Consider the following 115,343-nt stretch of genomic DNA (forward strand, 5'->3'; position numbering starts at 1 on the left):
GACATTGCATATTATTAACTCCGCAACAACGATTTTCATCAGAGGGACCATTCTACTCACATTGCTATTTACTAGATTTTAAGTTCAGACAAGTTTCAGCTATTCAGATTCCAAAAAAAGAATATCTACAGATTGAAGATATTTTCGTGTATAACAATGGTCAGGACATTATTATGAAAACTGGTAGGATTGAATCTTATGAAAAAGAAAGTTTCTGGGAACAGATTAAAGCAAATCAAATGAAATCAACTTATTTTGATAGTTCAGAGACGTTACTGCATATTAAAACGAATTCTCTGATAAATAATGTTGAAAATAACGAAGAACTAAGCTGTTTTATCATTGACGAAGCCGATTATCAAAGCTCTTTAACAATTCTAAGTCTAACAGAAGAAAAATTAATTTACACAAAAAAAGAGTTCTTGAATTCAGAGACGTATTTAGCTTATTTTGACTTAAGATTTGAAGAAGTTTTTAAAAATGAAATTAAAGATCCATTTGATTATATTTTTTATGAAGATGACCAAGTTTTCATTATACAGTATGTCAATGAACAGTTAATTTTATTAAACGGAAATAAAGTTAACTGTATAAAAGAAAACTCAAACATAGTTTCAATTAACAGTAAAAACATAATTGAATTTGAAATTGATAGTGACTATAACAAGTTCATTCTTATTTATGATCGACTTACCAGTGCACTAATCAACAAAATTCGTGTTAACAGATTTCATTATGAATCTCAAAGAAGAATTCTTATATCATATTGAGGTGTGTTTGTTTTTATAAAAATAGAAGTTTACTAATTTTGTAAACTTCTATTTTTAAATTTTTAATAGGAGACAAAAATGTTAAAAGTACTTGCTTTTACAACCATGCTTCTCGATCATATTGGTCACACCTTTTTTCCAAATGAAACTTTTCTAAGTATTATTGGACGTTTAGCATTCCCTTTATTTGCATGGAGTATAGCTTTTGGTTACAAACGAACTAAAAGTGTGAATTCATATATATTAAGAGTGCTTTTATTAGCGTTTGTTTCTGAAATTCCTCATCTTCTTTTGTTTAACACGAATTATTTAAATGTTTGTTTTACTTTATTGAGCGGAATAATCGTAATCAAATTAATAGAGAGTAAACTAAAAGTAGCTAAGTGGCCTTTAATTACTTTAGTTCTTACATTATCAAGATTGCTTGGTTTTGAATATGGTATATACGGTATAATCACAATATTGATTTTTTATTATATAAAGAATAAATATTTAATCGTAATACTGCAAGCGATAGCCACTATAGTTTTCACTGATATTTATCACTATAGCTGGATACAGATCTTCTCATTATTTTCTCTTCCATTAATTTTTTATTTTCAAAATTCTACTTTCAGATTAAAGCGTTTTATAAATTACTCATTCTATCCGCTTCATATGGTTATGTTGCTCTTATTAAAGTACATATTGAGCCTTAGATGAGATTTTAAATCCGCTGGTTCTATTCCAACCTCCACATCCATAAGCTAGGTGTAAGAAGGAGGGGTACATGCCATGGTTGAGCACGGTAAGACCAAACAGCATCATCTGAGCATGCAGAATCGGAAACTGCTGGATCTGACGGGTGTCACCAACGTGGAGAGCTTCGACAGTGAGGAATTTTTGCTGCAGACTGAACTTGGGCATCTGACCATCCGGGGGCACAATTTACATATCAAAAACTTGAGCCTGGAGGAAGGCCTCTTATCCATTGAAGGCACTGTCAGTTCTCTGCAATATCTGGACCCCGGTTCCCAGAACAAGAATAGTAAAGGCCTGTTCGGCAAGATGTTCCGATGAGTCCGGATACTCAATGGATCACATTGATGTGGATGCTTACTTCGGGGGTCGTGATGGGAATGGCCTACGACAGTTACCGGGTACTGTCCGGACAGCTGCGGTTTCCGAGGTGGAGTATTCACACGCTCGATCTGTTGTACTGGGTTGCTTCCGCGCTGTTCGTTTTTCGGATGCTATACGCCGGAAACCACGGACAGTTGCGGTTTTATGTCTTTTTGGGGCTGATTATAGGGGTTTGCTTCTATTTTTGGCTTTTAAGTGTTACAACCCAGCGTTTTGTGGTAATGTTAATTAAACTCGCAAGAACGCTGATTCATTGGTGTGGACATATCCTTAACATCCTGATCGTTATGCCGGTTAAAGGAATTTATAAGTTCATTCGCGTATTATTCGGTTTTGTAATTGCGATACTATTATTCCTGGGCAGGCTGGTACTGCAATGTTTGGTACCTTTCGGCAAGTTGTTCCGCTGGATGTTTAGGCCGCTCCTGAAATATTGGGTAACGCCACGCTTCATGATCCGTGTGGGTACAAGAATTGCAGCGATATGGAAACGCTGGTTTTAAGGAGGTCCGTAATGGGTAAAACACCTGTGGGCAGATCAAAGGCTCCAACTAACCAAGGAAAATCTGCCGGTGCAAAAAGGCGCCTCATGCTTTGGATGACGTTTATGATTGTATTTGTAATATGGGCAGGATATACATTCCTTGTGCAGAATGCACAAATTTCGGACAAGAGTTCTCATCTGGCTACTCAGCAAGCTTCAAAGGAAGATACGTTGAAGAAGCTGGAACAGTTGAAGTACGAAGTCAGCCGGTTGAATGACCCTGAATACATAGGACAGCTGGCGCGGAAAAAAGGATATTATCTTCCTGAGGAAACGCCGATCCAGGTTGAAGAGTCAGGGAACTGATGGAATTCGGTCCATTACCGAGCTAGGTTTGTTATCCGTGTGTCTGAAGCCGTTAAACCGGAAAAAATAGGCTCTCTGATGGGGTAGTGTTCAGTTGACCTTGGTTTACGGCATAAGGTATAATTACATTAGCGCAGCATTGATTTTGGCATTCAAAAAATCGGGTTGTATATTTTTAAGGGAGGATCATTTTATTCTATGGCAATTGAAGTGGGCACCAAGTTAGAGGGCAAGGTGACAGGAATCACGCATTTTGGAGCATTTGTGGATCTGTCAGGAGGTGTCACGGGTCTCGTTCACATCTCGGAAATCGCCGACAATTACGTCAAAGATGTCAACGACCACCTGAAGCTGAATGACCTCGTTACAGTGAAGGTTATCAACGTTGACAAGGATGGCAAGATCGGACTTTCCATTAAGCAAGCTGTTGACAAACCGGTTGAGCAACAAACACAATCCAGACCCCCGAGAGCTCCTAGACCGGAACGCAGTGGAGGAGATCGCGAACGATTCAGCGGCGGAGGCCCAAGTGGTGGCCAAGGTCGTGGTGGCGGCGGCGGTGGATTTAACCGTGGTGACCGCGGAGGCCGTTCTTTCAAGCCCGCAGCAGGCAAACCTTCATTTGAGGATAAAATGTCACGCTTCCTGAAAGATAGTGAAGAGCGGATCTCTTCGCTTAAGAAGAACACAGAAGGCAAACGTGGAGGCCGCGGAGCCAAGCGTGTGTAATCTGTCACAACCTGATCTAAACATATAAGAGAAACCGTTAGCCCCTGGGCTAACGGTTTTTTTGCATTTCTTTTACAGATGACTTTTCACAGATAAGTAGGTGAATAGCTTTTTTTGTAAGGTGAAGCTCCATATCCCCAGTTTTTCTGCACGGCAAAATGGAATCATAAGAACATTTGTCGTCTACCATTTTTTACCGACAGGTTTCCGTGGCATTCCACAGCTATCCTGCTCAAATGATGGCGAGACCACACCAGCTCCGATTCAAAATCAGACATTCCGATTGTCGGAATCAAGGAAGGGAAGGACAGAAACCACAATAAGGCCGGGGGTTTTGCTCCACCGCGCCAGACTCATTTCTTTTGTCGTAAACTTTTTGGACCCTGCCCACCTATTCTGACAAACTACGTCTTCTATTCTATCTATAATCAGAACCATCGAGAACGAAACACGAAAATTCAAATTAATCGAATGGGGTGCCTTGAGGATGATGGAAAAGTGGAATGTCATTCAATTTCCGGGAATGAAAGCAGGTAAAGGTGGTACGGAAGCTCGGGAGGAGTTGTCTGTACGTCTGAAACATTGGCTTGGCTCCCGCAAGGCTGTCCAAATGGTGGCTTCCCGCAAATGGGTACTGCTGCTTACGTTTATGGGATTTCTACTCGGAAAGGCGATGATCCTGAATGAGTTATCTCCTTTTGCCATTGCGTACTTCGCCGTAATTGCTTTCATGCGCAGGGATTACATCATTCCGGTAGGCGCCGCTCTACTCGCAGGTAGTCTCTTTGCACCGTTTCCCGTACCACTCATTGTTGCATCAGAGATCGCCATCTTTTATCTGCTCTTCCGCGGTCTGGAGTCATATGATCGTGCTGAATTATCTTATGCGCCGACGATGGTGTTTACCACTACATTTATGGTCAAATTATTCGCGGTTGTGATCGGGCCATCCTTCAGCTGGTACGCTATGCTGATGCTCACGATGGATTCGGTACTAAGCTTCGTGCTTACCCTTGTTTTCATACAAGCCATACCGATCTTCACCTACCGCAAAAAAAAGTTCAGCCTAAAGAACGAGGAGATCCTCTGCCTGATTATATTGCTCGCATCCGTTATGACGGGAGCTGTGGGGTGGACCATTCAATCCTTATCCGTCGAGCATATGCTCTCCCGTTATCTCATATTAATCTTTGCGCTGGTGGGCGGAGCCCCCCTCGGAGCCTCAGTTGGGGTCATTACCGGCTTGATTCTGAGTCTGGCTGACATGTCAGCGGTGTATCAGATGAGCCTGCTTGCTTTTGCCGGGATGCTGGCAGGGATGCTTCGAGAGGGTAAACGTGCGGGGGTTGCACTGGGCATGCTGCTAGGTTCGTCCATTCTATCCATATATTTGGGTGGGCCAGGTGATGTGATGAATTCATTATGGGAGACATGTGCGGCTATCGTTCTGTTTATGTTGACACCTAAGAGCTTGATGACGGCGATATCGAAATATGTACCAGGTACGCAGGACCATACCAAATCCCAGCATGAGTATGCCAAGCGGATTAGGGATATCACAGCAGAACGGGTCACTCGCTTCTCGCAGGTATTCCGTCAATTGTCACGCAGCTTTGATCAGATGTCCGGTGCGGGCGAGCCAGTACAGAAAGAAGGTGGAATGGATCATTTCATGAATGCGGTTGCCGAGGGCACATGTGCAAGCTGCTTCAAGCGTACGCAATGTTGGGATGCCAAGTTTATTCAGACCTACAAATACATGACCGATGTGATGAGTACCATTGAAGGGAACCCGGAGATTTCAGGTAAGCAGATTCCAGTGGAATGGAACAGGGTGTGTTCGAAGCCGGAAGAGGTACTTGAAGTCATGCGTGCCCAATACGGGCTGCATCAACATAACATGCAGTGGAAACGCCAGATTATTGATAGCCGGCAGTTGGTTGCAGAGCAATTGTCCGGTGTATCTCAGGTCATGGAAGACCTGGCCAAAGAAATTCAGCGGGAAAGTGAGGAGATGGTGCAACAGGAGGAACAGATTCGGGATGCACTGGAGTCACTGGGCCTGTCCATTCACTCTATTGAGATCATCAATCTGGAAGCGGGCAATGTGGAAATTGAGATAGTACATGCATATACACGGGGATTCGATGAGTGCCGGAAAATGATCGCTCCGCTGATCTCGGATGTACTGGACGAACATATCGCCGTCTTGCATGAGACGATGACCGACCCTCGCCAGGGACTGGCGACTGTTACGTTTGGTTCAGCCAAAACGTTCGAGGTAACCACCGGTGTTGCTGCTGCTGCCAAAGGGGGAGATGTGATGTCAGGCGACAGCTTTAGCACAGTTGAGTTAGGAAACGGTACATTCGCGGTTGCGCTCAGTGATGGAATGGGCAATGGGGAACGGGCTCGCATGGAGAGCAGCGCGGCACTGAACATACTGGAGCAGTTGCTACAGTCAGGCATGGACGAGAAACTGGCGATCAAATCCGTGAACTCCGTTCTGATGCTGCGCTCCCCTGAAGAGATGTATGCCACAGTCGATATGGCGCTGATTGATGAATATACGGCAGAGACAACGTTTATGAAAATCGGTTCAACGCCAAGCTTTATCAAACGTGGACAGGAGGTTATTCAAGTTTCAGCCAGCAATTTGCCAATCGGTATTATTAAAGATATTGAAGTGGATTTGGTGACGGTACAGCTACAACCAGGTGATATCCTCATTATGATGACGGATGGCATCTATGATGCACCGGGGTATGCTGTGAACAAAGAGCTATGGATGAAACGACTCATTCAAGAGATTGATACAGACGATCCACAAGATTTGGCCGATTGCCTGCTTGAAAGTGTCATAAGATATCAGCAGCATGAAATTCTGGATGATATGACCGTCGTTGTTGGAAAAGTAGAGCATTTCCGTCCTGAATGGGCCACACTGCGTGTGCCCGGCATTAATCGGATGGAGCGACCACGGACCGTCAGCTAATTGCATATTCTTCTGTTTGAAGTCTCTTCAATCTGGCAATGCTAGTCATAGAGTTGGAGAGTAACGAATAACGGAGGGATATCGGATGAAGCAAATCTTATTGATCACCGACGGTTGTTCCAATGTAGGACCAAGTCCGGTGCTGGCAGCGGCCGAAGCACAGGAAGAGGGCATTACGGTTAATGTAGTTGGTGTGATTGATTATGGAACCATTGGTGAGTTGGGCAGTCGGGAGATTGAGGATATTGCCAGAGCCGGAGGTGGAATCAGCCAAATCGTAGGTACACGGCAGCTTGCCCATACCATGCAGATGATGACAAGGAAAACGGTGGTTCAGACTATTCAGCAGGCGGTTAATAGAGAGTTAACACAAATTTTGGGGGAGAAGGAGCCCAAAACGGTAACCGATCTGGAGCCTGCACAACGCGCCCGGGTCGTGGAAGTGATGGATGACATGGCTGAAACTACAGCCTTACAGGTGATATTGCTAATAGACGTCAGTGCCAGCATGAAGCCCAAACTGGCAGCGGTTGAAGAGGGCATTCGCGATTTAATGTTGAGTTTGCAGGCGCGTGTAGGTCAGAGCAAGCTTTCCGTATTTCATTTCCCGGGACGACACAGTGGAGAAGATGCGGTAATGGATATTGACTGGACAACGGATCCAGGCCGTGTTCGGTCCCTGTTTGGAAGGTTGCAGATGAAGGGCGCAACACCGACAGGTCCTGCAATTCAGAAGGTGATTGATTTTTACCGTTATGGTACACTGGAGGAACAGCAGGAAATAGAAGGGAACTATCGCATTGAAAGAGAAGGGATGCTCGGTGACAACGTTGTCTGACGCCTCTTTCCCGCCAGGAACAGTGGTTACAGGGAAATGGAATCGCAGTCGTTACACGATTCGGAAGCTACTGGGCAAAGGAGCCAATGGCATCGTTTTTCTTGTCCAACGGGGTGAAAATGGCAAACACTACGCGCTAAAAATGGGATTTGATCCGGTAGATCTACAATCGGAAGTCAATGTGCTCAAATCTTTTCAACTACAGCGTAATCATGAAGCCCTTCGGCAGAGCGGCATTCCTTCCTATCTTAAAGATGTGGATGATTATGCCGTTCGTGGCCGGGATATTCCCTTTTATGTGATGCGTTACGTTAGAGGTGAGGCTCTTCATCACTTCATTCGGCGTCAGGGGACAGACTGGACACTTCTGGTGGGACTTAGGCTCTTGCAGAAGCTGGCACAATTGCATCAGGCAGGATGGGTGTTTGGTGATCTCAAACCTCAGAATGTGCTGGTATCCGATTATGGGCAGGTAGAACTGATCGACTACGGCGGAGTTACGTCTATTGGTCGAAGCGTCAAGCAGTTCACCGAATGGTATGATCGGGGCTTCTGGAATGCAGGCAGCCGTACAGCCGATGGTACCTATGATGTGTTTGCATTTGCATTATTGTTGATTCATGTACTTGAAGCAGACGCGCTCAAGGCACTGGCAGCAGAAGGATTACCACAACTGCGAAGTGTGAATCAGCTCGTAGCGCTGGTGGAGCGCAGTGAACGACTGGGTCCTTTTCGCAATTGGACGATTCAGGCACTACGAGGTCAGTTTCGTGATGCAGGTCATGCGGCACAAGCGTGGAAGGAAATGATGGCTCGTCCCACGCCTCTACGCCGTCGTTCCAAAAGTACAACACCGCGCTGGCTTAAGAACGCATTCGCTGTATCTGTGATATTACTTATTGGAGTGCTCATCTATGCACTGCGTTTCTGATCTGTGAGAGTGCATATACATAACGCAAGGAATGAGGAACAGGTATGGAGGCTTTACGCTGGAACATGCTGGTGAAGAACGTGCTGGATGCAGCGGAAGAGCATCAGTTATGGGTTCCCGGGGATCGGATTGTCGTCGCAGTATCGGGCGGGCCGGACTCGGTGGCTTTTTTGCATATCATGCACGAGATCAGCAAGCGGCATGTCCCGCTTGAATTGATCTGTGCGCATGTGCATCATGGTTTCCGTCCCGAATCGGATGATGAAGCCGACAAAATGATGGAACTGGCACAGCAGCTTGGCATTGCATTTGAATGGACCAAGGCCGATGTTCCTTCATATATGGAGCTGACGGGTCAAGGACCACAGGAGGCTGCTCGCAACAAGCGGTATGCTTTTCTACATGAAGTAGCTACCAAGTATAATGCCGCAAGCATCGCTTTGGCACATCATGCGGATGATCAGGCGGAGACAGTCATGCTTCATTTGCTTCGTGGAACCGGCTTGTCGGGACTCTCAGGAATTAAGTTTAAAAGGCGAGAAAAAAATGTGGAACTTATTCGTCCATGCCTTCGTATAAACAAGACAGACCTTGTAGAAGCTTGTAATACCCAGGGTTTTATGTATTTTAATGATGAAAGCAACACCCTGCGTAAATATCGGCGTAATGCCATTCGCTTGGATGTGCTTCCTTTTTTGGGGCAGTATAATGGACAACTCACGCCGTCATTGAATCGGCTTGCCGAAATTGTGGGTGATGAAGACGATTTCATGGAGCAGAGTGCATATGACACATACAGGTGTCTAGTGCAGGTGAACGGCGGAAGGCAAACCTTTGAGGTGCCTTCCTTCTTGAAGTTACATGTCGCTTTACAACGAAGGTTGATTAAACTAATATTGAATTATCTGCCTTTGGACAGTGATTTTGTCGACTTTACCCGTATAGAAACCATTCGACACAAGGTCATGGAGACCGATGTGACGACCTGGAGCCTGGATATAGGACAGACACTCGCCTGCACTCGGGAGTATAATCTGATTTCTTTCGGCATACGGACGGACGTACAGGATCAATCTTACGAGTATCGTCTTGCGCAATGGAGTGGAACTTATGAGCTTTCACTCACCCCAATTAATCGATATATTCGGTTGATGACGGTGAGTCCCGAGGACTATCATGTACCGGAATCGGCGGATCAAGCCGCGTTTGATGCGGATCAACTGCTTATGCCGCTGGTTGTGCGTTCACGGTTACCTGGAGATACCATGAAAGTAATGGGATTAAACGGAAGCAAAAAGGTGAAAAATATTTTCATCGATGAGAAAATCCCCCCATCTGTCCGTCCACGTATTCCTGTGGTATGTGATGGAGCAGGTCATATCATCTGGTTACCGGGTGTTCGACGGTCCAGTGTGGCTCCTGTCAGGGAGGGTACTTCCGCAATCCTGTACATGACTGTAGGCGATTCAGCGATTCAGGGGTAGTGGTTATGGTTCAGGTAAGGCTTTCATAGTATAACTTAGGAGGTTCGCACAGTTGCAGAACGACATTCAAGAAGTATTGATCAGTGAAGAAGAAATTCAGAGTAAAGTCAAGGAATTAGGTGCAACACTAAGTGCCGAATATGCAAACCGCAATCCTTTGGTCATTTGTGTGCTCAAGGGTGCGTTTATATTTATGGCTGATTTGGTTAAAAACATAACGGTACCTGTTGAAATGGATTTTATGGCGGTATCCAGTTACGGCGCTTCCACCAAGTCATCAGGTGTTGTCAAAATCATTAAGGATCTGGATGTGTCCGTTGAAGGACGGGAAGTTTTGATTGTCGAAGATATTATCGACAGCGGACTTACACTCAGCTATCTGATTGAACTGTTAGAAAACCGCGGTGCCGAATCGGTGCGTGTGGTTACGCTGTTCGACAAGCCTTCAGGCCGTAAAGTTGAGTTGGAAGCTCATTACACAGGCTTTGACATTCCTGACGCGTTCATCGTTGGTTACGGTTTGGATTTTGCGGAGAAGTACCGGAACCTGCCCTATATTGGGATTTTGAAGCCGGAAGTCTATAGTAGCTAATATCCTGCCCGACCCAAGCCTTGAGCTGTTCTTGGCTTCTGTTGAGAAGCCATGTCGGGCTATGTTAAAATAATTAAAGTGTCTCGAGAGGAGGTAGGGGATGAATCGGTTCATCCGGAATTCTGGTTTTTATTTGATTCTTTTTTTAGTTGTGGTGGGGATAGTCCAGTTCGTCAGCAATGGCGGCGAAGCCACCGATAATCCTAGATATGATCAGTTGCGTGCAGCGATCAAAGCCAACAATGTCTCTGAATTGACGGTTCAATTCAACGGTCAAACGTATCTCGTGACCGGTCAATACAAGAAGGCACCAGATGGCGCCAAATCAGAAAATTTCTCAACGTATATTCCTCCTACGGATGAGGCAATTAGTGAGCTTGTAGCTGCAAGTGAAACTAACAATTTCCAATATCATCAGGAGCCAATGAAAGGTGACAGCATCTGGTTGACGTTGCTGACTTCCTTTATCCCTTTGATCATTATGTTCCTGCTGTTCTTCTTCCTGTTTAATCAGGCTCAAGGCGGCGGCGGTAAAGTAATGAACTTTGGTAAAAGCCGTGCTCGTCTCTATAACGAAGAGAAGAAGCGGGTTACATTTGAAGATGTTGCGGGTGCTGACGAAGAGAAACAGGAGCTTGTTGAGGTTGTAGACTTCCTCAAGGACCCTCGTAAATTCGCAGCAGTAGGTGCACGGATTCCTAAGGGCGTATTGCTCGTAGGTCCTCCAGGTACAGGTAAAACGTTGCTCGCTCGTGCGGTAGCCGGTGAAGCGGGTGTACCATTCTTCAGTATTTCAGGTTCCGACTTCGTGGAAATGTTTGTCGGTGTCGGTGCATCACGTGTACGTGATTTGTTTGAAAATGCAAAGAAAAATGCGCCATGTATCATCTTTATCGATGAGATTGATGCTGTAGGACGTCAGCGTGGTGCTGGTCTTGGTGGTGGTCACGATGAGCGTGAGCAAACACTTAACCAGTTGCTCGTTGAAATGGACGGTTTCGGAGCTAACGAAGGTATTATCATCGTAGCTGCAACGAACCGTGCAGATATTTTGGACCCTGCCTTGCTGCGTCCAGGACGTTTTGACCGTCAAATTACGGTTGACCGCCCTGATGTAAAAGGTCGTGAAGCTGTCCTGAAAGTACATTCCCGTAATAAACCACTGACTAAAGACGTGAAGATGGATATTATCGCGAAACGTACAACAGGTTTCTCTGGTGCAGATTTGGAGAACCTCTTGAACGAAGCGGCATTGCTAGCAGCACGTCGTAATCGTAAAGATATTTCCATGAAAGAAGTTGACGAAGCGATTGACCGTGTCATCGTTGGTACGGAGAAGAAAAGCCGTGTCATCAGTGATCGTGAGAAACGAATCGTTGCTTATCACGAAGCAGGCCATACCATTGTAGGATACTTCCTGGAACATGCTGATATGGTACATAAAGTGACCATTATCCCGCGCGGACGTGCGGGTGGATATGTAATCATGTTGCCAAAAGAAGACCGTATGCTGGTTACCAAGCAGGAACTGTTGGATAAAGTAACCGGACTTCTCGGAGGTCGTGTAGCTGAAGAATTGTTCATCGGAGAGATTGGTACTGGTGCATACAGTGACTTCCAGCAAGCGACAGGTATTGTTCGCAGCATGGTTATGGAATACGGAATGAGTGAGAAATTGGGACCTATGCAATTCGGAAGTTCACAAGGACAGGTATTCCTTGGTCGGGATATCGGTCATGAACAGAATTACTCGGATTCCATTGCATATGAGATTGATCAGGAAATGCAACGCTTTATCAATGAATGTTATGAGAAATGTAAGGACTTGCTTGTTAAACATTCAAAAGAGATGCATCTGATCGCTCAAACTTTGCTTGAGGTAGAGACTTTGGAAATGGATCAGATCAAGCAATTGATCGAAACAGGTTCCTTAACTCCAAAAGCAGAGAACGACAATGATGGTGAAGGCACACCAACTGAAGGCGGAGAGCCAATCATCGACAACATCGGTGATGTGCGTGTCCGTATTCAAGGTAAAGATGAAACGCCTGAGCCACCAGCAGGAGATATTCCAAACGAGTCTCCGAATTTGGAAAAAGGTAATAACAATAACCCGGATGATGGCGGAACGAAGCCAACGTCTTAATGAATAATACATCTGGCTATGCCAGCAGGTGAAATCAGGAGAGCCCTTGGGCTCTCTTTTTTTGTCCATTATTTTAAAAGAGGATAGATACAGATAAACGGGAGTTAGATGGCGAACCAGTTAGCAAACAGGTGGTTAAGGTGCTGTACCGGGCCTTTTTCATTTATTGACAGAGTCGTGAACGTTGTGTAGATTAGTTGTTAAACCGCTTGTGATTCGTTTCTCAAGCGACATTAACGACTTAGGATGGCCCTACGAAACAGCGTATGACGCTGTCCCGATAAAGGAGAGGATCACAGGTGGAAGCTCTGGCTTTAGAGCGCAAGGCTGAGATGAACCGCGAGCTGCGTGAGCGGCTGATGGAATTGAAGAAGGAACGGAATGCCATTATTCTTGCCCATTATTATCAACGTGACGAGGTACAGGAGGTTGCTGACTTCCGTGGAGATTCGTTTTTGTTAGCCCAGAAGGCAGCACAAACCGATGCCGATGTAATTGTTTTCTGTGGTGTTCATTTTATGGGTGAAAGCGCTAAAATTCTGGCGCCGAACAAAACAGTTATTATTCCGGATGAACGTGCGGGCTGCCCGATGGCAGATATGGTGAACGTGGATGGACTACGCAAATTGAAAGCACAACACCCTAACGCCAAGGTGGTTACTTATATCAATTCCTCGGCTGAGATTAAGGCTGAGACTGACATCTGTTGTACTTCAGCGAATGCAGTTCGGGTTATTCAATCGGTGGATTCCGACGAGATTATCTGGGTACCTGATAAAAACCTGGGACATTACGTGCAGCAGCATACAGACAAAAAAATGATTATCTGGGAAGGTTACTGCAACACGCATGATATGCTCACAGTCAAGGATGTGGTGGAGATGAGAGCTAAGCATCCAAATGCAGAGTTTGTTGTTCATCCAGAGTGTCGCCCTGAAGTTGTGGAAATGGGTGATTTTGTGGGCAGCACAACAGCTATTCTGGAGTATTGCAAAAATTCATCAGCGAAGGAATTTATCGTAGGTACCGAAGATGGCACAGGATATCAGCTTCGTCTGGACAGTCCGGATAAACAGTTCCACTTTGCTACCAAGTTCCTCGTATGTCCCAATATGAAGGTGAACAACTTGAAGAAACTGGTGAAATGCCTGGAAACGATGAAGCCGCAGATCTACGTGCCACCGGCTGTTGCCGACAAAGCCAGAGAATCACTAGAGCGCATGTTGTTGGTAAAATAGGATGCGCTACTCTTGCTCCAAGACAGGTGAATAACATGATACCGCAATATTTAGTTGATTTTGATCTGTCTGCGCTACCCATGGTAGAGACGGATGTACTCGTTATAGGCTCAGGGATTGCTGGCTTGTTTACTGCTATTAAGGCCAGTGAACAACAACGTGTATTAATGATCACGAAGAAGTCATTACTTGAAAGTAACACCAGATATGCGCAGGGAGGAATCGCTGCGGTTATTGCTGAGGATGATTCACCTGCTTATCACTTGCAGGACACACTTGTTGCAGGAGCGGGTTTATGCCGCTCCGAGGCGGTAGAGGTATTGGTGAATGAGGGTCCGGACGGAGTGAAGGAACTGATTCGTCTGGGTACTTTGTTTGATCTGGAGAACGGCGAGTTGGCATTGACGCAGGAAGGTGCGCATAGCCACCGCCGTATTTTGCATGCCAACGGGGATGCCACGGGATATGAGATTGTACGTGCACTTGCTGTCGAAGTGAATGACCATCCCGGGATTGAAGTATGGGATGAGCATTTTGTTGTTGACCTGATTACAGAGCGAGGGGAATGCATTGGCGCACTGGTTCAAAAGGATGACGGATCGCAAGTGTTCGTGAAAGCACAGGCAACCGTTCTTTGCTCTGGCGGGGCAGGGCAACTATACCGATACACAACGAACCCGGATGTAGCTACTGCCGATGGTGTAGCAATGGCCTACCGGGCTGGGGCTATCGTGCGTGACATGGAATTTATCCAATTCCACCCCACCTCTCTTTGTTACCCGGGGGCCCCGCGTTTCCTTGTGTCAGAAGCCGTACGTGGTGAAGGAGCATATTTGCGCAATGTGAAGGGCGAACGTTTCATGGATCGTTATCATGTCCAGCTTGAACTGGCCCCACGCGATATCGTGGCAAGAGCGATTGTTAGTGAGATGGAGTCCACCAACAGTACGTTCGTGTATTTGGACATTACGCATGAACAGCCAGAGATGATCAAGCACCGGTTTCCTACCATATATGAGACTTGTATGCGTTATGGATTGGACATGACAACCGACTGGATTCCCGTTGCACCTGCTGCCCATTACATGATGGGTGGCGTGAAAACGGATTTAAGTGGAGAAAGCAGTATCTCCCGATTATTTGCTTGTGGCGAGGTATCTTCTACAGGAGTGCATGGAGCTAACCGACTGGCAAGCAACTCCTTATCAGAAGCGATTGTATTTGGTCGGAGAATTGTTGAGCGTATTCAATCTCTTCCTCCGCTTGGTTCATTACAAGGAAGAGCGGGTGCGCCTTCATCTGCGGGCATGAATAGCAAGATCAACAAGATCATGGAAGAGCAAAAGCCGGTATCCGAAAGACGCTTACGATTACAGAAAATGATGGTTCGTCAGGTAGGCTTGCGCCGGAAAGGTGAGGACCTGCGGAAGGCCATGGAGAAGCTGCAACAGGAATTGCAGTTTTTTGATCAGACACTTACTCATAAGGAAGAGTTGGAGTATGCCAATCTTCTGACCTGTGCCTGGTTAGTTACCGGTGGCGCATTACACCGCGAGGAGAGTCGGGGGGCTCACTATCGTGAGGATTTCCCGGTACGTGATGATATGGTGTGGCAGAAGCATAGTCTGCAGCAGCGAGAACAAGCGATTGTGGAGGAATTGATGTCATGATACTGAACGGATATAATGAAGGGCTTATCGAATCAATCAAAAACTGGCTTCGTGAAGATGTCGGTGCAGGTGACGTTACAACGAGTGTGACGATCCCAGCAGGCAACCAATCCAAGGCTATTATACACGCCAAAGACAATGGTATTATTGCAGGCATGACTGTGGCTGAACTTGTATTTCAGATCGTTGATCCTGATCTTGTTTTTACACCGAAGGTAACAGACGGAGACAAGGTTACCCACGGCACAATTTTGGCCGAGGTAGAGGGAAGTACACACTCGCTACTTACGGGGGAACGACTGGCACTCAACTTGCTGCAACGTATGTCCGGGATTGCTACGCGTACGCGTGCTTACGTTGATCTGCTGGATGGACTTGAGACCAGACTTGTGGATACACGTAAGACAACGCCGGGTCACCGATTACTTGAGAAATACGCAGTGCGCGTGGGTGGCGGAGCGAATCATCGATTTGGACTGTACGATGCCGTTATGATTAAGGATAACCACATCAAGGGTGCAGGCGGAATCACCGAGGCGGTACAGCGTGCGCGAACCGTTATTCCACATACGATGACGATTGAAGTGGAGACTGAAAATCTGGAGCAGGTGAGAGAAGCCTTGCAAGCCGGGGCAGATATCATTATGCTGGATAACATGCATCCAGAGCGGATGCGTGAAGCGGTTGAGCTTATTCGTGAACAGGCTCCTCATGTGAAGGTTGAAGCATCCGGTAACGTATCCCTCCAGACCATTCGTGGTATTGCTGAGAGTGGTGTGGATGTAATCTCGGTTGGCAGGTTAACCTATTCTTTTGAGAGCCTGGATATCAGCTTGGATTTAAATGAAAAGAAAGAGGGGTGAACCTCTTTGATTCTAGTTGTAGACGTGGGGAACAGCAATATGGTGCTCGGCGTATATCAAGGCCGGGAATTGCTGCACCACTTTCGTCTGAGTACATCCCGTCAGTCAACAGTGGATGAATACGGCGTATTGATTTATAATTTATTTCATATGTCGGGTATCAGGGCAAGTGACATCGAAGGTGTCATCATCTCATCTGTGGTTCCACCACTGGTGAATGTTATCGAAGCGATGTGTGAGAAATATGTAGGCAAAAAAGCTTTACTCGTCGGGCCCGGCATTAAAACCGGCTTGAACTTGCGATATGAGAACCCTCGTGAAGTGGGTGCAGATCGTATTGTTAATGCAGTAGCGGCCGTTGAGAAATATGGCGGCCCTCTCGTCGTGGTCGATTTCGGTACCGCAACGACCTTTGACTGTATTGACGAGAAAGGTCACTACCTGGGTGGAGCTATTGTACCTGGCATTCAGATCGCCACGGAAGCCCTCTATGAGCGGGCATCCAAGCTGCCTCGTATAGAGCTGGAGAAACCTAAAAAGGTCATTGGCCGTAATACTATTCATGCCATGCAAGCAGGTATTATATTTGGCTATGCAGGGCAGGTAGACGGTATTGTAGAACGCATTCGCGAAGAGATGGGTGCGAAACCCAGAGTTATCGCGACAGGTGGTCTCGCTACACTTATCGCAGAAGAAACCCGTAGTATAGAGGAAGTTGATCCGCTGCTTACGCTTGAAGGGCTGCGTATTATATATGAGCGGAACCGGGAAAGGTGAGCATAGAGACGGCATACAGCGGGCTGAGATTACAGCTTAAGTGTTGTGCCGTTTTTTCTGTGTTACGACTATTATGGCGATACGCCAAAGGAGGCTGAATGACTTGGAAAACAACAACAAGCATGACCGGTTAATTCGTGGTACAGCAATGAATGGAAAGGTAAGAGCCTTTGCTATCCAGACTACGGAACTGGTTGAGGAACTACGCAGAAGACATGATACGTTTCCCACGGCTACAGCTGCCATGGGGCGTACGGTTACAACTGCAGCCATTATGGGTGCAATGCTCAAAGGTGAAGAGAAGTTAACGGTACAAGTCAACGGCGATGGTCCAATTGGACAGATTGTAGCCGATGCCAATGCCAAAGGCGAAGTACGAGGATATGTTTCTAATCCACATGTACATCTGCCAAGCAACAGTGTGGGGAAACTGGACGTTGCCGGTGCGGTTGGAACGGAAGGTTTCATTAACATAACGAAAGACCTGGGATTGAAAGAGCCATATCGTGGCAGTGTACCTATTATTTCAGGAGAACTGGGTGAAGACTTCACGTACTATTTTGCTCAATCGGAGCAAACACCTTCTGCTGTAGGCGTTGGCGTGCTCGTTGATACGGATAATTCTGTTATTGTCGCAGGCGGATTCATTATGCAGCTGTTGCCGGGATTGACAGATCAAGAGATCACGGCGATCGAAAATGCTATTAGTGCATTGCCGCCAGTGACGACTTTACTGGAGCAGGGGCTTGAATTGGAAGAGTTGCTTCGCCGATTGTTGCCAGATGTACAAGTAATGGAAGGATTGGATATTCATTTTAGCTGTGAGTGTTCACGTGAGCGGGTAGAGAAGACGCTAATCAGCCTGGGCCAAACGGAGATGGAACAATTAATTGAAGAAGAGGGCCAAGCTGAAGTAGTTTGCCAATTCTGTAATGAAGCTTATGACTTTAATAAAGAACAACTTGAGACCATCCTAGAGCAAGCCAAGAACTGATCTATGCGGGGACGGGATGCGGAATGACAAGACAGGAAAAAGGGTTGTGGACGGCTGTCATTGTCTTGACGCTGGGCATGTTGGTCATGGGTACGGTGATGGCTATGCATGGTCTCAGACAGGACAAAGACGAGGCAGATGCATCCCATGATGCCAATACGGAAGAAGGAAGCACCGTAGCGACGATCAACGGAGAAGTTATCACGGATAAAGAGTGGACCGATGCGCTGAAAAGACGTTACGGCAGTGAGTTATTACTCCAGATGTTAAACCGTAAAGCGGTATATGCCGAAGCAATTGAACGCAAGCTGATCGTCACTCCCCAAGAGATTGCAAGGGAGCTCGCGGCCGCGATGGATGGGTACGATTCGGAGAAAGCGTATTATGACGAAATGAAGTCTCAATTGGGCCTGTCGAAACAGGAGCTTGAATTGGAAGCCGGCTACAGGCTGCTGTTGGAGAAAATCGCAACGATCGGCATACAGATCAAGGATGCAGATATTGAGCATTACTGGACTGAACACCGTGAGGACTACGTTTCCCCCGAGAAATATGACTTGTCCATTATCGTAGTGAAGGAAGAAGAGGAAGCCGATTCCTTACTGGATGCGTTGGAGAAGGGGGAAGACTTTGAAGAAGCTGCCCGCAGGCAATCGACAGACAGCTTCTCTCGTGATGCTGGTGGCAGGCTGGGCTGGATTGAGCGGAATGATCCATTCCAGTCCGAAGAAATTCTTCAACTCGCTGCCGGACTGGATATAGGTAATATTGGTGGTCCAGTTCAAGTGGAAGAGGGCTATGCGATTATCAGACTCAATGATAAAGAAGAACAACAGGTGCAATCGGCCGAAGAGGTCCGTGAGGAGATTCGAATGCAGCTGGCTCTGAGTCAGGCGGATCCCTTGCCACAGGTCGAACAAATGCTGCGTAACAAGTATGAAGCCGTAATCCTGTCCGAGATTCCTGCCTCCTGAAATTTTATGGGAATATGGTCTCGCTCTGCAGCATCTTGATAAAAATACTCTGTCTGCGGTCTTAGGGCCGAAGGCAGAGTATTTTTTTGAGTACTCATATTGACAATGAGGGTTAACGTTGATAAGATGAAAATAATAAATACCTACTCGTTTACTCGGATATAAAAGCTTTACTTTTGAACAAAGAAACTTACGGAAACCTTCACCCTGTCTTGAAATATTAGCAGTAAGGGATGGGAGCAGCAGGATTTCCGCAGTTCTTCTATAACATCCCAGAGGCTATCGGCCGCACAAGTATAGTTAACAGGACTCAAGTTTTATTCATCCACTAAGGAGGGCATTCATATGGCTAAAGTAGTTAATAACGTAACAGAACTCATCGGAGGTACTCCGCTTGTTCGTCTGAACCGTATCGTACCTGAAGGCAGTGCTGAAGTATTCGTGAAGCTGGAGTATCAGAATCCAGGTTCAAGCGTGAAAGACCGTATCGCAATTAGCATTGTGGAAGAAGCGGAAAAAGAAGGCAAGTTGAAACCAGGTGATACCATTATCGAAGCAACAAGTGGTAACACGGGAATTGGACTCGCGATGGTGGCTGCAGCCAAAGGCTACAAGTCCGTTATTGTAATGCCTGAGACCATGAGCTTGGAGCGTCGCAACTTGCTTCGTGCGTACGGTGCTGAGCTTGTGCTTACACCTGGAGCTGAAGGTATGAACGGTGCTGTTAAAAAAGCCGAAGAACTGCTGAAAGAAAACCCATCCTATTTCATGGCTGAGCAATTTAAAAATAAAGCCAACGTGAAGATTCACCGTGAAACGACTGGCCCTGAAATTGTTGATGCAATCCAGTCTGTTGGCGGTACGTTGGATGCGTTCATTGCCGGAATTGGTACAGGCGGAACAATTACAGGTACAGGCGAAGTGCTGAAAGAAGCTTTCCCTGGTATTAAAATTGTTGCAGTTGAGCCAGCAGCTTCGCCAATTCTCGCAGGCGGCAAACCAGGACCTCATAAGATCCAAGGAATTGGTGCCAACTTTATTCCTGAGATCCTCGACCAAGAAATTTATGATGAGATCATCCACATTGAGAATGATGATGCATTCGAGACGGCTCGTCAGGTAGCGAAGGAAGAGGGCATCCTGTCCGGTATTTCTTCCGGTGCAGCGATCCGTGCAGGTCTCCAGGTTGCCAAACAGCTGGGTGCAGGCAAACGCGTTGTTGTAATCGTGCCAAGTAACGGTGAACGTTACCTCAGCACACCGCTTTACAACTTCGAAGGCTAAACCTACAAATGACAAAACCAATCCTCCTTGCCCGCTGACGGGTATGGAGGATTTTTGGTGTAATGCTTTTAAAAGGAGCGGCGCTTTAGTATACTATCAGACAATAGAACTAGCGACAGATGGAGGGCGGCAAACCGCAATGACACACCTGATGACAACATACGCCGACTGGATGGAGTGGGCTGAGCAAGGCTGGACCATGATGCCCTATATCACCAAGTCGGATGAGGGGCCGTATCATGGCGGTTTACCGTTATCTTGGGAGGCAGCCTGGGAACAGGCGTCACCCTACGCAATGGTGTTGGAGAATGGCAAAGGCGGAAGATATACATTTCTGGGACTAGACCCCGTATCCGTTATTTCCGGGAAGGGTCAGGAAGCGGTTATTCGTGATGTACCGGAAGGAACCACCTCGACGGACAGCGGCAAGCCGCTTGATGTATTGAAGAGATGGACAGCCCCTTATCGTGCGCCTAAGGTTACTGGGGCTCCAGACTTTGGGGGTGGATACGCAGGTTATCTCAGCTATGATGTAGCGAGATCGTTGGAGAAGCTTCCAGCCTTGGCTGAAGATAACCCGGCTCTGCCGGATTATTGGTGGATGCGTTTTGAAGAAATATGGGCGTATGACCATCAGCAACAGGCACTTTTCTGCATGGTTCATCTGGCTGTAGAGCCTAATCCGAACGAAACCGATGTGCGTGGTCTATATGCAGTAGCCGAAGCGCGGGCGATAGCGATGAAGCAACGATGGCTTCATATAATGGGGGTTGCACAGGCCGAGGAACAAATGCAGGCACTGGAACACCGCAACAAGCAGGTCAATCGTACACCGCAGCCTGAAGATGCGAACAGGGAATCCGAAGGGTGGGCAACCTCCTTCCCACAGGAGGAATTTGAACAGGCTGTACGCACAGTACAGGAATATATCAGACAGGGCGATGTGTTCCAGGTGAATCTGTCCTTGAGACAGGAAAAACGGCTTCATTCGAGCGCTGAGCATATTTATGAATGGTTGCGTCTCGTGAATCCATCGCCGTATATGGGTATGCTTCGTAGTCCAGACTTTCAACTGGTAAGCGGATCTCCCGAGTTGCTGGTCAAAGTGGAGAACGGGAAAGTCAGTGCACGTCCCATCGCAGGAACCCGAAGAAGGGGCCGTGATGAGGCAGAGGATAAGGCTATGGCGGATGAACTGCTGGGCAGTGAGAAGGAACGGGCGGAGCATATTATGCTCGTCGATCTGGAACGTAATGATATCGGACGGATTGCAGCCTACGGTTCGGTTCATGTGCCTGAATTGATGACCATCGAGAAGTATTCCCATGTCATGCATCTCGTTTCCCAGGTGGAGGGCAGACTGGCAGAAGGGTTATCCGTATTTGATGTGGTTGCTGCGACATTCCCGGGTGGAACGATTACCGGAGCGCCCAAAGTCCGCACCATGGAGATTATCGAGGAGCTTGAGCCTGTGCGTCGTGGACCTTATACGGGTTCCATCGGGTGGATGGATTACAGTGGAAATATGGAATTGAACATCGTCATTCGTACACTTGCCATTAAGGATGGTATTGGTTATGTACAGGCCGGTGCTGGGATTGTCATTGATTCTGATCCATATCGGGAATACAAGGAATGTCGCAACAAGGCAAGAGCGATGATGAGAGCTGTGAATTACAGCGAAGAGGCAGAAGCAAGCAGAGCTATGGAACAGGAACAAGTAGAGCTATGGAACAGGAACAAGTAGAGCGAGCCGAAGCCATTAAAAAATAAAACGAAGCAACCGTCACTTGATTGACGGAAGATGAGGAGGAGCAGGCATATGATACTGGTTATCGATAATTACGATTCCTTCACGTACAACCTGGTTCAATATCTGGGTGAACTGGGTGAGACGGTGGAAGTTCGCCGCAACGACGAGATTGATTTGGCAGGCATAGAGACACTGGCACCTGATCATATTCTGATCTCTCCGGGTCCTTGTACACCGAATGAAGCAGGTATTAGCCTGGCAGTCATCGAGCATTTCAAGGGAAGCATTCCGATCTTTGGTGTATGTCTGGGGCATCAGTCCATTGGACAAGCGTTTGGGGGCAATGTCATTCGTGCAGAGCGCATGATGCACGGCAAAACATCCGAGATGCACCATAATGGAACATCCGTATTTGCCGGATTGCCATCCCCGTTTACAGCTACCCGTTATCACTCCCTCATTGTAGAGCGCAGCAGTCTGCCGGACTGCCTGGAGATTACAGCGGAGACAGCTAAAGGTGAAATTATGGGTTTGCGTCACAAAGAATATGCGATTGAAGGGGTTCAATTCCACCCGGAATCCATTATTACAGACCATGGGCATCAGATGCTTCGCAACTTCCTGTCCCAACAGGTGAAGGTATAATATGCAATATGCCGCGATAAACGGAGAGTTGGTCAATATGGCGGCAGCCGTGGTTCCTGTAACGGATCACGGCTTTTTGTACGGACTTGGATTGTTCGAGACGTTTCGGACCTATCGAGGCAGCCCTTTTCTGCTGGAACGGCATCTGGAGCGGATGGCTTCGGGGTGTGAAGAACTGGGCATTCCTTTTACAACGACCGCGGCAGAGGTGACAGATTGGATTCAACGTTTGATGCAGGCGAACGGACTTCAGGATGCATACGTCCGATACACGGTATCCGCAGGTGAAGCGCCGCTAGGTTTACCTTCTGGTGATTATTCGAATCCAAATCATATTTTACTGGCAAAAGCATTACCTGAGCCCACTCCCTCTTTATATGAAAGTGGCAAAATGCTTCAAAGGTTGTCTACACCACGCAACACGCCCGAAGGTGAAGTCCGATTCAAGTCACTGCATTATATGAACAGCATTCTGGCGAAACGGGAGTTGAATGCGTATGGGCAGGATGCACAGAGTGCAGAAGGTCTACAATTAACCCGTGACGGGCATGTCGCTGAGGGTATTGTCAGCAATGTATTTTGGATACGGGAAAATGTGCTCTACACGCCAGCACTCTCAACCGGCATCCTGCCTGGCATCACGAGAGCCGTGGTGCTTGAGATCGCCACGGAGCAAGGCATTCCTTGCATAGAAACGTTAGCTGCCTGGCAGGATCTCCTGCAAGCAGATGAAATATTTCTAACAGGCTCGGTTGCCGAACTGGTTCCGGTTACGACTCTGCGGGATCAGGACGGAGTCGTAACGATAATCAGCAACGGACATATAGGCCCGGTTACAACAGTCCTTCTGGGTATGTACCGGCAGAAAGCGGGGTATACTTCATGACACTTACACCTGTCATCTATGAACGGAACTATGCATGGGGGCCAGCTGAGTTGAAGCTGGGTGCAAGAACACAGATTATGGGCATTCTTAACGTCACACCTGACTCATTCTCGGATGGTGGTCGGTATACCAACGTGGAGCGGGCGGTTGCTCATGCCATGCAGATGATGGAGGACGGGGCGGACCTGATTGATATCGGCGGGGAGTCCACACGGCCAGGTTCAAATGTAGTGGGCGCCGATGAAGAGCTGAGCCGGATCATTCCGGTTATCGAAGCATTGCATCAGCAAGCCCCGCACATTCCAATATCGGTAGACACGTATAAGGCCGATGTTGCGCGTCAAGCTATTCTAGCCGGTGCCCATATCATTAATGATGTGTGGGGTGCCAAGGCAGATCCAGATATGGCACGCACGGCAGCAGCACTGGGGTGTCCCGTTATTCTGATGCATAATCGACAGGAACGAAACTATACCGATTATTTGAGTGATGTCGTCAGCGATTTGCAGGAGAGCATACAGATTGCGCTGGGATCCGGTGTAAAAGCAGATCAGATTATCCTGGACCCGGGCATTGGTTTTGTGAAGGATCTCGCAGAAAATCTGAAGCTCATGTCATCGCTCGGTTTACTCAATGAAATGGGTTATCCGGTTCTGCTAGCCACCTCACGCAAAAGATTCATCCAAAACACCCTGGATGTTGGTGCCGATGATGCGCTGGAAGGAACGGCTGCGACCGTTGCCTTCGGCATCGCCCAAGGCTGCCAGATGGTTCGGGTTCATGATGTGAAGTCGATTCGGCGGACGGCAGACATGTGTGATGCCATGTTATACGCTTCTCCAGGTATACGGAGGAAATAATTCTGGCGGGTCAGAGTGACCCGTCCAGTGGAAGCGCAGCGTTTTTATAAGGCGAAGCTAAGGAATAACTTCAAATAGATTAGAATTTCAATATATATAGAGGGCAGGCGGATCGTATGGATAGAATGGTTATGCATCGCATGGAGTATTACGGATATCACGGTGTATTTGCCGAGGAGCGGAAGCTAGGGGCACGTTACTATATTGATCTGGAGATTGACATGGACCTGAGTGAGGCTGGACGTAATGATGATCTGACCAAAACGATCAATTATGCGGAGATCCATGAGCTGGTCAAACAGATTGTAGAGAATAAATCATTCCAGTTAATTGAAGCTTTGGGCGAACATATTGCATCTTCTTTACTAGACACTTATACTATTATCAATGCATTGACAGTCAAGGTGACGAAGCCACATCCGCCATTCGATATTCATTTTGAGGGCGTAACGGTAGAGCTTCGCCGCACAAGAAAGTGAGAACCGATCATGATTGTACATTCGACCTCTGAATCTTCAGAGGCTTATATTGCTTTAGGGGCCAATTTGGGTGACCGGGAAGAGACGTTGCTTGAGGCGTTGTCTTTGCTCGATGAACACCCTCATATATCCGTTCTGCGTTGTTCTTCGCTATATGAGACGGAACCTGTAGGGTATGTAGATCAGTCTGTGTTTCTGAATATGGCAGTCGCCGTACAGGTGATGCTGACACCGGAGCAGTTGCTTACGGAATTACTGGATATCGAGAACCGGCTTGGACGTGTTCGTGATATTCGCTGGGGACCGCGCACCGTTGATCTGGATCTGCTCTGGATGCAGGGTGAGACGCGAGATACCGAATTGCTCCAATTGCCTCATCCCCGTATGGGCGAACGGGCTTTTGTACTGGTGCCACTGTCGGATATCGTACCCGAGGACGAGGTTTCAGGTTTGTATACCTTTGTACAATCATCGTTGTCTGTACTGGATGGAAAGGATGGAATACAGCTTTGGAAAACATGCAATTGGCCAATCGAATCCGGGCATTCCGGAAGCTGAAAGGTTTAACACAACATGAACTTGCTGCCGAGACCGGCATCTCGCTGGCCATTCTGGGAACCATTGAGCGGGGGAACCGTAAGGTATCACAGCAAGAACTGGATCGAATTGCTGGTGTGCTGGCAATCAGTATCGAGGAGTTGCAGGGTAACTAGGACCGTTTCGGTTTCGTCATGCTATAACAATAGAGATATCGATCGAACCATAATCGTTGATTTATTTAGAATTGTAAAAGGAGTGAAACGACTACCGTGCTTAACATTGGTGGCATTGAAATGAAAAATCAGGTCGTACTTGCGCCGATGGCTGGCGTATGTAATCCGGCTTTTCGATTAATCGCAAAAGAATTCGGAACAGGCCTCGTATGTGCGGAGATGGTGAGTGGCAAAGCCATTGTCCATGGCAACCAGCGTACACGGGAGATGTTGTTTGTAGATGAGCGTGAGAAACCGCTGAGCCTTCAGATTTTTGGAGGAGATCGTGATTCCCTCATAGAAGCAGCCAAGATTGTGGACAAGGAAACGAATGCAGACATCATCGACATTAATATGGGATGCCCTGTGCCTAAGGTAACAAAATGTGATGCAGGTGCACGTTGGTTGCTTGATCCGAACAAGATCTATGAGATGGTATCCGCTGTAGTAGATGCGGTTGAGAAGCCGGTAACGGTCAAGATGCGTATTGGCTGGGATAACGAGCATATCTTCGCGGTTGAGAATGCGCTCGCGGTTGAACGTGCAGGCGGACAGGCGGTAAGTGTACACGGCCGAACACGAGAGCAACTCTATACAGGCACTGCTGACTGGTCACACATCAAAGATGTTAAAGAGGCTGTCTCTATTCCGGTGATCGGCAACGGTGATGTCCATACACCAGAGGACGCACGCCGTATGCTGGATGAAACGGGCTGTGACGGGGTTATGATTGGTCGTGCCGCGCTGGGAAACCCATGGATGCTGTATCGTACCATTCAATACTTAAGCACGGGGGAATTGCTTCCTGACCCGAATGGCGAAGAGAAGATCCGTGTTGCCATCCTGCATATGGATCGTCTGATTGCATTGAAGAATGAGACAGTTGCCGTACGCGAGATGCGTAAACATCTGGCTTGGTATCTGAAAGGCTTGAAAGGATCTGCCCGTATCAAGGATGTTATTATGGAAGGCACCAAGCGGGATGAGATGGTACAGATTCTGGAGAACTTTGTGAGTCAGTTGAAAAGTGAAGGTAATTTGGAGTCAGAACCGGTGATTGCCGGAAGTGCATCATAATTAAGTCTGTAAAACGTTTACAGCTACAGATGACGTAACATTGACTTTTCGAGATCGTTCCCCTATACTTTCACAGTATAAATTCGCCATGTGCGTTAATTAAAGGCTAGTCATCAGGAGGAATATTCTATTTCTCTGGAGAACTTCATATAGTTTTGAAGATGTATGCGGGCGGAGCTATGTAATTACCACTGATTCCGTTGCCGTACAATCAAATTATTCCCATGACAGGAGAATCGGTTGAGATGAGCGACAAGGAAGTTATCCTTACACCAGAGGGACTTAAGAAGCTGGAAGAAGAACTGGAAACATTGAAATCAGTGAAGCGCCGCGAAGTGGCTGAACGGATTAAGGTAGCCATCGGGTATGGAGATATCAGTGAGAACTCTGAATACGAAGATGCCAAGAACGAACAGGCTTTCATTGAAGGTCGTATTATTACTTTGGAGAAAATGCTTCGGAACGCACGCATTATTAACAGTGATGAGATTGACACCGATGTCGTGAGTGTAGGTGCAACAGTTACTGTGGAAGATTTGGAATTCGGCGACATCACAGAATATACAATTGTAGGTTCTGCTGAATCAAACCCGCTTCAGAACAAGATTTCCAACGAAAGCCCTGTCGGTAAAGCGATCTTGGGCAAGAAAAATGGTACAGTTGTTGATGTAAGTGTGCCTGCTGGCGTAATTCAATATAAAATTGTAGATATTAAAAAGCTATAGTAACGAAGCAGTTGGGCACGGTAAACAAAAGCTTCCTTAGGGAAGCTTTTTCAACATTTGAGGAAGAGTGTCCTCACGCGATGCCTGCAATGTAAATAAGGAGATGAATATAGATCATGACGGATGAAGTCTTGAATCAGGAAACCGAACTTAGCGAGCTTTTACAAATTCGCCGTGACAAATTGGACGAGCTCCGCAAATTGGGAATCGATCCTTTTGGCCAAAAATACGTACGTAACGAAGAAGCCGGCTCCATTCTGAAAAAGTATGAAGAACTGACCAAGGAAGAGCTGGAAGAGAAGCACATCGAAGTCAGTATTGCCGGACGGATTATGGCGAAGCGGGGAATGGGTAAAGCAAGCTTTGCACATATTCAGGACCTGAGCGGCAGAATCCAGATCTATGTTCGTCAGGATACCGTGCCTGAGGACAAGTATGCGGCATTCAGCCTGTTGGACCTTGGCGATATCGTTGGGGTAACTGGCGTAATCTTTAAGACCAAAACAGGTGAAACTTCTGTCAAAGTTAAAGACCTTGAAGTGCTGTCCAAATCGCTCTATCCGCTTCCGGACAAATTCCATGGTCTCACTGACGTGGAGCTTCGTTATCGCCAGCGTTATGTTGACTTGATTATGAGCCCGGACGTACAACAGACCTTTATCGCACGTTCCAAAATCATTCAATCAATGCGTCGTTACCTGGATTCCCTTGGATATCTGGAAGTGGAAACACCTACGTTGCATACCATCGCAGGAGGAGCTGCAGCACGTCCGTTCATCACACATCACAATGCGCTGGATATGGAATTGTACATGCGGATTGCGATTGAGCTTCACCTGAAACGTCTGATTGTTGGCGGACTGGAGAAGGTGTATGAGATCGGCCGTGTATATCGGAATGAAGGTATGTCCACACGTCACAATCCGGAATTTACAATGATTGAATTGTATGAGGCATATGCCGACTACAAGGATATTATGCAATTGACGGAGAACCTGGTAGCTCATATTGCACAGGAAGTGCTGGGTACGCAAGTGATCCAGTATGGAGACCATGAAGTAGATCTTACGCCGCAGTGGCGTCGTGTTACGATGGTGGATGCAGTTAAGGAAGTTGTGGGCGTAGACTTCTCCGTACATATGACGGATGAGGAAGCACATAACTTGGCGAAGGAACATAAGGTTCCGGTTGAAAAACATATGACATTCGGTCATATTCTGAACGCGTTCTTTGAAGAATTTGTGGAAGAGACGTTGATTCAACCGACATTCATCACGGGACATCCTCTTGAAATCTCACCACTGGCGAAGAAAAACGATGTAGACCCGCGCTTCACGGATCGCTTCGAATTGTTCATCGTTGGACGCGAGCATGCCAATGCCTTCACAGAGCTGAATGATCCAATTGATCAACGTCAACGCTTTGAAGCACAGATGCTGGAGAAAGAGCATGGGAACGACGAAGCTCATGAGATGGATGATGACTTCATCCGTGCGCTTGAATATGGTATGCCACCGACAGGCGGATTGGGAATCGGGGTTGATCGTCTGATCATGCTGCTGACCAACTCCCCTTCGATTCGTGACGTACTGCTCTTCCCGCACATGCGTCCTCGTACGCAAGATTAAATAAGGAACGTATCATACGTTCATAATAGAAGAGGAACCTGCCGTTCAGTATGATGCTGAGGCAAGTTCCTCTTTAGGTTTACATAGGCGCCTAAAATAAAGTTCATCAGAACGCTCTGTTCAAATTACAACATTATGGTGGAACTGCGTCTTGGATTTAAGTTAGACTAACTTATTCGTATTTTGTTAAAAGAGGTGCCCTTCATGAAGTTCAGGCTTCACTTTGCCAAATTTTTATCTCCCCCGTTAATCCTGGTCGGTGGTTTTCTGCTTATCATTGCGATTGGAACAGTGCTTCTCATGTTGCCAATCTCTAACCAAAGTGGTGAGCATTTGGCGTTTATTGACGCGCTCTTTACATCAACCTCTGCCGCATGTGTGACAGGACTTGTCGTTGTGGATGTAGGGACGACCTTTAATCTGTTTGGTCAGCTTGTCATTATGGTATTAATGCAGCTTGGTGGACTCGGTTTCATGACCATAGCTACCCTTTTTGCACTTGTCTTGGGCAGACGAATCTCACTCAAGGACAGGCTACTGCTCAAAGAAGCCATTAATGCAGACAGTATGGAAGGGATTGTACGCATTATCCGCAAGGTGTTGATCTTCTCTTTTACCATTGAAGGGGTGGCTGCTGTCATACTGGCGATGCGCTGGGCAACAGAGATGCCATTGGTTCAGGCTATATACTATGGAATATTTCATTCCGTTTCATTGTTTAATAATGGGGGATTTGATCTGTTAGGCAACAGCTTTCAATATTACACTGGAGACTGGATATTCAACCTGATTGCATCCGTGCTCGTTATCTCTGGTGGACTAGGTTTTGTGGTGTTAAATGATCTGTTTGAGTATCGCACACGCCGTCGTCTTTCCCTACAGTCGAAACTGGTGCTGTCTGTGTCGGGAGCGCTGATTGGTATAGGAGCAATTGTGTTGTTTGTTTTCGAATTTACCAATGGACATACACTGGCTTCACTCACCTGGAGCGAGAAGATCTATGCATCCTTCTTCCAGTCGGTCTCTACACGTTCGTCGGGAACAAGTACAATCGATATCACGGAGATGAGGCAGGCTACCCAATTTTTCTTCATTCTGCTGATGTTTATCGGGGCTTCCCCGGGATCGACCGGGGGCGGGATCAAGACGACTACATTCCTGATTATGATTGGTGCAGTGTATGCCATGATTCGGGGAGACAAGGATATTGTGTTTTTCCGCCAGCGTGTGCCGAAGGAATTACTGATGAGGGCGCTGACCATTATTATGGTTTCACTGATCATATTCATGATCGTGGTGATGCTTCTGCTTACGACAGAGGATGCGCCATTCCTTTCACTGATGTTTGAAGCTGCATCGGCTATTGGTACCGTGGGTCTTTCTGTCGGAGTGACGGATGAGTTGACCAATTGGGGAAAAATCATTATTACCGTTACCATGTTTGTAGGTCGTATTGGGCCATTAACCATCGCGTATGCTCTTCGTCCGCGCAAAGAGAAGAAACTGTATCGTCATCCGGAGGGCCGGATCATTATCGGATAAAAAGAAAAACCGCCAGACATTCAGAACTAACTCCCGTTATCGTAACAGGGCTTGGTCATAACGAATGTGCTGCGGTTTTTTTTGGTTTAACGGCATAAGGAGGCAAGATGCACACCAAGGATATCATCCATGAGTTTGGCATTCATCTGATCGGGTCTAAGCACCGTATGGATACCCAAGCCATCCACGAGTGCATACAATCTCTCGATCTCAAGTTTAATATCAAGATCTGGTCTCGTGAGATCATGTTCGATCAGGTGAGTGATAACATAGCCTACAGCTTGTCTGAGTGCATCATACACTGTATCGGCAAGTTCTTTGAGCGTAGCATCGGTTTTGGATCTGGCTGTAAAAGCGTACCACACCTCCATTTCGGCCAGTTTTTCATCTGTGTTTGGTAATAACTCGAGTAATAAACATTTCATATTATCCATGGGAGATCCGGTGAAGGACATGTGTTGGATTCGATTGGATACCCGCTCGGATACCAGATTCATGGCATATAGTAATAGTTCTGACTGTGTAGAAAAGTAGTGACGCATTGAACCGACCGAAATTCCTGCTTCTTCGGCGATATTCCGAACAGAGGCTTGTTCCATGCCATCTCTTCGGATGATACGCCAAGCTGCTTCGGCCACGAGCATACGCTGTTTATCATGATCAACAATTTTAGGCATATGAACATTATATCATTGTTGATTATTATGATACAAATGTGCTAAATTATATTTAATACAATCGTATTATAAAAAGGGGGCTAACAGATGATTGGTTATTTCATTATAGGATGTGAGATTGCCTTTTGGGTGTTTGTGTTTGCGGGTCTAAGTGTCAGGTATCTTCTTGGCATGAAAAGGTTAGGCATTGGTTTGTTGATGGCTACACCAATAGTGGATCTGTTGTTGCTGGTGGCCACTGTGATAGATCTTCAGCGTGGAGCTACAGCGAGCATGATTCATGGTATTGCTGCGGTGTATATCGGAGTAAGTATCGCCTATGGTCATCAGATGATCGCTTGGGCGGATCGATATTTCCTGTATTGGTTCAAAGGCGGAGAGAATCCTCGTAGCAACAAGTTATATGGAAGGGAGCATGCACGTCATGAGCGTAATGGATGGTTTAGACATCTTTTGGCTTGGGCAATAGGTAGTGCATTTCTATTCGCCATGATATGGTGGATTGGGGATGCTGAACGTACAGCCGTCTTCTATAATCTGATTAAAATGTGGGGAATCATAATCGGAATCGATTTTATAATAAGCTTTAGCTATAGTTTATGGCCAAGAAAAGTTCCTGCTAGGAATGTTAAACAATAAAATCAAGTGGAACGCGCATAAGAATCTGCTACATTGGGAGAGCACTCTATATTCGTTTAGGACGTATCATTTCGGTAACTATAAAATTTGAAAAAAAGACTTGCAATCAAAATCTGTACATGGTATATTCTAATTCCGGCCAAGAAAACACGGCTTACACAGTGCGGCAAGCAAATCAAATAAGCTTCGAAAGAAACTTAAAAAAAGAGCTTGCAAAGTTGGTTCGGATGTGATAAGATATAAAAGTTGCTGAAGAGAACAACGTTCGGTCACGAAACAAGTTTGATCTTTGAAAACTGAACAACGAGTGAGTAAACATTCTGCTTGCAGAATGAACGCGAAAGTTTGAAACAAGCCTTGGCTTGAATCGACTGGAGCACAATTGAGATTTTTAATCTCGTCAGATTCAAAATGAGCTTATCGCTCTTTTCAATACTTTATTGGAGAGTTTGATCCTGGCTCAGGACGAACGCTGGCGGCATGCCTAATACATGCAAGTCGAGCGGAGTTGATAAGAAGCTTGCTTCTTTGAGACTTAGCGGCGGACGGGTGAGTAACACGTAGGCAACCTGCCCTCAAGTTTGGGACAACTACCGGAAACGGTAGCTAATACCGAATAATTGTTTTCTTCGCCTGAAGGAAACTGGAAAGACGGAGCAATCTGTCACTTGGGGATGGGCCTGCGGCGCATTAGCTAGTTGGTGGGGTAACGGCTCACCAAGGCGACGATGCGTAGCCGACCTGAGAGGGTGATCGGCCACACTGGGACTGAGACACGGCCCAGACTCCTACGGGAGGCAGCAGTAGGGAATCTTCCGCAATGGGCGAAAGCCTGACGGAGCAATGCCGCGTGAGTGATGAAGGTTTTCGGATCGTAAAGCTCTGTTGCCAGGGAAGAACGCTTGGGAGAGTAACTGCTCTCAAGGTGACGGTACCTGAGAAGAAAGCCCCGGCTAACTACGTGCCAGCAGCCGCGGTAATACGTAGGGGGCAAGCGTTGTCCGGAATTATTGGGCGTAAAGCGCGCGCAGGCGGTCATTTAAGTCTGGTGTTTAATCCCGGGGCTCAACCCCGGATCGCACTGGAAACTGGGTGACTTGAGTGCAGAAGAGGAGAGTGGAATTCCACGTGTAGCGGTGAAATGCGTAGATATGTGGAGGAACACCAGTGGCGAAGGCGACTCTCTGGGCTGTAACTGACGCTGAGGCGCGAAAGCGTGGGGAGCAAACAGGATTAGATACCCTGGTAGTCCACGCCGTAAACGATGAGTGCTAGGTGTTAGGGGTTTCGATACCCTTGGTGCCGAAGTTAACACATTAAGCACTCCGCCTGGGGAGTACGGTCGCAAGACTGAAACTCAAAGGAATTGACGGGGACCCGCACAAGCAGTGGAGTATGTGGTTTAATTCGAAGCAACGCGAAGAACCTTACCAGGTCTTGACATCCCTCTGATCGATGCAGAGATGTATCTTTCCTTCGGGACAGAGGAGACAGGTGGTGCATGGTTGTCGTCAGCTCGTGTCGTGAGATGTTGGGTTAAGTCCCGCAACGAGCGCAACCCTTGATCTTAGTTGCCAGCATTTCGGGTGGGCACTCTAAGGTGACTGCCGGTGACAAACCGGAGGAAGGTGGGGATGACGTCAAATCATCATGCCCCTTATGACCTGGGCTACACACGTACTACAATGGCCGGTACAACGGGCTGTGAAGCCGCGAGGTGGAACGAATCCTAAAAAGCCGGTCTCAGTTCGGATTGCAGGCTGCAACTCGCCTGCATGAAGTCGGAATTGCTAGTAATCGCGGATCAGCATGCCGCGGTGAATACGTTCCCGGGTCTTGTACACACCGCCCGTCACACCACGAGAGTTTATAACACCCGAAGTCGGTGGGGTAACCGCAAGGAGCCAGCCGCCGAAGGTGGGATAGATGATTGGGGTGAAGTCGTAACAAGGTAGCCGTATCGGAAGGTGCGGCTGGATCACCTCCTTTCTATGGAGAATCGTTTCCTGTAACGGAAACATTCAAATAGCAGACTAGATCTGCACAAACTAGCCAGGTCGGCTAGTTACTCACTCGTTGCTCAGTTTTGAGAGCTCAAACTCTCAAACAGCTTGCTTTTGCATGGAGCTTGTTCTTTGAAAACTAGATATCGAAACGAAAGTAAATGCGAATTAGAACATTCCTTTTTAGCTGAACTTGTGTAAACAAGTTTCAATAAAAACGGTAGATTGCACGTACGATGGTTTTGGGTGGGAGCGACTTTTGGCTTTGCGTAAGCAAAACAAGGGAAGCGAGCAGCCAATACCGGAGCACGAGGTTAAGCTACTAAGAGCACACGGAGGATGCCTAGGCGCTAGGAGCCGATGAAGGACGTGGCGAACAACGAAACTGCCTCGGGGAGCTGTAAGCAAGCTTTGATCCGGGGGTGTCCGAATGGGGAAACCCAGCTGGGGTAATTTCCAGTTACTCACAACTGAATACATAGGTTGTGTAGAGGCATACCAGGGGAACTGAAACATCTAAGTACCCTGAGGAAGAGAAAACAATAGTGATTCCGTCAGTAGCGGCGAGCGAACGCGGAGAAGCCCAAACCAGAGAGCTTGCTCTTTGGGGTTGTGGGACGTCTCACATGGAGTTACAAAGGAACCGGTTAAGCGAAGAGGTCTGGAAAGGCCCGCCAAAGAAGGTAAAAGCCCTGTAATTGAAAGTCTGTTCCCTCCGAGACGGATCCCGAGTAGTGCGGGGCACGTGAAACCCCGTATGAATCCGGCAGGACCATCTGCCAAGGCTAAATACTTCCTAGCGACCGATAGTGAAGCAGTACCGTGAGGGAAAGGTGAAAAGCACCCCGGAAGGGGAGTGAAATAGAACCTGAAACCGTGTGCTTACAAAAAGTCAGAGCCCGTTTTAGGGGTGATGGCGTGCCTTTTGTAGAATGAACCGGCGAGTTACGTTCCCGTGCAAGGTTAAGGTGAAGAGCCGGAGCCGCAGCGAAAGCGAGTCTGAATAGGGCGATGTAGTACGTGGACGTAGACCCGAAACCGGGTGATCTACCCCTGTCCAGGGTGAAGGTGCGGTAACACGCACTGGAGGCCCGAACCCACGCACGTTGAAAAGTGCGGGGATGAGGTGGGGGTAGCGGAGAAATTCCAATCGAACTCGGAGATAGCTGGTTCTCCCCGAAATAGCTTTAGGGCTAGCCTCGGAAAACAGAGTCGTGGAGGTAGAGCACTGATTGGGTGCGGGGCCCGCAAGGGTTACCAAGCTCAGTCAAACTCCGAATGCCATAGACTTACTTCCGGGAGTCAGACAGTGAGTGCTAAGATCCATTGTCAAAAGGGAAACAGCCCAGACCATCAGCTAAGGTCCCCAAGTGTGTGTTAAGTGGGAAAGGATGTGGAGTTGCACAGACAACCAGGATGTTGGCTTAGAAGCAGCCACCATTGAAAGAGTGCGTAATAGCTCACTGGTCGAGTGACTCTGCGCCGAAAATGTAACGGGGCTAAACACACCACCGAAGCTATGGCTTGATGCTTGCATCAGGGGTAGGGGAGCGTTGTATAAGGGTTGAAGGTGTACCGTAAGGAGCGCTGGACATTATACAAGTGAGAATGCCGGTATGAGTAACGAAAAGATCAGTGAGAATCTGATCCGCCGAAAGCCTAAGGGTTCCTGAGGAAGGCTCGTCCGCTCAGGGTAAGTCGGGACCTAAGGCGAGGCCGAAAGGCGTAGTCGAAGGACAACAGGTCGAAATTCCTGTACCACCGTAAGCCGTTATGAGCAATGGGGGGACGCAGTAGGGTAGTGACGCGGACTGATGGATGTCCGTCTAAGCAGTGAGGCTGATGTGTAGGCAAATCCGCACATTGTAAGGCTGAGCTGTGATGGGGAGCGAAAATTGTAGTAGCGAAGGTCATGATCTCACACTGCCAAGAAAAGCCTCTAGCCAGGTGAAGGTGCCCGTACCGCAAACCGACACAGGTAGGCGAGAAGAGTATTCTAAGGCGCGCGGAAGAACTCTCGTTAAGGAACTCGGCAAAATGACCCCGTAACTTCGGGAGAAGGGGTGCCCCGGTAGTGTGAATAGCACGAGGGGGCCGCAGTGAAAAGGCCCAAGCGACTGTTTAGCAAAAACACAGGTCTGTGCGAAGCCGTAAGGCGAAGTATACGGGCTGACGCCTGCCCGGTGCTGGAAGGTTAAGGGGAGTGGTTAGGAGCAATCCGAAGCTGTGAACCGAAGCCCCAGTAAACGGCGGCCGTAACTATAACGGTCCTAAGGTAGCGAAATTCCTTGTCAGGTAAATTCTGACCCGCACGAATGGCGTAACGACTTGGGCGCTGTCTCAACGAGAGATCCGGTGAAATTTTAATACCTGTGAAGATGCAGGTTACCCGCGACAAGACGGAAAGACCCCATGGAGCTTTACTGCAGCTTGATATTGAATTTGGGTACGATCTGTACAGGATAGGTGGGAGCCTTTGAAGTGGGAGCGCAAGCTTCCATGGAGGCAACGTTGGGATACCACCCTGATCGTATCTAGGTTCTAACCTGGTACCGTAATCCGGTGCGGGGACAGTGTCAGGTGGGCAGTTTGACTGGGGCGGTCGCCTCCTAAAGAGTAACGGAGGCGCCCAAAGGTTCCCTCAGAATGGTTGGAAATCATTCGAAGAGTGCAAAGGCATAAGGGAGCTTGACTGCGAGACCTACAAGTCGAGCAGGGACGAAAGTCGGGCTTAGTGATCCGGTGGTACCGCATGGAAGGGCCATCGCTCAACGGATAAAAGCTACCCTGGGGATAACAGGCTTATCTCCCCCAAGAGTCCACATCGACGGGGAGGTTTGGCACCTCGATGTCGGCTCATCGCATCCTGGGGCTGAAGTAGGTCCCAAGGGTTGGGCTGTTCGCCCATTAAAGCGGTACGCGAGCTGGGTTCAGAACGTCGTGAGACAGTTCGGTCCCTATCTGTCGTGGGCGTAGGAAATTTGAGAGGAGCTGTCCTTAGTACGAGAGGACCGGGATGGACGTACCGCTGGTGTACCAGTTGTTCCGCCAGGAGCACCGCTGGGTAGCTATGTACGGACGGGATAAACGCTGAAAGCATCTAAGCGTGAAGCCCCCCTCAAGATGAGATTTCCCAGTATGTAAGACCCCTTGAAGACGACGAGGTAGATAGGCTGGGGGTGGAAGTGCAGCAATGCATGGAGCTGACCAGTACTAATCGGTCGAGGGCTTATCCAAATATGCAAGTTGTAATTCGCATGTTTCGTTTCGAATCTAGTTTTCAGAGAACGATCTCTGAAATGTAAGCTATGCGTTTGGTGGCGATGGCGGAGGGGTTCCACACGTACCCATCCCGAACACGACCGTTAAGCCCTCTAGCGCCGATGGTACTTGGACCGCAGGGTCCTGGGAGAGTAGGACGCCGCCAAGCAAAGAACCACTGCCGATGTTATTCGGTGGTGGTTTTTATTTATATACAAATGAGTACTTAAGGTATAAAAAAATCCTGAAAACGGAAACTTTGTATCCTAAATGGCTCAATAAAAATAAACATCGGTTGATTTGTGCAGACATTTATAGGTTATATTTTTTTAACTTGTCCGCACGAGAAAAACAGTTGTATTCATCAGGCAATACACCTAATATAACCAAGTACTTTTCCTTGACAGTCTAAATATCGCTTTGCTAAGATGGCAATAATAAATTTTTCAGAAAACGTATTTTCGGCGTAAAATACAGCCTGGAATCTTCGGGTTTTGGACCGTAAAGCTGAGCAACCATAAGGAGGAACACTTGCGTGTGGGAAGATAAATTTGGTAAGGAAGGCCTCACCTTTGATGATGTATTGCTAGTGCCACGGAAATCCGAGACACTGCCTAAGGAAGTAGATGTATCTATTCGTTTAAGCGACACTGTGAAGTTAAATATTCCTTTGATTAGTGCAGGAATGGATACGGTCACTGAAGCGACTTTGGCTATTGCCATTGCACGTGAAGGCGGTATCGGTATCATTCATAAAAATATGTCTGTTGAACAACAGGCTGAAGAAGTAGATCGGGTTAAACGTTCAGAGAGTGGTGTAATTACGAATCCATTCTCACTCACAGCAGATCATCTGGTATCTGATGCTGAAGAAGTTATGGCGAAATATCGGATCTCCGGCGTACCCATTATTGAAGGAGATCAGAAGCTGGTTGGTATTTTGACCAACCGTGATTTGCGTTTTATCCATGATTACGGCATCAAAATCAGCGAAGTTATGACTCGTGAGAATCTGGTTACCGCTCCTGTAGGTACTACATTGCAAGAAGCTGAAGGTATCCTTCAGAAACATAAGATTGAGAAACTTCCATTAGTTGATGAGACGAACACGTTGAAAGGTCTTATCACTATTAAAGATATTGAGAAAGCCATTCAATTCCCTCATGCAGCCAAAGATGCTCAAGGTCGTCTGTTGGTTGGTGCAGCGATTGGTATCTCCAAGGACACCTTTGAACGTGCGGATGCTTTGGTACAAGCTGGTGTTGATTTGATTACGGTAGACTCGGCTCACGGACACCACATTAATATCATTGAAGCAGTACGTCAGCTTCGCGAACGCTTCCCTACCCTGACCATCGTTGCAGGTAACGTGGCTACTGGTGAAGCTACTCGTGACCTGATTGAAGCAGGGGCTTCGGTAGTTAAAGTGGGTATTGGTCCAGGGTCGATTTGTACAACACGTGTAATTGCTGGTATTGGTGTACCTCAAGTAACGGCAGTGTACGATTGTGCAACAGTGGCACGTGAATATGGAGTTCCGATTATTGCGGACGGCGGAATTAAATATTCTGGTGAAATTACGAAGGCACTGGCTGCAGGTGCACACGCGGTTATGTTGGGAAGTTTGTTTGCCGGTACAGCGGAAAGCCCGGGGGAAACTGAAATTTTCCAAGGACGTAGCTACAAAGTTTATCGCGGTATGGGTTCAATGGCTGCGATGAAACAAGGTAGTAAAGATCGTTATTTCCAAGATGATGACAAGAAACTGGTTCCAGAAGGAATTGAGGGTCGCGTCGCTTACAAAGGTCCATTATCTGATACGATTCACCAACTGATTGGTGGTCTGCGTTCCGGTATGGGTTACTGCGGTACAAGCAACCTGGAGCAGCTTCGGAACGATACTGGTTTTATTCGTATTACAGGTGCAGGCCTGCGTGAAAGCCATCCACATGATGTACAGATTACAAAAGAAGCACCTAACTACTCGTTGTAATCGGAAGAGAGTTAATCATTTCCAGGACAGGCTCGGTGATTTTCACCGGGTCTGTCTTTTTTTGCAGATACCCCTGTGATAGAATAGAACAAGCGGTGACGATCCATGGATGGATTAAGGCGTTGCGGCGGCTATTTGACGTGAATCTATGAATATGGTTATGAAAAGCAAATGCAGTGCAAGAAAAGGCTGCCAGCCAAACAGAAGCGCGGACGTCCTTTTACATAAGCATTCGCAAAATGCGGACTAAGTGACAATCGATAACGAACTTTAGGAGCAATAATATTGCTCGTTCGATACAGCGCATATAGCACACATCTCACACATCAAACATGCAGGTTAGGGAACAAGAAAATCGCAGCATAAGCTGCACTGAAGCAATTAACAATGCTTTGGATCGAAGGGAGTATTCATCATTGAAAGCCAAACACATGAATAAGAAGAAACGCCAAATGCTCAAAAAGAGCGTAGCCTCGGTAATGCTAATTAACATGCTTTGCATGTCTGCAGTAATGCCAGTCATGGCTGCTGCGAACGACTCCGGGCAGGTCCTGACTGCTGCAGCAACAACAACGAAGACGGAGAAAGCGGTACAGGTACCTGGGGTAGACTCATTGGGGCTTGAGGTTAGGTCAGCCGTTCTCATGGAGGCATCAACGGGTCAGATTTTGCTCAATGTCGATGCGGATAAAGCTATGCCACCTGCCAGCATGACCAAAATGATGACAGAGTACATTGTCGCTGAACAAGTTAAACAAGGTAAACTCGGCTGGGACGATATTGTAACTGTTAAAAAGAATGCTGCACAAAGTGTCGGATCACGTATTTTCCTTGCTGAAGGGGACCAACACACAGTTAAGGATCTCTATATTGCTATGGCTGTAGGGTCTGCTAATGATGCTACGGTCGCTTTGGCTGAACATGTTGCAGGTTCGGAAGAAGCTTTCGTGAAAATGATGAATGATGAAGCGAAGCGTATGGGCATGAAGGATACGTTCTTCATCAACTCTTCCGGTCTCGATCGAGCAGATATGCCTGCCGATTTCCGCCCAGCTGAAGACAAGGAAACAGTCATGTCCGCACTGGATGCTGCAATTCTATGCAGATATATCATCATGGATCACCCAGACTACAAAGATTTTACAACCATTCAATCCTATAAGTTCCGTCCCAATGATAAAGCCCCAATTATCAATTATAACTGGATGCTGGAAGCGAATAAAAATATAACCAATTTCAAAAGCTATGCCTATGAAGGTCTGGATGGAATGAAAACAGGCCATACCACGAACGCAGGTAATAACTTTACAGGTACAGCCGAACGTAACGGTATGCGTCTAATTAGTGTTGTTATGGGCACAGATTCGGAATCCGCACGTTTCAGAGAAACTAAAAAGGTGTTGGACTTTGGATTTAACAATTTTGAAGTGAAGCAGGCTGTCGCAGGCAAGACCAAAGTGACAGGGTGGGAAGCTGTACCTTTGAAAAAAGGTAAAGAAACAACCGTTCCTGTCGTAACAGATAATGCGGTAAGTTTCGTTGTACCCAAAGGTACTCAGAACCTGGATGTGACGTTCAAAGCTAACGTAACTGAGGCGGACAAGCTGGTAGCACCAATCAAAGCAGGTACGAAGGTTGGTACAGTGACGTATACGTATAAAGCAGATGGAATTGAGCCTCAGGAAAAAACAGTGAACTTGATCACAGCGGAAGAGGCTGATAAAGGCGGATGGTTCCGTTTGTTCTTCCGAGCTGTTAAGGATTTCTTCGTCGATCTCTTTGACGGGATCAAAAACCTGTTCTAGTTTTATAGGATACTTCTTGTAAAAGAGTATGATCGTGAATTGGATGATATGTGGTCATATCATTGCCAGAATACAAGTTATTCGACCGGATGGATTGTATATTTACAATTTTTCCGGTAAAATATCAAGTTAGAATTCACGTATAATGAGGCGGAAAATTCCAAGCTTTTTTTACCTGGTGGAGTGGGTTAACTGCTCTATATAAGGTAATGAACGACACATACATTACGGGCCGAAGTGTCCAAGTATCTTGGAGCACCGATGAAGGGCATAGAGATATCCAAACTTGCACCTTCCGAGCGTATGCAAGATCGCGGCTGGTATGAGAAGGGGAATGTGCAAATGAAGATCGGCGTATTAGCGCTTCAAGGGGCTGTCACAGAGCATATACGGAGTATTGAACGCGCTGGAGCAGAAGGTGTGGCTATCAAACAGGTTCAGCAATTGCATGATCTGGATGGTCTTATCCTTCCTGGCGGGGAAAGTACAACGATTGGCAAACTGATGCGTAAATATGGGTTTATGGATGCCATTCGAGCGTTTGCTGCTGAGGGCAAACCGGTATTTGGTACCTGTGCTGGCTTAATCGTTATGGCTAAGCACATCACGGGACAGGAAGAGGCCCATTTGGAGTTAATGGATATGACTGTATCCCGAAATGCATTTGGACGGCAGAGAGAAAGTTTTGAAACAGACTTGCCGGTCAAAGGCATCGAGGAAACGGTGAGAGCTGTGTTTATCCGGGCTCCCTTGATTGAGCGTGTTGGAGAGCAGGTAGAGGTACTCTCTACTTACAATGATGAGATTGTTACAGCTCGTCAAGGACATTTGCTGGCTTGCTCGTATCATCCGGAGTTAACGGATGACTATCGTCTGCATGCTTATTTTGTAGACATGGCCAAGTCCTACAAACACGCGGTAGACCCTAAATAGTGTATGATGTACAACCTATGATCTCCCGGTCATCGGATCACTTCCCCAGCAGCCTTGTAAGGCCGCTGATTGGCAGTTGCATCTGAACGGATGCCTGATGTTGCCTGTATCTGCTTCATAGCGGGAATCGCAGCGGAGGGTCGCACCGGGAGCATAGGTTGTTTTTGTGGTTACAGATTCCGATAAGTATATAGTAAGGTATACACAGTAGATTTTTGAGAATCGATTTAACATAAGGCTTCACTTCGTGGGGTTATTTAGGAGGGGTATATCGTGCTTGATGTGAAAATATTGCGGAATGAGTATGCACGTGTAGAGGAAGCATTGACTAAACGTGGCAAATCGTTGGATCTTATCGCTGGATTTACCGAGATGGATACCAAACGGCGGGAATTGCTTCAAGAGAGTGAGACGCTCAAGAGCCGTCGGAATACGGTCTCTGCGGAAGTTGCTAGACTGAAGAAGAATCGTGAAAATGCAGATGATCTGATTGTGGAGATGCGCGAAGTCTCTGATCGAATCAAAGCCATGGACGAAGAAGTTCGGGAACTGGAAGTGAAGATCAATGAGCTCACCATGGCGATTCCGAATATTCCTAACGAAAGTGTACCTGTTGGAGCTTCTGAAGACGACAATGTTGAGATTCGTCGTTGGGAAGAGCCAAAATCATTTACTTTTGCGCCAAAAGCCCACTGGGAAATTGCTCAAGATCTCGATATCCTTGATTTTGAAGCAGCTGCCAAAGTAACAGGATCTCGGTTTACCTTTTATAAAGGGCTGGGTGCCCGTCTGGAACGTGCATTGATTAACTTTATGATGGATCTGCACAGCGATCAACATGGATATGAAGAGATTCTGCCTCCATACATCGTTAATCGGGATAGCTTGTTTGGAACAGGTCAACTGCCTAAGTTTGAAGAAGATCTGTTCAAGTTGAAAGATACCGAATATTATCTGATCCCTACTGCTGAAGTTCCGGTAACGAACTATCATCGCGAAGAGATTCTGAATGTAGATCAATTGCCGAAGCACTTTGTGGCATACAGCTCATGTTTCCGTTCTGAAGCCGGTTCGGCAGGACGGGATACACGCGGATTGATTCGTCAGCATCAGTTTAACAAAGTAGAGCTGCTCAAGCTCTCTACTCCGGAGACTTCGTATGAAGAGTTGGAGCAAATGACTCAAAATGCGGAGCGTGTGCTTCAATTATTGGGATTGCCGTATCGCGTTCTGACACTGTGTACCGCAGATATGGGCTTCACTTCGGCTAAAACGTATGATATTGAAGTATGGTTACCTGAGAGCAACACCTATCGTGAGATTTCCTCCTGCTCCAACTGTGAGGACTTCCAGGCACGCCGTGCCAATATCCGTTTCCGCAGAGAGCCAAAAGCCAAACCGGAATTTGTGCATACATTGAACGGGTCAGGATTGGCCGTTGGACGGACGGTTGCCGCTATCCTGGAGAACTATCAACAGGAAGATGGTACGGTTGTTATTCCTGAAGCATTGCGTCCCTATATGGGCGGCACAAGTGTGATTGCACGTCGCTCTTAAGCGAAAGTTAACCATCCTTATCAAGAGGAATACAAAACACTCCAACCCGTCATTTTGAATGACGGGTTGGAGTGTTTTGTATTAAAAGGGCATTTGTCTGATATGGATCATAAATTTTAATATAAAAAAGGTTGCATTATGTTGTCGAGATATGGTATGATACTTTTCGTGGCAAGTTTATAAAAGTTAATTCCCTGGAGAGGTACCGAAGCGGTCATAACGGGGCGGTCTTGAAAACCGTTAGGGGGCAACTCCACGTGGGTTCGAATCCCACCCTCTCCGCCATACTACACTTATAACAAGGATTCGAGCGATCTCGCTCGGGTCCTTTTTTGCGTTATGCGATTGTTTAACGGAGTGATGGTACGGGTTGGTGACCCCTGTATACGTTGCTCAGTACAACATTATATTTTGAGTACGTCTGATATGTATAAAAACATCTTCATCGCCGCACTTTATAGGAGTGGAGGTGGTAAGATGAATCGCGAGTTAAACATCGATCAGACAGAGCTTGTAGGGGCTTGGCAAGAGCGTTTGCCTCAAGTCTTGAATGTGGGTGATCAGGCTCAAGTAATGGCGGATGAGGCCGATCAGCAGGCCATTCGGATACACATTGCGACAGCAGGTCATGAGATGTATTCTTTTGATTTCAAATGTGAGTATGTGGATTCCCGTGAAGTCAGTGTCCAGCTGATTGATGTGGAACGGGATGGACGAACGACAGATGAGCGTACAGAGCCAATTCAGGAACTGGCCCACGATTATACAAGGCACATTCACGAATGTGCTCAATCGTTACAATCCCAGACGCGACAATAGTTTGAAACCTCAAGGAGTGAACACATTTGACTAAAGCCAAAGCGGGAGTAGACAAAAACCTGCAAAATGTAGTTGATGATCTGGAGCAGCCAGCCGTAAACAGTCACCATGCCCAGCAAATTCAGCAAGATATCAATGATCGCCGTCATCAGGATGCACTAAATCATGATAAAACGGAAGATAGGGACCCATCCCATTCCTAACATTGATGAGGGGGTAACATTATGAGCAAACCGAAAACAATTCCTGTACCGGAAGCGCAAGCTGCCGAACAGCATCATCATTCATCCAAACGTTCTTCCATGCAGGAGCCATTATCCGGTTCCAAAAAAGTAAAAAATCAAAATCATGTGGATCATTTGAATCCCCAAGGTTAATAGAAGAAACAGATTCACGCAAAAGTCCCTTGTTACCTAACAGGGGGCTTTTGCGTATTCATACATATACAAAGACAGGCACATGGTTATTTCCAAACCTCACGTAGGTCTTTGTAGCCATTTTAAAGAGGAAAGATCACATTTTTCCCAAATTAGGTTTCAGTATCTGGTGATATGGTATATCATTGATATTGAATTACTTTTTTTGGGGTTATCACGAGAGGAGAGAAACAAATGACTAAACGTATGGGGGCGCTTCTTCTTACGTTGCTGTTGACCGTATCCATGGCCTTGACAGCATGTAGCAGCAAGCAGGAACCAAAAGAGGCATTGAAGACGGCTGCGGCCAATGCTTCCAAATTAACTTCGTATGAAATGAGTTCCAACTTCACTATTAATGAATTGAGCTATAAACCTGGGGATGCATCTCAAACGGACCCGAGCATGACTCAGTTTATGAGCATGTTGAAGGATGCTCAGTTGAATGTAACAGGTGTATACCAAAGTGAACCAATGCAGACAGAGATGACTCTTGGCATTGAACTTAAAGGCGATATGGGTATGACCTTTACCATTCCAATGGTAATGACTGCTGAGAAGCTCTATGTGAAAGTGCCAAATATTCCGTTCTTCCCGATTCCGGAGAACGTTGTTGGCAAATTCCTGGAACTTGATCTGAAAGAACTGGCTGAGCAAGAGGGTACGGAATGGAACCCGGATGCTATGGACGCAGCCAAAACTCAAAAGCTGAGCAACGAAGTCATGGACGCAGTGCTGAGCGAATACGATCAAGCTAAATTCTTCAAAAACCTGGACACCAAAGATGCACAACTTCCTGAAGGTGTAGATGCGAAGCAAGTTGTACAATTCTCGGTGAATAATGACAATGTTAAAGAAGCCGTTACTGTACTGGTAACAAAAGCTATGCCTAAAGTGTTGGATATTCTGTCCAAAGAGGAATATCGTGAAATGCTGCAAATGGATCAGGCTGATATCGACAAAGCTAAAGAAGATTTGAAAATCACTGAAGCAGATCAGGCTGAAATGGCTAAAGACTTGGATAAATTGAAAGATGTTCTGACAATTAACCAATTCAACATCGATTTCGCATTGGACAAAAACGACTTCCCTGTATATCAGAAGATGGTCGCTGATGTGTTGATCAAGCCAGAAGATACGAAAGACGAAGTGAAACTGGCATTTACCGGTTCCAATACGTACACCAAGATTAACGAAAAAGCAGCATTCAAAATCAACATCCCTACGGGCGATGACGTAATTACTATGCAAGAGTTCGAAGAACTGATGAGCGCTTCATACGGATACTAATCTCGCTGAGTTCAAACCGTCTGTGATTCAAGTGAAGGATCATCTCCTTCCGCTTGGATACAGGCGGTTTTTTATGTTACATAGCGTTAAGAGGGGATATCCTCCGAATGATTGATCTTGTATTTTTGAATGGTGGCTAAGGTTACATACCAATAAAACCGCACTCTCTCCTACATAAATAGGGTAGCACGGTTTTAAAGATTGAATGTGCATCATGTTGAATTGGGGATGCAGACAGCTATGTGGTGGAGCTTCTAAATTAGTTAATCCGCAAGTTCATCCAAGTCTTCAGCAAGTACAGCATAGATCTGATGATCCTGATATTTGCCGTTGATCTTGAGGTATTTGCGAGCCGTACCTTCAAACTGGAACCCGTTCTTCTCCAACACGCGCTGCGAACCTTTGTTGGTAGGCAATACCGCAGCCTGGACCCGATTTAACTTCAGCGCACGGAAGCCATAGGCTACGGCCAGTTTAACCGCTGCTGTCATTCGTCCGCCGCCCTGATAATCCGGATGGATAAAGTAACCCATATCAGCATAATTGGCAACGCCTAATACGACATTGTTAAGACTTACTTGTCCAATCAACAGGCTGTCTTTAATGGTGTAGATCCCAAATTGGTAACCTGTACCTTCTTCTGCAGCATTGACCCGATCCTCAATTCGTCGAGTCTGAGCATCCAATGTATAGAAATCATCTTCTCGCAAGGGTTCTACGGACTGGTATGGGATTCGTGTAATTTGAATCAGGTCCAGATAGGATTGTGTATCTTGGGGTGTGAGCAACCGAAGGCTTATGCCATTGGCTGTGTCATATAGGGTTAGCGCCATTACAGCACACTTCCTTTCCAATTGGGATGTTTGTAATCGGTGATTATTTTAACTTTTGACGCAGACTTCTGAAAAATTGAGTTAGCATCGTGGAGCATTCGGGCTGAAGAATATCCGGGATCACTTCGGTTCGATGGTTAAATCGAGGCTCCTGTAGCAGGTTCATCAGTGTACCTGCACAGCCTGCCTTGGGATCAGCCGTACCAAAGATTACGCGGGGAACCCTGGATTGTACAATGGCGCCTGCACACATGGGACAAGGTTCCAGTGTGACGTACAGAGAACAATCCAACAAGCGCCAGGCTCCGATGGTCTCGCTTGCCTGACGAATAGCCACCATCTCTGCATGGGCGGTAGAATCCAGTGTCGTTTCTCGCAGATTGTACCCTCGGCCAACAATTTGGTTATTTTGTACAATTACAGCTCCAATCGGCACTTCCCCAAGGGCCTCGGCTTTGTATGCCTCAGCAATGGCCTCCCGCATCCAATGCTCATGTTGAGCTTCCTCGGATAATTGTGAAAGGTCGGGCTGGAGAGAATGGTCATTCATTACAATATAACTCCTTCCAAAAAGAATTTATTCAGCGAACAGGCATTCGGGTTGTTAACATGTTGTGTATAGAAATGTGGATAACCGTATAGTTGCTCACATAGTTATAAACAAACTATCCACAAGCCTGTGGGTATGTGGACAAATCCAGTGATTAATTTCATTGTAGAGTTCAAAAATGCAAAAAACAACGAATTTCGAGCTTTTCCGTCATTCGGTAACTTTTGGTCACAGGTCAATTATCCTTTTCAAAAAGACATACAAGCGTTATGATGGAGATAGGTTTTGCCATATATCGCCAGAGGGTACAAGCCGAGAGGTGAACAAAAAAACTTGTCTATTAAAACGAAATTATCCATGATTATGTCCTGCTCAGTGCTCGTTATTTTAGTGTTGAATATCGCACTGAGTTATTATACTACAGAAGAGAATCTGAGGCAGGACAGTGAAACCAAGATGGTACTCACTGCAAAGCAGATTGCAATTGCTGTCGAACAGAATCAATACAGTTCAGATTATGTAAAAAGGCAGATTGGAAACAATCTGTGGCTTGCTGCTGTCATGGCAGCGGAAGAGTTGGACCCGGATATTAATAATATCACAAATGAAGAACTTGTTCGCTTGAGTCAAAAGGTCGGCGTTTCGCATATTTCATTGATGGAGCAGACGGATGATGATATTGTGGTTAGCCGTTCATCAGATCCAAGAGAGATCGGGCTGTCCACCAAATCCATGACCTATTGGTATCAGGCGTTTAAACAATTATTTGAAAAACAACAGGTAACGATTCCTCAAGGGCAGAAGCTGGAGCATTTCTGGTCCGATGGTTTCGAGTATTCGACATCCAGTCCCTCGGATATTGATATCTGGGGTTACTACCATGATGGAAAGAGAAACTACATAATCAATCCCTTCTATAATAATACGGAAGTTGATGACTATGTGAAAATCTCTAGTCCGGATGAGATTTTGAATAAAATCCGTGAGGTCAATCCCTCCATTCTGGAGATTACAGGCATCAATCCATTGACTTTTGGCAGCCCGAACATGGGTGATGACGGAAGAGATTCGAATTTTAGCAAGTTGAATAACAGACCTATTCGGTTTGGCACGTATCAGTATGGATCTACTGATGAAGATCATCGTGCTGTTGTGCGCGCCATTCGGACAGGGCAGAATGTATCTTTTGTCAGTGAAACGCACGAACAGAAGGTGCTGAAGAGTTTTATCCCTATTTTCACACCTAATCAGTCTTCATATGTCATCAGTATTGTCATGGACTATAAGCAAATATCCTCCATGGTGTCTGAGCAACTGGTGAGCCATGCCTCAATATCGTTGGTGTTGCTGGAGATCGTGATCTTTGGTAGCTATCTGCTCGCAGGTTATATTACGCGTCCGATCCAATCCATACTGGGCAAAGTGAATGATGTAGCGGATGGACACTTTGACTTCCGTCTGAAAGTACGGAGGAAGGATGAACTCGGCCAACTGGCCAATCGGATTAATGCCATGATTCGTAATCTGGGCCATTATACGAGTCGTCTGAAACAGATGTATGAAGAAAATCGCGCGGTAAAAGAGCATCTGGAGTCCATTATCAATCAGACAGCCGATGCCATTCATATTACGGATCTTGAAGGGAAAGTGCTGCGGGTTAACCGGGCATTTGAACAATTATATGGCTTTCGAAGTCGCGAGGTGGAAGGTCGTAATCTGAAAATCATCCCGCCAGAGGCGGAGGAAGAAATGAAACGTCAGCATGCCCAACTCGTTGAGGGAATGTCTATTACGTCCAATGAAACCACCTGGATGAAGAAAGATGGGACTCGTGTAGAAGTCAGTGTCAGTACGGCTCCAGTACGAGACGAAGCTGGGGAGATTACCGCACTCATTAGTGTCTCCAGAGACATTACAAGCCGTAATCGGATGGAAGAGCTGCTCAGACGCTCTGAGAAGCTAACAACCGTGGGCCAGCTTGCGGCAGGTGTCGCGCATGAAATACGTAATCCACTCACCACGTTGCGCGGATTCCTACAGTTACAGCAAGAGAGCAACAAGCTGAATCATCGTCATCTGGATCTGATGTTATCGGAGCTGGATCGCATCAACCTGATTGTTGGTGAATTCCTGATTTTGGCCAAACCGCAGGCGGTTCATTTTCAGAATCGGGATATTCGTTTTATTCTCGGCGATGTCATCTCTTTACTGGATAGTCAGGCGCACCTGCATGGTGTAGAATTTGTACTGCGTGCCTCATCCGATTCGGCTATGGTACACTGTGAAGAGAACCAGTTGAAGCAGGTATTCATCAATTTGCTGAAAAACGGTATGGAGGCCATGCCAAATGGAGGAAACATCCACATTAAGCTCAAGCATGACGAGCAGTCGAAGCGCGTCAGAATTGAGATCAGGGATGAAGGCATTGGTATCCCGGAAGAGATGATGCCTAAGCTTGGGGAGCCTTTCTTTACGAATAAGGAGTCCGGGACAGGGCTTGGTCTGATGGTCAGTCAGCGAATTATTCAATCACATAAGGGCATGATGGATATTAAAAGCGTCATGAACAAGGGAACAACGGTTATTATTGAACTGCCTGCATCCGAGCAACAACCAGAGGTTATTCAGGCAGATCAGGTAACGGATGAACCAATTACAGATGAAGAGAAATAGATGAGGTGAGATTACCTTTTGCGTATTAATAAATTTATTAGTGAAACAGGTTATTGCTCCCGGCGTGAAGCCGACAAGTTGGTGGATCGTGGGCTGGTAACCATTAATGGAGTTAAGGCTGAACTGGGCAGTCAGGCAGAAGAAGGCGACGATGTACGCATCAATGGCAAGCCGATCAATGAAAAGAGAAAACATGTATATATTGCGCTGAATAAACCGATTGGAATCACAAGTACTACTGAGCAGCATATTCAGGGGAACATTGTTGATTTTGTCGGACACGATGAACGTATCTTTCCAATTGGACGTCTGGATAAAGACTCGGAAGGTTTGATTCTGATGACCAATGACGGAGATATCGTTAACCGGATTCTTAGAGCAGAAGGACGCCATGAGAAAGAGTATATCGTCACTGTTGATCGAACGGTCACGCCGAGTTTCCTTAGAGGTATGAGCACCGGAGTTAAGATTTTGGGTGAAATGACACTGCCTTGTACCGTGACCCGGATGACGGATCGGGTATTCCGTATTATCCTGACCGAAGGAAAGAACCGTCAGATTCGGCGGATGTGTAGTGCCTTTGGCTACGAGGTTCGTAAGCTGAAGCGGATTCGGATCATGAACATCCATCTTGGAGAAATGGCAACCGGTTCTTGGAGAGAGCTCACCGCTGCTGAAAAAGCGGAGCTGGGCGGTCTGCTGGACTATTCACTGGAATAGTCGATTCGACTTTCTTCGACCCAATAAGAGCAATAATTATTGAAGAAAATATAAAAGCAAAAGACCGCTCCCTATCGTTAGATGGAGAACGGTCTTTTTGGTCATTGGCGGCCTAGTGGCCTTTAATTTCCTCCGCCAACGGCTTTTACATTGGTATTGTTACTTTGATACTTCCGAATGATAGAAACCTCTACACGGCGATTCTGTGCCCGTCCGGCATTGGTGTCATTACTGGCAACCGGGTGATACTCTCCATAACCACTTGGTGTGAATTTGGAAGGGTCCAATTGTGTGTTCAGCAACAGGATTTTCAGGAAGTTAAGCGCACGGTCTGCACTCAGATCCCAGTTATCCTTATATTGGTTGTTCGAAATGGGAATATTATCGGTATGACCGGATACAACCACTTCGTATTCAGGAAATTCTTGCAGCATGCTTGAAATGGCTTTGGCCAGGGATCGTGATTCAGGCTTCACATCTGCTCGGCCTGAGGAGAACAGGGCGTTATCACTGATGGTGATTTTCAATTCAGACTGATTCAGCTTGGTGTTCAGCTGGTCCGAAAGGCCGTTCTTCGAGATATACTGGTCAAGCCGTTTCTTGAGCTTCTCCAGATCTTCCTGCTCTTTTTGAGCCATTTGTGCATCCGTAATCTGAGCTGGTGTTTTTTTAGTGATTTCTGTAGGTTCCTGTTTGTTCTTACCCAAGTCAACACCTGGCGTATCCGGATTCATGGACGTATGATCCAGAATACCAGAGCCTCCATTCAATGCACTGCTTAGTGCGGAAGCCATCTGCTCGAACTTGGCCGCATCGAGTGAACTCATGGAGAACAACGTGATAAACAGGGCAAGCAACAAGGTCATCAAGTCAGAATAGGGAAGCAACCAGCTCTCGTCTATATGTTCTTCATGTGGTTCGTGCTTTTTAGCCTTTTTCACCTGATGATCCCTCCTTCTCTTCCAGTTGTTTGCGTTCGGAAGGTGTCAGGAATACGGATAACTTTTGATTGATGGCAATGGTGGATACACCAGATTGTATGGATAACAACCCTTCAACCATCATCAGCTTGATCTCCATTTCTTGCTTGGACATCCGCTTCAGTTTGTTAGACATCGGGTGCCATAACACGTAACCACTAAATATACCAAGGAGTGTTGCGATAAATGCTGCCGCAATCGCATGGGAGAGTTTCTCCATGTCACTGAGATCGGCAAGTGCTGCGATGAGACCTACAACGGCCCCGAGAACCCCGAGCGTTGGCGCGTACATCCCCGCCTGGGCGAAGATCAAGGCACCGCCGCGGTGGCGCTCCTCTGTAGCATGAATATCTTCCATCAGTACATCACTTACAAATTCCTGATCGTTGCCGTCGATAATCATACGCATACCGCCACGAAGGAACTGATCGTCAATCTCTTCTACTTTTGATTCCAGTGCAAGCAAACCTTCACGACGGGTAGTGGAAGCCCAATCCATAAACGTGCCGATCAGAGACACTCGATCAATAAGTACTTGATTTTTGAAAATAATCGCGAAAAGCTTAGGGATTTTCTTAACTTCTGACATAGGAAATGCAATAAAAATGGTTCCTGCCGTACCAACAAAGATAATAACGTAGGCTGCCGGATTGTTAACCAGGTTGATTAAGGGCGCACCCTTCAGGAACATACCGAGTACAAGGGAGACCAGCCCAAAAACTAGTCCAATAATCGTTGAAATGTTCATCATACACCTCATCCATGAGATAAAATTGAATCCTTTCAAGCGGCTGTATTCGGGCTTCCGGACGAATTTTTGGCCGCAATCCGTTCAATGTTAGGCATTCCTTGCGGTTGCTAAAACAGTTCAAACGGTCATATATAGTATTTATCGACCAGAAGGCCTTTTTTTTTAAGGGCTATTTTCAGGTATAATAAGATCAAATCCGCTCCTTAGGGGCCGAATAGGAGTGAAAAGCCAATGGGCGTAAAGCATGGACGGGATTATGAAGGAATTTTGACAGATCTGACAACGGCAATTGGACGCATACCGGATCGGTATGTTTTCTTTGAAATGGACGCGGAAGAGTGGGAGAGACTCGCTGCACCTGAGCAACTTGAAGTGGATGAGGCGTTGGCGGAAGATTTGTTCTATGCACTGGGCGAAGAGTCTGTGATTCCGGTTGGAAGTGGTGTGGTCATCCATGATAAGGAACAGCACCGCATTCATATTCTGATCGGGGAAGAAGAGTTAACATTTGTACCTTTAATCTAGTGTATATACATGCATTTTAAGGTGTATGAATGGAACTGGAATTTTCCATAAAGCCTTATGGTTAGTGGTTCTACGCCATATAAGTTGATTGGATTTTGAAGCTTGTCCGTGGTAAGATGTTACTCGTGAAATGGGCTGATCGCATGGCGATGAGCCTGGCCTTTGAGGTTGCTGACGATAGCACCGAAGGTGTTGGTGGTTATACGGACGCACGTCTGTAATGTACCATCCTATGGGGAGGAAGATAACGCATGGTTTTTTCGCAAGAGGAAGTCGAAGCTCATCTGGGAAGGCTGGAAGGCTGGGAACTGGAAGAGGGACGGTGGATTGTACGCAAATTTGTGTTCTCCAACTACATGAAAGGGATTGCATTTGTGGATGAGGTCGCTGCGATCTCGGAAGCGTTCAATCATCATCCTTTTATTACGATTGACTATACAACGGTTACGCTGCGTCTCACGTCATGGGATGCGGGCGGTATTACATCTGTAGATATTAAGGAAGCAGGGCAGTACAACGAAGCTTATGACAAAATGAGGTCGGAATAACGAAGTTGGTTATTATCGCTCGGCCGGAAGTGAGTGAACCCATACATGTCAGACTATAATCAGGAACAACCTCTTATTGCTGTCGTAGGCAGTCTCAATATGGATCTCGTGGTGAAGACAGATACGATTCCGGAAGAGGGAGAGACAGTGAGCGGTGAGGAACTCCACTATCTCGCTGGCGGCAAAGGTGCAAATCAAGCTGTCGCTGCTGCGCGTCTGGGTGGACAGACCACAATGATTGGTGCGGTGGGATCGGATAGTTTTGGCGAACGTCTGCTGCACAGTCTGACGGAAAGTGGTGCAGATGTCTCGCAGGTTCGCAGATTGGAAGACACGGTTACAGGGACAGCTTCCATCTGGCTCTCTCGAGGAGACAATCGGATTATCGTTATTCCTGGTGCGAACGGGCAAGTAGTGCCTGAGATGCTGGAAGAAGCGGATACGGTAAAAAGCCTGACTGCAGCCGCAGCGGTGCTGCTACAGCTGGAGATCCCGCTGCCAGCGGTTACCCGCGCCGCCCAACTGGCGGCTGAAGGCAGCGCACTGGTGGTGCTCAACCCGGCTCCCGCGGTGCCGGGTCTGCCCCAGGAGCTCCTGCGGTGCGTCGACGTTGTCACGCCGAACCGCAGTGAGCTTGCCGTGCTGACCGGCCGGGATCATCTCCGGCCGGAAGACCTGGATGCGGCGGTCGCAGAGCTCGCCGCATCCCTCGGGGCCGCTGTCGTCACGACGCTCGGCCCCGAGGGGGCTGTGTACGCGGCGGCGCCTGGTGGCCGCGTACAGGCAGGGCGTGCCGGCGCATGCCGTGCGCCCGGCTACGCCGTAAGCGCCGTCGATACGACCGGCGCTGGCGATTGCTTCAACGGCGCGTTGGCGGTAGCCCTCGCGCGCGGTGAGACGTTGGACGCGGCCGTAGGCTTCGCCATGGGTGCGGCCGCGTTATCCGTGACGAAGCTCGGCGCCCAGTCCGGGATGCCGTCCGCACGTGAAGTGGAGGCCTTTCTGGCCGAGCATGCGGCAGAGGCCTAATCAATAGCATAACAAAGAGGCTCTTATTCTCCCAAAAGGGGATTAAGGGCCTCTTTGTTATGCGTGCAGAGATTATTTCTTCTCTGATAGCCACATGGCGATATTGGCAATCTCTTCATCCTGCAGTTTGCCCTTGAAGGAAGGCATGCCGCCACCTTTACCTTTGACAATCGTAGTGTAGATCTTCTCCAGATCATCCTGGCTGCCGATGTTTGCTAGAGCAGGTCCTACACCACCCTGAAGCTGATCCCCGTGACAGGAGATACAATTGGCTTTGACCAGTGCTTCAGCCTGTCCGGCATCCAATGTGACTTCCGGCATGGTTGGCTTGGCTTCTTCAGCCACTTCTTCTTTCCCTGGAAGCGTAAACATTAAAACAATAGCTAAAGCGCATGCTGCAAAAAATACTCCGCTCATGATCCATTTGTGCATCCCTTATGTCCCCTCCAGAATGAAAGATCATCTAACCTGAAACTATCCATATCATTATAACGGAACCTGTACTGACATCATAGCATTTTGTGGGAAATTTTTGAACTAATCACATAACAAGGCGCAAATTTGGTTGTTTTGCAATGGATTTTAATCACGAGGCCCTTCATAAACCATACAGTGAAAGGGCTTCAAGCCGCTTGGGGTCTGTCGTTCGTATGTATCCTGGGTGACAAATCCACTCTTCAGATAGACTTGAATGGCACGAGCATTCCAAGTGAGCACTTCCAGATCGATCTCATTCATCGGATTTCGGCGAATAGCTTCCTGTACAATGGCCGTGACAAAAGCTTTCCCTTGCCCCTGACCACACAGCTCTGGATGCATGCCGAGGCCAATCCGGGTTACCCCTTGAAGTGGGAAGTATTGAGCAAATCCACATATACGATCGTTCTGATCCAGGACAATCGCATATTGCTCCTGCCGCAACTGTGCATCTCCGAATTCCACTTCCAGCGCTTTCATCTGCTCCCAGGGAAGCCAGCTGTAGATATTGTAAGGCGGATCATACTGCCAACTGCAGATGAGCTCCGCATGTTCTTCTCGCATGGGTACAACGTGAAACGTTACGGGGGCTTCCTTCATACACCTGCATGCTCCTTTCCTTGAAACAGAACTCTCTGTCCACTCTACAAAAGAGATATTCATTTAGCAAGTCTCTCTTACCAGAAAAAAATATGAAACAAAAGTTCCGGTAATTCCGTTTATATTATAACAGGATGGGTAAAAACATCATAGGGCACGGACGAACGAGGACAAAATGAGCCTGTTGATGTTGCAGGATAGCCCCGAGCGTAACTTGCAATATGAATCAGGATGGAAGCACAAAAAAACCGCCGGATACATTCCTGCGGAGAATGTACCGGGCGGTTCTGTTATGCTTCTTGCTTCGTTACAGTATGGTTCATGGTTACAGTATCATGTTGCTCAGCTTGTCCCTAGTCAAGGGCCAGTGATTCATACGCGTCCGTGCTCATAATCCGTTTAGCGCCAACATAACGATTGGCCCAATAGCTTTCACTCAATGCACTGATCGTAACGCCTTTGGAAGAAGAAGAGTGTGCGAACTTTCCATCCCCTACAAAGATTCCTACATGGGATACGCCTTTACCTGTAGTATTAAAGAATACCAGATCGCCAGCTCTCATTTCCATGCGGGATACGGAATCGCCCATGTCGAATTGGGAACTGGATTGGCGTGCCAAATCAATACCCAATTTGTCGAATACATACCGTGTAAATCCGGAGCAGTCAAAGCCGTTAAGCGTTGTTCCCCCACTTTTGTATGTAGTTCCCATTGCTGAATCAATTACTGCGTCCATTTTTGAATCTGCGAATGCGCTACCTGCACCAAGCGATAATGCGAATGTGATGCTAAGTACAGCTGCGGTTAATTTCTTCTTGAACAAGAGATATTCCCCTTCCAACGCCTGCGAGGTTAGCTTAAGGATTCGGTTGAAGGTCCCCTATGATCCCTCTGTAGCAAGATCAATTCACCCATAACTGGTTCCCCCGCTTCCCAGGTGCCAGGAATTTGGCTATGCTAGTTATGCACCTGCGAAATCAAGAAATGACGATTTAATTTTAAGTAGTTACAAATATGAATGTAAAGATTACAAAGTTGTTACTAAAAACTCACTGCGATTATTGTAACAGAGGAGTACGTCTTTGGCAACGTTTAGCAACAAAATTAGCAAAAAAAACCTCGACCTTTGACGGGGAAAGGTTGAGGTTTGCCTATTTATAAGTACATAGCAGGCCATAAGTTTAACATGTGATGGTAACAATTTTTAAACTAAATGCTCTCACCTTTGGATACTTTGGACTGCCACAATCGGAAATGGCTGCATATTTTCCACAGACTCAATAGACATCTGGCAAGTGGATACGTCTGTTGTAGTATAAGTCCGGTAAGTCCCGTTAATAACCATGAGGCTGAAGTGAATGCCCCAAAGACGAGTAAGTGGACTCCGCCCAGCAGGAGAGCAATGCCGATAACGGCGATGAGATGACGCAGTGCAATCCAGAGTGCTTTGAGGGTGCCGTGAGCCCCGCCTTCTCCTTCTGGTGCCGACACACCGAACTGCATGTAGAGCATGACATGGTGGATGACCCATCCATATACAATCCAGGCAGCAACATAAGGTATACCAGGCAAAAGTAATTGAAGGGAATGAAATCCGTCCATGAGGATCGAGTAGAGCTTCGGTATGAGCCAGTAGGCGGGCAGAAGTATCAATAATGTACGTATGGTGTGCAGCAGCAGCATCGGTTTCCACAGTTTTTTGATTCCACGGACGAATGGGATGCGCTCTTCTGTAGAATTAAAGTGCTGAAGTGAGTAGAGCAGTCCTGCCTGAATAAGGGGGCTGATCAACATGCGAACCAGCAGCATGCCCCCCAGAATCCATAGATAACGATGAACCTCCGGATGGGTAGATAGGTTAAGTTGGCTTTCCATTTTGAACAAAAGTGTACTCAGTTCCCCGGCATCAGAATCTGGATAGCGCAGGAGGAGTGGGATGACTGCCGATTGTACCATTCGATAGAAGAAATATCCCCAAATGAGTTGATAAAGAAATAAGAGTGCCGCAATGAACATATGCTGACGGACGAGAAACCAGCCTTCACGTATTTTCGCTTTCACCGTTTCCACCTCACCATGACAGACCTCCGAATATGGCTTCTATTAGTTTGGTTACACTCATGCTCCAGCGGGACTTCGTCTGCTCATCCAGTCCGGATTTTAGGAAATTGTTCATATGGCGGTTCTCCAGCACGATCGTGTACAGGGGATCGGTCATGGCCCAGGCTACGGGGGATGTGTGCGTTAATTTATAGGTAATTCGATCTTCTATGCCATCCCATTGCTTGGTGAGGGTATGTCCGTCTTCAAAAGCAATGCGAACAGGAACGGCGTTGTAATCACTACCTTTTTTGACGATCGTCACGGATGACTCGTACCATGTTTGACCGTCTTTCTGTACAGGCGTAACACGAATCTTCTCTACAGCAAAGTCAGCCATTCCATTACCGTAGACGTATTGGTCAAAATAATCAGACCAGGACGTGCGGGTCACTTGTTCCACAACGTTCTGAAAATCTGCCGAAGTGGGATGTTTGAAGCGGTACTTCTTCACATAGGTAGAGAGAATGCGTTCCATCTTTTTTGTGCCGACTTGATGTTCAATACCAAGCAATACAAGCTTGCCACGTGTGTAGACATTGGCTGCATACTCATTCTGTGAATCGAACTTCCAGGATTCTTGTGTTAAGGATGAAGGAGACGTAATCAGGCCCGATTGTACCGGCAGATTCGGAATCAATCCGTATTCCTGCTCCATCAATTTGTCTTCTGCATAAGAGGTGAACCCCTCATCCAGCCAGGCTTCCTCGAATTCGTTGCTGGCAACCATGCCGTAGAAGTACTGGTGTCCGATCTCGTGGACTACGGTACGTTCCAGGTCATAACCTGGAGTAGTGTCATCGGCTCCAAAGGCCGTTACCAGCGTAGGGTATTCCATACCTCCAGCACCGTTCCCCGCTTTGGGTGGAACAACGATGGATAAGGTAGCATAAGGATACGGGCCAAACCATTTGCTATAATTGGATAGAGCGGCCTTCGCGGCGTAGAAATAACGTTCCTTCAGATCCTGATGAGCAGGATCCAAATATAATTTGATTCGTACACCAGGCACATTGGGTGCAGAGAAGGGTTCCTCGGCGTAGACAAAATTCGGTGAAGCTGCCCAGGCGAAATCATGCACATCATCGGCATAGAATTGATAGACTTTTTCTCCGTTCTTCACCACGGCTTGTTGTGTCGGAAATCCGGTAGCGGCAACTTTGTATGTTTCAGGCACCCGAATACGCACACTATATATACCGAAGTCGGCGTAAAACTCTGAATTGCCATGGTATTGGTGCAGATTCCAGCCTTCCGTTGTCCGTCCGCGCCTGCCCACAGGTTCATAGGCACTTAATTTAGGAAACCATTGACCTGCCATGACAAAATCATCAGCAGTTCCCATCCGGGCAAAAATCTTTGGCAGATTCACTTGGAATCGGGTGTGGAGTGTAATGCTTTCTCCGCCTTTGACGGGTTTGGGTAAGCGTACTTTAATGAGGGTGGTGTCCTTGATATTTCCGTCATCTGGTTGCACATACTGCATCCGGTGCAGCAGAGAGAGCCCGTCCTCCGTTTTCATTTCGGTAATATTCATGGAGCCATAACCGTTGGTAGGCATGACATCACCCCGAAGCTTTCCGCCGGATTCCTTCATAAAGGTGGTGTCAGCAGAAGAGAAGGCGTTGGGATACATATGAAAGTAAAGCTCGTTGACGGTTTTTTTACCTGGATGTGTCCAGGTAATCGTCTGAGTCCCTTCCAGTACGTTCCCTTCGATCAGTTTTACATCCATGTGATATTCCACAACACGGTTGCTGTACACTTCGGCAGTAGGGGTCTGTACACTTTCTGGAGGTGCTGGGGTTGGGGCTTTTGCCTTAGGCTTGCCCGATTCCGGGGCAAGTGTTGGCAATTCGGAATGAGTTGAGTGAGTATAACCCAGAGTGATCCATATCCCTCCGGCCAGCACACACAGGGCCAGGGATGCGGTGAGCCAGCTCTTGGCGCGTCGTGGAATCATCGATAAATACCTCCCGTTGACAAGCATCTACAGCATGTATATGTTTGCAATGGGCCGATTATTAGTTAAAATATTTGTATCAACCCTTGGAGGCTATAAACATGGACCAAAACGAGCAAAACGGCAAAAAGCAGATTGCCTTGAATATCGTTAGTGCAAAGAGCAAGCATAAAGGCTTCGGTGCAGGCTCCATTGATCTGAATAATCTATCTCCGGTCATTATTGACAATGGTGAAGCCAAAATTGATATTGGTGCGATGCATGCGAAGAGTAAAGTGGAGCGCAATATCAAGTTCTCGACGAATCGTGAAGATGTGCCCAACGGACGCCAAGTATGGCTGGTGTGGGTAGCTGTGGATCGCACGGAAGAGGGACAGCTGTATGGTGGAGCAACGGCATGTGAGATGTGGATCGATACAGAAGCGAGACGTGGATGGAAACTGCTGGCGGAACATGTGAATCGCATGGATTATGCCATGAAGCGCCGTTTCATGTTGGATGAGCTGGGGCCGGAAGATCGGGCTGCACTCAAGAAGCTGTTGATCTCACACAACGAAGAATGGTGGAATGCTTCTCCGGATGAATTGAAAGAAGCACTCGCTTAAGGCAAATCATTCAACACCGTATAAAATCAAAAAAGCAAAAGGACCCTTGACCGTAAAGTTCGGTTTGGGGTCTTTTGCTTGTGTATGATCTGTATTCATCGAACTGAATAATTATGAGTTTTCATCCGAAGTGAATTTCCAAATGCCTAATATAACGAGAGGTTACGGGTGACGCAACTAAGTCATCGTGCATTTGCGTCATTCTACCCACCAACGTTTGAAATCTCCCCACCAGGAATGTTTCTCTTCCTGTATGCCTTGTTGATTCTGTACCTCACGGGTCTTCTCATCTTCTCCAGGATCCGAATCATCCGTCGTACCGTGGCAGACCTCTGTGGGTTCAGTGCCATCAATAAAAACTTCCAGTCGTTTCTCTTCGCAACCATTGCCTGCCAGCTTACCGGATTCCGGGTCGATATAGACACTTACGACGTGATCAGGAACAGTGAAAATTTTGGGTGGTACGCTCGCAAGCGCCTGCTCTGTGAATTGGGCAAAGATTGGTGCCGCGCGGCGGCCGTCCGAAGTCGATATGGCTTTGCCTTGGTCATATCCAACCCATACGGCGGTAGAAAGTTCTGGTGTGAATCCAACGAGCCAGGCATCCGTGTTGGTTGTGCCTGTCTTTCCGGCTACCGGACGTTTAATTGTGGCAGATACCCGGTTACCGGTTCCTCCATTTTCGAATACACTTTCCATTAATCGAGTTAGTACATAAGCTGCCGCAGGTTCCACAACGGTCTCAGCCTTGGTTTGAGGCGATTCATAAAGTACACGTCCTGCTGCATCCGTCACTTGCAGAATGGCGACAGGCGGCGTCCGTTGTCCACCAGCAGCAATGACGGAAAAGGCCGACGCCATCTCCAGCGGGCTGACAGGTGACGTTCCCAGTGCGAGAGAAGGTACGGCGCTCAGGTTGCTCGTAATACCGAGGTTTTTCGCCATACTCACAACCTGCTCAGGACCGATCTGCATAATGGTGTTCACCGCATAGATATTGTCTGAAGCGGCGATCGCTTGTCTAAGGTCAATCTCACCCAGATACTTGTCTCCGAAGTTGCCGGGTTTATAGGTCTTACGGTCATTGTCGTAGTGAAATAGGGTAGGTTCACTATTAAATATGGATGCACTGGTGAGTTGCTTGGACTCCAGGGCAGCCAGATACATAATAGGTTTAAACGCCGAACCTGGCTGGCGCGTTGTCGCCAGTACATGGTTAATCTGATTGGTGCGGTAATTCTTGCCGCCCACCATGGCTTTAATGTAGCCCGTACGAGGGTCGATGGACACCAGAGCCGTCTCCAGCTCGCTTTTGGCATCCATACCCTTCGCTATGGCGTCTTCCGCTGCTTTTTGGACACGCAGATCCAGTGTGGTGTAGATGTTCAATCCTCCGTGATCCAGCATCGCTTCACTGATGCCCAGCTCTTTGATGGCCAGATTCCGGATATAGTCACGGAAATACGGGGCGCTTTCCACCGTTTTACGCTCACTTTCCGGTTTGAACACCAGCATTTGCTCATAAGCTTTATCCGCTTCAGCTTGGGTGATCTTGCCGATATCAGCCATGGCATTCAGCACGATCTTCTGCCGGTCTTTGGCGTTTTTCATATGGTTATAGGGTGAATAGTAGGTCGGTCCTTTCGGGATGCCTGCCAGCATAGCGCTCTCTGCGAGATCCAGCTGTTTGGCGGATTTGCCAAAATACATTCGCGAAGCTGCTTCGATTCCGTATGCACCATGCCCATAATAGATTTCATTCAGATACATCTGTAGGATTTCATCCTTGCTGTATTTCATCTCCAATTGCGCCGTATACATGGCTTCTTTTGCTTTGCGAGTCCATGTTTTCTCATGAGATAGATATAGATTGCGCGCCAGTTGCTGGGTCAATGTACTCGCGCCTTGCGACATCTGCATATGTTCGAGGTTAACGAGCACGGCCCGTCCCATTCCTTGAACGTCAAAACCGTAGTGATTATAGAACTTGCGATCCTCTACAGCCAGAGTGGCGTTGACGAGATTCGGAGCGATATCCTCCAGTTGAACTGGAACAGAGTCTTTGCCACCGGCGGAGAAGGTAGCGATCACTTCCCCTTGACTGTCCAGCAATCGGGAATTCCGATCAGAGTCTGCGAGGGGCAGGCTGGTTGCGTATAGGTAGACCAATCCTGCAGCGGTAGCAAGCATGACGAGCACGGCGAGCAGAGACAGGTTTTTAATGAATTTACGTACACGGAACCCGCGTTTGCGGGTCTTTTGATTTGGCTTGGTCATGGAACGGGCTCCTCTCTTTTCTTCCAGTATGGGACTTCATTGGCAGGGATATTCAATCAGGTACATAAGCAGACAAAATGTAGCGTTTTCGCCGGAAAAACCGTTTTGCAGTATAAACGTCAATCGCGTATAATGCAAAAGGGTAATGAAAAGGTAAGATTCGGCACAAGATACTAAAGCGCGTAAGGACGAACAGACGAATGGTCATTGATTCATTGATTAGTCAGACGCTCTGCACGCTCTGGTCAATTTAATCTATATAATGAAGTTAACCGCGGACTTTTCCCGCAGGCCAGCAATCATAACGTGATATGGCGCCGAACGCTGGACGTGCTTGGGCGAACCGATTATAGTGCATCGCACTTGATCGGGTATGGCTGATCATTAACTTTACGGAAAGAAGGTAGAGATTATGGAATTGTGGTTTACGGAGAAACAGACCCCGGTATTCGGGATCACCGCGAAGATTAAGCAGACCTATGTTACAGAGAAAACCGATTTTCAAGATTTGGCCATGGTAGAAACCGAGGAATTCGGTAACATGTTGCTTCTTGATGGCATGGTGATGACGACCGTAAAAGACGAATTCGTATATCACGAAATGGCGGCACATCCTGCGCTGAACACTCACCCGAATCCGAAAAAAGTTCTGGTTGTCGGTGGCGGCGATGGCGGGGTCATTCGTGAAGTGATCAAGCATGCTGCTGTAGAAAAAGCAGTTCTCGTCGAGATCGACGGAAAAGTCATTGAATACTCCAAAAAATATTTGCCTGAAATCGCCGGCAAGTTGGACGAGCCTAATGTTGAAGTGCTTGTCAACGACGGCTACATGCATATTATTGAACATAAAAATGAATACGATGTGATCATCGTAGACTCTACAGAGCCTGTAGGTCCGGCTGCTCCATTGTTTGAGCGCGGTTTCTACCAAGGTATCTATGAAGCGTTAAAAGAAGACGGAATCTTCGTTGCCCAAACGGACAACCCGTGGTTCAAGGCGGATTTGATCCAGAAGGTGAACAAAGACGTCAAAGAAATCTTCCCGATCGTACATGTGTACGGCTGTAATATTCCAACCTATCCAAGTGGTTTATGGACATTCACGATGGGTAGCAAGAAACATGACCCGCTCGAAGTGGATGAGACCCAAATCCCGGAGATGGATACCAAGTATTACTCTCCGCGTCTGCATAAAGCAGCATTTGTACTTCCTAAATTCGTGGAAGATTTAACGAAATAAAGGGGAAATCATTAATGAAACTGGATCAAGCTTATTCAGGAAACGTATTTATTTGCAGCTCTGAGGATTATGAGAACTCGAAAGCAGTTATCTATGGTATGCCCATGGATTATACTGTCAGCTTCCGTCCGGGTTCCCGTTTTGGCCCATCTCATATCCGTCAAGCATCGGTTGGACTCGAAGAGTACAGCCCATATCTCGACAAAAGCATCGTAGACATGACGTACTTTGACGCTGGAGACTTGCTACTGCCTTTCGGTAACGCGGGACGCAGCCTTGATGTAATTCATGAATACATCGGCAGTCTGCTTGCTGATGACAAGTTCCCAGTTGGTCTCGGTGGCGAGCATCTGGTTACTTGGCCAGTCATCCAACAAATGTACAAGAAATACCCGGATCTTATCCTGATTCATATTGATGCACACGCAGACCTTCGTGAAAATTATGAAGGCGAGCCATTGTCTCACTCCACGCCAGTGCGTAAAGCAGCTGAGTTGATGGGTGGCCAAAACATCTATCAGTTCGGTATCCGTTCTGGTTCCCGTGAGGAGTTCCAGTATGGTCGCGAGAACATCAACTTCTACCCATTTGAAGTGGCAGCTCCGATGAAGGAAGCTCTTCCGAAGATGGGCAACCGTCCAGTATATGTGACCATCGACATCGATGTGCTTGATCCGTCAGCAGCTCCAGGAACAGGTACAGCAGAAGCGGGCGGCATTACGTCCAAAGAACTGCTGGAAGCCATCCATATGATCGCCGGATCTGATGTAAATGTAGTTGGTTGTGACCTGGTTGAAGTAGCACCAATCTATGATCCCACACAACAGACACAGATTGTAGCTGCGAAGCTGATCCGCGAAATGCTGCTTGGATTCGTGAAATAACACAGAATAATTGATAAAGATAACGCTCTCTGTCTGCGCTGTTTCAAATTAGCGCAGGGAGGGCGTTTTTTTGTTCACGTTTATCCCTGTGTCCTCAACTATTCTAGCCTAAGGAACGGAATTGATTGTTGGACCAAAAGTATTCTGGCAAACCAAATAACGAAGTTAAATTAAGTTAAATTAACTTAACTTAATTTAACTTTTGGAAAGAGCTATGCTATACTGACTACATAAGTATTCAGTAGTATATTAATTGATATATTACATTCGTGAAGTATATGGTGATCGGGTTCGACCATATACTAAAAAAGAGTCTTCACCGCGCCAACGGCAAAGACTCTTAGGACCCGAAAGGCTGTGGATTGCCACGGCGCGCATGAACTAAATAATGCTATTCAAGCGAAACCCACCGTCAGGCTTCCGACCTTATGAGGTGGGTTTTCGCTTGCTACGAAACTTTTTGCGTAACCAACGGTAAAGCTTTCGTCCACTCAGTACAATACTGAGGATCGCAGCAATCCATCGGATCACATCAAGCAACGCCACAAGTTTGACCATCGACGTCACCCCCTCTCGGGAAGCTGCGCCGTGATCTGGAAAACATCCACCGTTATTCAAGAGTCCATAATATAGATTATAGCACGTATGTTCCTATGCCTCTACCATTTATTGCTTGTATCAGTACAGGCTCGCACATGCAGATATCTTGCCTTGGCATGAATCTATCACCACACTTATGTATAATATGGAAGTAGAGGAAGGTGAATATGTATGCGTGTGATTCGATCTCAATTGAGTATGTATCCCAAATGGTTTCCTGTAGTTTTTATAGTTTTTTTCATCAATTTTGTATTAGCAGTGACGGTATTTCTTAACTTCACGTTGATGTTGGCTAGCCTCGCGATGCTTTTTGCTGCATATAGTATTCGGGAATATAAATACAACAAAATATACTTTAGTTTATGCCTGTTCTTAAGTGTCAGTTTTGTTATCCTTGGTATAAGAACATTTCCCATGTAACTTAGAGTGCACTACGTTTAGTAATCAACCACCTCTGCCCGCATGATACCAATCATGGGTAAAGGTGGTTTTTTTCTTGCGAAATTGTCATCGAAGTGCGCCAGATTGTTACGTTATCATCACCCGATTTGGGTAAAACCATAGAAGGAGGTGTTACGATGACAACTAAGAGTACAGTGACATGGAAACGGATTGGTGCACTCGCATTATCGTTAACGCTGGCTTGGGGGATGGGACCGGTACATATGCTTTCAGGCGCAAACGCTGAATCCTCGCAGGATTGTGGAAAGGGAGATCACGGACTAGCTACTACACTGAAAAAAGGTAGCGGCGTGGAAGAGCAGCACCTGCAATTTACAGACATTGATTTTCTTAATGATACGACTGGACGAGCTGGGGGTGAAGGCTTCCTGATCGGAACCTCAAATGCAGGATGTACGTGGCAGTCCATATATACCGGGCAGTGGCAATTCACACAGCTTGATTTTCCGAATAATGTGAATGGATATGCGTTGGCACAAGTGAAAAATTCACCTGCAACCTATCTGATCCGTACCCATGATGGAGGATCGCACTGGACGCGGCTCGATACGCCGGGCATTCAATTCAAGCGAATCGATTTTCGCAATAAAGATGTAGGTTATGGTTACACCTATAATGGTGCATATCAGACGAAGGATGGCGGGGTAACCTGGAGCAAAATGAATACACCTGCCAACACGCGTGCAGCTGCCTTTATCACAGAAAAGCAAGGATATGCCGTGGTGGTTGTACCCGGATCGGGATATCATTTGAAGCAAACGAGTGATGGCGGCAAGAACTGGACAACCTCTCTTCGAGTTGTCTCAGACACATGGAGTGGAGCGGATCTCTATGCACATGGTCAGCAAGTGTGGGCCCTTCTGTATGGTGATGCAGGCATGTCCCAACAATCGTACTCCCTCTATGCGAGCGGCAATCAAGGTAAGAACTGGACCCAAGTATTTGCGCAATCCACAGCAGGAGGAGGTCCTGCGCCAGGTACAAACAGTACGGGTAAAGGAACCGGACCTGCCAATCCAGGTGGTCATCCAGGTAACATGGCGTTGATTGGTAATCAGACAGCTTATCTGTCTGCAGGTTCACCAGCAGCTGGTAAAGTGGGTATTGGACGTTCTTATGATACAGGTTCCACGTGGAAAAACGTTGACTTGAAAGATCCGGGGTACAGTTCCCGTATCTCTTTCCCATCGGCCAAGACGGGTTGGCTCGTCGTAACAAGTGATAACTCCCCTGCGATCTATCAGACTACTGATGGCGGAACAACGTGGACACAAAAAATGTTGTTGCCTTCAGAGCAGGATTAAATAGCCTGTTAATCTGAAATAACAACAGAGCAAATCCAAATTAGAAATGAATGATAATCAATCTGGTATGTCTCTGCATGGATATCTATAATGAATAAGCCTCTTCCTGGCTAATGATGTGGGAAGGGGCTTGTTTGTGTAGAAATAAAAACGGTTGAAACCTGCTTTAAAACAAGTTATTGTAAGCGATAACAATACATTATATGGAGGTTGAAATCATGGTTGATGTTATTCTAAAGGCAGATTCAGACCAAGGATTAATAAATCGCAATATATATGGTCACTTTTCCGAACACTTGGGACGTTGTATTTATGAGGGGCTGTGGGTAGGAGAAGATTCACCTATTCCGAATACGGATGGAATTCGAAATGATGTATTGACGGCCTTGCAGAAGCTTAATGTTCCAGTCCTTCGTTGGCCGGGCGGTTGTTTTGCCGATGAATATCACTGGAAAGACGGTGTGGGTCCGAAGAGTGAGCGTGCTCGTATGATCAATACGCACTGGGGTGGTGTGGAAGAGAACAATCACTTTGGTACGCATGAATTCTTGAGATTATGTGAGTTGCTCGGCACCGAGCCATATATCAGTGGCAACCTGGGTAGCGGAACCGTGCAGGAAATGCAGGAATGGGTGGAATACATTACGTTTGATGGCGAGTCTCCTATGGCGAACTGGCGGAAACAGAATGGCCGGGAAGAACCGTGGAAGCTGAAGTATTTTGGCGTGGGAAATGAGAACTGGGGATGCGGCGGGAATATGCGTCCTGAATATTATGCGGATGAATATCGTCGGTATGCTACATATGTACGTAATTATTCCGGGAACGAGATTTATAAAATCGCTTGTGGCCCGAACGATAGTAACTATGAATGGATGGAAGTGTTGATGCGGGAAGCTGCCCGTTTCATGGATGGCATCAGTCTTCATTATTATACAATTCCGACAGGTGTGTGGGAAGACAAAGGCAACGCTACCGGTTTTGGAGAGGCTGAATGGTTTACCACGTTAAAGAAAACGCTGTTTATGGATGAATTGCTTGTGAAGCACTCCGAAATTATGGATAAATATGATCCAGATGGCCGGGTGGGTATCATTGTAGACGAGTGGGGAACGTGGTATAACGTCGAGCCGGGAACCAATCCGGGCTTCCTCTACCAGCAAAATACGATGCGGGATGCAGTTCTTGCAGCGGTGAACCTTAACATTTTCAATCAGCATAATAAACGGGTACAGATGGCGAATCTTGCACAGATCGTCAATGTGCTTCAATCGCTTGTGCTCACGGAAGGGGACAAAATGCTCCTGACACCTACGTATCATGTATTTGATATGTATCAGGTTCATATGGATGCGCAGCGGCTGGATTTGAATTATGATAGCCCTGGGTATACCTTCGGTGAAGACACCATTCCTCAGCTCAGCTTATCAGCGTCCCGCAACAAGGATGGGGTCATTCATGTGACAGCTTGTAATCTGAGCCACATCGATGAATTGGAAGTTGTCTGTCAGCTGGATGCAGCTCAAGCGGCTAAAGTATCCGGGCAGATTCTGCACCATACTGATTTTGGCGCATTCAATACCTTTGAACAGCCGAATCATGTTCAGCCTGTGGCGTGGGAGGGACTCACACTGGAGAATAACACCTTGCGTTTTGTTCTTCCTCCAGCATCGGTTGGGGTCATCGCTATAGAGGGATAATGATGAAAAGGCAGGAACCTTGCAAGGGTTGCAATGATCAGTATGATGTGAAGATTAGCGATGCCAAAATGGCCAGACTTGTTGAGATTGCTTCACGCTCGCGTCCGACGGTACAGGATGAGGAATACGAGCGGCGGCTATCCATCTGCTCTGCCTGTCCGGGATTGCAATATGGCACGACTTGTCGGCACTGTGGCTGTCTTGTACAGGTGCGAGCGAAGCTGAGCGAGTCGACATGTCCTTTTCCTTATGAATCACAATGGGCCTGATCGGATGAATGAATATTACTATAATGAAGCAAAAGGGAGCTGCACTTTACAGGTGTAGCTCTTCTTTTTTGGCTTGATGAGGAAAAAACTCTGAATTTGGATTTGAATTGAGCGAGGGAACTGGATATAGTTATACAGTAGAGTGTAGGATAGCGAGCTATCCGGGAATATGAGCGCGTATAGCGACACAACAATACGGGAAGGGCTGTTCTCACCGGCCGTGCCTGATTTTGCGTCGCCTCGAATATAATGGAGGTTAACATTCATGTCGAACATGCGACCGGTACACATCCGGCTGCACAGCCGTTATGAAGGTGAAGATGTGCTGCAGGAAATGCAGGGTGAAGCCGTGTTGAAAGGGTCTGTTCTTTATGTTCGTTATGAAGAACCGGAGGTTGGACCCGAGGGAGGCACAACTCGTACCACATTGAAGCTGGGTGGACAATCCATCAAGATTATACGTCATGGTGAAGTGGAATCGGAGCAGACTTTTGAATTGAATCGGAAGCTTCCTGGTTTCTACCGATCACCATACATGTCGTTTGCCCTGTCCACGCATACACAGAAGCTGGAACTTTCCATTCAGGGATTGAGCGCACGCGCAGCGTGGAGCTACGACTTTTACCGCTTTGATGAAGAATCCGGACATTTCGCGATTAGTTTGCATATACAGGAGGAACCAATTTCATGACACGTAATCCATTAGATACGATTAACGAACGGGTAAGCACGGCCATCGGCAACGCCATTGTGGCGGCCGGAATTGTTACACAGGAAGAATTGCCAGCCATTACATTGGAAGTACCGCGTGAGAAGACACACGGGGACCTGGCTACCAATGCTGCCATGCAGCTGACCAAGATTGCCAAGCGCAATCCGCGCCAGATTGCTGAAGAGATCATTGCCAATCTGAATCTGGCTGAAGCAGGAATCGAGAAGGCTGAGATTGCCGGTCCAGGATTCATTAACTTTAAGTTGGACAAGAGTTACCTTTATCCAGTACTTGCGCTTGTGCAGGAGCAGGGCAAAGACTACGGAAGAATTAGCATCGGAGAAGGGCGCAAAGTCGAGATGGAGTTCGTCAGTGCCAACCCAACAGGCAGTCTGCATCTGGGTCATGCCCGTGGAGCGGCTGTAGGTGATGCTCTATGTAACATCCTTGACTACGCTGGATATGAAGTAACCCGTGAATACTACATTAATGATGCAGGTAATCAGGTGTTTAATCTGGCTCGTTCCATTGAAGCTCGTTATCTGCAAGAGCTGGGTCAGGATGCTGAGATGCCTGAAGATGGTTATCACGGTGAAGATATTAAAGGATTTGCCAAGCAACTCGTTGCTGAAAAGGGTGATGAATTGCTGTCCATGCACCCGGGTGACCGTGCAGCTTATTTCCGTGACTTTGGACTGGAGAAGGAACTGGACAAGATCAAACGTGACTTGAATCGCTTCCGTGTTAACTTTGACATCTGGTTCAGCGAGACCTCCCTGTATGACAACGGAGAAGTTCTGCGAGTGCTTGATGAATTGCGTGACCGCAATGAGATCTATGAGCAAGATGGAGCAACTTGGCTGAAAACGATGCAATACGGTGACGACAAAGAACGTGTGTTAATCAAGAACGATGGCACGTATACTTACCTGACGCCAGATATTGCTTATCACCGCGACAAATATGCGCGTGGATACGACACGATGATCAACATCTGGGGTGCGGATCACCATGGTTATATCCCCCGGATGAAAGCTGCGATGCAAGCACTGGGCAATGACCCTGAGAAACTGGTCGTTTTGATTGCACAGATGGTGAGCTTGTTCCAGAACGGCGAGAAAGTGAAAATGTCCAAACGTACAGGTAAAGCTGTAACGATGGAAGATCTGATGGATGAAGTGGGTATTGATGCCATCCGTTATTTCTTCACGATGCGGAGCATGGACTCCCACCTGGACTTTGACATGGACCTTGCAATTTCGACATCCAATGAAAATCCGGTATTTTATGTACAATATGCGCATGCACGTGTATGTAGCGTATACCGTCAGGCTGAAGAACAAGGAATTGAACTGCTGCCACTGGCACAGATCGACCTGTCTAAGCTGACAACAGAGCACGAGTATGACCTTCTTCGCAAAATGGGAGAACTGCCTGAAGAAATCTCGGCAGCGGCAACAGGATATGCGCCTCATCGTATCATCCGTTATGTATACGAGCTGGCATCCCTGTTCCACAGCTACTACCGTGCAGAACGTGTCATTACGGAAGATGCGCAGCAAACTCAGGCACGTCTTGCACTGATTGGTGCTGTACGTACCGTTATTGCAACGGCGCTTCGTCTGGTAGGCGTAAGCGCACCAGATAAAATGTAAATTCCAGGCTTGCGGCCTGCCGCCGCTCCGCCTCAAGCAAAAAGTCTCCATGTCCGCGTTGTGTCTTCAACGTGGTACATGGAGACTTTTTTTTGTTTTGTACCCGGAGCTGAAGAAAACGAATTTCCCTATCTAAGGTACGCTAGCCTCCCCAGACATCACAGCGGGTGCCACTTGAGGATTCAGCCGCAAGCAAGATCCCTTCGCACATTCAAGTCGGGGGTGGGTTACTGTGATTCGCCAAACATCAATCAAACGAGTTCTGCTAATGGTTAGCATAGCCTACTCACTCTTCGCCCTCCTGCATTAGCTTCAGGGCGTCAATCTCACCGCCACGTATTTTGGTTTTCGCTGTGGTAGTCTTGCGGGCTCGCAGTGGGATCGTAGCACGTTTGACGAGGGTCTTGATTTCACTGGGGGATAATCCCGGATGCTTAGCAAGCAGCAAGGCGATAGCACCGCTCACATGCGAGGTTGCCATGGAAGTGCCGCTCATCTCGTGATGCTTGCCTTGCACCCATGAGGAGACAATCTTATCACCAGGTGCATAGACATCCACATATGCGCCACGATTGCTGAAGGAAGCAATACGTCTGTTTTTGTCAGTTGCTCCGACGGATATGGTCTGCGGATAACGTGCTGGATAATCAATACTGCGTCGTTTGCCATCGTTTCCTGACGAAGCAACAATGACAATTCCGGCATGGTACGCACGATTGACAACATCAAGCAGCGCCTTGCTGCGTGTTTTCATGCCAAAGCTCATGTTGATGATATCGACCCTGTTACGCACACACCAATCGATGCCAAGCACAATGTCGGATACATAAGCCGATCCGTTGTGGTCGAATGCCTTCACGGGATAGATCAGGGACCGTGGAGCTACACCAATCATGCCTGCGGTGCTGTTGGCTGCGGCGATGGTCCCCGCAATGTGGGTGCCGTGTCCATTATCATCATGAGGAAGCAGGCTGCGGTTTAACAGATTGATTCCGCGTGCCAGGGAATATCGAAGATCAGGATGGTGATAATCAGCACCTGTATCAATTACACCGATTTTGATCCGGTGCCCGGTAGATACAGACCATACTTTGGGTGCCCGAATCTGCTTCACTCCCCAGGGTATGCCTTGGGCATTGCTCGGTTTGCTGTGGAGCGCGGTGGCGTGAAGGGAGATGGGGGTGTCTTCTTCAATCGTAATCTCATCCCCATAGCGGTATAAATCCTCCGGGCGTTGTACTGTAGCGATAATGGAACGAGCTAGTCGCGAGGAGCGGACGGCCCCAAGGTCGGTAAATTCATTCCGCATTCGGGATAATTCCACGAGGCAGGCCTCGTACTGCTGCGGTTTGGCAAATCGGATCAAATATCGCCCTCCCTGTTCTGGTTCAGGGCGTCTCATTCCGTCAATTAATTGATGCAATAAACCAGTATAGTCCATAATGGGCAGCCCCCTTCGGGATGAACATGCTGAGGTATTCTATGAATGCGCTCATCCCGCCGCATGGGGAACTTGCCCTTTTTTTATAAAAACACATTCACTTCGTGTCAAAACGGGCGCAGGGACATATGATGGATGGAGAGCTAGAGGGCTCTTGCGGGGAACCTGGTGAGGAGCAATCCTTCAAGGGTATACAGTCAAAAGGCGGAGGGGACTCCGTCTTTTTTATTATGGAGTTGTCTCTTTTGCAATGAAGGACACGTATGAGTTTAATCTCGTATCGCGTTGAATATATTGGACAGATTGGAGCTGCTCTCCGTATTTGCGTCACATCCGTACATAAAAACTTGCTTTTTAACGCTAAATAGGTTTTACTTAGGTTTGTTAATGGATATGTTATACGTAACAGTCCAGTTCGTAGGGGTTAAAAAGTGAATTTTGTGTGAGAGGAAGTGTCTGCAGTGAGTACCTCGCTCAATTTGAAAATTGATAAAGAAAAGGTAAAAGAGATCCCTTTGGTGGACCTTGCCTTTATGGTGCTGAAAGCGGCTAATACGCCGTATTACTATCGTGACTTGATGAATGAGGTAGCGAAGCAGCGCGGAATGACTGATGAAGAAATCAACGAGTTTATCGCCCAGCTATATACCGAGATTAATATCGATGGCCGTTTTGCTTGTGTCGGTACAAGTCTGTGGGGCTTGAAGCGCTGGTATCCGGTAGCTGGAACAGAAGATTCCATGACGGGTGCGAAGCGTCCGCGTATCATCAACGATGAAGATGATGATCTGGAAGATGAAGACTTCGGTGAAGAAGAAGATAGCTATAACAGCGATGAAGACTTCGACAGCACGGATAAAGACGAAGATGAAGACGAAGAAGATGAAGACGAAGATGACATCTTTGATGAAGAAGACAGCGAAGAAGAAGTGCTGGTCGAAGATGACGATCTGGAAGATGAAGACCTCGAAGAAGACGAAGAAGAGTCTGAAAACGAGGATGAATTTGACGACGATTCTGATAATCGGTAGTCATTTTTGACGTCTATAATTTACCCGTTTCCCCGGAATAGTCAGCCTTGACAGCAGACGGGGTAACGGGTAAACTATTGCATGGGCTTATGAATGAGCGACAATATATTTATGTTTTTTATAGAAGGTGCCCCGTCCTGCGGGAGTACTTTTTTTTGTATTTTTAGAGGCATAATTTTGCAAAATAATTTCCTTTCCGTATGCTCCCGGCCAACATTTCGTGGCCCGTTTTTGTATATCAAAAACACTAAATGAAATGAAGGCTACCGGAATATTTGCACCATTTTTTTGCTGTAAAACAACGTGTATTTAAACCGTCTTCGCAGAAAGAGCAGTTCGCAGATGCAGGGAATTTCTGCCATTGCTCTTTTTAACGATGATTACCTGGGAAACAGGTTACGATAATACCATATATCGCCTGAATTTCTGTACTTATATTAGGAGGGTAATAACAGTGACAAAGTATATTTTCGTGACGGGCGGAGTTGTGTCCTCCCTGGGCAAAGGGATTACAGCTGCTTCGCTGGGCAGATTGCTGAAAAACAGAGGGCTTAAAGTAACCATCCAGAAATTTGATCCGTATATCAACATTGACCCGGGGACTATGAGCCCTTATCAGCACGGCGAGGTTTTTGTAACGGATGATGGCGCGGAAACGGATCTGGACCTTGGCCACTATGAACGTTTTATTGATATCAATCTCTCCAAAAACAGCAACGTCACGACTGGTAAAGTATACTCTTCCGTCATCAGCAAAGAGCGACGCGGGGAATATCTGGGCGGAACGGTACAAGTTATTCCACACATTACGAACGAGATCAAAGAGCGTGTATTCCGCGCTGGACGTGAAGCTGGTTCAGATGTGGTTATTACGGAAATTGGCGGAACAGTGGGCGACATTGAGAGTTTGCCTTTCCTGGAAGCCATTCGTCAGATCAAGAGTGATGTAGGTCGCGACAATGTGATGTACATTCACGTAACACTTATTCCTTATATCAAAGCAGCGGGTGAAGTGAAAACAAAACCAACACAGCATAGTGTTAAGGAACTGCGCAGCATCGGTATTCAACCGAATGTGATTGTCTGCCGTACGGAGTATGAATTGTCTGACGACATGAAAGCCAAGATCGCTCTCTTCTGCGACATTGATGAGAATGCCGTGGTTGAATGTCGCGATGCAGACACCTTGTATCAAGTGCCTTTGAACCTGCGTGAAGAAGGCTTGGATGAGATTGTGGTAAATCACCTGAAACTGACTACTCCTGCACCGGATATGAGCGAGTGGGAAGGGCTGGTTGACCGGATCAACAAGTTGGAGCATACGGTTGAGATCGCTATTGTTGGTAAGTATGTAGCGTTGCATGATGCATACCTGAGTGTTGTTGAGTCGTTGTCTCATGCTGGATTCGCATCGAATGCGGATGTGAAAATTCGCTGGGTTCCTTCTGAAGATATTACGGATGAGAATGTAGGCGACCTGTTACATGGTATTGGCGGTATCCTTGTTCCTGGCGGATTCGGAGATCGTGGTATTGAAGGTAAAGTATCGGCAATCCGTTATGCTCGTGAGAAACAAATTCCGTTCTTCGGTATTTGCCTGGGTATGCAGGTTTCCGTTATTGAATATGCACGTTCCATTGTTGGTTTGAATGGTGCGAACAGCTCCGAGATTAATCCGGCTACCGAATTCCCTGTAATCGATCTGTTGCCTGAGCAAAAAGATATCGAAAATCTGGGCGGTACGATGCGTCTGGGTCTGTATCCTTGTAAGCTTCAAGAAGGTTCTTTGGCGATGGCTTGTTATGATGACGAGCTGGTGTATGAGAGACACCGTCACCGGTATGAGTTCAACAACGAATACCGTGAAGCGATCGAAAAAGCAGGACTGGTTATCTCGGGTACATCCCCGGATGGACGTCTGGTTGAGATCGTGGAACTTCCAGGACACCCATGGTTCCTGGCGGTACAATTCCATCCGGAATTCACTTCCCGTCCGAACCGTCCGCAACCATTGTTCCGTGAATTCGTGAAAGCTTCATTGGAGAATGCAAAGAAATAATCATGTTTTAGCGTTGACGTAATAGATATTGGAGGATGTTCATGGCAACCGCAGAGGTTGCTGTGAACATCCCTTTTTTTTTGCGTAAAAAGCAGGCTGAAATGCTTTTTGTCATTTTGTGAAAGTAGCAGGATTTTAATGGAAGAGGTAGAATACTTATCATGACGACTATGGGATAGTTATCCAGATTCAAAGACGTATATGCTTTCCTAATTCTAGGGGGTTACAGAGTGGAAGATAAAAAAGTTTTGATTGTTGATGACCAGAACGGAATCCGAATCCTATTAATGGAAGTGTTCAGCAGTGAAGGGTATAACACCTTTCAAGCACCCAACGGCAAGGTTGCTCTGGAGATTGTAAATAATGACAAGCCTGACCTGGTATTGCTCGATATGAAGATTCCCGGGATGGACGGTCTGGAAATCCTGAAGCATATTAAAGAAATTGATCCGGGGATCAAAGTGATCATGATGACCGCTTATGGTGAACTGGACATGATTAAGGAAGCTACGGATCTCGGAGCGCTCATGCACTTCACGAAACCGTTTGATATCGACGAGATGCGAGTGGCTGTGAATATGCAGCTTCGCAATGGTACTGTCAATAAATGCAGTTGAATCCTGTTGATACAGGATTTTTTTGTATGCGGACAATATAGGTGGTACTTGATGGGGAGAATGGGGTATTTCACCGCTTTATCCGGGGAATATTGGAAATGGGCAAGTTATAAAGCGGTGTCTATGAAAACTGTGCTGCAAAGCACAGCATTTTTGCAAATGCTTGTTTAGTATTTGACATGGGATGTGGTATAATAAGGCCGTATGTGATTTCGGCTAAAAACCATAGACACAACCCAAACCCCTAGGAGGATTGAAACCATGCCATTAGTATCTATGACAGACATGTTGAACAAAGCACTTGAAGGAAAATATGCAGTTGGTCAATACAACATCAATAACCTTGAGTGGACTCAAGCGATTCTTGGTGCAGCTGAAGAAGAAAAATCCCCAGTAATCCTGGGTGTATCCGAAGGCGCAGCACGTCACATGGGCGGCTTCTACACTGTAGTTAAAATGGTAGAAGGACTCATTCACGACATGAAAATCTCCGTACCAGTTGCGATCCACTTGGACCACGGTTCAAGCTTCGACAAGTGTAAAGAAGCGATCGATGCTGGATTTACATCCGTTATGATCGACGGTTCCCACCACTCTATCGATGAAAATATCGAAATGACTAAAAAAGTTGTTGAATATGCACACGCTAAAGGCGTTTCTGTAGAAGCTGAAGTAGGTACTGTAGGCGGACAAGAAGACGATGTTATCGGCGGAATCATGTACGCTGACCTGAACGAGTGTATCCGTATCGTTAAAGAAACAGGTATCGACACATTGGCACCGGCTCTTGGTTCCGTACACGGTCCTTACCATGGCGAGCCTAACCTGGGCTTCAAAGAGATGGAAGAAGTTCGTGACGCGGTACAAGTTCCACTCGTATTGCACGGTGGTACAGGTATTCCTAAACACGACATCGACAAAGCCATTTCCCTGGGTACATCCAAAATTAACGTAAACACAGAGAACCAAATTGCTTTCTCGAAAGTGGTTCGTGAAGTACTTGCAGCTAAACCAGATGCTTACGATCCACGTACATTCATCGTACCAGGCCGTGATGCAATCAAAGAAACCGTTAAAGGTAAAATCCGCGAGTTTGGTTCCAACAACAAAGCGTAATTTATCTTTGCCAGTTCCATACTGTGAAATGGAAGAACACCGCCTAGCCGGTGTCTTTCCATTTTCACACCTTATTTCTACATCGGAAGCCAACAGCACGTATTGCCGTTCATCGGCTGCAAAACACGTAGGGGGACATTAAGCTTTATGGAAAAATTGATGATTAGTGGCGGACGTCCGTTACAGGGAACTGTAACTATAAGCGGCGCCAAGAACAGCGCCATTGCGCTTATTCCTGCAGCATTGCTTGCCGAGTCAGAAGTCGTGTTGGACAACCTGCCGCTTTTGAGTGATGTGGCGGTTTATGCAGAAATTTTGGAGGAACTCGGAGCACGTGTAACTTGGGAAGGCAGTCAGATGAAAATTGACCCTTCTGAGATCAAATCCATTCCTATGCCGAATGGTCCCGTGAAGAAGCTTCGCGCTTCGTATTATATGATGGGTGCATTACTGGGACGTTTCAAAGAAGCAACGATAGGTTTACCAGGGGGCTGTAATTTTGAGCCTCGTCCAATTGATCAACATATCAAAGGTTTTGAAGCGCTTGGCGCAACCGTAACGAACGAACATGGCTCCATTCATTTGCATGCCAAAGAGCTTCGCGGCGCAAAAATTTATCTTGATGTAAGCAGTGTGGGCGCAACCATTAATATTATGCTGGCGGCTACTCGTGCCAAAGGCTCTACAATTATCGAAAACGCGGCTAAAGAGCCTGAGATTATAGATGTAGCAACACTTCTGAATTCCATGGGTGCCAGCATCAAGGGTGCAGGTACCGAAACGATCCGTATTGAAGGGGTCTCGGAGCTGAAAGGCTGCCGTCATTCCATCATTCCGGACCGTATACAAGCGGGAACGTATATGATCGCTGCAGCGGCGACGCGTGGAGATGTTCTGATTGACAATGTGATTCCCAAACATCTGGAAGCTTTAACGGCAAAGCTGTTGGAGATGGGTGTTGGCATTGAGGAATTGGATGAAAGTATACGTGTTATTGGCAAACCGAACTATAATCATGTTGACGTGAAGGCGCTGGTGTATCCTGGTTTTCCGACGGATCTTCAGTCACCAATGACCAGTGTATTAACACAGGCAACCGGTGTAAGTGTCCTGAGCGACTTTGTATACAGCAATCGGTTCAAGCATGTGCCTGAGTTGGTACGGATGGGCGCAAAGATTCGAGTAGAAGGACGGTCAGCGATTATTGAAGGCAGTGCATTAAACGCGGCCAAAGTAAAAGCATCCGATCTTCGCGCTGGTGCAGCGCTGGTGATTGCAGGTCTCACCGTCAGTGAAGGTGTGACTGAAGTAACTGGGGTTGAATATATTGACCGTGGTTATGATCATCTGGTGACTAATCTTCGTTTGCTCGGTGCAGATGTATGGCGGGAAACGGATTAATTAATAGGAAGCATGATGCATGATTCAGTCCTACACATGTTTATTTTAACTGAACTGCATATCTTTTCGGTGATTAGGTAAACCTGTTTTAATAGAGTTCTCAGTCTCTCCGGCATAAGACGAAATGTTACTGTTTCCTTTACCGGAGGGTCTTTTTTTGAATTAAACTTCATATGGCTGTAAGAACATCATTTCTCATCCCCAACCCCCGGTTTTGTTTGAACTGCGCTCCATAGCCGGTCTATCCGGATTGATCGCCTCAATGCATCGTTCACTCAATAGCGGATCATGCCGAATGTTGGCCATCCCACCCGGAAACTTACACTCAAAGACAAGTATTTGCATTATAACGGTTACATTCCGTACAATGGACAGAAGAGATTGTGGCAGATGCTGCGCTCTATAGCCGGAACATCTAGCGAAACTATCCATTTCACACGGACTTATTAATTGAATAGGTGGTTATTATATGGATCTACAAATTTCCGATTTGGAAGAAATGAAACTAACGGACCTCTACAAACTGGCCAAAAAATATCAGATACCTTACTATGGTACGTTAAAAAAGAAAGAATTAATCTTTGCTATACTGCGCGCACAAGCCGAACAGAGCGGTCTGATGTTCATGCAAGGCGTACTCGAGATTTTACCTGAAGGTTACGGATTTCTTCGGCCGATTAACTACTTGCCAAGTACAGAAGACATCTACATCTCAGCTTCGCAGATTCGCAAGTTTGACCTAAGAACAGGTGACCTCGTATCAGGTAAATGTAGAACGCCTAAGGAAAACGAGAGATACTTCGGTTTGTTGCAAGTCAACGCTGTAAATGGTGAGAATCCATCGGCGGCTGCAGAGCGACTTCACTTCCCGGCACTAACCCCACTGTATCCGCAGAAAAAACTGGTTCTCGAAACATCCCCCAACCATTTGTCCACACGAATTATGGATGTGCTCGCCCCGGTAGGATTGGGACAGCGCGGATTGATCGTAGCACCTCCCAAAGCGGGTAAAACGCTTCTCCTCAAAGAAATTGCCAACAGCATCTCAACTAACAATCCTGAAATTGAACTGTTTGTCCTGTTGATTGATGAACGTCCAGAGGAAGTAACGGATATGTCGCGTTCGGTAAAAGGGGAAGTTGTGGCTTCGACATTTGATGAACTGCCTGAGAATCATATTAAAGTGGCGGAATTGGTACTTGAGCGTGCGCTTCGTCTCGTTGAGGCCAAAAAGGATGTTGTTATCCTGCTGGATAGCATTACGCGTCTTGCCCGTGCATATAACCTGGTTATTCCACCATCCGGTCGTACACTTAGTGGTGGTATTGATCCGGCTGCATTCCATCGTCCGAAACGTTTCTTCGGTTCTGCCCGAAATGTGGAAGAAGGCGGAAGCTTGACCATCCTGGCAACGGCATTGATTGATACCGGATCGCGTATGGATGACGTCATTTATGAAGAATTTAAGGGTACAGGTAATATGGAGCTTCATCTGGACCGTCGTCTGGCAGAGCGCCGCATATTCCCGGCAATCGACATTCGTCGTTCAGGCACACGTCGTGAAGAAGTATTGCTTAGCAAGGAAGAGTTGGATACAATCTGGGCGATTCGTAAAAACATGAATGATTCCCATGACTTTGTCGAAGGATTCCTGAAGAAACTTCGTAACAGCAAGACAAATGCAGAGTTTTTGGCGGCATTTGATTCGGCTGGTAATAGCCCGACAAGCAATTCCGGGACAACAACTACCCGTCGCTCACCTAGACAGACAGCTACATCAGGTACATCGACGTAAGTGTCGTTCGACTAATCATTTTCTTTTTGCAGCACTGCTGTGAATGTTACAATATACCCGTCGTTAGGTTTAACCCATTAGATGTGAGGAGAACATCATGTATTTAGTATACGCAGATGAAAAAGGTAATGTATTTGATCACCCATCCCTGTACGGGCTTGCCCGCAGTGGAGATATGATCGTTGAGATTATGGAAGATGAGTTAATTCCTTTGCCAGAAGGTGCAACATTAGTTGGACTCCCAAGCACCCGTCCTATTGGTATGGACCCGGATACCGGTGAGATGCTGCCAATGCCAACGGACACACAGGCTGTAGGTGCGTTGCTTCCACAGGGATTCACTCGTTTGTGTCTTCCTGGTTATGTGAAGACAGATAAGGAGTATAAGTTGCCGTTGTTCGGTTATTCCGCAGTAGTCTGGAAAGATGGCGGTTTTTATGTCACCGCTTCGAAGTCGGATAGTCCTGACAAGTGGAATCCGCTCAACTGTGACCGTGACGATGTGCGTTCCGGGGTTAAACGATTGACAGAGCAATACCCCGAGAACCGTCTCTATACCCATCTATCCAACTGTGCGCTTGGATATGAATGTCTGACTTCATCGAACACGTTCCTGAACCGTTGGGAAGGTGGAGTACCAGTATCGTATTCTTGCAATGCAGGTTGTTTCGGGTGTATCTCCGAGCAACCGGATGATAGCGGCTTTGTTTCCCCGCAGACACGTATGAACTTCCGACCACGTGTGGATGAGATTGTGGAGGTTATGCTGGAACACCTGAAGACGCCAGAGTCCATCATTAGCTTTGGACAAGGTTGTGAAGGGGAGCCTTCCACGCAGGCCAAGTTGATTATTGAAGCGATTCGCGAAGTGCGTTCTGTAACGGACATGGGGTATATCAACATTAATACCAATGCCGGTCTGAACGATCATATTAGAGGTATTGTGGATGCTGGATTGGATCTGATGCGCGTAAGTACAATCAGCGCACTGGATGACCATTATAACGCCTACTATAAACCACGTGGTTATACCTTAGCCAATGTTGAAAAGTCGATGAAATATGCGGCGCAGCAGGGTGTATACACCTCGATTAACTATTTGATCTTCCCGGGTGTAACGGATCGTGAAGAAGAGATTGAGGCGATGATTGAGTTTGCGAGAAGAACCGATCTACGCTTGATTCAGATGCGTAACCTCAATATTGATCCGGAGAGTTATCTGGAATTAATCCCTCCTGCTCAAGGAGATATCTTGGGCATGAAGCAGATGATTGAGATCTTTGAAGACGAGTTGCCTGATGTTGTGATCGGATCGTATACCCATGTTCCACCAGCTGGAATGGCACGTCCCAAACGGTTGATTACCTCTTAACAATAATGGATTGCAACAGGCACAAGGCCGTGTTATAATCTCAGAGTTGTGCCATTTACTCTGGGTCCGCTTGAGGCTCAGGGCGGAAAGAGGTGAAAGGTAATGAAAGAAGCAATTCATCCTAAATACACGATTGGTCAAGTATCTTGCGCTTGCGGGAATACTTTTGAGACAGGTTCGGTTAAAGACGGACTTCGTGTAGAGATTTGCTCCGCGTGCCACCCGTTCTTCACAGGTAAACAGAAGTTTATCGATGCTGGCGGCCGTGTTGATCGTTTCAAGAAGAAATACGGAATCTAATAGGACAATTCTTGGAGTTGTCTGCTAACTGCATCCAACACACCCCTGCTGATCTGGCAGGGGTTTTTATATGTTATATGTAAGCATAGTTGCTTCTGCTTCCCTTTCCTCTAGTTGCAATTTGGATGACCTTACGTTATACTATTTCTTACCGTGCTAGATGGGGAGGTAGCGGTGCCCTGTAACTCGCAATCCGCTATAGCGAGGTTGAATTCCTGCTAGAGGTTTTGCCGATGTGAGGTTTGGTCCCTAAACGTGGTGTTGACGGTTGGGTCCTCCGCAATGAGTACTCATGAACCTGGTCAGGTCCGGAAGGAAGCAGCCATAAGTGAGATCACTCTTGTGCCGGAGGGTTGCCTAGCCCGAGCTATTGTTCAGGGGTGCCACTTGGATCGCAAATATCGATAGCAGGTGCACGGCTTACCATTTAAATGTAGAGACCTTTGCAGTTGTATGTATGCAGGGGTCTTTTTGATATGTCTTAAAAAACCACGCATGAATGAGTCAGATAAAGTTTGGATTCACCCTGGAATATAGTATAATGGGGGAACGACAAAGGACTCGAATGCGAAGTGGAAGGAAGGTAACGCATCATGGAGCATATCGCGTTATACCGGGCTTGGCGTCCCCAGTCGTTTCAAGATATGGTGGGGCAACAGCATATTATTCAGACCTTGCAGAACGCGATTCGTGAACAGCGGACTTCCCATGCCTACTTATTTAGCGGGCCCAGAGGAACGGGGAAAACAAGTGCCGCCAAGATTTTGGCCAAAGCTGTGAACTGCGAACGTGGGCCTGCGCCTGAACCTTGTAACGAGTGTGAAGCTTGCCGCAGGATTACGACTGGCGCTGTGATGGATGTGCAGGAGATTGATGCTGCATCCAATCGGGGCGTTGAAGAAATCCGTGATCTTCGCGAAAAGGTTAAATATGCGCCAACCGAAGTCCGGCAGAAAGTCTATATTATTGATGAAGTGCACATGCTGACGACGGAGGCATTCAATGCTTTGCTCAAAACATTGGAAGAGCCACCGCCACATGTGATGTTTATTTTGGCAACAACAGAACCACACCGCCTTCCGGCAACCATTATATCGCGCTGTCAGCGATTTGATTTTCGTCGGGTTTCCCTGGAAGAGCAGACAGCAAGACTTACCCTGATCTGTGAACAGGAAGGTATGGAAGCGGACCAGGATGCGCTCCAATACATTGCCCGTTTATCAGACGGTGGAATGAGGGATGCACTCAGTGTGCTGGATCAGATCTCTTCATTTACAGATGGGCGAGTAACGTACCAGCAGGTTATGGACATGACGGGTGGAATTGCTTCAGAGCAATTTGCCAAACTGGCTGCTTCGCTGCTCAAGGGTGATGTTGGTCATATTCTGCAGATGATTGAAGGTTTCATGCATGAAGGAAAGAGCGCAGACAAGTGCATGGAGAATTTGCTGTATTATTTCCGCGATTTACTTATGATTAAGATGGTACCTGATGCAGATAAACTGACGGACCGGGTACTTAATCCGGAATCTTTCCGTGATATGGCAGAGTCATTTACCAGGGAACAACTGTTCCACATGATTGATACTCTTAATCGGTACCAGAGTGAAATGAAGTATGCAGTACAACCACAGACATTATTTGAAGTTGCATTGCTTAAACTGTGTAGTATTCCAGCTCAAGTCGAGGCTTCTGTTCAGGTGGGAGCTTCAGCTCATGCAGCACCTGCTGATGGGGGAGAGATCAATCGCTTGAAGCAGCAGCTTGCTGAGTTGGAGAAGAAGTTGGATCGTGCACTAAAGAGTGGGTTGTCTGGTGGCGAAGGTACATCGAGCGCTCCGTCGCGTCCGGCAACAAGAGCTCCTGTATCGAGAGGGAACTCGCCTGCGAAGCTTCCTGTACAGTTGGATCAGTATGTTGCGCGCAAGGGAGCCCCTGAGTTCGCAGAGATCAGCAAAAAATGGAGTCAGATCCTGCAAAGGGTGAAGGAAGAGAGGGTTACCGTTCACGCCTGGTTCGTGGATGGTGAGCCGGTATCATTGCTTGAGGACAATGTGTTGGTTGCTTTTAAAAACAACATTCACCGTGAAACAACGGAGAAGCAGGCTAACCGTGAAGTCATTGAGCGGGTGTTGTCCGAGCAGCTTGGGCGTCCTGCGCGATTGGTGACGATGATGCTTAAAGATTGGACCGGAGCAACGGAGGGAGCTTCTGAAACCCCAAAGGAGGACTTTAAGCTTGAACCCGAGCATGAAGACGGTGGTTCAAGCAGTAAACAGCCTTGGATAGATGAAGCCATTCAACTCTTTGGTGAGGACCTTGTAGTGATCAAAGAATAATGCGCATAGCGCGATAACCATAACAAAGGAGATGAACAATTATGAACAACATGAACCAAATGATGAAACAAGTGAAGAAAATGCAGGAGCAAATGCTGAAAGCACAAGAGGAATTGGCGGACAAAACAGTCCAAGGTACATCCGGTGGCGGTGTAGTGACGGCTGAAGTTAACGGACACAAGAAATTGCTTGCTATCACGATCAAACCTGAAGCGGTAGATCCGGAAGATGTGGAAATGTTGCAGGATCTCGTTATGACAGCTGTTAATGATGCAATGGCCAAAGCTGATGAAATTGCCAACAAGGATATGGGCAAGTTCACTGGCGGCATGAATATTCCGGGATTATTTTAATTAAAAATTGATCCTGTCAAAGGAGACACAATCGATTGTATTATCCCGAACCAATAGCCAAGCTGATTGATGCCTTCACTCGATTGCCGGGTGTTGGCCCCAAGACGGCAGCTCGTTTAGCTTTTCATGTGCTTAACATGAAGGAAGATGACGTTATTGATTTTGCCAAAGCACTCGTAAGTGTGAAGCGTAATCTTCATTACTGTTCTGTATGTTGTAATATTACCGATACCGACCCGTGTCGCATCTGTCAGGATAAGTCCAGGGATGTCTCTGTAATCTGTGTAGTTCAGGATTCGAAAGATCTGGTGGCCATGGAGCGCACCAAGGAATTCGATGGATACTATCATGTGTTACAGGGTGCGATCTCACCTATGGAGGGAATTGGACCAGATGATATTCGTTTGAAGGAACTCCTGATTCGATTAAGTGATGAACGTATTAAAGAGATCATCTTGGCGACAAACCCCAATATTGAGGGTGAGGCTACAGCGATGTACATCTCCCGTTTGGTACGTCCGTTTGAGATCAGTGTGACCCGGATTGCGCATGGATTGCCTGTAGGTGGCGATCTTGAATATGCGGATGAAGTGACCCTTTCCAAGGCGTTAGAAGGGCGCAGAGAGATGCGTTAGTGTTTTCAGTTTGAATTAAACAATGAACTTCCTTGGAAACTTCGGAAGCTAAAGAAGTTTCGATGAGCAAAGAGAGCCCTAGGGCTCTCTTTTTTTGTGGAGAAAATAAATGCTCAAGTTCTAAGTTTGTCCTTTCCTTGATAAGTATGAGAATATGCTGTGCTGATCAGGAGGAGGAGAGTTTATGTTTTTGTGGCGAAATACACGGAACTCAATAGAGAAACACAACAGAATGTTGAAGGAGCTTGAGGAGGATCAGATCTATGCAGATGTTCAGACGGCTAAGCAGGAGTGGGAACGGGCTATGAGGCAGTTTGAAGATGCGCAGGGGCAGGATGAGATTGATTATGCTATTTATGTATTGGAGGCAGCTGAGCGAAAGTACCAGATTCATTTGAGAAGAGCAAAGCGAGCCAGAGCTAATGATGATGTTGCATCACAGCGAGGATTGAGTATGTAGAGCTGAGATTACATTATACATGGAGGTGTACCATATGAAGAGTATTATACTGGGGAGCGTACTAGTTGTATCTTTACTGGGGCTTATTGTGGTTTTATTCAGAAAGCGGATAGGGTTGTCGGTATTTACGTCATTTGGAATCCATCTGGTGCTTGCTGCAGTGGGGATATACATCGTGAATTATTCCGGCTGGATTATAGGAACCTACATCCCGTTGAACCCTGCAACGATAGGGACAGTGACTGTTTTGGGACTGCCAGGTGTGGGCCTATTATTGGGGTTGAAATTTTCTTTGTTTGGATAGTTGACTCCCAGGATATTTATATGGTACATTATATCTCGTTGCTTTGCTTGCTTGGTTACATGCTTTCGATGAAATGAAGAAGTTCATTATGAGCTTCGAAAAAGAATTTCAAAAAAACACTTGACCAAAACAAACGAAGTATGATATATTATAAAAGTCGCCGCTGAGAGAAAATGGTGACAAAAAAACAAGTTTGATCTTTGAAAACTGAACAACGAGTGAGTAAACATTCTGCTTGCAGAATGAACGCGAAAGTTTGAAACAAGCCTTGGCTTGAATCGACTGGAGCACAAATGAGATGTTTAATCTCGTCAGATTCAAAATGAGCTTATCGCTCTTTTCAATACTTTATTGGAGAGTTTGATCCTGGCTCAGGACGAACGCTGGCGGCATGCCTAATACATGCAAGTCGAGCGGAGTTGATAAGAAGCTTGCTTCTTTGAGACTTAGCGGCGGACGGGTGAGTAACACGTAGGCAACCTGCCCTCAAGTTTGGGACAACTACCGGAAACGGTAGCTAATACCGAATAGTTGTTTTCTTCGCCTGAAGGAAACTGGAAAGACGGAGCAATCTGTCACTTGGGGATGGGCCTGCGGCGCATTAGCTAGTTGGTGGGGTAACGGCTCACCAAGGCGACGATGCGTAGCCGACCTGAGAGGGTGATCGGCCACACTGGGACTGAGACACGGCCCAGACTCCTACGGGAGGCAGCAGTAGGGAATCTTCCGCAATGGGCGAAAGCCTGACGGAGCAATGCCGCGTGAGTGATGAAGGTTTTCGGATCGTAAAGCTCTGTTGCCAGGGAAGAACGCTTGGGAGAGTAACTGCTCTCAAGGTGACGGTACCTGAGAAGAAAGCCCCGGCTAACTACGTGCCAGCAGCCGCGGTAATACGTAGGGGGCAAGCGTTGTCCGGAATTATTGGGCGTAAAGCGCGCGCAGGCGGTCATTTAAGTCTGGTGTTTAATCCCGGGGCTCAACCCCGGATCGCACTGGAAACTGGGTGACTTGAGTGCAGAAGAGGAGAGTGGAATTCCACGTGTAGCGGTGAAATGCGTAGATATGTGGAGGAACACCAGTGGCGAAGGCGACTCTCTGGGCTGTAACTGACGCTGAGGCGCGAAAGCGTGGGGAGCAAACAGGATTAGATACCCTGGTAGTCCACGCCGTAAACGATGAGTGCTAGGTGTTAGGGGTTTCGATACCCTTGGTGCCGAAGTTAACACATTAAGCACTCCGCCTGGGGAGTACGGTCGCAAGACTGAAACTCAAAGGAATTGACGGGGACCCGCACAAGCAGTGGAGTATGTGGTTTAATTCGAAGCAACGCGAAGAACCTTACCAGGTCTTGACATCCCTCTGATCGATGCAGAGATGTATCTTTCCTTCGGGACAGAGGAGACAGGTGGTGCATGGTTGTCGTCAGCTCGTGTCGTGAGATGTTGGGTTAAGTCCCGCAACGAGCGCAACCCTTGATCTTAGTTGCCAGCACTTCGGGTGGGCACTCTAAGGTGACTGCCGGTGACAAACCGGAGGAAGGTGGGGATGACGTCAAATCATCATGCCCCTTATGACCTGGGCTACACACGTACTACAATGGCCGGTACAACGGGCTGTGAAGCCGCGAGGTGGAACGAATCCTAAAAAGCCGGTCTCAGTTCGGATTGCAGGCTGCAACTCGCCTGCATGAAGTCGGAATTGCTAGTAATCGCGGATCAGCATGCCGCGGTGAATACGTTCCCGGGTCTTGTACACACCGCCCGTCACACCACGAGAGTTTATAACACCCGAAGTCGGTGGGGTAACCGCAAGGAGCCAGCCGCCGAAGGTGGGATAGATGATTGGGGTGAAGTCGTAACAAGGTAGCCGTATCGGAAGGTGCGGCTGGATCACCTCCTTTCTATGGAGAATCGTTTCCCGCGTGGAAACATTCAAATACGCAGCTTAGCTGCAAAACACTCACTCGTTGCTCAGTTTTGAGAGCTCAAACTCTCAAACGTTTGGTGGCGATAGCGAAGGGGTTCCACACGTTCCCATCCCGAACACGACCGTTAAGCCCTTCAGCGTCAATGGTACTTGGACCGCAGGGTCCTGGGAGAGTAGAACGCCGCCAAGCGTAACCCATTCTGGGTTCAAAAAAAGTATATATAATGTGGGCCCTTAGCTCAGTTGGTTAGAGCGCACCTCTGATAAGGGTGAGGCCGGTGGTTCGAGTCCACCAGGGCCCACCATCTATACCTTTAAAAATTTATATGGGGCCATAGCTCAGCTGGGAGAGCGCCTGCCTTGCAAGCAGGAGGTCAGCGGTTCGATCCCGCTTGGCTCCACCAAAAATGTTTTACAAGTTTGTTCTTTGAAAACTAGATATCGAAACGAAAGTAAATGCGAATTAGAACATTCCTTTTTAGCTGAACTTGTGTATAACAAGTTTCAATAAAAACGGTAGTTAATTGCTGTTGCGATGGTATCGAGTGGGAGCGACTTTTGGCTTTGGACGCAGTCCAAAACAAGGGAAGCGAGCGATCGAAACCGGAGCAATTTGGTTAAGCTACTAAGAGCACACGGAGGATGCCTAGGCGCTAGGAGCCGATGAAGGACGTGGCGAACAACGAAACTGCCTCGGGGAGCTGTAAGCAAGCTTTGATCCGGGGGTGTCCGAATGGGGAAACCCAGCTGGGGTAATTTCCAGTTACTCATAACTGAATACATAGGTTATGTAGAGGCATACCAGGGGAACTGAAACATCTAAGTACCCTGAGGAAGAGAAAACAATAGTGATTCCGTCAGTAGCGGCGAGCGAACGCGGAGAAGCCCAAACCAGAGAGCTTGCTCTTTGGGGTTGTGGGACGTCTCACATGGAGTTACAAAGGAACCGGTTAAGCGAAGAGGTCTGGAAAGGCCCGCCAAAGAAGGTAAAAGCCCTGTAATTGAAAGTCTGTTCCCTCCGAGACGGATCCCGAGTAGTGCGGGGCACGTGAAACCCCGTATGAATCCGGCAGGACCATCTGCCAAGGCTAAATACTTCCTAGCGACCGATAGTGAAGCAGTACCGTGAGGGAAAGGTGAAAAGCACCCCGGAAGGGGAGTGAAATAGAACCTGAAACCGTGTGCTTACAAAAAGTCAGAGCCCGTTTTAGGGGTGATGGCGTGCCTTTTGTAGAATGAACCGGCGAGTTACGTTCCCGTGCAAGGTTAAGGTGAAGAGCCGGAGCCGCAGCGAAAGCGAGTCTGAATAGGGCGACATAGTACGTGGACGTAGACCCGAAACCGGGTGATCTACCCCTGTCCAGGGTGAAGGTGCGGTAACACGCACTGGAGGCCCGAACCCACGCACGTTGAAAAGTGCGGGGATGAGGTGGGGGTAGCGGAGAAATTCCAATCGAACTCGGAGATAGCTGGTTCTCCCCGAAATAGCTTTAGGGCTAGCCTCGGAAAACAGAGTCGTGGAGGTAGAGCACTGATTGGGTGCGGGGCCCGCAAGGGTTACCAAGCTCAGTCAAACTCCGAATGCCATAGACTTACTTCCGGGAGTCAGACAGTGAGTGCTAAGATCCATTGTCAAAAGGGAAACAGCCCAGACCATCAGCTAAGGTCCCCAAGTGTGTGTTAAGTGGGAAAGGATGTGGAGTTGCACAGACAACCAGGATGTTGGCTTAGAAGCAGCCACCATTGAAAGAGTGCGTAATAGCTCACTGGTCGAGTGACTCTGCGCCGAAAATGTAACGGGGCTAAACACACCACCGAAGCTATGGCTTGATGCTTGCATCAGGGGTAGGGGAGCGTTGTATAAGGGTTGAAGGTGTACCGTAAGGAGCGCTGGACATTATACAAGTGAGAATGCCGGTATGAGTAACGAAAAGATCAGTGAGAATCTGATCCGCCGAAAGCCTAAGGGTTCCTGAGGAAGGCTCGTCCGCTCAGGGTAAGTCGGGACCTAAGGCGAGGCCGAAAGGCGTAGTCGAAGGACAACAGGTCGAAATTCCTGTACCACCGTAAGCCGTTATGAGCAATGGGGGGACGCAGTAGGGTAGTGACGCGGACTGATGGATGTCCGTCTAAGCAGTGAGGTTGATGTGTAGGCAAATCCGCACATCATAAGGCTGAGCTGTGATGGGGAGCGAAAATTGTAGTAGCGAAGGTCATGATCTCACACTGCCAAGAAAAGCCTCTAGCCAGGTGAAGGTGCCCGTACCGCAAACCGACACAGGTAGGCGAGAAGAGTATTCTAAGGCGCGCGGAAGAACTCTCGTTAAGGAACTCGGCAAAATGACCCCGTAACTTCGGGAGAAGGGGTGCCCCGGTAGTGTGAATAGCACGAGGGGGCCGCAGTGAAAAGGCCCAAGCGACTGTTTAGCAAAAACACAGGTCTGTGCGAAGCCGTAAGGCGAAGTATACGGGCTGACGCCTGCCCGGTGCTGGAAGGTTAAGGGGAGTGGTTAGGAGCAATCCGAAGCTGTGAACCGAAGCCCCAGTAAACGGCGGCCGTAACTATAACGGTCCTAAGGTAGCGAAATTCCTTGTCAGGTAAATTCTGACCCGCACGAATGGCGTAACGACTTGGGCGCTGTCTCAACGAGAGATCCGGTGAAATTTTAATACCTGTGAAGATGCAGGTTACCCGCGACAAGACGGAAAGACCCCATGGAGCTTTACTGCAGCTTGATATTGAATTTGGGTACGATCTGTACAGGATAGGTGGGAGCCTTTGAAGCGTGAGCGCCAGCTTGCGTGGAGGCAACGTTGGGATACCACCCTGATCGTATCTAGGTTCTAACCTGGTACCGTAATCCGGTGCGGGGACAGTGTCAGGTGGGCAGTTTGACTGGGGCGGTCGCCTCCTAAAGAGTAACGGAGGCGCCCAAAGGTTCCCTCAGAATGGTTGGAAATCATTCGAAGAGTGCAAAGGCATAAGGGAGCTTGACTGCGAGACCTACAAGTCGAGCAGGGACGAAAGTCGGGCTTAGTGATCCGGTGGTACCGCATGGAAGGGCCATCGCTCAACGGATAAAAGCTACCCTGGGGATAACAGGCTTATCTCCCCCAAGAGTCCACATCGACGGGGAGGTTTGGCACCTCGATGTCGGCTCATCGCATCCTGGGGCTGAAGTAGGTCCCAAGGGTTGGGCTGTTCGCCCATTAAAGCGGTACGCGAGCTGGGTTCAGAACGTCGTGAGACAGTTCGGTCCCTATCTGTCGTGGGCGTAGGAAATTTGAGAGGAGCTGTCCTTAGTACGAGAGGACCGGGATGGACGTACCGCTGGTGTACCAGTTGTTCCGCCAGGAGCACCGCTGGGTAGCTATGTACGGACGGGATAAACGCTGAAAGCATCTAAGCGTGAAGCCCCCCTCAAGATGAGATTTCCCAGTATGTAAGACCCCTTGAAGACGACGAGGTAGATAGGCTGGGGGTGGAAGTGCAGCAATGCATGGAGCTGACCAGTACTAATCGGTCGAGGGCTTATCCAAATATGCAAGTGATAATTCGCATGTTTTGTTTCGAATCTAGTTTTCAGGGAGCAATCCTTGAATGATGTTGAAGATTGTTATTTGGAGAGATACCCAAGTGGCTATAAGGGGACCCTCTGCTAAGGGGTTAGACTGCGTAAGCGGTGCGAGGGTTCGAATCCCTCTCTCTCCGCCATCTTTACCTTAAGATGGACAAGCAATCAAGACACAACTAATATGGCGGTGTAGCTCAGCTGGCTAGAGCGTACGGTTCATACCCGTAAGGTCGGGGGTTCGATCCCCTCCGCCGCTACCATATTACCCAGGAGGCTTAGCTCAGCTGGGAGAGCATCTGCCTTACAAGCAGAGGGTCGGGGGTTCGATCCCCTCAGCCTCCACCATATACGCCGGTGTAGCTCAACTGGTAGAGCAACTGACTTGTAATCAGTAGGTTGGGGGTTCAAGTCCTCTCGCCGGCACCATTAATGCCTGGAACCGTGGTGTAGTTGGCCTAACATGCCTGCCTGTCACGCAGGAGATCGCGGGTTCGAATCCCGTCGGTTCCGCCATTAATCCTAAAAATTAAATATGGCTCGGTAGCTCAGTCGGTAGAGCAGAGGACTGAAAATCCTCGTGTCGGCGGTTCGATTCCGTCCCGAGCCACCTTTAATCCCTGGAGGATTAGCGAAGTGGCCAAACGCATCAGACTGTAAATCTGCTCCCGTACGGGTTCGGTGGTTCGAATCCATCATCCTCCACCAGTTTTATGAGTCATTAGCTCAGTTGGTAGAGCACCTGACTTTTAATCAGGGTGTCGAAGGTTCGAGCCCTTCATGACTCATCTTTAAAAAAAGAGTGATTAATCATTAATTTGATTAGTCGCTCTTTTTTGTTATGTAATTTTAACGGATTATGGATATTTATTAATGCTGTGCAAGATATGATAAACTAATAGAAAACATGCAGAGTGGTGACGTTCATTATATGAAGTTCATACCTGATCTAAAACAGCAAATTGAAGTCATTATAGGCACAACTTTGGACGAATATGAAATTACAATAGAGGAATGGACGCAATCCGTTACGAATCTGGTGGGTCTTCATGAAAATTCAGAGACCTATGGTGATAAAGGTGAAAGTCTGGAGCTATCTGAACAAAATACATCTCCAAGCTCATCCGATGTGATCAGTCTGAATACGGGAGAGCGCATATTTTTTAAGGTTCGGATGAATGAGAAAGAAGAGACCGTGGTATGTTGGGGATGCGCTGCAAGATCCATCACTGTGGAGAGACGGAGATTTATTGAGCTTTTGATCCGTTCCAACACAGAATTACCCGATGAGACACAGCCTGTTGTATATGAGAATGATAGGGAGCAGTATTTGACTGAATTGGGTCTCTGGCTTAGAGAGCAGATCGAAGAACCATCCAAGCAGGAATCTCAAACGGTTCCTGATCACTTTGTGGTGCCTGCTGGATTGAATGCTGAGAAGATTCTGTTCTTGCTGCAAGGGGATACACCGGATGCACATCGTCTACGATCCAAGGAACTCAACAAGCTGCTTGAGAGTTATTTTGGCGAGGAGATTGTATTGATTCCTTTGGGGGAGCAAGAGTGGGTTTTCATGGGTGATAAAGAAATCGTTACAGAAGAAGCCGAGGAAGATACACCGGATGCCCAAAAGGATTCACTGAACGCTTTTTGTCTGGGGTTACATGAACTGGTAGCCAGTGAATGGGCTGGGGTGTTCCATCTGTCTGCATCCCTACCGTGCATACCCGCAGAACAATTAGTATCAGTTACAGCGCTTCTTAAAGAAAGTGTGCAATTGGGGAGAGCATTCCATGTTACGCAGCATATTCATCTCCCATGGGATCTTCATCTGGAACGGTTGGTAGCGAGCATTCCAGATGAACAACGGATACGATTTATACAGGAAACAGGCAAGGACACGTTAATCTTAAATGATAGTGAGACTCTTGCTACGTTAGAAACCTTTTTTAGCCTGGACTGTAATGTGAGCGAGACAGCCAAACGGCTTTTTATTCATCGTAATACGTTGGTTTATCGTCTGGACAAGATCAAACAGGAGATTGGATACGATGTAAGGCACTTCGAAAGTGCTGTTCTAGTGCAGTTTTTACTGCTTATGTACAAAGTGACGAAAAAGCATTGATATTTTTGTGCAGTTTGCGAATAGTCAAACCTCATACAGATAGGGTAATATAAAAATACAAATTGTATTCGATTACAAAATGATCTCTGAGGAGGCAACAATCATGGCTGGAGTACGTTTAGAGCATATTTTCAAAAAATACCCGGGTTCTGATAAAGCAACTGTAGTTGACATTAACCTGGACATTAAAGATAAAGAATTTCTGGTATTGGTAGGTCCGTCCGGTTGTGGTAAATCAACAACACTGCGTATGATCGCAGGCCTTGAGGAAATTTCTGAAGGTAAACTCTATATCGGTGACCGTGTCGTTAATGATGTTGCACCTAAAGACCGCGATATCGCGATGGTATTCCAATCCTATGCCTTGTATCCGCATATGAGCGTATATCAAAACATGGCGTTTGGTTTGAAATTGCGTAAGGTTAAAAAGGACGAGATCGACAAACGTGTACGTGAAGCAGCTAAAATCCTGGATATCGAGCATTTGCTTGAGCGTAAACCTAAGGCATTGTCCGGTGGTCAACGTCAGCGTGTCGCTCTAGGACGTGCGATTGTCCGTGATCCACAAGTCTTCTTGATGGATGAGCCTCTCTCCAACTTGGATGCTAAACTTCGTGGTCAGATGCGTGCGGAAATCACTAAACTGGCTAAACGTTTGGAAACAACAGTTATCTACGTAACGCATGACCAAATCGAAGCAATGACGATGGGTGACCGGATCGTAGTTATGAAGGATGGTATCATCCAACAAGCAGCTTCTCCGGAAGAGTTGTATAACCTGCCGGCTAACCTGTTCGTAGCTGGTTTCATCGGTTCCCCGACAATGAACTTTATCTCGGGTAAACTGGCTGAGCAAGGTGCTAACCTGCACTTCGTAGCTCCAGGCGTGGACGTTGAAATCCCGCAAGGTAAAGCACAAGTGTTGAAATCTAGAGGATACATTGGCAAAGAAGTCATTCTGGGTGTTCGTCCAGAAGACATTCACGAAGAGCCAGTATTCCTGGAAGCATCCCCGAACTCTGTATTCTCTACTCACGTAGATGTAACAGAGAACCTGGGTCACGAAATGCTCCTCTACTTGAGCGGTGTAGGTAACGATACTACAATCGCACGTGTAGACGGACGTTCTAACACTCGTGATGGTTCCACAGTTAAAATGGCCATCGACATGAACAAAGTTCATATCTTTGACAAAGAGACTGAAGTGAACGTACTTCTTCAAGACTAATATTACTGGGATTCATCGGTGACGATGGAATCTGACAGTTAACGCAATTATACATTGTAATGAGAGCCCCTTCCGTTATTGCTGGAAGGGGCTTTTTTTAAAAAAATTAATGAATTCTATAATATTCAGCGGAGCAAGGATTAACATTTACCTGATAAACAACCGCTAAACCATCCATGTAGTATTCCCAATGGGTGCTCGATCAGAAGGTTTTTTCTTACTAATGGTTGTCGGAGGCTACGATTGCATTCATCCCGGAATTCATTTAAGATTATTTGAAGGTCTGTCTTCATATATCTGAGAGAACCGACTGTTGGAAGGGTATGCATTCTGTACCCCATGTTGTGAATGCGCTAATAATGGAAAGAACTGATACACGATCTGAATTACATAGAGGTACAGCGAATGCTGAAAGGAAGAGACAAATGGCGAAAAAAGTGAAAGTATCCGAATTGGTACAGCAGTTTCAGTTGGAGGTTGTTTCTGGATCTCACGGATTGAAAAGAGTCATTACGGTAGATGATCTGAACCGTCCTGGTCTGGAAATGGCCGGTTATTTTGAATACCATCCTCAAGAACGGGTACAGCTACTTGGAAGAACGGAGTTAGCTTTCTTTGCAATGTTACCCGAGCAAGAGCGGCGTGATCGTATGCAACGTCTTTGTACAGAAGAGACGCCTTGTATCGTTGTAACGCGCGGACTTGAAGTCCCGCAAGAGCTGATTGATATCAGTGAAGAACGGGATCTGGCTGTATTACGCAGTAATATGGCAACAACAATTCTGTCCAGCCGGATTACCGGATTTTTGGAGGGGAAATTAGCACCTACTGCCACGATTCATGGTGTACTGTGTGATGTATACGGGGTTGGTATGTTGATTACAGGTAGTAGCGGTATTGGTAAGAGTGAAACAGCACTTGAACTGGTTAAACGTGGACACCGACTGATTGCCGATGATGCGGTAGAGATTCGCCAAACGTCAGATTTTCAGCTTCACGGTACTGCACCTGAATTGATCCGCCACTTGCTCGAAATTCGAGGTGTCGGTATTATCAACGTCATGACATTATTCGGAGCTGGTGCCGTTCGGAATAACAAACGGATTACCCTGGTTGTACGTCTGGAAGCATGGCAGCAGGATAAACAATACGATCGTCTGGGTCTGGACGAAGAGACTACACGTATCATTGATACCGATGTGCCTCTCGTTACGATTCCTGTTCGTCCGGGACGGAACTTGGCGGTTATTATTGAAGTAGCCGGAATGAACTATCGTCTGAAACAGATGGGTCTTAATGCTGCACTGCAATTCACGAACAAGCTGACAGCAACCATCTCGGAAGATATGGAAGACATGGATTAAGAAACATTTTATACAAGGAAATGAAGATAAATGGTTGACGTGTACTGCTTCTCTGGAGGCGCAGGGCATGCCAACCATTCGTCATGCGTGTGATTGATCGAATAAATAGGAGTGTGAATGAATGGATACATTATTACTGTTGAACCCGATTGCGTTCTCTATTGGAGCGTTAAAGGTTCACTGGTACGGGCTTATTCTTGGTGCCGCGGCACTTATAGGACTGCTGCTCGTGATCCGGGAGGGCAAACGCTACAATATCCCACAGGAAGTGTTCATGGACATGGTTCTGCTGGGTGTGCCTTCTGCCATCATTGGTGCCCGCATCTACTATGTCGCATTTAAGTGGGAAGATTACAAGGATAATTTCTGGGATGTCTTTAAAATATGGAATGGCGGTATCGCCATCTATGGTGCCCTTATTGGTGCAATCATCTGTGCAGTTATTTTCTTCCGTCGTAAAGGCTATAACTTCTGGCGTATGGCCGATATCTGTGCGCCTGGACTGATTGTTGGACAGATGATCGGACGTTGGGGGAACTTTGTGAATCAGGAAGCCTATGGCGGTCCTGTGGAAGAATCATTTTTGAGAGACAAGCTTCATCTGCCGGACTTTATTGTGAATCAAATGAACGTAGAAGGTGTATTCCATCATCCTGCGTTTTTGTATGAATCAGTATGGAGTCTCGCTGGTCTAATCTTGCTGCTGATTCTGCGTCGTCAGAAATTCCTGCGTTCAGGTGAACTGTTCATGTCCTATTTCATCTGGTACTCTATCGGTCGTTTCTTCATTGAAGCTTTGCGTACGGACAGTCTGGGCTTCCAGGCTCCGCAATGGGTCGCTTCATTAGTGAACGGGCTGTGGTCTCCAATGACTGTGATGGGCTTCGAACAAGGATATCTTGATCCTGCTTATGGCAACGTAAGAATCTCGCAACTGCTCGCTATTGGTATCATTATTGTTGCTGTTGTATTCATAGTGGTGAGAAGAGTGACAGGTAAAGCCGATGTTCGTTACAGTGATCCGATTGTATCGTCCAAAGTTACCTCTGATGATATGGAACATACGGGAACAGTTGTTGGCAAAGAGAGCAAGGTAACACCTCCAGCCAAAGATGACCCGAAGCAAGTTGATGATAAAAAGGAGTAATGCAACATGATTGACACGGTATTGTTCGATCTGGACGGAACCATTATTGATACCAATGAGCTGATTATCAGCTCATTCCAGCATGTCATGGGGGGATGGGAGCATTCAGCTCCATGGACACGTGAACAGATCATTCCGCATATGGGTGGCACACTGGAGCAGCAAATGCGTACCTTTTCTGGACAAGAGGAAGTCTCTGAGTACGTGAAAGGTTATCGTGCCTATAATGATATCCATCATGAAGCGATGGTTAGACCTTTTCCACATGTCATTGAGGTAGTAGAGGCGTTGCATCAGGCTGGCATTGTGATGGGGGTGGTCACAACCAAAATTCGTCCATCTACATTAAAGGTGCTGGAACGTTTTGACCTACTGAAATATATGAAGACGATTGTGACCGTGACTGATGTGACGAATCCGAAGCCACATGCTGAGCCTGTGTTGAAAGCAATGACGGAACTGGGTGCAGATCCTGCTAAAACGTTGATGGTTGGTGATAGTCCGGTGGATATCCAATCGGCTCAAAATGCGGGTGCACTCTCGGCGGGGGTTGCATGGTCTCTTAAAGGAGAAACAATCCTGAACGGATATGGCCCCGATCACATGTTGCACGACATGAGAGACTTGTTAGAACTCATCCGTATTGAAACGGGTCGTTCATGAGAAAAGTAACCCGCTATCCGGTAGAGGACCAGAATGCACTTTGGCATATCTACAAGACAGTGAGTCCGTGGAAGGGCGTTCGTAATTTTATCTGGATCCAGTTGTCACGTTACTGTCCGATCCTATCGGTGAAGAACTGGATTTATCGCCGAATGCTGGGGATGAAGGTGGGAAAACATACGGCCTTTGGCCTGATGGTGATGGTGGATGTGTTTTTTCCGGAGAAAATAACGGTCGGCGAAAACTCGGTCATCGGTTACAACACAACAATTCTCGCTCATGAGTATCTCATTAAGGAGTACAGGCTCGGTGAGGTGATTATCGGGGAAAATGTACTGATTGGTGCCAATACAACGATTCTGCCTGGGGTAACCATAGGGGATGGAGCGGTTGTAGCTGCTGGAGCTGTCGTACATAAGGATGTTGCACCAGGAGCTTTTGTTGGAGGTAATCCACTACGTGACTTATCCCGTGCGGCAGCTTCTACGGAAGAGACTGTCTTTAACACGGATGATTCTTCTCAGGGTAGTGTGCATTAAGTCCACAACGTAATGAAAGAAGATGGGTTGAAGTAAAAAGCTGCTTATGGCAGCTTTTTTCGTATATAAATACCGATGGGTGAGGGTACCGGTGCGAATATAAAACGAGATGCCGATCCAAGGGCAATCAAGCTTCGGTATTGTTGACGGTAGTGCGGATTTCATGTTATCATATCCCATATCCTTTAGTTTGTTAGCACTTTACCATGTGAAAGTATTGTTGGGGAAATTAAACGTGATAAAGGTTGAACTAAACCAATAGTTAAAAGCTTGTGCAGCAATACGTTGATTCAGGGTTACAAGATAGAATGGGGATTTACACTACATAAATCCTGTTGAAATAGAATGAGCACCACTCTTAAATTACTGACTCGGGGTGAATAATACCAATGTCCAAACCAAAAGGATTTGAAAAACCGACCGGATTTCGCGACTATACACCACATGTTGTATCCAAGCTGCGTACGATTGAGCGGAATGTACTAGAATGTATGGAACGCTGGGGTTACCGTCAGATCATCACACCAACGATTGAATATTACGACACGGTAGGTGTAGCCAGCTCTACATCGGATCGCAAATTGTTTAAATTATTGAACAGCCGGGGAACCACCCTGGTGCTGCGATCGGATCTAACGGCTCCGATTGCACGTGTCGTTTCGTCCATGCTCAAAGATGAGCAATTGCCACTGCGTCTGTCCTATCATGCGAACGTATTTCGTTCGATTGAAGAGGAAGCTGGACGCGAGGCGGAGTTCTTCCAGACAGGGGTGGAGCTGGTTGGAGATGACTCACCTGAGGCGGATGCAGAAGTTGTTGCGCTTGCGATTGCCTCTTTGCAGGCAGCGGGCGTATCTTCTTTTAAAATAGCGATGGGTCATATGGGATTCCTGAACGGATTACTGGAGGAAGTGATTCCAGGCCAGACAACGGAACAGGAGCAATTGAAGGAAGGGCTGCTCGGACGTGATTATGTCGGCTATCGCCAGTCCATTGAAGCATTGAACCTGGAACCCAAGTTGAAAGAACAGCTTGAAGCGATCCTGCGTCTGCGCGGTGGCAAGGAAGTCTGCACACATGCGGTAGAGCTAAGTTCAAGCGCTGAAGCAGCACAGTCGATTGCGCATCTGTGTGCAGTATTCGAAGTGTTGGAAGCGTACGGTGTATCCGAACATGTACTGATTGATCTGACGATGATCGGGGATTTCTCCTATTATACGGGCATGACGTTTGAAGGATATGCAGCAGAACTGGGATCTCCGGTATGCAGCGGCGGGCGGTATGACAATCTGTTACAACAATTCGGGCGTTCGTTGCCAGCTACAGGGTTTGCACTGAAAACCAACCGGATTATTGATGGCGTTCACGGTATTACCATTGAAGAGAAGAAACCGATACTTATCCAATATAGCCCGAAACGTCGGGCCGAGGCACTGACAGAAGCGGCAAGATTACGCAGTCTGGGACAAAATGTAGTGACACTCCTTCTTCCTGAAGACGGGGCTGGAGCAAGTGCTGTATCTGCTGGAGCAACAACCGTTCAGGCTGAGCAGGTTATTACTTACGGATCTGAAGAAGGAGGACGCTGAGATGTCGGATATTCTGAAGGTGGCCATGCCGAAGGGCCGAATCTATAAAAAAGCCTCCAAATTGTTCCGTGAAGCGGGGCTGGATATTCCAGAAGACGTGGATGATACACGCAGATTGGTCATTGAAGTACCGGAAGCGGGAATGGAATTCATCATGGCGAAGCCAGTAGATGTTCCAACGTACGTGGAGTACGGTGTTGCTGATATCGGAATTGTTGGTAAAGACGTGCTGCTGGAGGAAAATAGGGATGTGTACGAACTGTTGAATCTGGGAATCGCCCAGTGCCGTATGTCTGTAATTGGACTTCCCGACTGGAAGCCAGGTATTCAGCAACGTGTTGCAACGAAGTACCCGAGGATCGCTTCACAGTATTTCCGGGAGCAGGGGCAGCAGGTTGAGGTGATCAAGCTGAATGGTTCCATTGAGCTTGCGCCCTTAATTGGTCTGGCAGACCGGATCGTCGATCTGGTGGAGACTGGTCAGACGCTGCGCGAGAACGGATTGGTGGAGATGACAGGTATTCTGGACATCACCAGCCGTCTTATCGCCAACCGGGTAAGTTATCGAATGAAAAACGCACGAATCCAGGCTTTGTGTGATGCACTTCAGCAGGTTATTCCGGCATCGAATGAGATATCGGCGGGAAGCCTTCGGGGATAAATTACCGATAAGCAAGGACTGCAAGGCAGCAAGGAACGGGAAATATACAAACGGAATAACCAAAGAATGAAACGATAGAAGTAAGGAACGAGGAAAACGAGAAACAAATCGGCCATATAAGGTAGGTATTACAGGGGATGAGGAGGTTGTACGTATGAAAATTGTACCTGCACGTGAGTTTGATCTGAAGCGTGAAGTGGAGTATGGCACGCCAGAGCAAAATGAAACGGTACGGCGTATTGTCAGCGACATTCGCCGTGAGGGTGATGCGGCACTGCTGCGTTACACGGAGCAGCTGGACCGCACGAAGCTGACGGCCGCGGAATTGCGCGTGCCGCAGGAAGAGCTGCAGGCGGCTTATGCAGCCGTGGAGCCATCCTTTGTGACGGCGATTCGGCAAGCCGCCGCCAATATTCGTGCGTTTCACGAGAAACAGAAACGCAACTCGTGGATGGATTGGCAGCCGGACGGCAGCCTGCTGGGCCAGGTCATCCGACCGCTGAAGCGGGTCGGGGTCTATGTACCTGGCGGTAAAGCAGCGTATCCATCGTCTGTGCTGATGAACGTGATTCCGGCACAGGTGGCAGGCGTGCCGGAGATTGTTCTCGTGACGCCGCCGTCTACCAACGGTGGCGAAGGCATTAACCCGTACATTCTCGTGGCTGCTGCGGAAGCAGGCGTGAGCGAGATGTACCGGGTTGGCGGCGCTCAAGCCATCGCCGCCCTGGCTTACGGCACGGAGAGCATTGCCCCGGTCGACAAGATCTGTGGACCGGGCAATATTTACGTGGCGCTCGCGAAGCGCGAGGTGTACGGTGCGGTCGATATCGATAGTATCGCCGGGCCGAGTGAGATTGTGGTACTCGCCGATGATACGGCGAATCCGGTGTATGTCGCCGCCGACCTGTTGTCGCAGGCGGAACATGACGAGATGGCATCGGCCATTCTCGTCACGAATTCGGCCACGCTGGCGGAAGCCGTGCAGGGCGAAGTGCAGCGGCAGCTTGAAGTGCTGCCGCGGCGTGATATCGCTGCTGCTTCGGTGGAGCAGTATGGCGCAATTATTGTGGTCGATTCCATCGATGAGGGAATCGATGTGGTGAACCGGCTTGCACCGGAGCATCTGGAGATTATGGTGCAGGAGCCGATGGCTTACGCTGGCCGGATTGAGAATGCCGGCGCGATCTTCCTCGGCCCGTACAGCTCGGAGCCGGTAGGGGATTATTTTGCCGGACCCAATCACATTATTCCGACTAATGGAACGGCGCGATTCAGTTCGCCAGTGGACGTGGACGATTTTATCAAGAAATCCAGTCTGATCTATTATAGTAAAGAAGCGCTGCTGCAGAACGGAGCGGCTATTATAGAGTTGGCCCGCCATGAAGGTCTTGAGGGGCATGCCCGTGCAATCGCTGTACGGTTAGAACAGGAAGGAAAGGCGGAATCGGACAATGGATAAGCAAAATAACGGTGTGGAACTTGAAAACAAAGGTGCAGTGCGCCAAGCAGAGGTTGACCGCAAAACGAACGAGACCAATATTCAATTGGCCTTTAATGTAGATGGAACAGGACAATCCACGATTGAAACGGATGTACCTTTTCTGAACCATATGCTGGATCTGTTCACGAAGCACGGACAATTCGATCTGAACGTACAGGCCCGTGGAGATATTGATATCGACGATCATCACACGGTTGAAGACATCGGCATCTGTCTGGGACAGACGTTGCGAGAAGCATTGGGTGACAAACGCGGGATTAAGCGTTACGCCAGTGTTTTTGTACCGATGGATGAGGCACTCGCTCAGGTTATTATTGATGTGAGCAACCGACCTCACTTTGAATACCGTGCAGAATATCCTTCCCAACAGGTAGGCAGTTTCTCCACGGAGCTGGTACATGAATTCCTGTGGAAATTGGCGCTGGAAGCCCGGATTACGTTGCATGTCATTGTGCACTATGGTCAGAACACCCACCACATGATTGAAGCGATCTTTAAGGCATTGGGACGTGCACTGGATGAAGCAACGTTGATTGATCCACGTGTAACGGGTGTGCCTTCCACGAAGGGAGTGCTGTAGACGATGGCGATTGCAATTGTCGATTACGGTATGGGTAACCTGCACAGCGTCGGCAAAGCGGTCGAACGTCTTGGCTACGAGGCGCTGGTTACGGGTGACCGGGAAGAGATTCTTGGCGCAGATGGTGTGATTCTGCCAGGCGTAGGTGCTTTTGGTGATGCGATGGTTCATCTGCGGGAGAGTGGACTGGATACGGTGGTGAAAGAAGCGGCTGCGGGGTCCAAGCCACTGCTCGGGATCTGTCTGGGGATGCAGTTGTTGTTCAGCTCAAGTGAAGAGCATGGCGAGCATGAGGGACTGGATATTTTGCCAGGTAAAGTAGTACGTTTCGCACCAGGAGAATTGAAGGTTCCTCATATGGGATGGAACCGTCTGGAGTTCCTGCACGCGGAGAACCCGCTGTTTGCGGGACTTGAGGGAGGACACGTCTATTTCGTGCATTCCTATCATGCGCTTACGGACAACAGGGACGAATTGCTGGCGGTAACGGATTACGGACATCCGGTGACAGCCATTGTAGGCAGAGGATCCAACTTCGGTATGCAATTCCACCCGGAGAAAAGCGGAGAGCTTGGCATGAAGCTGCTCGGCAACTTTTTGGCTCTGACAGGAGCGCCTGTACAACGGTAAAAAAATTATCTCTTCTTAACAGAAAGCGTACAAATCTAATTCATATTCAGGAGGCCTTGTATGTCATCTTTTATCCTATATCCGGCAATTGATATCCGGGACGGCAAATGTGTAAGACTGGTGCAGGGAGATTATAATCAGGAGACCGTGTACAACGATGACCCGGTTCAAGTGGCTCTATCCTGGGAGAAGCAAGGCGGTACATATGTGCATCTGGTGGATCTGGATGGTGCCAAAGCAGGTCATCCTGTTAACGATGAGCTGATCGGTCGCATTGCCTCGGCTGTGAACGTACCTGTTCAGGTGGGCGGCGGACTTCGTACAGTAGCGGATGTAGAGCGATTGCTGGGTCTGGGTGTTAGCCGGCTGATCATTGGAACAGCGGCCATTGAGGATCGTGCTTTTACAGAGGAAGTACTGGGACGTTACGGCGACAAAGTGGCAATTGGCATCGACGCTCGTAATGGTTACGTGGCAACCCGCGGATGGCTTGAAACATCGGAAGTACAGGCAGAGGTACTCGCGAAGGAATTGGCGGCGTATGGAGCAGAGACGTTTATCTTTACGGATATTTCCCGTGATGGTATGATGCAGGGTCCTAATGTGGAAGCGATTGTGTCTCTAGCCAAGGCAAGCGGACGGACCGTTATTGCTTCCGGTGGTGTGAGTGTAATGGATGATCTGCTTCGTCTGAATCGTCACGCCGATGATGGTGTTGGTGGAGCGATCGTGGGTAAAGCACTGTATACGGGAAGCATCGATCTGTCTGAAGCGGTACGTGCAGTAAATAAGTAAGGGATACTCGGATAGAGAGGAAGAGGTAGCATGCTGGCAAAAAGAATCATCCCCTGTCTGGACGTGAAGGACGGCCGGGTCGTCAAAGGCGTCAACTTCGTCAATCTCCGCGATGCGGGTGATCCGGTAGAGCTGGCGTCGCTATATGACCGCGAAGGCGCGGATGAATTGGTATTTCTCGATATCTCCGCTTCGGTAGAAGGTCGCGAAACGATGGAAGAAGTCGTGCGGCAGACGGCTGGCGAGATTGCTATTCCCTTTACGGTAGGTGGAGGCATCTCCAAGGTGGAGGACATGAAGCGGATTCTCCGGGCAGGAGCGGACAAAATTGCAGTGAATACAGCCGCGGTGCTTAATCCGCAGTTGATTGCCGATGGTGCACGTCGCTTTGGCTCACAGTGCATCGTGGTAGCGATCGATGCCAAGTATAACGAAGCTTGGGGCGAGTGGGAGGTCTATACACATGGTGGACGGAAACCCTCCGGCATCAAGGCATTGGAATGGGTTAAACAGGCTGAGAGCTTGGGCGCGGGAGAGATTCTGCTAACCAGTATGGACGCGGACGGTACAAAAGACGGTTTTGATCTGAAGCTGACGGCCGCGGTATCTGAATCTGTGCGCATACCAGTCATCGCATCGGGCGGTGCGGGCAAGGAATCTCATTTCTATGATGTATTCACCACGGGCAAAGCGGATGCAGGTCTGGCCGCAACGATTTTCCATTACAAAGAAATCGCCGTACCGGCGTTAAAACAACATTTGAGAGAACAAGGGGTGGAGATCCGTGACTAAAGTGAGCGATGAAATCAAGGAACAGTTGTCCTTGGAACAGGTTGTGGAACACATTCGTTGGAGTGATGGTTTGGTTCCTGCCATTGTGCAGGATGTGGATACTCGAGAAGTTTTAATGATGGCTTATATGAATCGCGAATCACTGAAGTTGTCGCTTGAATCCGGTGAAACCTGGTTCTGGTCACGCTCGCGTCAAGAGCTGTGGCATAAAGGGGCAACATCTGGCAACGTGCAGACCATTACTTCCCTGAAATATGATTGTGATGGTGATACTTTGTTGGTTGAGGTCAAACCGAACGGTCCTGCCTGCCATACAGGTGCGGTAACATGTTTCCATAATGAGATCATTGGTTTGCCAGAGAAATCGACAGACAAGGCTCCGGATAAAGCCGGTGAGGCATCTGCTTCTGCGAATTCGGATTCCGAAAGTCGCTTTGAGGTATTGGCTGAACTGGAATCCGTTATTGCAGAGCGTGAACGTGAACGCCCTGAGGGTGCATATACAACCTATTTGTTTGATAAAGGTGTAGATAAAATATTGAAAAAAATCGGTGAAGAAGCGTCCGAGACGATTATCGCCGCCAAAAATAAAGATAATGACGAGCTTCGCCTGGAAGTCAGTGACCTGATGTATCACCTGCTCGTCCTGTTACAAGAGCGCAAGCTGCCACTGGACGACATTATGTCAGAGCTGAGCCGCCGTCATGAACGGCCTCGCCGCGATTAGGAGGCGAGTTTCGTGCGTATAGACTACCATACACACCATGAGCGGTGTGGACATGCCGTTGGCAAACTGGAAGAGTATGTACAGCGTGGTGTGGAGATTGGACTATCCCAGATTGGATTGTCCGATCACATGCCATTGCTGCATGTCGATCCAGCTCAATATTATCCGGAAATGGCGATGCCTATGGATGAACTGCCGCGTTATGTAGAGGAGTGTTTCTCCCTGAAAGAACGTTACCGTGGGCAGATTGACGTACGTGTTGGTCTGGAAGGTGACTATATTGAAGGCTGGGAAACAGAGATTCGTGCAATCATTGAGCGTTATCCTTGGGATTATGTGATTGGCTCCGTTCATTTCCTCGAGGAATGGGACATTACGGATTTTCGCCAGACCCATCACTGGGAGGGCAAAGACATCCTTGAAGTATATCGTCAGTACTATGATGCCGTGAGTAAAGCAGCTGCGACGGGTCTGTACGACATTATGGGTCATACGGATGTCATTAAACGGTTCGGCTATGTTCCTTCAGAGGAGCAGACGGCGGAACGTATCTCACTGGAGAACGCAGCGCTGCAGGCTATTGCAACAAGTGGCTGCGCCATGGAGCTGAATGCTTCCGGGTTATCGAAGCCTTGCGCCGAGATGTTCCCTAGTCGCAGAATGCTGACGGAGGCCATTCGATTGGGCATTCCATTAACCATGGGTTCTGATGCGCACGATCCACTGAAGCTGGGGGATTATTTGCCTGAAGCTGAAGCACTTTTACATGAGTTGGGCTGTACGGAAGTCGCTGTTTTTGAAGGCCGTCATCGCTCGTTCATTCCTTTAAATGTAGAAGCCAGTGGAGTATAATGAGGGTAGGAAATAACCTTTTAAAGGTAGTTCAAAAAGTCCGCTTTTGATTACGAATGATGCCTAAAGGCATCATTAGCATCGAATATGGAATTCAGCCGAAATAGGTGGATGCTTACGAAGTATGTTTCCTCTGGAAACATTGTGGTTGCTCACGTAGTTTTCTCCTACGCTCCGCTACTCCATTTCTAGCTTTATCCCATCTTCTCGGTACTGAAAACCGGTCTTTTTGAACACTCACTTTTAGATAAGGGATTATATAGGGGCTTCAACCCTCGGGAGGGCATTATGCAGCATTCGTTACGTATTTTTTCCGGTTCATCGAACCCTAAGCTGGCAGAACAGGTATGTGACAAGCTGGGTGTACAACTGGGCAAGATCAAGCTGTCCAGGTTCAAGAGCGGAGAAATATACGTTCATTATGAAGAAACGATCCGTAATTGTGATGTGTTTCTGGTACAGTCGTTGTCTCATCCGATCAATGAGCTGTTTGTCGAGCTGTTGGTGATGATTGATGCCGCAAAGAGGGCTTCAGCACGCACTGTGAACATCATTGTTCCGTATTATGGTTATGCGCGTCAAGAGCGCAAATCTGCTCCACGGGAGCCGATCTCGGCCAAGATGGTAGCCGATGTATTAACTACGGCTGGCGCCAATCGCGTGGTAACGATCGACCTGCACGCAGCGGCCATTCAGGGATTCTTCAACATTCCAGTTGATCACATGACATCGCTGGATCTAATTAGTGATTATCTGTTGAGCAAAGGTATCGAGAACCCTGTCGTTGTCTCCCCTGATGCGGGACGAGCATCAATGGCAGAGAAGCTGGCCAATCGTCTGGATTCCCCGTTTGCCATTATGATCAAGAAACGTCCAAGCCATAATGAATCCGTGATTACCCATGTCATTGGTGATGTAGAAGGACGGACACCGATTATTATTGAGGATCTGATCGACACTGGAACAACCATTCTGAATGTGGTGGAAGGGTTGAAGGAACGCGGGTCCAAAAACGTATATGTATGTGCAACTCACGGATTGTTCTCCGATGGAGCAGTAAGTAAGTTGAATCACCCGTCAATCGAAGAGGTGGTAGTTACGGATTCGATCGCACTGCCAGATGACCACCCCGAATGCTTCAAAGTGTTACCTGTTGCGCCAATGCTGGCTCGCGCCGTACGCATTATTGTGGATGGTGGCTCCATGGCCACATTGTTTAAGGATTCTGGCATTTAGTGCATCGAGGATATAACGGTGTGCTGCCGGATGAACTGTTCCGTGTCTGAGTTGTTGTCTGCTCAGCACGGTTTTTTTGTTTTGGCTCTTGGAATTCAATTCTTGCATTGCTGCTCCGAGGCATGTGCTATAATAACATAAAATCAGTTATGATAGCGTTATCATTATAGTATTCAGCCCTCAAGGTGAGATGGATGCTGAACAGTAGAACCACGGCTGAGAACATTGGCATCGTGGAGTGAGGAGTGGGGTCTATTGTCTCGTAATTGGTACTACCGGTTACTGTTCTCTTATTTCCCGATTTTTTTTCTTACGGTGACCATACTCATTTTCATCGCGTTTGTTTTCATCAATGACATCTCTAAAGAGGAAACAAAAAAAGCAGACCGGATCTCCTCCAGTTATATGATAGACACGGTGGATCGTACAATCAGGGGGATTGAACTATCCATTTTGGAAACGGTACAGAGTCAGCAGGCATACAGACTCTATTTTAGTAACAGAAACCAGAACAGCTCGGACACAGTGTATGCAATTGCACAGAGTTTACGGGAGCTAACGAATTCGTCCTCATGGATTCAATCCATCTATCTATATGACAAGCGAAATAAACATGTTCTGACCGTAAGTGGCTCCAGAGAAGCGGAAGGTTTCTCGGATAAGGCATGGATTGACCAGATGGGTACCGGTTCTATCGGTTCAGGGTGGCAACCTGTCCGGGAATTCGATACGGACTCTTCTCAACGTACCCCGATTCGCGTATTAACCGTGAACAAGGACATGCCTTTGCCTTTTGGCTCTCAGGGTACATTGGTCATTAATATCAAGATGAGCAGTATTGAACAGAGCGTAGATAGTATGGTTAATGGTCAGCTCTCATTCCTGACGATTACTGATCGGGAAGGTAAGGTTGTGTATAATGCACACTCGGACCAAGAGGGCTCGATAGATGGTCAGGAACTGAACAGGCTATCATTAGAAAGACTGGGATGGACCATATCCAGTGGAATCAAGGCCGGTAACTTATTTGGCTGGGTATCTGTCGTGTCTTATGTATGGGTAATCATTGCGATTGTGACGGTTATCTGTGCAATTGTGTATATCGTGTATATTACTCGTCGTAACTATAAGCCTATTCAGATCATCATGAACCGAATTGAGTCTCATCAGATTCGAGCGTTTGAACACTCGGGGGCTCGTACGGATGAGATGAAGATGATTGACGGTGTACTTGAGAATCTGATTAATCACATGATGGATTATGACAAGAAAAGCAGGGAAAATATACTCATGCAGCGCAGTAAGTTGTTCAATGCCTTATTGCACGGTGAACACATCGAAAATGCAGAAGAGCAATTAACAGAGCTCTCTCCACTGAATGACGTGCATGAATCGTCACGCTTTATCGTTGTTGTTGGAGAGATTAATCGTTATGAGAAGGGGTTCCAGGAGAGGTATACGAGAGGTGAACAAAATACGCTGAAGTTTGCCTTGATGAATGTTTTGCAAGAGCTGTCACGTAATACCGGAGTACAATGCTGGACGGAATGGATTAGTGTAGATCAAATTGCAATCCTTTTTGTGTTCAAAGAACAGAGTAATAACAACTTGGACATGTCTGGTCAGATTCGGGTTGTAGCTGAGGAATGCAAATCTTGGGTGGAACAAAATCTACGCATTTCCTTAAGCTTTGGCATTGGACCTATTGCTCAGGGAATCGGTGCGATACGAAGTTCTTATGCGGCAGCAGAAGCGGTAATGCAACGTAAACTTTTGATGAACGGAGATGTCGGCCAAGCCGACTGCGGTGAACCACAGCATCCTTTGCTGGATACCTATACTTATCTGCAGATGATTGCGGACTTTGTTAAGCGGTTCCGGATGTCGAGTGGACAGTGGCGGGAACAGTTGGAGGAGATCTTTACCGCATTTGAACAGAACAAATTGCCGGATGACGAGATTCGTTCTCTGATTCAAGCCATGTTACAGATGCTCAGCCGAGAGGTGGCTATGATGTCGGAAGGGCTTCAGGAGGAGCTGTCTGAAGAAAACATCAACAGATGGTTAAGCGCTGTGGAAGAGGCAGAGACGCTTACGGATGTGAAAAGTCTTTTGTTCGATGGTCTGACGGACTTGTTCCGAACGTATGTAGCGGTAACGGAAACCAAGAGCTACAAAGCCATGGTCAACGAAATGAAAAATTATATTGAAGAACAGTTTGCGAATCCTGATCTTTCCTTGAAACATCTGAGCGACCGATTCCAGATTACGGGCAAACATGCGAGTTATTTGTTCAAGACAGAATTCAACATGAAGTTTGTTGATTTTGTTACAGAGCTTCGCATGAAGGAGACGGAGCAGCTTCTGCTCAATACCGATTACTCTTTGCAGGATATTGCCCTGAAGGTTGGGTATGCGAATGGAATTACATTAGGACGTGTATTTAAACGGGTAACGGGTATCACACCAGGAGATTATCGTCGTTTGAAACGAGAACATCGAGAACCCGAAGAGTAACGCAATGATGATCTTATTCTGAGATCTATAGATCAGGATAGCACAGGGTGAATTTCATGCAATCACTTTCCACCAGGAGAGCAGGCTTGCAGAGGTTCGCCCTGTTTTCGTTGAACAGCTCTCTGCTGGGAGAAATTGATGCAACTGTTTTCGCAAGATAACAAGCTAATATTCCTGATTTTTCCCGTTTACGAATATAGGCAGTGTGTGAAAATGGTTTATCCGAATGGGGACAGGCAGTTCTGAGTCGTAAGGTGTTGAGAGCCATCAAAGCCTAGAGCAGCATAGCTTTGGGAAAATTATCAGTCTGCGAAAATAGGCGTAGCATATAAACCATAATCCGTTTGTAAGCGCTTCCGAAACTGGTTTATTGCTAGAGTCCGCGAAGATGTGGAATACTCGGAGCAAGCCTTAAACATTCACGCAAAGTAAAAGGGGATGACAAAATGATTGGAAAAGCAACCAAGGGGAGTAAGAAGAAATGGATGGGTCTGGCACTTACAATGGTAATGGGAGTGTCCTTACTTGCGGGGTGCTCGTCTGCATCCGACAAAGAATCAGCAGAAGGCGGGGCAACAACGAATGGTGAGCGTGTTACTTTGAAAGTGGAGGTTTTCGATCGTGGTAACAGTCCTTCTCCACATACGATCACTAACAACTATTTAACTAAATTTGTTCAAGAGAAATTCGGCGATCCGAATAACATTGATGTGCAATTCGTACCTGTTCAACGTTCAGAAGAAACAACGAAGCTCAACGTGTTAATGGCCAGCCCCAGCGACGTTCCAGATATTGTGTTTGTATACGACTCCAGTGTGTTCTACCGTTATGCTCAGCAAGGTGGTCTAACTGAAGTGGGTGAACTTCTTAATGAACATGCGCCTAACTTAAAAGAATATCTTGGCGAAGACCTATTGAAATTTGGTCAGCTTGAAGGTCAGCAATTCGCTATTCCGGGTAAACGTGCCATTACTTCCCGCTACAATTCTTATATCCGTCAGGATTGGCTCGACAAGGTTGGAATGAAGGCTCCAACGACAACAGATGAGCTTTATGAAACGCTGAAAGCGTTTAAAGAGAAAGATCCGGGTAATCTGGGCAGCAAAAACATCCCAATGGGTATGGCACTTGCCCCAGCCCAGTACGAAACATTGATTTACTCATTTATTAAACCCGTACAAGATGGACTTACGTACAGTCAGCGTTACGAGCTACCATTGCATGATGGGTTCAAAGATGCGATGCAGTTCCTTAACAAGCTTTACAATGAAGGTCTGATCAGCAAAGACTTCAGTCTTGATGAAGAAAAAACGCAATTGGTCAAAGATTTCCAGAACGGTAATATCGGCTACATGTCTGAGGACGTAGGTCAAATTCTGTATGCAGATGGTATGCTTGATAATTTGTCCAAAAATGTACCGGATAGCAAAGTTGTAGCAGTTGACGCTTATACCAACCCGAATGTGGACAATAAACACATCAAATCACGCTATGGTAGCAACGGTATGTACATCATGATTCCAAAAAGCAGCAAACGTTCGGTTGAAGCAGTGAAATACCTGGACTGGATGGCTTCTGGAACGAACTTGCTAGAGATAAACACAGGTGTCGAAGGTGAAAATTTCGATATGGTTGATGGTGTTCCAGTTGTTAAAGATGATGCACCACAGGATGTCAAAGATCGTGTCTACAACGGTGGTGACATGGCCATTATTGCTAACGGTAAAGTTGTGGGAGATCAGGCAGCCAATGAAGCCGCATGGATTGCAGGCTTCCCAGAACGTAACCAAGAGCTGATGAGACAGTCCATTGATATTGCTAATACGGATACGATCGGCCCGGTTATCTTCAGCAAACCAATCGAAGCAGAATCTAAATATGGTACAGCGCTAAATGATAAGTTGAAAGTACTTATTGTGAAAACTGCGATGGCTAAACCGGCAGACTTCGAAGCGGTATATGAAAAAGAAATGAATGATTTCATGTCACTGGGTGGCACAGAACTGAAGAAAGAGCTTGAAGCAGCACTTCAGTAAGCGCTATTAAATAAACAGATTCATCTTCTAATTACTAAATAAATATGTAATTCACTGCATAACTTTGGAAGGAACGTGTGCCGCCAGTATGGGCGGCACAGCCGTTTCTTGTTGATAGGAGGAAACCGATTTGACCATCACATACTTGAAAAGGTATTGGCAATTATACGCGCTCATCTCACTGCCCCTGATCTACTTCTTGATCTTTCGTTACGGCCCAATGTACGGGGTTCAGATCGCTTTTAAGGATTTCAACTTGTTTCAGGGCATTAACGGGAGTGAGTGGATCGGTTTCGATGCTTTCCGTGAAGTATTTGGAATGCGGGACTTCTACACCACATTACGAAATACCTTCATGTTAAATTTCCTCGACTTGCTTGTTTCGTTCCCTGCTCCAATTTTATTGGCCATCATGCTCTATGAAGTTCGTTTTAAATGGTTTAAAAAACTATCGCAAACGATTCTATACATTCCTCACTTTATCTCCTGGGTTATCATTGGGGGAATTGTATACCAATTGTTCGGCAATCAATCCGGTATGGTTAACGGTGTATTGGAGAGTTTGGGCTTAAATTCAATACCATTTTTGACAGAAAAAAATCCATGGCTTGTGACATATCTGTTCACAGGTGTCTGGCAGAGTGCAGGATGGGGTACCATTCTATATTTGGCGGCATTAACTGGCGTGAACAAGGAATTGTTTGAGGCTGCAGAGATTGACGGAGCTTCAAGACTGAAGAGAATCTGGCATATTACGTTGCCAAGTATTAAACCAACCATTGTGACCTTGCTCATTCTTAATCTCGGACATATGGTCAGCATCGGTTTTGATCGGCCTTATATCATTGGTAATACGGCCGTGCGAGAATATTCCGATGTACTCAGTACCTTTGTATACAGAGTTGGTCTTGAATCAGGACAATACACGCTGGCAACTGTCGTTGGACTGTTCCAGGCAGTGGTAGGGCTCATATTCGTGCTAGGATCTAACTATATTTCAAAGAAAGCAACGGGTGAAGGTATTTTGTAGGTTGTAGATAAACGGAAGAGACGCCAATCGGCTTGTATGTATAGACCATCAGTAAAGGAGCTGTGCGCATATGAGTGAACGCACCTCAAATCGGATTTTTGATATCGTTAATATCTCCTTTATCAGTTTGTTTGTTATATTCTGTCTAGCTCCATTTTTGCATACCATTGCGATATCTCTAAGTTCTAACCGGGCTATTACTTCGGGAGAAGTGACCATTTTTCCTAAAGAATTTAACTGGAATGCGTATGTTCAAGTATTCTCTGATCAATCCATGCTATATTCACTGGGTTTTACGACTATTCTGACAGTGGTAACCACAGTGTTGTGCATGTTATTCACACTTGCTGCTGCATATCCGTTAACCAAGAAAAAATTGAAAGGGCGCAAGCTCTTCATGTATGTCATCATCATTACGATGTTCTTCAGTGGCGGGATGATTCCCGAGTATTTGCTCATTCGTGATCTCAATATGCTTAATTCAGTGTGGGCACTGATTCTGCCTGGACTGGTCAGTCCTTTTAACCTGATTATCCTGATCTCATTCTTCAGAGGTATTCCAGAAAGTCTGGAAGAATCAGCAGAAATTGACGGTAGCTCACATGTACACACGCTATTCAAAATCATACTCCCATTATCCATGCCTGTACTGGCCACATTAGCTCTATTCTATGCGGTTGGTCGCTGGAATGGATTCCAGGATTCCCTGTTGTATATTAATGATCCCAAGTTGTATCCGTTACAACTGAAGCTCTTCCAAATGGTTCAAAACAACATGGTGAGTGAGCTTACATTAATGGAAGGCGCTAACCGCACACCACTGACTCCGGAAAGTCTCAAGGCAGCTACAGTTGTTTTTGCAACGGTACCCATTCTGCTTGTTTATCCGTGGCTGCAAAAGTATTTTGTCAGCGGTGCGATGCTTGGCGCGGTAAAAGGTTGAGTTAAGGCTGGTGTAAAAGTTTAGCCAGAGGGAGGAGAAGGAAAACAGATGCAGCACATAGATAAGGGAATATATTCGTTCTCCACATGCTGGAATATCCGAAAACATGATGTCGGAGAAAATATGATTCGGGAGATTGCAGATCTCGGCTTTCGCCGGGTGGAGCTAAATTATAATGTAACGAAAGAGATGCTCACGACGATTGAGCCCAT

Annotated in this window: 100 protein-coding genes, 11 tRNA genes, 6 rRNA genes, 1 other RNA gene and 1 riboswitch (2 of these 119 cut by a window edge); of the genes, 105 read left to right on the forward strand and 13 right to left on the reverse strand. The window is 47.2% G+C overall.

Annotated features, from left to right (window positions below; all coding sequences use genetic code 11):
• The 30 genes from MKY85_RS00270 to MKY85_RS00415 all read left to right on the forward strand — a co-directional run.
• On the forward strand, nt 1-770 hold the 3' portion of the coding sequence (locus MKY85_RS00270; protein WP_342571532.1) for a hypothetical protein. 388 nt of this gene lie to the left of the window's left edge; 770 of the gene's 1,158 nt are visible here — the last part of the coding sequence; the start codon falls outside the window, past its left edge; the stop codon is at nt 768-770.
• Between the two features lie 78 nt (nt 771-848).
• On the forward strand, nt 849-1,472 hold the full coding sequence (locus tag MKY85_RS00275; protein ID WP_342571533.1) for a TraX family protein: 624 nt from the start codon (nt 849-851) through the stop codon (nt 1,470-1,472).
• A gap of 72 nt (nt 1,473-1,544) precedes the next feature.
• Nucleotides 1,545-1,829: a sporulation protein YabP gene (gene yabP / locus MKY85_RS00280; RefSeq protein WP_342571534.1), complete on the forward strand. Its 285-nt coding sequence runs from the start codon at nt 1,545-1,547 to the stop codon at nt 1,827-1,829.
• Nucleotides 1,826-2,395, forward strand: coding sequence for a spore cortex biosynthesis protein YabQ (yabQ, locus tag MKY85_RS00285; RefSeq protein ID WP_124118809.1), 570 nt, complete (start codon nt 1,826-1,828; stop codon nt 2,393-2,395). Before yabP ends, yabQ begins: the two co-directional genes overlap by 4 nt.
• Before the next feature lie 11 nt (nt 2,396-2,406).
• Nucleotides 2,407-2,742: a septum formation initiator family protein gene (locus tag MKY85_RS00290; RefSeq protein ID WP_076254642.1), complete on the forward strand. Its 336-nt coding sequence runs from the start codon at nt 2,407-2,409 to the stop codon at nt 2,740-2,742.
• A gap of 198 nt (nt 2,743-2,940) precedes the next feature.
• Nucleotides 2,941-3,471: a S1 domain-containing RNA-binding protein gene (locus MKY85_RS00295; protein ID WP_017691357.1), complete on the forward strand. Its 531-nt coding sequence runs from the start codon at nt 2,941-2,943 to the stop codon at nt 3,469-3,471.
• Nucleotides 3,472-3,958: 487 nt separating this feature from the next.
• Nucleotides 3,959-6,466, forward strand: a complete 2,508-nt coding sequence (spoIIE, locus tag MKY85_RS00300; protein WP_339238936.1) for a stage II sporulation protein E — start codon at nt 3,959-3,961, stop codon at nt 6,464-6,466.
• 85 nt (nt 6,467-6,551) lie between these two features.
• Nucleotides 6,552-7,304, forward strand: a complete 753-nt coding sequence (locus tag MKY85_RS00305; RefSeq protein WP_339238937.1) for a VWA domain-containing protein — start codon at nt 6,552-6,554, stop codon at nt 7,302-7,304.
• The gene (locus tag MKY85_RS00310; protein WP_253428901.1) at nt 7,288-8,235 is read left to right on the forward strand and encodes a serine/threonine protein kinase; all 948 of its coding nucleotides are present in this window, start codon (nt 7,288-7,290) and stop codon (nt 8,233-8,235) included. Before MKY85_RS00305 ends, MKY85_RS00310 begins: the two co-directional genes overlap by 17 nt.
• A 44-nt stretch (nt 8,236-8,279) precedes the next feature.
• A complete protein-coding gene (gene tilS / locus MKY85_RS00315; protein WP_342571535.1) occupies nt 8,280-9,719 on the forward strand; it encodes a tRNA lysidine(34) synthetase TilS in 1,440 nt (479 codons plus the stop codon).
• A 52-nt stretch (nt 9,720-9,771) separates the two neighbouring features.
• Nucleotides 9,772-10,311, forward strand: coding sequence for a hypoxanthine phosphoribosyltransferase (hpt, locus tag MKY85_RS00320; protein ID WP_017691352.1), 540 nt, complete (start codon nt 9,772-9,774; stop codon nt 10,309-10,311).
• 100 nt (nt 10,312-10,411) lie between these two features.
• A complete protein-coding gene (gene ftsH / locus MKY85_RS00325) occupies nt 10,412-12,457 on the forward strand; it encodes an ATP-dependent zinc metalloprotease FtsH (protein WP_339238940.1) in 2,046 nt (681 codons plus the stop codon).
• Nucleotides 12,458-12,756: 299 nt separating this feature from the next.
• Entirely contained in the window at nt 12,757-13,695 is a 939-nt protein-coding gene (nadA, locus tag MKY85_RS00330; RefSeq protein ID WP_017691350.1) for a quinolinate synthase NadA, read from the forward strand.
• Between the two features lie 35 nt (nt 13,696-13,730).
• Nucleotides 13,731-15,365 (forward strand): L-aspartate oxidase, encoded by a 1,635-nt coding sequence (gene nadB / locus MKY85_RS00335; RefSeq protein WP_342571536.1) that lies wholly within the window; start codon nt 13,731-13,733, stop codon nt 15,363-15,365.
• A complete protein-coding gene (nadC, locus tag MKY85_RS00340) occupies nt 15,362-16,228 on the forward strand; it encodes a carboxylating nicotinate-nucleotide diphosphorylase (protein WP_339238942.1) in 867 nt (288 codons plus the stop codon). Before nadB ends, nadC begins: the two co-directional genes overlap by 4 nt.
• A 6-nt stretch (nt 16,229-16,234) precedes the next feature.
• Nucleotides 16,235-17,005: a type III pantothenate kinase gene (locus tag MKY85_RS00345; RefSeq protein ID WP_026081372.1), complete on the forward strand. Its 771-nt coding sequence runs from the start codon at nt 16,235-16,237 to the stop codon at nt 17,003-17,005.
• A gap of 73 nt (nt 17,006-17,078) precedes the next feature.
• A complete protein-coding gene (hslO, locus tag MKY85_RS00350) occupies nt 17,079-17,999 on the forward strand; it encodes an Hsp33 family molecular chaperone HslO (RefSeq protein ID WP_339238943.1) in 921 nt (306 codons plus the stop codon).
• 23 nt (nt 18,000-18,022) lie between these two features.
• Nucleotides 18,023-18,973 (forward strand): peptidyl-prolyl cis-trans isomerase, encoded by a 951-nt coding sequence (locus tag MKY85_RS00355; protein WP_342571537.1) that lies wholly within the window; start codon nt 18,023-18,025, stop codon nt 18,971-18,973.
• 345 nt (nt 18,974-19,318) lie between these two features.
• Nucleotides 19,319-20,257, forward strand: coding sequence for a cysteine synthase A (cysK, locus tag MKY85_RS00360; RefSeq protein WP_339238945.1), 939 nt, complete (start codon nt 19,319-19,321; stop codon nt 20,255-20,257).
• 139 nt (nt 20,258-20,396) lie between these two features.
• Complete coding sequence (locus tag MKY85_RS00365; RefSeq protein ID WP_342571538.1) at nt 20,397-22,004, forward strand: anthranilate synthase component I family protein; 1,608 nt, start codon at nt 20,397-20,399, stop codon at nt 22,002-22,004.
• Nucleotides 22,005-22,079: 75 nt separating this feature from the next.
• Nucleotides 22,080-22,655 carry an aminodeoxychorismate/anthranilate synthase component II gene (gene pabA, locus MKY85_RS00370; RefSeq protein ID WP_342571539.1) on the forward strand — a complete coding sequence of 192 codons (576 nt, stop codon included), beginning with the start codon at nt 22,080-22,082 and terminating at the stop codon, nt 22,653-22,655.
• A gap of 1 nt (nt 22,656) precedes the next feature.
• Nucleotides 22,657-23,541 (forward strand): aminotransferase class IV, encoded by an 885-nt coding sequence (locus tag MKY85_RS00375; protein WP_339238949.1) that lies wholly within the window; start codon nt 22,657-22,659, stop codon nt 23,539-23,541.
• Nucleotides 23,538-24,401 carry a dihydropteroate synthase gene (folP, locus tag MKY85_RS00380; RefSeq protein WP_339238950.1) on the forward strand — a complete coding sequence of 288 codons (864 nt, stop codon included), beginning with the start codon at nt 23,538-23,540 and terminating at the stop codon, nt 24,399-24,401. Before MKY85_RS00375 ends, folP begins: the two co-directional genes overlap by 4 nt.
• Before the next feature lie 116 nt (nt 24,402-24,517).
• Nucleotides 24,518-24,880, forward strand: a complete 363-nt coding sequence (gene folB / locus MKY85_RS00385) for a dihydroneopterin aldolase (protein WP_339238951.1) — start codon at nt 24,518-24,520, stop codon at nt 24,878-24,880.
• A gap of 9 nt (nt 24,881-24,889) precedes the next feature.
• Nucleotides 24,890-25,438: a 2-amino-4-hydroxy-6-hydroxymethyldihydropteridine diphosphokinase gene (folK, locus tag MKY85_RS00390; RefSeq protein ID WP_342571540.1), complete on the forward strand. Its 549-nt coding sequence runs from the start codon at nt 24,890-24,892 to the stop codon at nt 25,436-25,438.
• Nucleotides 25,390-25,593, forward strand: coding sequence for a helix-turn-helix transcriptional regulator (locus MKY85_RS00395; RefSeq protein ID WP_026081371.1), 204 nt, complete (start codon nt 25,390-25,392; stop codon nt 25,591-25,593). Before folK ends, MKY85_RS00395 begins: the two co-directional genes overlap by 49 nt.
• Nucleotides 25,594-25,689: 96 nt before the next feature.
• Nucleotides 25,690-26,709: a tRNA dihydrouridine synthase DusB gene (gene dusB / locus MKY85_RS00400; RefSeq protein WP_339238953.1), complete on the forward strand. Its 1,020-nt coding sequence runs from the start codon at nt 25,690-25,692 to the stop codon at nt 26,707-26,709.
• Between the two features lie 245 nt (nt 26,710-26,954).
• Nucleotides 26,955-27,434 (forward strand): transcription elongation factor GreA, encoded by a 480-nt coding sequence (gene greA / locus MKY85_RS00405; protein WP_076216743.1) that lies wholly within the window; start codon nt 26,955-26,957, stop codon nt 27,432-27,434.
• A gap of 116 nt (nt 27,435-27,550) precedes the next feature.
• Nucleotides 27,551-29,062 (forward strand): lysine--tRNA ligase, encoded by a 1,512-nt coding sequence (gene lysS, locus MKY85_RS00410; RefSeq protein WP_339238954.1) that lies wholly within the window; start codon nt 27,551-27,553, stop codon nt 29,060-29,062.
• A gap of 204 nt (nt 29,063-29,266) precedes the next feature.
• Nucleotides 29,267-30,604: a TrkH family potassium uptake protein gene (locus tag MKY85_RS00415; RefSeq protein ID WP_339238955.1), complete on the forward strand. Its 1,338-nt coding sequence runs from the start codon at nt 29,267-29,269 to the stop codon at nt 30,602-30,604.
• 86 nt (nt 30,605-30,690) lie between these two features.
• Here the strand turns inward: MKY85_RS00415 and MKY85_RS00420 are convergent, their stop codons facing one another.
• Nucleotides 30,691-31,281: a TetR family transcriptional regulator C-terminal domain-containing protein gene (locus tag MKY85_RS00420; RefSeq protein ID WP_339238956.1), complete on the reverse strand. Its 591-nt coding sequence runs from the start codon at nt 31,279-31,281 to the stop codon at nt 30,691-30,693.
• Nucleotides 31,282-31,368: 87 nt separating this feature from the next.
• Between MKY85_RS00420 and MKY85_RS00425 the strand changes: the two genes are divergently transcribed.
• The 13 genes from MKY85_RS00425 to MKY85_RS00485 all read left to right on the forward strand — a co-directional run bounded on the left by MKY85_RS00425 (nt 31,369) and on the right by MKY85_RS00485 (nt 45,997).
• Nucleotides 31,369-31,920, forward strand: coding sequence for a hypothetical protein (locus MKY85_RS00425; RefSeq protein WP_342571541.1), 552 nt, complete (start codon nt 31,369-31,371; stop codon nt 31,918-31,920).
• Between the two features lie 437 nt (nt 31,921-32,357).
• A 16S ribosomal RNA gene (locus MKY85_RS00430) occupies nt 32,358-33,909 on the forward strand.
• A 326-nt stretch (nt 33,910-34,235) separates the two neighbouring features.
• Nucleotides 34,236-37,160 (forward strand): 23S ribosomal RNA (locus tag MKY85_RS00435).
• Nucleotides 37,161-37,236: 76 nt separating this feature from the next.
• Nucleotides 37,237-37,353 (forward strand): 5S ribosomal RNA (gene rrf, locus MKY85_RS00440).
• The 16S, 23S and 5S rRNA genes sit together here, the layout of an rRNA operon.
• 366 nt (nt 37,354-37,719) lie before the next feature.
• Entirely contained in the window at nt 37,720-39,177 is a 1,458-nt protein-coding gene (gene guaB / locus MKY85_RS00445) for an IMP dehydrogenase (protein WP_339304942.1), read from the forward strand.
• A 416-nt stretch (nt 39,178-39,593) separates the two neighbouring features.
• Nucleotides 39,594-40,982 carry a D-alanyl-D-alanine carboxypeptidase family protein gene (locus MKY85_RS00450; RefSeq protein ID WP_339238959.1) on the forward strand — a complete coding sequence of 463 codons (1,389 nt, stop codon included), beginning with the start codon at nt 39,594-39,596 and terminating at the stop codon, nt 40,980-40,982.
• Nucleotides 40,983-41,324: 342 nt separating this feature from the next.
• On the forward strand, nt 41,325-41,915 hold the full coding sequence (gene pdxT / locus MKY85_RS00455; protein ID WP_339261265.1) for a pyridoxal 5'-phosphate synthase glutaminase subunit PdxT: 591 nt from the start codon (nt 41,325-41,327) through the stop codon (nt 41,913-41,915).
• Between the two features lie 273 nt (nt 41,916-42,188).
• Nucleotides 42,189-43,472: a serine--tRNA ligase gene (serS, locus tag MKY85_RS00460; protein ID WP_342571542.1), complete on the forward strand. Its 1,284-nt coding sequence runs from the start codon at nt 42,189-42,191 to the stop codon at nt 43,470-43,472.
• A gap of 196 nt (nt 43,473-43,668) precedes the next feature.
• A tRNA-Ser gene (locus MKY85_RS00465) sits at nt 43,669-43,757 on the forward strand.
• Between the two features lie 192 nt (nt 43,758-43,949).
• Nucleotides 43,950-44,291, forward strand: a complete 342-nt coding sequence (locus MKY85_RS00470; RefSeq protein ID WP_253428947.1) for a hypothetical protein — start codon at nt 43,950-43,952, stop codon at nt 44,289-44,291.
• Between the two features lie 26 nt (nt 44,292-44,317).
• Nucleotides 44,318-44,494 carry a hypothetical protein gene (locus MKY85_RS00475; RefSeq protein WP_017691325.1) on the forward strand — a complete coding sequence of 59 codons (177 nt, stop codon included), beginning with the start codon at nt 44,318-44,320 and terminating at the stop codon, nt 44,492-44,494.
• A 21-nt stretch (nt 44,495-44,515) separates the two neighbouring features.
• Entirely contained in the window at nt 44,516-44,668 is a 153-nt protein-coding gene (locus tag MKY85_RS00480; RefSeq protein ID WP_253428949.1) for a small acid-soluble spore protein P, read from the forward strand.
• Nucleotides 44,669-44,902: 234 nt separating this feature from the next.
• A complete protein-coding gene (locus MKY85_RS00485; protein WP_339304927.1) occupies nt 44,903-45,997 on the forward strand; it encodes a hypothetical protein in 1,095 nt (364 codons plus the stop codon).
• Nucleotides 45,998-46,260: 263 nt separating this feature from the next.
• Here the strand turns inward: MKY85_RS00485 and MKY85_RS00490 are convergent, their stop codons facing one another.
• Both MKY85_RS00490 and tadA read right to left on the reverse strand, forming a co-directional pair.
• Complete coding sequence (locus MKY85_RS00490; protein WP_339258196.1) at nt 46,261-46,830, reverse strand: GNAT family protein; 570 nt, start codon at nt 46,828-46,830, stop codon at nt 46,261-46,263.
• A gap of 43 nt (nt 46,831-46,873) precedes the next feature.
• On the reverse strand, nt 46,874-47,380 hold the full coding sequence (gene tadA / locus MKY85_RS00495; RefSeq protein ID WP_339238963.1) for a tRNA adenosine(34) deaminase TadA: 507 nt from the start codon (nt 47,378-47,380) through the stop codon (nt 46,874-46,876).
• 333 nt (nt 47,381-47,713) lie between these two features.
• On the opposite strand from tadA, the gene MKY85_RS00500 reads away from it, so the two are divergent.
• Together MKY85_RS00500 and MKY85_RS00505 are read left to right on the forward strand one after the other, a co-directional pair.
• Entirely contained in the window at nt 47,714-50,053 is a 2,340-nt protein-coding gene (locus MKY85_RS00500) for an ATP-binding protein (protein ID WP_339238964.1), read from the forward strand.
• A gap of 18 nt (nt 50,054-50,071) precedes the next feature.
• Nucleotides 50,072-50,773, forward strand: coding sequence for a pseudouridine synthase (locus tag MKY85_RS00505; protein WP_339238966.1), 702 nt, complete (start codon nt 50,072-50,074; stop codon nt 50,771-50,773).
• 122 nt (nt 50,774-50,895) lie between these two features.
• Here the strand turns inward: MKY85_RS00505 and motB are convergent, their stop codons facing one another.
• Both motB and motA read right to left on the reverse strand, forming a co-directional pair.
• Nucleotides 50,896-51,714 carry a flagellar motor protein MotB gene (gene motB, locus MKY85_RS00510; RefSeq protein ID WP_339238967.1) on the reverse strand — a complete coding sequence of 273 codons (819 nt, stop codon included), beginning with the start codon at nt 51,712-51,714 and terminating at the stop codon, nt 50,896-50,898.
• Nucleotides 51,701-52,501, reverse strand: a complete 801-nt coding sequence (motA, locus tag MKY85_RS00515) for a flagellar motor stator protein MotA (RefSeq protein ID WP_339242860.1) — start codon at nt 52,499-52,501, stop codon at nt 51,701-51,703. Before motA ends, motB begins: the two co-directional genes overlap by 14 nt.
• A 234-nt stretch (nt 52,502-52,735) precedes the next feature.
• On the opposite strand from motA, the gene MKY85_RS00520 reads away from it, so the two are divergent.
• From MKY85_RS00520 to rbsK, 4 genes are all read left to right on the forward strand, one after another.
• Nucleotides 52,736-53,029, forward strand: coding sequence for a hypothetical protein (locus MKY85_RS00520; protein ID WP_253428962.1), 294 nt, complete (start codon nt 52,736-52,738; stop codon nt 53,027-53,029).
• 95 nt (nt 53,030-53,124) lie between these two features.
• On the forward strand, nt 53,125-53,250 hold the full coding sequence (locus tag MKY85_RS00525) for a hypothetical protein (RefSeq protein WP_339238970.1): 126 nt from the start codon (nt 53,125-53,127) through the stop codon (nt 53,248-53,250).
• Nucleotides 53,251-53,280: 30 nt separating this feature from the next.
• Nucleotides 53,281-53,577 (forward strand): 4a-hydroxytetrahydrobiopterin dehydratase, encoded by a 297-nt coding sequence (locus MKY85_RS00530; protein WP_062838136.1) that lies wholly within the window; start codon nt 53,281-53,283, stop codon nt 53,575-53,577.
• A 45-nt stretch (nt 53,578-53,622) separates the two neighbouring features.
• Nucleotides 53,623-54,606, forward strand: a complete 984-nt coding sequence (gene rbsK, locus MKY85_RS00535) for a ribokinase (RefSeq protein WP_342571543.1) — start codon at nt 53,623-53,625, stop codon at nt 54,604-54,606.
• A gap of 72 nt (nt 54,607-54,678) precedes the next feature.
• Here rbsK and MKY85_RS00540 read toward each other — a convergent pair whose 3' ends face one another.
• The 5 genes from MKY85_RS00540 to MKY85_RS00560 all read right to left on the reverse strand — a co-directional run bounded on the left by MKY85_RS00540 (nt 54,679) and on the right by MKY85_RS00560 (nt 59,747).
• Nucleotides 54,679-55,038, reverse strand: a complete 360-nt coding sequence (locus MKY85_RS00540) for a cytochrome c (protein WP_278297432.1) — start codon at nt 55,036-55,038, stop codon at nt 54,679-54,681.
• 150 nt (nt 55,039-55,188) lie between these two features.
• Entirely contained in the window at nt 55,189-55,683 is a 495-nt protein-coding gene (locus MKY85_RS00545) for a GNAT family N-acetyltransferase (protein WP_342571544.1), read from the reverse strand.
• Between the two features lie 353 nt (nt 55,684-56,036).
• Nucleotides 56,037-56,471, reverse strand: coding sequence for a C40 family peptidase (locus MKY85_RS00550; RefSeq protein WP_342573239.1), 435 nt, complete (start codon nt 56,469-56,471; stop codon nt 56,037-56,039).
• A 39-nt stretch (nt 56,472-56,510) separates the two neighbouring features.
• Nucleotides 56,511-56,648: riboswitch (cyclic di-AMP (ydaO/yuaA leader) on the reverse strand.
• A 245-nt stretch (nt 56,649-56,893) separates the two neighbouring features.
• A complete protein-coding gene (locus tag MKY85_RS00555; RefSeq protein ID WP_339238973.1) occupies nt 56,894-57,745 on the reverse strand; it encodes a hypothetical protein in 852 nt (283 codons plus the stop codon).
• 10 nt (nt 57,746-57,755) lie between these two features.
• Complete coding sequence (locus MKY85_RS00560) at nt 57,756-59,747, reverse strand: M1 family metallopeptidase (protein WP_342571545.1); 1,992 nt, start codon at nt 59,745-59,747, stop codon at nt 57,756-57,758.
• Between the two features lie 101 nt (nt 59,748-59,848).
• Between MKY85_RS00560 and MKY85_RS00565 the strand changes: the two genes are divergently transcribed.
• Nucleotides 59,849-60,352: a YwhD family protein gene (locus tag MKY85_RS00565; protein ID WP_253428974.1), complete on the forward strand. Its 504-nt coding sequence runs from the start codon at nt 59,849-59,851 to the stop codon at nt 60,350-60,352.
• Nucleotides 60,353-60,550: 198 nt separating this feature from the next.
• Here MKY85_RS00565 and MKY85_RS00570 read toward each other — a convergent pair whose 3' ends face one another.
• Nucleotides 60,551-62,629, reverse strand: a complete 2,079-nt coding sequence (locus MKY85_RS00570) for a PBP1A family penicillin-binding protein (RefSeq protein WP_342571546.1) — start codon at nt 62,627-62,629, stop codon at nt 60,551-60,553.
• Nucleotides 62,630-63,041: 412 nt separating this feature from the next.
• Between MKY85_RS00570 and speE the strand changes: the two genes are divergently transcribed.
• Both speE and speB read left to right on the forward strand, forming a co-directional pair.
• Nucleotides 63,042-63,869 (forward strand): polyamine aminopropyltransferase, encoded by an 828-nt coding sequence (gene speE / locus MKY85_RS00575; RefSeq protein WP_017691306.1) that lies wholly within the window; start codon nt 63,042-63,044, stop codon nt 63,867-63,869.
• A 14-nt stretch (nt 63,870-63,883) separates the two neighbouring features.
• Nucleotides 63,884-64,753, forward strand: a complete 870-nt coding sequence (gene speB / locus MKY85_RS00580; RefSeq protein ID WP_278297424.1) for an agmatinase — start codon at nt 63,884-63,886, stop codon at nt 64,751-64,753.
• Between the two features lie 426 nt (nt 64,754-65,179).
• Here speB and MKY85_RS00585 read toward each other — a convergent pair whose 3' ends face one another.
• Nucleotides 65,180-65,311 carry a hypothetical protein gene (locus MKY85_RS00585; protein WP_017691304.1) on the reverse strand — a complete coding sequence of 44 codons (132 nt, stop codon included), beginning with the start codon at nt 65,309-65,311 and terminating at the stop codon, nt 65,180-65,182.
• A 620-nt stretch (nt 65,312-65,931) separates the two neighbouring features.
• Here MKY85_RS00585 and MKY85_RS00590 point away from each other — a divergent pair.
• The 5 genes from MKY85_RS00590 to argS all read left to right on the forward strand — a co-directional run bounded on the left by MKY85_RS00590 (nt 65,932) and on the right by argS (nt 71,455).
• The gene (locus MKY85_RS00590; protein WP_342571547.1) at nt 65,932-67,119 is read left to right on the forward strand and encodes a hypothetical protein; all 1,188 of its coding nucleotides are present in this window, start codon (nt 65,932-65,934) and stop codon (nt 67,117-67,119) included.
• A 218-nt stretch (nt 67,120-67,337) separates the two neighbouring features.
• Entirely contained in the window at nt 67,338-68,819 is a 1,482-nt protein-coding gene (locus MKY85_RS00595) for an alpha-N-arabinofuranosidase (protein ID WP_339238979.1), read from the forward strand.
• Entirely contained in the window at nt 68,819-69,088 is a 270-nt protein-coding gene (locus MKY85_RS00600; protein WP_237178610.1) for a DUF6171 family protein, read from the forward strand. The genes MKY85_RS00595 and MKY85_RS00600 overlap by 1 nt, the downstream gene beginning before the upstream one ends.
• Nucleotides 69,089-69,353: 265 nt before the next feature.
• Complete coding sequence (locus MKY85_RS00605) at nt 69,354-69,779, forward strand: DUF1934 domain-containing protein (RefSeq protein WP_339238980.1); 426 nt, start codon at nt 69,354-69,356, stop codon at nt 69,777-69,779.
• Nucleotides 69,776-71,455, forward strand: coding sequence for an arginine--tRNA ligase (argS, locus tag MKY85_RS00610; protein WP_339238982.1), 1,680 nt, complete (start codon nt 69,776-69,778; stop codon nt 71,453-71,455). Before MKY85_RS00605 ends, argS begins: the two co-directional genes overlap by 4 nt.
• 286 nt (nt 71,456-71,741) lie before the next feature.
• Here the strand turns inward: argS and MKY85_RS00615 are convergent, their stop codons facing one another.
• Nucleotides 71,742-72,896, reverse strand: a complete 1,155-nt coding sequence (locus tag MKY85_RS00615; RefSeq protein ID WP_339238983.1) for a S8 family peptidase — start codon at nt 72,894-72,896, stop codon at nt 71,742-71,744.
• Between the two features lie 461 nt (nt 72,897-73,357).
• Between MKY85_RS00615 and rpoE the strand changes: the two genes are divergently transcribed.
• The 48 genes from rpoE to MKY85_RS00855 all read left to right on the forward strand — a co-directional run.
• On the forward strand, nt 73,358-73,927 hold the full coding sequence (gene rpoE, locus MKY85_RS00620; RefSeq protein WP_062838121.1) for a DNA-directed RNA polymerase subunit delta: 570 nt from the start codon (nt 73,358-73,360) through the stop codon (nt 73,925-73,927).
• 454 nt (nt 73,928-74,381) lie between these two features.
• On the forward strand, nt 74,382-75,986 hold the full coding sequence (locus tag MKY85_RS00625; RefSeq protein WP_339238984.1) for a CTP synthase: 1,605 nt from the start codon (nt 74,382-74,384) through the stop codon (nt 75,984-75,986).
• Nucleotides 75,987-76,216: 230 nt separating this feature from the next.
• Complete coding sequence (locus tag MKY85_RS00630; protein ID WP_339238986.1) at nt 76,217-76,603, forward strand: response regulator; 387 nt, start codon at nt 76,217-76,219, stop codon at nt 76,601-76,603.
• Between the two features lie 261 nt (nt 76,604-76,864).
• Nucleotides 76,865-77,719, forward strand: a complete 855-nt coding sequence (gene fba / locus MKY85_RS00635; RefSeq protein ID WP_091039193.1) for a class II fructose-1,6-bisphosphate aldolase — start codon at nt 76,865-76,867, stop codon at nt 77,717-77,719.
• Nucleotides 77,720-77,866: 147 nt separating this feature from the next.
• Complete coding sequence (locus tag MKY85_RS00640) at nt 77,867-79,120, forward strand: UDP-N-acetylglucosamine 1-carboxyvinyltransferase (RefSeq protein WP_339238987.1); 1,254 nt, start codon at nt 77,867-77,869, stop codon at nt 79,118-79,120.
• 469 nt (nt 79,121-79,589) lie between these two features.
• Nucleotides 79,590-80,915 carry a transcription termination factor Rho gene (rho, locus tag MKY85_RS00645; RefSeq protein WP_036607258.1) on the forward strand — a complete coding sequence of 442 codons (1,326 nt, stop codon included), beginning with the start codon at nt 79,590-79,592 and terminating at the stop codon, nt 80,913-80,915.
• A 97-nt stretch (nt 80,916-81,012) separates the two neighbouring features.
• On the forward strand, nt 81,013-82,287 hold the full coding sequence (locus MKY85_RS00650) for a radical SAM protein (RefSeq protein WP_339238988.1): 1,275 nt from the start codon (nt 81,013-81,015) through the stop codon (nt 82,285-82,287).
• Between the two features lie 102 nt (nt 82,288-82,389).
• The gene (gene rpmE / locus MKY85_RS00655) at nt 82,390-82,587 is read left to right on the forward strand and encodes a 50S ribosomal protein L31 (protein ID WP_056698168.1); all 198 of its coding nucleotides are present in this window, start codon (nt 82,390-82,392) and stop codon (nt 82,585-82,587) included.
• Between the two features lie 151 nt (nt 82,588-82,738).
• Nucleotides 82,739-83,006: signal recognition particle sRNA large type (gene ffs / locus MKY85_RS00660), an RNA gene on the forward strand.
• 174 nt (nt 83,007-83,180) lie between these two features.
• On the forward strand, nt 83,181-84,926 hold the full coding sequence (gene dnaX, locus MKY85_RS00665) for a DNA polymerase III subunit gamma/tau (protein WP_342571548.1): 1,746 nt from the start codon (nt 83,181-83,183) through the stop codon (nt 84,924-84,926).
• 41 nt (nt 84,927-84,967) lie between these two features.
• Entirely contained in the window at nt 84,968-85,279 is a 312-nt protein-coding gene (locus MKY85_RS00670) for a YbaB/EbfC family nucleoid-associated protein (protein ID WP_036607248.1), read from the forward strand.
• 35 nt (nt 85,280-85,314) lie between these two features.
• Nucleotides 85,315-85,914 carry a recombination mediator RecR gene (gene recR / locus MKY85_RS00675; RefSeq protein WP_062838113.1) on the forward strand — a complete coding sequence of 200 codons (600 nt, stop codon included), beginning with the start codon at nt 85,315-85,317 and terminating at the stop codon, nt 85,912-85,914.
• 184 nt (nt 85,915-86,098) lie between these two features.
• The gene (locus tag MKY85_RS00680) at nt 86,099-86,374 is read left to right on the forward strand and encodes a DUF2508 family protein (RefSeq protein ID WP_342571549.1); all 276 of its coding nucleotides are present in this window, start codon (nt 86,099-86,101) and stop codon (nt 86,372-86,374) included.
• Nucleotides 86,375-86,408: 34 nt separating this feature from the next.
• Nucleotides 86,409-86,678, forward strand: coding sequence for a pro-sigmaK processing inhibitor BofA family protein (locus MKY85_RS00685; RefSeq protein WP_339238991.1), 270 nt, complete (start codon nt 86,409-86,411; stop codon nt 86,676-86,678).
• 348 nt (nt 86,679-87,026) lie between these two features.
• Nucleotides 87,027-88,578: ribosomal RNA gene (locus MKY85_RS00690) — 16S ribosomal RNA — on the forward strand.
• 99 nt (nt 88,579-88,677) lie between these two features.
• Nucleotides 88,678-88,794: ribosomal RNA gene (gene rrf, locus MKY85_RS00695) — 5S ribosomal RNA — on the forward strand.
• Nucleotides 88,795-88,832: 38 nt separating this feature from the next.
• Nucleotides 88,833-88,909, forward strand: a tRNA-Ile gene (locus MKY85_RS00700).
• Nucleotides 88,910-88,932: 23 nt separating this feature from the next.
• Nucleotides 88,933-89,008, forward strand: a tRNA-Ala gene (locus MKY85_RS00705).
• Nucleotides 89,009-89,219: 211 nt separating this feature from the next.
• Nucleotides 89,220-92,144: ribosomal RNA gene (locus MKY85_RS00710) — 23S ribosomal RNA — on the forward strand.
• Between the two features lie 83 nt (nt 92,145-92,227).
• Nucleotides 92,228-92,319 (forward strand) — tRNA-Ser (locus tag MKY85_RS00715).
• Nucleotides 92,320-92,362: 43 nt separating this feature from the next.
• Nucleotides 92,363-92,439: transfer RNA gene (locus MKY85_RS00720), tRNA-Met, on the forward strand.
• A gap of 9 nt (nt 92,440-92,448) precedes the next feature.
• A tRNA-Val gene (locus tag MKY85_RS00725) sits at nt 92,449-92,524 on the forward strand.
• Nucleotides 92,525-92,529: 5 nt separating this feature from the next.
• A tRNA-Thr gene (locus tag MKY85_RS00730) sits at nt 92,530-92,605 on the forward strand.
• 9 nt (nt 92,606-92,614) lie between these two features.
• Nucleotides 92,615-92,692: transfer RNA gene (locus tag MKY85_RS00735), tRNA-Asp, on the forward strand.
• Between the two features lie 21 nt (nt 92,693-92,713).
• Nucleotides 92,714-92,786: transfer RNA gene (locus MKY85_RS00740), tRNA-Phe, on the forward strand.
• Nucleotides 92,787-92,798: 12 nt separating this feature from the next.
• Nucleotides 92,799-92,884 (forward strand) — tRNA-Tyr (locus MKY85_RS00745).
• Between the two features lie 7 nt (nt 92,885-92,891).
• Nucleotides 92,892-92,964 (forward strand) — tRNA-Lys (locus MKY85_RS00750).
• Nucleotides 92,965-93,107: 143 nt separating this feature from the next.
• Nucleotides 93,108-94,301, forward strand: a complete 1,194-nt coding sequence (locus MKY85_RS00755) for a helix-turn-helix domain-containing protein (protein ID WP_342571550.1) — start codon at nt 93,108-93,110, stop codon at nt 94,299-94,301.
• Nucleotides 94,302-94,404: 103 nt separating this feature from the next.
• Complete coding sequence (gene ugpC / locus MKY85_RS00760; protein ID WP_062837775.1) at nt 94,405-95,529, forward strand: sn-glycerol-3-phosphate ABC transporter ATP-binding protein UgpC; 1,125 nt, start codon at nt 94,405-94,407, stop codon at nt 95,527-95,529.
• Between the two features lie 425 nt (nt 95,530-95,954).
• A complete protein-coding gene (gene hprK / locus MKY85_RS00765) occupies nt 95,955-96,893 on the forward strand; it encodes an HPr(Ser) kinase/phosphatase (protein ID WP_091011999.1) in 939 nt (312 codons plus the stop codon).
• A gap of 121 nt (nt 96,894-97,014) precedes the next feature.
• Nucleotides 97,015-98,040, forward strand: a complete 1,026-nt coding sequence (gene lgt / locus MKY85_RS00770) for a prolipoprotein diacylglyceryl transferase (RefSeq protein ID WP_342571551.1) — start codon at nt 97,015-97,017, stop codon at nt 98,038-98,040.
• A 6-nt stretch (nt 98,041-98,046) separates the two neighbouring features.
• Nucleotides 98,047-98,703 carry a pyrophosphatase PpaX gene (gene ppaX / locus MKY85_RS00775; RefSeq protein WP_339238995.1) on the forward strand — a complete coding sequence of 219 codons (657 nt, stop codon included), beginning with the start codon at nt 98,047-98,049 and terminating at the stop codon, nt 98,701-98,703.
• Complete coding sequence (locus MKY85_RS00780; protein ID WP_036616162.1) at nt 98,700-99,242, forward strand: DapH/DapD/GlmU-related protein; 543 nt, start codon at nt 98,700-98,702, stop codon at nt 99,240-99,242. The genes ppaX and MKY85_RS00780 overlap by 4 nt, the downstream gene beginning before the upstream one ends.
• Nucleotides 99,243-99,631: 389 nt before the next feature.
• Entirely contained in the window at nt 99,632-100,831 is a 1,200-nt protein-coding gene (locus MKY85_RS00785; RefSeq protein ID WP_342571552.1) for an ATP phosphoribosyltransferase regulatory subunit, read from the forward strand.
• 1 nt (nt 100,832) lies between these two features.
• Nucleotides 100,833-101,492 carry an ATP phosphoribosyltransferase gene (gene hisG, locus MKY85_RS00790; protein WP_062837770.1) on the forward strand — a complete coding sequence of 220 codons (660 nt, stop codon included), beginning with the start codon at nt 100,833-100,835 and terminating at the stop codon, nt 101,490-101,492.
• 154 nt (nt 101,493-101,646) lie between these two features.
• Nucleotides 101,647-102,951, forward strand: coding sequence for a histidinol dehydrogenase (gene hisD, locus MKY85_RS00795; RefSeq protein WP_074092955.1), 1,305 nt, complete (start codon nt 101,647-101,649; stop codon nt 102,949-102,951).
• Nucleotides 102,944-103,573, forward strand: a complete 630-nt coding sequence (gene hisB / locus MKY85_RS00800; protein ID WP_278297403.1) for an imidazoleglycerol-phosphate dehydratase HisB — start codon at nt 102,944-102,946, stop codon at nt 103,571-103,573. Before hisD ends, hisB begins: the two co-directional genes overlap by 8 nt.
• Before the next feature lie 3 nt (nt 103,574-103,576).
• Complete coding sequence (gene hisH / locus MKY85_RS00805; RefSeq protein ID WP_342571553.1) at nt 103,577-104,203, forward strand: imidazole glycerol phosphate synthase subunit HisH; 627 nt, start codon at nt 103,577-103,579, stop codon at nt 104,201-104,203.
• Nucleotides 104,204-104,263: 60 nt separating this feature from the next.
• The gene (gene hisA, locus MKY85_RS00810) at nt 104,264-104,998 is read left to right on the forward strand and encodes a 1-(5-phosphoribosyl)-5-[(5-phosphoribosylamino)methylideneamino]imidazole-4-carboxamide isomerase (RefSeq protein ID WP_342571554.1); all 735 of its coding nucleotides are present in this window, start codon (nt 104,264-104,266) and stop codon (nt 104,996-104,998) included.
• 30 nt (nt 104,999-105,028) lie between these two features.
• A complete protein-coding gene (gene hisF, locus MKY85_RS00815; RefSeq protein WP_342571555.1) occupies nt 105,029-105,790 on the forward strand; it encodes an imidazole glycerol phosphate synthase subunit HisF in 762 nt (253 codons plus the stop codon).
• A gap of 1 nt (nt 105,791) precedes the next feature.
• Nucleotides 105,792-106,517, forward strand: a complete 726-nt coding sequence (gene hisIE, locus MKY85_RS00820; protein ID WP_339261268.1) for a bifunctional phosphoribosyl-AMP cyclohydrolase/phosphoribosyl-ATP diphosphatase HisIE — start codon at nt 105,792-105,794, stop codon at nt 106,515-106,517.
• A 12-nt stretch (nt 106,518-106,529) separates the two neighbouring features.
• On the forward strand, nt 106,530-107,369 hold the full coding sequence (gene hisJ, locus MKY85_RS00825) for a histidinol-phosphatase HisJ (protein ID WP_342571556.1): 840 nt from the start codon (nt 106,530-106,532) through the stop codon (nt 107,367-107,369).
• Nucleotides 107,370-107,657: 288 nt separating this feature from the next.
• Complete coding sequence (locus tag MKY85_RS00830) at nt 107,658-108,605, forward strand: ribose-phosphate pyrophosphokinase (RefSeq protein ID WP_036616184.1); 948 nt, start codon at nt 107,658-107,660, stop codon at nt 108,603-108,605.
• 255 nt (nt 108,606-108,860) lie between these two features.
• Complete coding sequence (locus tag MKY85_RS00835; RefSeq protein ID WP_339239006.1) at nt 108,861-111,122, forward strand: helix-turn-helix domain-containing protein; 2,262 nt, start codon at nt 108,861-108,863, stop codon at nt 111,120-111,122.
• Between the two features lie 446 nt (nt 111,123-111,568).
• Nucleotides 111,569-113,158, forward strand: coding sequence for an extracellular solute-binding protein (locus MKY85_RS00840; protein ID WP_339239007.1), 1,590 nt, complete (start codon nt 111,569-111,571; stop codon nt 113,156-113,158).
• Nucleotides 113,159-113,288: 130 nt separating this feature from the next.
• Complete coding sequence (locus MKY85_RS00845; protein WP_339239008.1) at nt 113,289-114,188, forward strand: ABC transporter permease subunit; 900 nt, start codon at nt 113,289-113,291, stop codon at nt 114,186-114,188.
• A 70-nt stretch (nt 114,189-114,258) separates the two neighbouring features.
• Nucleotides 114,259-115,131: a carbohydrate ABC transporter permease gene (locus MKY85_RS00850; RefSeq protein WP_339239009.1), complete on the forward strand. Its 873-nt coding sequence runs from the start codon at nt 114,259-114,261 to the stop codon at nt 115,129-115,131.
• 48 nt (nt 115,132-115,179) lie between these two features.
• Nucleotides 115,180-115,343: the 5' portion of a TIM barrel protein gene (locus MKY85_RS00855; RefSeq protein WP_339258233.1), read on the forward strand. 787 nt of this gene lie beyond the right edge of the window; 164 of the gene's 951 nt are visible here — the first part of the coding sequence; it begins with the start codon at nt 115,180-115,182; the stop codon falls past the right edge of the window.

It is taken from the genome of Paenibacillus sp. FSL R5-0749 (assembly GCF_038595085.1).
Lineage (GTDB): Bacteria > Bacillota > Bacilli > Paenibacillales > Paenibacillaceae > Paenibacillus.

Bases quoted from the DNA above. Each gene is read 5' to 3' on its own strand.
- nadC (WP_339238942.1), top strand. From the start codon at position 15,362: ATGATACTGAACGGATATAATGAAGGGCTTATCGAATCAATCAAAAAC.
- MKY85_RS00540 (WP_278297432.1), bottom strand. From the start codon at position 55,038: ATGCACAAATGGATCATGAGCGGAGTATTTTTTGCAGCATGCGCTTTA.
- MKY85_RS00520 (WP_253428962.1), top strand. From the start codon at position 52,736: ATGGGCGTAAAGCATGGACGGGATTATGAAGGAATTTTGACAGATCTG.
- MKY85_RS00545 (WP_342571544.1), bottom strand. From the start codon at position 55,683: ATGAAGGAAGCCCCCGTAACGTTTCACGTTGTACCCATGCGAGAAGAA.
- lysS (WP_339238954.1), top strand. From the start codon at position 27,551: ATGACGGATGAAGTCTTGAATCAGGAAACCGAACTTAGCGAGCTTTTA.
- MKY85_RS00485 (WP_339304927.1), top strand. From the start codon at position 44,903: ATGACTAAACGTATGGGGGCGCTTCTTCTTACGTTGCTGTTGACCGTA.
- folK (WP_342571540.1), top strand. From the start codon at position 24,890: ATGATTGTACATTCGACCTCTGAATCTTCAGAGGCTTATATTGCTTTA.
- hisG (WP_062837770.1), top strand. From the start codon at position 100,833: ATGTCGGATATTCTGAAGGTGGCCATGCCGAAGGGCCGAATCTATAAA.
- rpmE (WP_056698168.1), top strand. From the start codon at position 82,390: ATGAAAGAAGCAATTCATCCTAAATACACGATTGGTCAAGTATCTTGC.
- yabQ (WP_124118809.1), top strand. From the start codon at position 1,826: ATGAGTCCGGATACTCAATGGATCACATTGATGTGGATGCTTACTTCG.
- MKY85_RS00605 (WP_339238980.1), top strand. From the start codon at position 69,354: ATGTCGAACATGCGACCGGTACACATCCGGCTGCACAGCCGTTATGAA.
- yabP (WP_342571534.1), top strand. From the start codon at position 1,545: ATGGTTGAGCACGGTAAGACCAAACAGCATCATCTGAGCATGCAGAAT.
- cysK (WP_339238945.1), top strand. From the start codon at position 19,319: ATGGCTAAAGTAGTTAATAACGTAACAGAACTCATCGGAGGTACTCCG.
- fba (WP_091039193.1), top strand. From the start codon at position 76,865: ATGCCATTAGTATCTATGACAGACATGTTGAACAAAGCACTTGAAGGA.
- MKY85_RS00640 (WP_339238987.1), top strand. From the start codon at position 77,867: ATGGAAAAATTGATGATTAGTGGCGGACGTCCGTTACAGGGAACTGTA.
- rbsK (WP_342571543.1), top strand. From the start codon at position 53,623: ATGTCAGACTATAATCAGGAACAACCTCTTATTGCTGTCGTAGGCAGT.
- MKY85_RS00755 (WP_342571550.1), top strand. From the start codon at position 93,108: ATGAAGTTCATACCTGATCTAAAACAGCAAATTGAAGTCATTATAGGC.
- motA (WP_339242860.1), bottom strand. From the start codon at position 52,501: ATGAACATTTCAACGATTATTGGACTAGTTTTTGGGCTGGTCTCCCTT.
- greA (WP_076216743.1), top strand. From the start codon at position 26,955: ATGAGCGACAAGGAAGTTATCCTTACACCAGAGGGACTTAAGAAGCTG.
- MKY85_RS00840 (WP_339239007.1), top strand. From the start codon at position 111,569: ATGATTGGAAAAGCAACCAAGGGGAGTAAGAAGAAATGGATGGGTCTG.
- MKY85_RS00275 (WP_342571533.1), top strand. From the start codon at position 849: ATGTTAAAAGTACTTGCTTTTACAACCATGCTTCTCGATCATATTGGT.
- MKY85_RS00685 (WP_339238991.1), top strand. From the start codon at position 86,409: ATGAAGAGTATTATACTGGGGAGCGTACTAGTTGTATCTTTACTGGGG.
- MKY85_RS00355 (WP_342571537.1), top strand. From the start codon at position 18,023: ATGACAAGACAGGAAAAAGGGTTGTGGACGGCTGTCATTGTCTTGACG.
- spoIIE (WP_339238936.1), top strand. From the start codon at position 3,959: ATGATGGAAAAGTGGAATGTCATTCAATTTCCGGGAATGAAAGCAGGT.
- nadB (WP_342571536.1), top strand. From the start codon at position 13,731: ATGATACCGCAATATTTAGTTGATTTTGATCTGTCTGCGCTACCCATG.
- MKY85_RS00415 (WP_339238955.1), top strand. From the start codon at position 29,267: ATGAAGTTCAGGCTTCACTTTGCCAAATTTTTATCTCCCCCGTTAATC.
- MKY85_RS00290 (WP_076254642.1), top strand. From the start codon at position 2,407: ATGGGTAAAACACCTGTGGGCAGATCAAAGGCTCCAACTAACCAAGGA.
- MKY85_RS00615 (WP_339238983.1), bottom strand. From the start codon at position 72,896: ATGGACTATACTGGTTTATTGCATCAATTAATTGACGGAATGAGACGC.
- hisA (WP_342571554.1), top strand. From the start codon at position 104,264: ATGTCATCTTTTATCCTATATCCGGCAATTGATATCCGGGACGGCAAA.
- MKY85_RS00530 (WP_062838136.1), top strand. From the start codon at position 53,281: ATGGTTTTTTCGCAAGAGGAAGTCGAAGCTCATCTGGGAAGGCTGGAA.
- MKY85_RS00425 (WP_342571541.1), top strand. From the start codon at position 31,369: ATGATTGGTTATTTCATTATAGGATGTGAGATTGCCTTTTGGGTGTTT.
- MKY85_RS00365 (WP_342571538.1), top strand. From the start codon at position 20,397: ATGACACACCTGATGACAACATACGCCGACTGGATGGAGTGGGCTGAG.
- MKY85_RS00305 (WP_339238937.1), top strand. From the start codon at position 6,552: ATGAAGCAAATCTTATTGATCACCGACGGTTGTTCCAATGTAGGACCA.
- MKY85_RS00850 (WP_339239009.1), top strand. From the start codon at position 114,259: ATGAGTGAACGCACCTCAAATCGGATTTTTGATATCGTTAATATCTCC.
- hisF (WP_342571555.1), top strand. From the start codon at position 105,029: ATGCTGGCAAAAAGAATCATCCCCTGTCTGGACGTGAAGGACGGCCGG.
- hisD (WP_074092955.1), top strand. From the start codon at position 101,647: ATGAAAATTGTACCTGCACGTGAGTTTGATCTGAAGCGTGAAGTGGAG.
- MKY85_RS00780 (WP_036616162.1), top strand. From the start codon at position 98,700: ATGAGAAAAGTAACCCGCTATCCGGTAGAGGACCAGAATGCACTTTGG.
- MKY85_RS00585 (WP_017691304.1), bottom strand. From the start codon at position 65,311: ATGGTCAAACTTGTGGCGTTGCTTGATGTGATCCGATGGATTGCTGCG.
- MKY85_RS00560 (WP_342571545.1), bottom strand. From the start codon at position 59,747: ATGATTCCACGACGCGCCAAGAGCTGGCTCACCGCATCCCTGGCCCTG.
- MKY85_RS00670 (WP_036607248.1), top strand. From the start codon at position 84,968: ATGAACAACATGAACCAAATGATGAAACAAGTGAAGAAAATGCAGGAG.
- MKY85_RS00600 (WP_237178610.1), top strand. From the start codon at position 68,819: ATGATGAAAAGGCAGGAACCTTGCAAGGGTTGCAATGATCAGTATGAT.
- lgt (WP_342571551.1), top strand. From the start codon at position 97,015: ATGGATACATTATTACTGTTGAACCCGATTGCGTTCTCTATTGGAGCG.
- hslO (WP_339238943.1), top strand. From the start codon at position 17,079: ATGGCGATACGCCAAAGGAGGCTGAATGACTTGGAAAACAACAACAAG.
- speE (WP_017691306.1), top strand. From the start codon at position 63,042: ATGGAATTGTGGTTTACGGAGAAACAGACCCCGGTATTCGGGATCACC.
- tadA (WP_339238963.1), bottom strand. From the start codon at position 47,380: ATGAATGACCATTCTCTCCAGCCCGACCTTTCACAATTATCCGAGGAA.
- hprK (WP_091011999.1), top strand. From the start codon at position 95,955: ATGGCGAAAAAAGTGAAAGTATCCGAATTGGTACAGCAGTTTCAGTTG.
- MKY85_RS00375 (WP_339238949.1), top strand. From the start codon at position 22,657: ATGCAATATGCCGCGATAAACGGAGAGTTGGTCAATATGGCGGCAGCC.
- tilS (WP_342571535.1), top strand. From the start codon at position 8,280: ATGGAGGCTTTACGCTGGAACATGCTGGTGAAGAACGTGCTGGATGCA.
- pdxT (WP_339261265.1), top strand. From the start codon at position 41,325: ATGAAGATCGGCGTATTAGCGCTTCAAGGGGCTGTCACAGAGCATATA.
- folB (WP_339238951.1), top strand. From the start codon at position 24,518: ATGGATAGAATGGTTATGCATCGCATGGAGTATTACGGATATCACGGT.
- MKY85_RS00420 (WP_339238956.1), bottom strand. From the start codon at position 31,281: ATGCCTAAAATTGTTGATCATGATAAACAGCGTATGCTCGTGGCCGAA.
- MKY85_RS00570 (WP_342571546.1), bottom strand. From the start codon at position 62,629: ATGACCAAGCCAAATCAAAAGACCCGCAAACGCGGGTTCCGTGTACGT.
- ppaX (WP_339238995.1), top strand. From the start codon at position 98,047: ATGATTGACACGGTATTGTTCGATCTGGACGGAACCATTATTGATACC.
- rho (WP_036607258.1), top strand. From the start codon at position 79,590: ATGGATCTACAAATTTCCGATTTGGAAGAAATGAAACTAACGGACCTC.
- pabA (WP_342571539.1), top strand. From the start codon at position 22,080: ATGATACTGGTTATCGATAATTACGATTCCTTCACGTACAACCTGGTT.
- MKY85_RS00785 (WP_342571552.1), top strand. From the start codon at position 99,632: ATGTCCAAACCAAAAGGATTTGAAAAACCGACCGGATTTCGCGACTAT.
- speB (WP_278297424.1), top strand. From the start codon at position 63,884: ATGAAACTGGATCAAGCTTATTCAGGAAACGTATTTATTTGCAGCTCT.
- MKY85_RS00470 (WP_253428947.1), top strand. From the start codon at position 43,950: ATGAATCGCGAGTTAAACATCGATCAGACAGAGCTTGTAGGGGCTTGG.
- MKY85_RS00565 (WP_253428974.1), top strand. From the start codon at position 59,849: ATGGACCAAAACGAGCAAAACGGCAAAAAGCAGATTGCCTTGAATATC.
- MKY85_RS00490 (WP_339258196.1), bottom strand. From the start codon at position 46,830: ATGGCGCTAACCCTATATGACACAGCCAATGGCATAAGCCTTCGGTTG.
- MKY85_RS00590 (WP_342571547.1), top strand. From the start codon at position 65,932: ATGACAACTAAGAGTACAGTGACATGGAAACGGATTGGTGCACTCGCA.
- MKY85_RS00595 (WP_339238979.1), top strand. From the start codon at position 67,338: ATGGTTGATGTTATTCTAAAGGCAGATTCAGACCAAGGATTAATAAAT.
- folP (WP_339238950.1), top strand. From the start codon at position 23,538: ATGACACTTACACCTGTCATCTATGAACGGAACTATGCATGGGGGCCA.
- argS (WP_339238982.1), top strand. From the start codon at position 69,776: ATGACACGTAATCCATTAGATACGATTAACGAACGGGTAAGCACGGCC.
- MKY85_RS00650 (WP_339238988.1), top strand. From the start codon at position 81,013: ATGTATTTAGTATACGCAGATGAAAAAGGTAATGTATTTGATCACCCA.
- MKY85_RS00680 (WP_342571549.1), top strand. From the start codon at position 86,099: ATGTTTTTGTGGCGAAATACACGGAACTCAATAGAGAAACACAACAGA.
- MKY85_RS00295 (WP_017691357.1), top strand. From the start codon at position 2,941: ATGGCAATTGAAGTGGGCACCAAGTTAGAGGGCAAGGTGACAGGAATC.
- ugpC (WP_062837775.1), top strand. From the start codon at position 94,405: ATGGCTGGAGTACGTTTAGAGCATATTTTCAAAAAATACCCGGGTTCT.
- MKY85_RS00830 (WP_036616184.1), top strand. From the start codon at position 107,658: ATGCAGCATTCGTTACGTATTTTTTCCGGTTCATCGAACCCTAAGCTG.
- hisB (WP_278297403.1), top strand. From the start codon at position 102,944: ATGGATAAGCAAAATAACGGTGTGGAACTTGAAAACAAAGGTGCAGTG.
- MKY85_RS00480 (WP_253428949.1), top strand. From the start codon at position 44,516: ATGAGCAAACCGAAAACAATTCCTGTACCGGAAGCGCAAGCTGCCGAA.
- ftsH (WP_339238940.1), top strand. From the start codon at position 10,412: ATGAATCGGTTCATCCGGAATTCTGGTTTTTATTTGATTCTTTTTTTA.
- hisH (WP_342571553.1), top strand. From the start codon at position 103,577: ATGGCGATTGCAATTGTCGATTACGGTATGGGTAACCTGCACAGCGTC.
- dnaX (WP_342571548.1), top strand. From the start codon at position 83,181: ATGGAGCATATCGCGTTATACCGGGCTTGGCGTCCCCAGTCGTTTCAA.